The sequence below is a fragment of the Gemmatimonadota bacterium genome, from assembly GCA_026705765.1.
In the GTDB taxonomy this organism is placed as follows: domain Bacteria; phylum Latescibacterota; class UBA2968; order UBA2968; family UBA2968; genus VXRD01.
The window spans coordinates 1-115343 of record JAPPAB010000076.1; the positions used below are offsets into that span (position 1 = coordinate 1).

Annotated in this window: 92 protein-coding genes, 1 tRNA gene and 1 pseudogene (1 of these 94 running past the window's edge); 25 read left to right on the forward strand and 69 right to left on the reverse strand. The window is 50.9% G+C overall.

Translation table 11 applies throughout. The features are described from left to right. From OXH16_09730 to OXH16_09785, 12 genes are all read right to left on the reverse strand, one after another. Positions 1-286: ATPase (locus tag OXH16_09730; GenBank protein ID MCY3681667.1), on the reverse strand; the 286-nt coding region annotated here is incomplete at its 3' end. Continuing rightward, complete coding sequence (locus OXH16_09735) at positions 279-1433, reverse strand: hypothetical protein (protein ID MCY3681668.1); 1155 nt, start codon at positions 1431-1433, stop codon at positions 279-281. The genes OXH16_09735 and OXH16_09730, both read right to left, overlap by 8 nt. 150 nt (positions 1434-1583) lie before the next feature. Then, positions 1584-2675: a mandelate racemase/muconate lactonizing enzyme family protein gene (locus OXH16_09740; GenBank protein ID MCY3681669.1), complete on the reverse strand. Its 1092-nt coding sequence runs from the start codon at positions 2673-2675 to the stop codon at positions 1584-1586. A gap of 22 nt (positions 2676-2697) precedes the next feature. Further along, a complete protein-coding gene (locus OXH16_09745) occupies positions 2698-4644 on the reverse strand; it encodes a hypothetical protein (protein ID MCY3681670.1) in 1947 nt (648 codons plus the stop codon). A gap of 252 nt (positions 4645-4896) precedes the next feature. Then, on the reverse strand, positions 4897-5841 hold the full coding sequence (locus OXH16_09750; GenBank protein MCY3681671.1) for a D-2-hydroxyacid dehydrogenase: 945 nt from the start codon (positions 5839-5841) through the stop codon (positions 4897-4899). A 14-nt stretch (positions 5842-5855) separates the two neighbouring features. Further along, positions 5856-6752, reverse strand: a complete 897-nt coding sequence (locus tag OXH16_09755) for a phytanoyl-CoA dioxygenase family protein (GenBank protein ID MCY3681672.1) — start codon at positions 6750-6752, stop codon at positions 5856-5858. Between the two features lie 108 nt (positions 6753-6860). Next, the gene (locus OXH16_09760) at positions 6861-7295 is read right to left on the reverse strand and encodes a VOC family protein (GenBank protein ID MCY3681673.1); all 435 of its coding nucleotides are present in this window, start codon (positions 7293-7295) and stop codon (positions 6861-6863) included. Between the two features lie 2 nt (positions 7296-7297). Beyond that, entirely contained in the window at positions 7298-8431 is a 1134-nt protein-coding gene (locus tag OXH16_09765; GenBank protein MCY3681674.1) for a right-handed parallel beta-helix repeat-containing protein, read from the reverse strand. A gap of 15 nt (positions 8432-8446) precedes the next feature. After that, on the reverse strand, positions 8447-9511 hold the full coding sequence (locus tag OXH16_09770) for a DNA adenine methylase (protein ID MCY3681675.1): 1065 nt from the start codon (positions 9509-9511) through the stop codon (positions 8447-8449). Between the two features lie 356 nt (positions 9512-9867). After that, entirely contained in the window at positions 9868-10143 is a 276-nt protein-coding gene (locus tag OXH16_09775; protein MCY3681676.1) for a putative addiction module antidote protein, read from the reverse strand. Between the two features lie 9 nt (positions 10144-10152). Next, positions 10153-10467, reverse strand: coding sequence for a type II toxin-antitoxin system RelE/ParE family toxin (locus OXH16_09780; GenBank protein MCY3681677.1), 315 nt, complete (start codon positions 10465-10467; stop codon positions 10153-10155). Between the two features lie 86 nt (positions 10468-10553). Beyond that, on the reverse strand, positions 10554-11543 hold the full coding sequence (locus OXH16_09785; protein MCY3681678.1) for a Gfo/Idh/MocA family oxidoreductase: 990 nt from the start codon (positions 11541-11543) through the stop codon (positions 10554-10556). A gap of 254 nt (positions 11544-11797) precedes the next feature. Between OXH16_09785 and OXH16_09790 the strand changes: the two genes are divergently transcribed. Next, positions 11798-13051, forward strand: coding sequence for an enolase (locus OXH16_09790; GenBank protein ID MCY3681679.1), 1254 nt, complete (start codon positions 11798-11800; stop codon positions 13049-13051). A gap of 87 nt (positions 13052-13138) precedes the next feature. Here OXH16_09790 and OXH16_09795 read toward each other — a convergent pair whose 3' ends face one another. From OXH16_09795 to OXH16_09835, 9 genes are all read right to left on the reverse strand, one after another. Continuing rightward, complete coding sequence (locus tag OXH16_09795) at positions 13139-16324, reverse strand: TonB-dependent receptor (GenBank protein MCY3681680.1); 3186 nt, start codon at positions 16322-16324, stop codon at positions 13139-13141. A 276-nt stretch (positions 16325-16600) separates the two neighbouring features. After that, positions 16601-18148 (reverse strand): BCCT family transporter, encoded by a 1548-nt coding sequence (locus OXH16_09800; protein ID MCY3681681.1) that lies wholly within the window; start codon positions 18146-18148, stop codon positions 16601-16603. Positions 18149-18161: 13 nt separating this feature from the next. Then, positions 18162-21347: a TonB-dependent receptor gene (locus OXH16_09805; GenBank protein ID MCY3681682.1), complete on the reverse strand. Its 3186-nt coding sequence runs from the start codon at positions 21345-21347 to the stop codon at positions 18162-18164. A gap of 11 nt (positions 21348-21358) precedes the next feature. Next, positions 21359-22420 (reverse strand): NAD(P)-dependent oxidoreductase, encoded by a 1062-nt coding sequence (locus tag OXH16_09810; protein MCY3681683.1) that lies wholly within the window; start codon positions 22418-22420, stop codon positions 21359-21361. 23 nt (positions 22421-22443) lie between these two features. After that, entirely contained in the window at positions 22444-23751 is a 1308-nt protein-coding gene (locus OXH16_09815; GenBank protein MCY3681684.1) for an aspartate kinase, read from the reverse strand. Positions 23752-23755: 4 nt separating this feature from the next. Next, entirely contained in the window at positions 23756-24682 is a 927-nt protein-coding gene (locus OXH16_09820; protein ID MCY3681685.1) for a hypothetical protein, read from the reverse strand. A 14-nt stretch (positions 24683-24696) separates the two neighbouring features. Beyond that, the gene (gene hprK, locus OXH16_09825; protein MCY3681686.1) at positions 24697-25665 is read right to left on the reverse strand and encodes an HPr(Ser) kinase/phosphatase; all 969 of its coding nucleotides are present in this window, start codon (positions 25663-25665) and stop codon (positions 24697-24699) included. A 3-nt stretch (positions 25666-25668) separates the two neighbouring features. Then, entirely contained in the window at positions 25669-25983 is a 315-nt protein-coding gene (raiA, locus tag OXH16_09830) for a ribosome-associated translation inhibitor RaiA (protein MCY3681687.1), read from the reverse strand. Positions 25984-25994: 11 nt separating this feature from the next. Further along, positions 25995-26441, reverse strand: a complete 447-nt coding sequence (locus OXH16_09835; protein MCY3681688.1) for an ATP-binding protein — start codon at positions 26439-26441, stop codon at positions 25995-25997. 244 nt (positions 26442-26685) lie between these two features. On the opposite strand from OXH16_09835, the gene OXH16_09840 reads away from it, so the two are divergent. Together OXH16_09840 and OXH16_09845 are read left to right on the forward strand one after the other, a co-directional pair. Continuing rightward, positions 26686-27903 (forward strand): hypothetical protein, encoded by a 1218-nt coding sequence (locus OXH16_09840; protein ID MCY3681689.1) that lies wholly within the window; start codon positions 26686-26688, stop codon positions 27901-27903. A gap of 10 nt (positions 27904-27913) precedes the next feature. Beyond that, complete coding sequence (locus OXH16_09845; protein ID MCY3681690.1) at positions 27914-29095, forward strand: hypothetical protein; 1182 nt, start codon at positions 27914-27916, stop codon at positions 29093-29095. Positions 29096-29111: 16 nt separating this feature from the next. On the opposite strand, the gene OXH16_09850 is transcribed toward OXH16_09845, so the two are convergent. The 15 genes from OXH16_09850 to OXH16_09920 all read right to left on the reverse strand — a co-directional run bounded on the left by OXH16_09850 (position 29112) and on the right by OXH16_09920 (position 44394). After that, a complete protein-coding gene (locus OXH16_09850; GenBank protein ID MCY3681691.1) occupies positions 29112-30275 on the reverse strand; it encodes a hypothetical protein in 1164 nt (387 codons plus the stop codon). 1 nt (position 30276) lies between these two features. Next, a complete protein-coding gene (locus OXH16_09855) occupies positions 30277-31446 on the reverse strand; it encodes a hypothetical protein (GenBank protein ID MCY3681692.1) in 1170 nt (389 codons plus the stop codon). Between the two features lie 60 nt (positions 31447-31506). Beyond that, positions 31507-33249 carry a hypothetical protein gene (locus OXH16_09860; GenBank protein MCY3681693.1) on the reverse strand — a complete coding sequence of 581 codons (1743 nt, stop codon included), beginning with the start codon at positions 33247-33249 and terminating at the stop codon, positions 31507-31509. A 2-nt stretch (positions 33250-33251) separates the two neighbouring features. Next, a complete protein-coding gene (locus tag OXH16_09865) occupies positions 33252-33737 on the reverse strand; it encodes a hypothetical protein (protein MCY3681694.1) in 486 nt (161 codons plus the stop codon). Next, the gene (map, locus tag OXH16_09870) at positions 33730-34494 is read right to left on the reverse strand and encodes a type I methionyl aminopeptidase (protein MCY3681695.1); all 765 of its coding nucleotides are present in this window, start codon (positions 34492-34494) and stop codon (positions 33730-33732) included. The genes OXH16_09865 and map overlap by 8 nt, the downstream gene beginning before the upstream one ends. Positions 34495-34506: 12 nt before the next feature. Continuing rightward, the gene (locus OXH16_09875) at positions 34507-36123 is read right to left on the reverse strand and encodes a hypothetical protein (GenBank protein MCY3681696.1); all 1617 of its coding nucleotides are present in this window, start codon (positions 36121-36123) and stop codon (positions 34507-34509) included. Position 36124: 1 nt separating this feature from the next. After that, positions 36125-36802 carry a metal-dependent transcriptional regulator gene (locus tag OXH16_09880; GenBank protein ID MCY3681697.1) on the reverse strand — a complete coding sequence of 226 codons (678 nt, stop codon included), beginning with the start codon at positions 36800-36802 and terminating at the stop codon, positions 36125-36127. Positions 36803-36865: 63 nt separating this feature from the next. Beyond that, positions 36866-38194, reverse strand: coding sequence for a metal ABC transporter permease (locus tag OXH16_09885; protein MCY3681698.1), 1329 nt, complete (start codon positions 38192-38194; stop codon positions 36866-36868). Further along, entirely contained in the window at positions 38133-39446 is a 1314-nt protein-coding gene (locus OXH16_09890; GenBank protein ID MCY3681699.1) for a metal ABC transporter permease, read from the reverse strand. The genes OXH16_09885 and OXH16_09890 overlap by 62 nt, the downstream gene beginning before the upstream one ends. Next, positions 39421-40182, reverse strand: coding sequence for an ABC transporter ATP-binding protein (locus tag OXH16_09895; GenBank protein MCY3681700.1), 762 nt, complete (start codon positions 40180-40182; stop codon positions 39421-39423). Before OXH16_09895 ends, OXH16_09890 begins: the two co-directional genes overlap by 26 nt. A 23-nt stretch (positions 40183-40205) precedes the next feature. Next, complete coding sequence (locus OXH16_09900) at positions 40206-41120, reverse strand: zinc ABC transporter substrate-binding protein (protein MCY3681701.1); 915 nt, start codon at positions 41118-41120, stop codon at positions 40206-40208. Between the two features lie 166 nt (positions 41121-41286). After that, the gene (locus tag OXH16_09905) at positions 41287-41436 is read right to left on the reverse strand and encodes a hypothetical protein (GenBank protein MCY3681702.1); all 150 of its coding nucleotides are present in this window, start codon (positions 41434-41436) and stop codon (positions 41287-41289) included. Positions 41437-41440: 4 nt separating this feature from the next. Further along, positions 41441-43621: a ferrous iron transport protein B gene (feoB, locus tag OXH16_09910; GenBank protein ID MCY3681703.1), complete on the reverse strand. Its 2181-nt coding sequence runs from the start codon at positions 43619-43621 to the stop codon at positions 41441-41443. 6 nt (positions 43622-43627) lie between these two features. Then, the gene (locus tag OXH16_09915; GenBank protein MCY3681704.1) at positions 43628-43870 is read right to left on the reverse strand and encodes a FeoA family protein; all 243 of its coding nucleotides are present in this window, start codon (positions 43868-43870) and stop codon (positions 43628-43630) included. Beyond that, the gene (locus OXH16_09920) at positions 43870-44394 is read right to left on the reverse strand and encodes a metal-dependent transcriptional regulator (protein MCY3681705.1); all 525 of its coding nucleotides are present in this window, start codon (positions 44392-44394) and stop codon (positions 43870-43872) included. Before OXH16_09920 ends, OXH16_09915 begins: the two co-directional genes overlap by 1 nt. A gap of 198 nt (positions 44395-44592) precedes the next feature. Between OXH16_09920 and OXH16_09925 the strand changes: the two genes are divergently transcribed. Both OXH16_09925 and OXH16_09930 read left to right on the forward strand, forming a co-directional pair. Next, positions 44593-47286, forward strand: a complete 2694-nt coding sequence (locus OXH16_09925) for a UxaA family hydrolase (GenBank protein ID MCY3681706.1) — start codon at positions 44593-44595, stop codon at positions 47284-47286. Positions 47287-47352: 66 nt separating this feature from the next. Next, entirely contained in the window at positions 47353-47661 is a 309-nt protein-coding gene (locus OXH16_09930) for a hypothetical protein (GenBank protein MCY3681707.1), read from the forward strand. A gap of 53 nt (positions 47662-47714) precedes the next feature. On the opposite strand, the gene OXH16_09935 is transcribed toward OXH16_09930, so the two are convergent. Then, positions 47715-48773, reverse strand: a complete 1059-nt coding sequence (locus OXH16_09935; GenBank protein ID MCY3681708.1) for a Gfo/Idh/MocA family oxidoreductase — start codon at positions 48771-48773, stop codon at positions 47715-47717. Between the two features lie 174 nt (positions 48774-48947). Here OXH16_09935 and OXH16_09940 point away from each other — a divergent pair, with 174 nt between their 5' ends. After that, positions 48948-49637, forward strand: coding sequence for an SOS response-associated peptidase (locus OXH16_09940; protein ID MCY3681709.1), 690 nt, complete (start codon positions 48948-48950; stop codon positions 49635-49637). Positions 49638-49661: 24 nt separating this feature from the next. After that, a complete protein-coding gene (locus OXH16_09945; protein MCY3681710.1) occupies positions 49662-50420 on the forward strand; it encodes an amidohydrolase family protein in 759 nt (252 codons plus the stop codon). 57 nt (positions 50421-50477) lie between these two features. Here the strand turns inward: OXH16_09945 and OXH16_09950 are convergent, their stop codons facing one another. The 12 genes from OXH16_09950 to OXH16_10005 all read right to left on the reverse strand — a co-directional run bounded on the left by OXH16_09950 (position 50478) and on the right by OXH16_10005 (position 65296). After that, positions 50478-50921 carry a hypothetical protein gene (locus OXH16_09950; protein ID MCY3681711.1) on the reverse strand — a complete coding sequence of 148 codons (444 nt, stop codon included), beginning with the start codon at positions 50919-50921 and terminating at the stop codon, positions 50478-50480. Between the two features lie 68 nt (positions 50922-50989). Further along, positions 50990-52000, reverse strand: coding sequence for a GAF domain-containing protein (locus OXH16_09955; protein ID MCY3681712.1), 1011 nt, complete (start codon positions 51998-52000; stop codon positions 50990-50992). Positions 52001-52107: 107 nt separating this feature from the next. After that, positions 52108-52752 (reverse strand): hypothetical protein, encoded by a 645-nt coding sequence (locus OXH16_09960; GenBank protein MCY3681713.1) that lies wholly within the window; start codon positions 52750-52752, stop codon positions 52108-52110. Between the two features lie 4 nt (positions 52753-52756). After that, entirely contained in the window at positions 52757-56491 is a 3735-nt protein-coding gene (locus OXH16_09965; GenBank protein ID MCY3681714.1) for a S8 family serine peptidase, read from the reverse strand. A gap of 14 nt (positions 56492-56505) precedes the next feature. Next, entirely contained in the window at positions 56506-57705 is a 1200-nt protein-coding gene (locus tag OXH16_09970; GenBank protein ID MCY3681715.1) for an MFS transporter, read from the reverse strand. Positions 57706-57720: 15 nt separating this feature from the next. Then, positions 57721-58080, reverse strand: a complete 360-nt coding sequence (locus OXH16_09975; protein ID MCY3681716.1) for a cobalamin biosynthesis protein CbiX — start codon at positions 58078-58080, stop codon at positions 57721-57723. Positions 58081-58158: 78 nt separating this feature from the next. After that, positions 58159-59649, reverse strand: a complete 1491-nt coding sequence (locus tag OXH16_09980) for a sulfatase-like hydrolase/transferase (protein MCY3681717.1) — start codon at positions 59647-59649, stop codon at positions 58159-58161. Positions 59650-59677: 28 nt separating this feature from the next. Beyond that, entirely contained in the window at positions 59678-60637 is a 960-nt protein-coding gene (locus OXH16_09985; GenBank protein MCY3681718.1) for a Gfo/Idh/MocA family oxidoreductase, read from the reverse strand. Position 60638: 1 nt separating this feature from the next. Next, positions 60639-61703 (reverse strand): phytanoyl-CoA dioxygenase family protein, encoded by a 1065-nt coding sequence (locus OXH16_09990; protein ID MCY3681719.1) that lies wholly within the window; start codon positions 61701-61703, stop codon positions 60639-60641. Positions 61704-61789: 86 nt separating this feature from the next. Continuing rightward, positions 61790-62752 (reverse strand): alpha/beta hydrolase, encoded by a 963-nt coding sequence (locus OXH16_09995; protein ID MCY3681720.1) that lies wholly within the window; start codon positions 62750-62752, stop codon positions 61790-61792. Between the two features lie 11 nt (positions 62753-62763). Next, the gene (locus tag OXH16_10000; protein MCY3681721.1) at positions 62764-64224 is read right to left on the reverse strand and encodes a sulfatase-like hydrolase/transferase; all 1461 of its coding nucleotides are present in this window, start codon (positions 64222-64224) and stop codon (positions 62764-62766) included. Between the two features lie 97 nt (positions 64225-64321). Further along, positions 64322-65296 carry a Gfo/Idh/MocA family oxidoreductase gene (locus OXH16_10005; protein ID MCY3681722.1) on the reverse strand — a complete coding sequence of 325 codons (975 nt, stop codon included), beginning with the start codon at positions 65294-65296 and terminating at the stop codon, positions 64322-64324. A gap of 93 nt (positions 65297-65389) precedes the next feature. On the opposite strand from OXH16_10005, the gene OXH16_10010 reads away from it, so the two are divergent. Beyond that, positions 65390-66598 (forward strand): Gfo/Idh/MocA family oxidoreductase, encoded by a 1209-nt coding sequence (locus OXH16_10010; GenBank protein MCY3681723.1) that lies wholly within the window; start codon positions 65390-65392, stop codon positions 66596-66598. Here the strand turns inward: OXH16_10010 and OXH16_10015 are convergent. Beyond that, a complete protein-coding gene (locus tag OXH16_10015; protein MCY3681724.1) occupies positions 66583-68433 on the reverse strand; it encodes a prolyl oligopeptidase family serine peptidase in 1851 nt (616 codons plus the stop codon). The two genes, OXH16_10010 and OXH16_10015, sit on opposite strands and share 16 nt — an antisense overlap. Before the next feature lie 799 nt (positions 68434-69232). On the opposite strand from OXH16_10015, the gene OXH16_10020 reads away from it, so the two are divergent. The 11 genes and pseudogenes from OXH16_10020 (at position 69233) to OXH16_10070 (ending at position 85172) form a co-directional block, all read left to right on the forward strand. Then, the gene (locus tag OXH16_10020; protein MCY3681725.1) at positions 69233-69946 is read left to right on the forward strand and encodes a hypothetical protein; all 714 of its coding nucleotides are present in this window, start codon (positions 69233-69235) and stop codon (positions 69944-69946) included. A gap of 195 nt (positions 69947-70141) precedes the next feature. Next, complete coding sequence (locus OXH16_10025) at positions 70142-72286, forward strand: caspase family protein (protein ID MCY3681726.1); 2145 nt, start codon at positions 70142-70144, stop codon at positions 72284-72286. Beyond that, a complete protein-coding gene (locus tag OXH16_10030; GenBank protein MCY3681727.1) occupies positions 72283-77025 on the forward strand; it encodes a caspase family protein in 4743 nt (1580 codons plus the stop codon). Before OXH16_10025 ends, OXH16_10030 begins: the two co-directional genes overlap by 4 nt. 101 nt (positions 77026-77126) lie before the next feature. Then, the gene (locus OXH16_10035; GenBank protein ID MCY3681728.1) at positions 77127-77441 is read left to right on the forward strand and encodes a transposase; all 315 of its coding nucleotides are present in this window, start codon (positions 77127-77129) and stop codon (positions 77439-77441) included. 62 nt (positions 77442-77503) lie between these two features. After that, a pseudogene (locus OXH16_10040) lies at positions 77504-77706 on the forward strand (DDE-type integrase/transposase/recombinase). Between the two features lie 176 nt (positions 77707-77882). Beyond that, complete coding sequence (locus tag OXH16_10045) at positions 77883-78320, forward strand: CHAT domain-containing protein (protein MCY3681729.1); 438 nt, start codon at positions 77883-77885, stop codon at positions 78318-78320. Between the two features lie 279 nt (positions 78321-78599). After that, positions 78600-79424, forward strand: coding sequence for a formylglycine-generating enzyme family protein (locus OXH16_10050; GenBank protein MCY3681730.1), 825 nt, complete (start codon positions 78600-78602; stop codon positions 79422-79424). Between the two features lie 130 nt (positions 79425-79554). Continuing rightward, complete coding sequence (locus OXH16_10055; protein MCY3681731.1) at positions 79555-81102, forward strand: ATP-binding protein; 1548 nt, start codon at positions 79555-79557, stop codon at positions 81100-81102. 215 nt (positions 81103-81317) lie between these two features. Further along, a complete protein-coding gene (locus OXH16_10060) occupies positions 81318-82769 on the forward strand; it encodes a sulfatase-like hydrolase/transferase (protein MCY3681732.1) in 1452 nt (483 codons plus the stop codon). Positions 82770-82781: 12 nt separating this feature from the next. Further along, on the forward strand, positions 82782-83921 hold the full coding sequence (locus OXH16_10065) for a mandelate racemase family protein (GenBank protein ID MCY3681733.1): 1140 nt from the start codon (positions 82782-82784) through the stop codon (positions 83919-83921). Between the two features lie 90 nt (positions 83922-84011). Continuing rightward, complete coding sequence (locus OXH16_10070) at positions 84012-85172, forward strand: Gfo/Idh/MocA family oxidoreductase (protein ID MCY3681734.1); 1161 nt, start codon at positions 84012-84014, stop codon at positions 85170-85172. An 88-nt stretch (positions 85173-85260) separates the two neighbouring features. Here OXH16_10070 and OXH16_10075 read toward each other — a convergent pair whose 3' ends face one another. The 9 genes from OXH16_10075 to OXH16_10115 form a co-directional block, all read right to left on the reverse strand. Then, positions 85261-85749 (reverse strand): histidine phosphatase family protein, encoded by a 489-nt coding sequence (locus tag OXH16_10075; protein MCY3681735.1) that lies wholly within the window; start codon positions 85747-85749, stop codon positions 85261-85263. A 44-nt stretch (positions 85750-85793) separates the two neighbouring features. Beyond that, positions 85794-87377, reverse strand: coding sequence for a BNR-4 repeat-containing protein (locus OXH16_10080; GenBank protein ID MCY3681736.1), 1584 nt, complete (start codon positions 87375-87377; stop codon positions 85794-85796). A 67-nt stretch (positions 87378-87444) separates the two neighbouring features. After that, positions 87445-87531 (reverse strand) — tRNA-Leu (locus tag OXH16_10085). Positions 87532-87538: 7 nt separating this feature from the next. After that, positions 87539-87928, reverse strand: a complete 390-nt coding sequence (secG, locus tag OXH16_10090; protein MCY3681737.1) for a preprotein translocase subunit SecG — start codon at positions 87926-87928, stop codon at positions 87539-87541. 8 nt (positions 87929-87936) lie between these two features. Further along, positions 87937-88692: a triose-phosphate isomerase gene (tpiA, locus tag OXH16_10095; protein MCY3681738.1), complete on the reverse strand. Its 756-nt coding sequence runs from the start codon at positions 88690-88692 to the stop codon at positions 87937-87939. Between the two features lie 34 nt (positions 88693-88726). Continuing rightward, complete coding sequence (locus tag OXH16_10100; protein MCY3681739.1) at positions 88727-89929, reverse strand: phosphoglycerate kinase; 1203 nt, start codon at positions 89927-89929, stop codon at positions 88727-88729. 31 nt (positions 89930-89960) lie between these two features. Then, positions 89961-90998, reverse strand: coding sequence for a type I glyceraldehyde-3-phosphate dehydrogenase (gap, locus tag OXH16_10105; GenBank protein ID MCY3681740.1), 1038 nt, complete (start codon positions 90996-90998; stop codon positions 89961-89963). A 16-nt stretch (positions 90999-91014) separates the two neighbouring features. Beyond that, a complete protein-coding gene (locus OXH16_10110; GenBank protein MCY3681741.1) occupies positions 91015-92055 on the reverse strand; it encodes a 6-phosphofructokinase in 1041 nt (346 codons plus the stop codon). 136 nt (positions 92056-92191) lie between these two features. Continuing rightward, positions 92192-92899, reverse strand: a complete 708-nt coding sequence (locus OXH16_10115; GenBank protein MCY3681742.1) for a ComF family protein — start codon at positions 92897-92899, stop codon at positions 92192-92194. A gap of 93 nt (positions 92900-92992) precedes the next feature. Between OXH16_10115 and OXH16_10120 the strand changes: the two genes are divergently transcribed. Both OXH16_10120 and OXH16_10125 read left to right on the forward strand, forming a co-directional pair. Beyond that, complete coding sequence (locus OXH16_10120) at positions 92993-94951, forward strand: 2-phospho-L-lactate transferase CofD family protein (GenBank protein MCY3681743.1); 1959 nt, start codon at positions 92993-92995, stop codon at positions 94949-94951. Then, positions 94948-95637, forward strand: coding sequence for an HAD hydrolase-like protein (locus OXH16_10125; GenBank protein MCY3681744.1), 690 nt, complete (start codon positions 94948-94950; stop codon positions 95635-95637). Before OXH16_10120 ends, OXH16_10125 begins: the two co-directional genes overlap by 4 nt. Here the strand turns inward: OXH16_10125 and OXH16_10130 are convergent. From OXH16_10130 to OXH16_10175, 10 genes are all read right to left on the reverse strand, one after another. Then, positions 95634-96422, reverse strand: coding sequence for an SAM-dependent chlorinase/fluorinase (locus tag OXH16_10130; protein MCY3681745.1), 789 nt, complete (start codon positions 96420-96422; stop codon positions 95634-95636). The genes OXH16_10125 and OXH16_10130 overlap by 4 nt on opposite strands. Before the next feature lie 8 nt (positions 96423-96430). Continuing rightward, complete coding sequence (radC, locus tag OXH16_10135) at positions 96431-97123, reverse strand: DNA repair protein RadC (GenBank protein ID MCY3681746.1); 693 nt, start codon at positions 97121-97123, stop codon at positions 96431-96433. A gap of 184 nt (positions 97124-97307) precedes the next feature. Continuing rightward, positions 97308-98117 (reverse strand): dienelactone hydrolase family protein, encoded by an 810-nt coding sequence (locus OXH16_10140; protein MCY3681747.1) that lies wholly within the window; start codon positions 98115-98117, stop codon positions 97308-97310. 16 nt (positions 98118-98133) lie between these two features. Then, positions 98134-101394, reverse strand: coding sequence for a GH116 family glycosyl-hydrolase (locus tag OXH16_10145; GenBank protein ID MCY3681748.1), 3261 nt, complete (start codon positions 101392-101394; stop codon positions 98134-98136). Between the two features lie 12 nt (positions 101395-101406). Beyond that, positions 101407-102948 (reverse strand): sulfatase-like hydrolase/transferase, encoded by a 1542-nt coding sequence (locus OXH16_10150; GenBank protein ID MCY3681749.1) that lies wholly within the window; start codon positions 102946-102948, stop codon positions 101407-101409. Beyond that, positions 102945-104435: an arylsulfatase gene (locus tag OXH16_10155; GenBank protein ID MCY3681750.1), complete on the reverse strand. Its 1491-nt coding sequence runs from the start codon at positions 104433-104435 to the stop codon at positions 102945-102947. Before OXH16_10155 ends, OXH16_10150 begins: the two co-directional genes overlap by 4 nt. A gap of 22 nt (positions 104436-104457) precedes the next feature. Then, positions 104458-105168 carry an SDR family NAD(P)-dependent oxidoreductase gene (locus OXH16_10160; protein MCY3681751.1) on the reverse strand — a complete coding sequence of 237 codons (711 nt, stop codon included), beginning with the start codon at positions 105166-105168 and terminating at the stop codon, positions 104458-104460. A 35-nt stretch (positions 105169-105203) separates the two neighbouring features. Then, positions 105204-106772: a choline dehydrogenase gene (locus OXH16_10165; protein MCY3681752.1), complete on the reverse strand. Its 1569-nt coding sequence runs from the start codon at positions 106770-106772 to the stop codon at positions 105204-105206. 123 nt (positions 106773-106895) lie between these two features. Beyond that, positions 106896-108566 carry a sulfatase-like hydrolase/transferase gene (locus OXH16_10170; GenBank protein ID MCY3681753.1) on the reverse strand — a complete coding sequence of 557 codons (1671 nt, stop codon included), beginning with the start codon at positions 108564-108566 and terminating at the stop codon, positions 106896-106898. Between the two features lie 5 nt (positions 108567-108571). Continuing rightward, positions 108572-109921, reverse strand: coding sequence for a sulfatase (locus OXH16_10175; GenBank protein MCY3681754.1), 1350 nt, complete (start codon positions 109919-109921; stop codon positions 108572-108574). A 170-nt stretch (positions 109922-110091) separates the two neighbouring features. Between OXH16_10175 and OXH16_10180 the strand changes: the two genes are divergently transcribed. The 4 genes from OXH16_10180 to OXH16_10195 all read left to right on the forward strand — a co-directional run. Beyond that, complete coding sequence (locus OXH16_10180; protein MCY3681755.1) at positions 110092-112089, forward strand: hypothetical protein; 1998 nt, start codon at positions 110092-110094, stop codon at positions 112087-112089. Between the two features lie 52 nt (positions 112090-112141). Then, on the forward strand, positions 112142-112981 hold the full coding sequence (locus OXH16_10185) for a fumarylacetoacetate hydrolase family protein (protein ID MCY3681756.1): 840 nt from the start codon (positions 112142-112144) through the stop codon (positions 112979-112981). Positions 112982-113179: 198 nt separating this feature from the next. After that, entirely contained in the window at positions 113180-115156 is a 1977-nt protein-coding gene (locus OXH16_10190; protein ID MCY3681757.1) for a multicopper oxidase domain-containing protein, read from the forward strand. 94 nt (positions 115157-115250) lie between these two features. Then, the coding region annotated (locus OXH16_10195) for a hypothetical protein (protein ID MCY3681758.1) crosses the window boundary (this coding region is incomplete at its 3' end): on the forward strand, positions 115251-115343 show 93 of its 753 nt. The annotated region continues 660 nt past the right edge of the window.

Below are 115343 nucleotides of genomic sequence, written 5' to 3' on the forward strand. Positions count from 1 at the left end.
CCTTTTTAAGATCTTCAGGAACATCCTGATCCCTTCTCTGCATTGTATTCATGTAGTCCTCACCTTCGCTGGTTGCCAGAAGACCAGACGGAACAAATTTGGTGATTCTGCCAAGTGAGGCCTCCTGCACATCGCCAAGTTCAATCAACAAAAATTGGCCGAGTTGTGGCTTTTCGAGCATTGTTGCATCGTAAGGAGTTACTATCTCTGCGGCAAATTCGTATCCCCGTTCAGAAAACCCTTTAAACGTTCCCATGAGGTTGGATTTAGCAAACAGTTCAGGCATTTTTATACCTCCTATTTATCAGATCTTGGCTAAGATGCCTCATCCTCAACAATTTCTCCTGGTCTATAGAGGAAAGTTTTTGAGTAATTCCGTTAAATAAAATATCCTGTAATACTGCAACTTCAATTCCACTCACAGATGCAAAGTCATGCGCTTTTTGAATACTTTGTGGGAAGTCCGGTATAGGAAAACCAGGCTGAGCATCATTCAATAATTGACCGATGATCCTGGAAGCATCTTGTGTATCCCATTCTGCTAAATCAACTGGCCATACAGGGCTAAAGGGCTGATCTCCAAATTTAACTAAATACAGTTTTCCCATTGACTGATATAGATATTTTCCATCTTCATTTGGTTCGCTTGTCTCAAGAGTATCTAGCCAAGTCCTATCAAAATTATAACACTTAGATTCTATATCTTTTGGGACTTCTACGTAGCAGGGAAAAGGTCTGCGAAATGTCTCTTCCAATTCCAAAGCAATTGCCAATCTACTCAGCACAGCACTATGTTTAGCAACTCCAACTATGGATATATTTACGTGATTATTCTTTTGTTTTTCACAGACTTCCCTAATTTTTTCATCAATCTTTGGGAATATCTTTCTACTAAAAGATTTCGTTCGCAGCATACCTTCCCTGATTATTATAGTATCTGAGCCCCATTCTTTATGTAGTAACTCATAAAGCACTGCCCACTCTATAATATCCCTATATATTCGCGTTGCACCCGTGCTTTTTCCTGGTTCACCAAGTCCTTTTAGCAAATAAGAAAGTTCAGTAACACTCACACCTAGATCTTCGCAAAGTTTTTTTAGCGGTTCCACCATCAAAGGGTTATTGCTTTCAATTCTTGAATTCAAGCTATCATATTTAGTATTACCCGCAATTGCATCTAATGCACACTGATTACCTCTTGAGTCAACAACTCTTACCAATTCAATGACCGCAGGATTGAAATACAGTCTATTATCTCCACCATCCGCGGAGACAAATGATACGGCATTAGCTGAATACGATCTTATCGGTTTCACTTCATTTTTCAGCGTTCTGGCAAACTCTCGAAACTGTTGCACTATGGGTTCTTCTATCTCATACGCAGCTTGTACCCGTGATTTTATCTGCTCAAAATTGTTTTCTGCTAATGCCATTGACCTTATCCTGACTTATCCTTATTGAAATCACCCTTCGGCTACCTAGCAGATTTGTGATGCCCAACAAGTTATTTGAAAATGAAATAATGTATTTCCGAACACAAAGGACAATCCTTGTTAAACAGATATCCTTTGTTTTATTGTACGTCACACTTTTACTCTATGCTTCTCTACCATCTCGGGATTTAATTCAACGCCGAGGCCCGGGCGATCATTGATGCGAATGCGTCCATTCACAATCTCCTCGCCTGGAATGGTCAGATCTTTTCGCCAGGGAATCTCTCCCCATCCGTATTCCAGAATGACAAACCCCGGTAAAGAAGCCATCGCATGCACACCAGCCGCGATCACAACCGGGCCAAAGGGACCGTGTGGCGCGGTGGGCAGCCCCCAGGCGTGGAGCATATCTCCTATTTTTTTTAACTCGCCGATACCGCCCACAACCGTCACATCGGGCATGGGAATATGCATGCTGAGATTCTCCACCACCTCGACCCAATCTCTCCGCAAAGCCCGCTGCTCGCCTCCCGCGATCGTCAATCCACATCCTTCTTTTACGGCGAGACAATTATCGAGACTCGCTTCGGGTGTGGGTTGCTCAAACCAGAACAGATTGACATCGCGCAATTCCTCCGCGACCTCAATCGCGCCGCGAACCGTGAACTTACTGTGACAATCCACGAGCAAATCGACCTCTGGACCTATGATTTCACGGACCGCCCGCATACACGCAATACCCCTTGCAGCGTCTCTGGCATTGTCGGCACCGCGCACCCCGTCAAAAGGGTCCAACTTGACCGCATCAAACCCCTCTGCCACTGCAGCAGCGGCATTCCTGGCAAATCCCTCGGGAGACCGATCTGTCGTCGCCCGATTGATATTCGCATACAGCCGGATCTCATCTCGGCACGCGCCTCCTAAAAGCGCGTGAACAGGCGCATTGAGCGACTTGCCCAAAATATCCCATAGCGCTTGTTCAAACGCACTCAAGGCGAACAATTCCACCTTTGTGCGTTCTGTGCTTGTATAGCGCGAAACAAAAGCCTCAATCTTTCTCGGATCGCACCCTTTAGCCGATTCACCCAAATCGCGCAAAGCCGCCAACTGCGCCGCATAATTGCTGCCCGAGCGCATCTCCCCTATCCCCTGGATGCCCTCATCTGTGATTACATGAACAAACACCCAATCTCCTCGATGATTGACCTGCACGGCGTCGAGTTCAATACCCGTAATTTTCATTCCAATAACTCCTCGAAAAAGGTTAATCCGAAAACGGAATGCTATGCCCCTGCCCCGGAAACCAGATCATATCGACGACAAACGAAATACCAGCCCCTACAAAATGCCCCATAATAAGCCCAATAAAAAACGGCCGACCCGTGCGATAGGCACGAATGCCGCCAAGCCGCAAAACAATAGACTTGATCGCCCAGGCGAGAAAAATTGCAAAAATGACACTATTCACCGGATAAACCGGCCCGGCAGCAAACCCAATCGGATGCAGCGGCCACCACGAAACCCGATAGCGCAAGATCATCAAGAGCAGTGTTACTGCAGCACCAATACCCATATACATAATGGGCAGCCACTGTAACGCAAAAGGATCTTTTGACTTCTTGACCAGATTATCCCAGGGAAACCGCGCGAGTCCCCCGTGAAAAATACCCCCGTAATTTGCAGCGCCATTCAAATAGCCCATATAAATCGTATAGATAAATGTAGCCACCACCCCTGCGGCCATCGCCAGAACAATGGGAATAATCAACCGCCGCTGATTGACCCGAATAGTATCGTAAAGCTTTACAGAATGGGCAAGCGCGGGCATAATCGTGGTTTTGGTATCGCTGCACCATGAATACGAAAGCGCGATAGAAACCTGCGTCTGTTGCGAAAGTACATCCGACCCCATCACAAACATGGCAAAAGGTTGCGGCATCAGAGGGGCGCGAATAGAAATCAGACCAGTCTCTGCAATAACCCGCGTAATTCCCAGATACATGACCAGAGCACCAAAAAGAAAAATCGGGATATACTTAAACGCCATGCCCGTTGCCAAATGCCAGACGACCAGATAGGCAGAACAGGCTATAATGCCAAAAACCGCTGTGCGATACGAAACGATCTCATCGGAATCATCAACCGAATCATCGCGATAAAATGCCTTGCGAAAAACCCCGCGCAAATGCCCGCGCGCCATCCAGAAGCCAACGAGTATCACCACAATAAATGCCCCCATGGATTGCGCGCCCATCGCCAGCGGTCCTGTGGAATACTCTTCATCTGTACCGGCTTTTAGACCAAAGCGGTTAAAAAAACCATTTTCCAGATTGGTCAAAACATTGAACACCCACAGGCTCAGCGAAATATCCAGATTGATAAAATACCCAAAGCCCACAACCATCAGATATAGACGCACGGGAATCGGGGGAAATTCGCGCCCAAACTGAATACCCCCAAAGCGCCATGGAATCGTAGGAAAGGTCGGACTGAAATAGGAAATGACATTCCAGAGGATAATGCACAACGTCAGACTGAAGCCCGCCCAGAACAACGGGTTATTCATAATGGGAATTGGAAAAAAGCCCTTTCGTTTGTCCTCCTCCATCACGGCTAACGGCATTTCCATCAGCGGATAATCAATGCGCTCGTGCTCTATCCACTGCTTTCGCAGAATGACCATCAGAAAAAGACAGCAACCATAAAAAGCCGCAATCACAGTCATCCACCAGAACACGGGCACAATCCACGCATCCCACGGCACGGAAACCCCGCGCGGTAGCCCTTCAAAAAACCACCGCAGGGGTTCGCCCGCGGGCAGGATAGACCACTCTGGCAAATAGGGTTCGTAATAGGTCGCCCACTGATTCTCGGGCGTTGCCAGATAGTACGGCACCGTAAAATTGGCGATCAATTTCCCGACAAAATACGTGGGCATAGTCGCGCCAATCAATGCCATAGTAAACATGACAATAAGCTCGCCCCGACTCAGCTTGAGCGGACGCAAAAGCACGAGCGCGATCACAACAATGGGAAAAACAGCAGCGACTGAAAGATGGTTTTGGTCCAACCTCGTGGTGTGAAGAATAAATCTCGCGTACGACCCGGCAATCGTCGCCATCGCCGTGAGAAAAGTACCCAAAACGAGTGCGCGGAACGTCACGGCAGGTCTGGCAGATTCAGGAACAACAGCTTCTCTTGCTAAAGCCACTCAAAAACCTCCTTCTTACCTTTCTGACCGCCTAATATAACGCCTTACAAGGGTGCTGCCACACAAAAAACGCCCTTCTCCCGATTCGGTGATCCCAACACAGGGATTCCTACTTGAGAGAAGGGCACATGACCTCGAGTCACCCTTGCCCGAGACCATTAAATAATAGAATTATACTGAGTAATACACTTCTGTATCAGTTTCGTTGTAAATATCAATATATTTGTAACATTGTGTCAAGAGAAAACGTATTCAATACCCCTTATTTTTGTCGATCACACTCAGCATATCTTCCCCATTCAGAAAACGCCGCAAGTTTTCGCAGAACAGATTCACAATGCGATCCTGCCTATTGGGAGACCCTCCCGCAGTATGCGGTGTGATAATAACATTGGGCATATGCCACAGCGGATGATCGTCCGGCAATGGCTCTTGTGGCGTCACATCTAACCCCGCCCCGGCAATCTGTCCGGTTTTCAATGCCTCGACCAGGGATGCTTCATCCATAATTTTACCCCGCGTGACATTGACCAGAAGCGCGTGATTCTGCATCTTCTCAAATGCCAGGTGGTCGAAAAGCCCGCGCGTTTCCTCTGTCAATGGACAGCAGACCACCACGATATCAGACGCGGATAAAAGATCGTAAAAACGATCCATCTTCCAGCATGCCTCTACACAGTCTGGCGCCTCGATGTCTTCTGGATCAACAGCTATAATTTTCATGCCAAACGCATGCGCTCGAATTGCCACATCGCATCCCGTGCCACCCAACCCCACAATCCCCATTGTTTTATCGATCAATTCCCACGATGCGTGGCGAATGGGCATACGCTCATTCCAATCAGCCGTTCGGACCGCGCGCGCAATTCCCCGGGTCAACCCCAGCAAAAGAGCCATCGCGTGTTCCGACAAATGAACGCCCACAGTGCCCTTTGCACTCGTCAGAATCACCTCACTATGGACAAACTCTGCATACATCATTCCATCGACACCTGCGCCCCAGGTCTGCACCCACTTCAAGCGTTCGGCGCGTTTGAACATATCGCGACTCATACCCCCAAAAATGATGTCGATTTCGGGCATAATTTCCAGCGCATCATCACTTGACTCGGGGATAATCAGGTCGATATCCCCAACCGACGATTGAATCTGCACCAGATGGTGATCGTCCAGGCGATCATTAATCAATACTTTCACAACAGCCTCCTGCATCAAGCGGATGCCAACTCAAATTTTTCAACGGTGGTCATGCGTTTGCGCCGATGCAACTCAACGTGATCGGGCCAAACGCCATAGTCTCGATCAGAACCCGTTTCCCGATCCAGAAAGAGTGGAAATTCACTGGCTGCGGGCTTGGTCCTCGCATATCCGCCATTATAGCTTCGCATAATAATGCGCTGCTCGCGGTTGAGCGTGGCGAGCCAATCGGGATCGCATTGGTGCCTGTCCGCTTCGCAAATCCACGACGGACAATAAGCCAAAAAGATGTTCTTTCTCACAACATCCGTATTATTGGGCGCCACGCGATGCCAGGTATTGCAGTGCATAAACGTCATCGTGCCGCGCTTTGGACAAATTACTTTTTCGCCGGGAACTTCATCATGGGTATCGTAAAAATCAAAATACTGCCCCTTGTGACTGCCGGGCATATAGACAAAATTTCCCATATCTGGCTCGGGAAGATCAGTCAGCCAATACGCCACTTTGATTTGTATGGGCAAAACCGGTGAAAAAACGCCATAGGGCAAAGCGCGTGCGCCATCGGGATGCCACTTGTTGCGGCTCGTATCGCGGGGGCGCAAGAAAAATTGAGAAATATGGAGCTTTAGCAATTCGCCATACACATCGTGCATAAATCCGATATGCCGAGGATGATCGATCAACTCGGCAAATTCGGGATACCGCTCCACAATATTGTTTGGCCCAAAAAACTTCGAGGAATCGTATTTTTCACTGCGGGCAGCCGCAGCGTCAATCATCTCGATATAGCGATCGCATTCCTCGTCCGTCAACGCGTCTTCCACAACGAGCATGCCATCCTCTTGAAATTCGTCCCACTGATCACGCGCAAACCCCGGCGGCGCCACGCGATAATCCTGTTCTGACATATCAAATCTCCTTTTTTCCGACACAAATAATTAATAATGGGTTTCATAACCTATCTTAACATAATGCAGATGCCATCCTGAGACAAGATAGTATTATCGCCCTACCAGTCAACGCTGCCTCGCCTGAACAAGCTCAATGCTGACGCCATCGGGTGCGGCGATATAGCATATCACACCACCGCTACCGGGAATAAATTCCCATGGCTCAACTGCGAACTCTACCCCCCTATCGCGCAACACTTCGCAATACGCCCGCAAGTCGCCTCGATATGTGAAACCGAAATGATCGGTACCGTATGCGTCATGGCTCGAATAATCCTCAAAATCTCGCATCGGCGCGGGTTTGGACGGATCTTCACCGGGGCGCCTTCCTCGGATCAGAAGCGTCGCTCCTCCGAGGCTCACATTGATCTGCGGCGCAGTGCGAAGCTCGATCTCGCTATTTATCGTCGCGCCCAGTTTATTGACGTACCACGCTGCCGAAGCTTGCGGATCTTCGCTGATAATATGGATGTGGTCAAACGATAGCTTGTTTTCTCCCATCCTCAATTTCCCTCCGGACGAATCAAATTACCCACCTCATGCGAAACCCCGGAATTTTCCATCACATTACCCTGAAGCAAAATCGGACGATTCGTACCGGTCTGGTCATTCACAATCAGTTCCACATTCTGAAAATGATTGCCAGTAACCGCCATACCTGCGCCCGTAAGCCACAGCGGTAGGCGCTCCGCCTCGCTCAGCCCTCGAATCACATTACCCGTAATAGACGTATCAAACCCACGCACATCCATCGCCAGCCCCAGCTTTCCTCCCTGATCCACCATAACAATATTATTGGAAATCACATGCCGCTCGGAATCTGCCCAGGACCGAAAAGCAATATCCAGGTCGCCCCCCTCTCGTACATGCACGACATTATTCGCCATAATAATTGAATTGCCTCGATCCGAACCCACCGCAACATGCGTGCGCCCGGTAATTTCCACAAAATTTCCCATCACAAAACCCGGACCCTCCAGAAGCTCCACCGCATCGGAATGGGCATTGCCCAGATGGTTATTCACCACCCGCATATTGGGACCATCAAGCATAATGCCCAGCCTCTGTGCGTTCAGCACCGTACAATTCTCAATCGTAATATTGTGCGTCGGCTCGGGACAGGACCCACCCGGCTCTGCACAAAATGCTTTAATGCCATTATACTCGAACCGCCCGTGCGAAATATTCACGAACTCCGCCCCATTATACGGATTCTGATCCCGATTCTGATCTACCCAGAGATCCCGAATCACAATATTTCCCACGCCATTTCCTATAATGCGGATCACATTGGTATTCTGATCCGGCGCCAGAATCAACCGCGTGGCTGCACCCTGCCCTATTAGTGTCACATTGCTACGATCAATAATCAATCCCCCGAGCTTGCCCTCCACCTTGCGGATATCATACGTCCCCTCCATCAACGTCACCGTCCCACCAGATGCTGGCAGCGCGTGAATCGCCGAGTAAATCTCCTCCTGATCGCCCACCCCATCGCCCACAAAATCGGCTGCGGCTTTTGATTTTTCCGAAGAACTCTGCGTTGCAACTATCATCGTACTCCCCTGTATTTGAGATGGTTGGTGAACTGCAAAAACCAGCACCCAAAACAACGCAATATATGTGAACCAGCCCATAAAACGTCCTGTACCTCACTGTTTGTTCAGACAAAACAGATACTCTTCTACTTGATCTGCTTTATAAACCCGATTCTCCCGATCTACATCCGCCCGAAAACGCTGGTAATCCCGCGTCATCAAATCCACCTCTCCGTATTGACCCATCGTCTGCAAAATCTCATCCTTACCCATAATCCCCTCGCTATTATAGCTGAGGAATACATACTGCGCCGAAGACTTTTTAACCATATCTTCAAATGCAGGTAACGCCCGCCGCTTCATACAAAAATCCGATTTTTGATCGTCCTGTGGACGCAGCCCCGTCACGCCTTTCAAATCCGGATCATCGTAACGCGCAATCGTCTCCAGCACATGGTAATTCGCACAGTACTGGCGATGATTATAGGGCGGATCCATATACAGCACATCGCAAGGCCGTCTCTCGACCAACTCCTGCCCATTCACATTGTGTACTTCGTGCTCCTCATCGCTCTCGACAATGGCAAGCCGCTTCAATTGCAGGGGCTTCAGCGCACTCTTCTTGATATGTTTCAAAAACGCACCATAGACCGATGCCGTATTTGCAACCCGATCTGCCGCATCGATCAAACTCGCCAAAAGATAAAAGTATTCATCCTCCGTCAGCTTGCCCGCCTGCCACCAGTTTTCAATCTGCATCCGAATCGCATCACACCGCCTGCCATTCTCATCCGAGAAATATTGTCTCTTAAACTCTGTTCCCTCTGTCTCCCCCGGACAATAATTGCGATAGATGAATTCGGATTTTCCGTTCAGGGTATTGAGATATTCCAATACCGTGTCGATTGTATCGCAGGATTGCGTTGCTGGTATCAGATCATTCAGAATCCCACAAAATGAAGGAACGCGATTAATGCCTACAAGTGCGCGATTGAGACAAAAGGAGTAGTATTGGATGTCGTTAGAGATAATCTTAAAACCCTTCTGCTTAAAATGCGCCCCCACAACACCAGTGCCAGCAAAAACATCGCAAAATACCTTACAACCCGCATTTACATTTTTTAAAATACCCTCCTCAAGGAAGTAACGGAGAGAATACTTGCTTCCGATGTAGTTCATGTATCTCTCTTCCGGATGATGGCAACACCCTGTTCACACATTCCCAAACTCCTTAAGCGACACAATCCGCCCGGACTCTGATGAAATACCCATCCCCTCAACCATTGCCACAGTCACCAGATTATTGCGTTCTGAAATTTCAGGCTTGTCACTACCATTGATCTATGGAAAAAAATGGGAATTATATACAAAAGGGGCGGGATTTAAATATGGGAATTATATACAATCTGGATTGCGGCTAACACCCTGCCGCAATGACAGCTCTAAAATCCTTGTTTTGCTGACTGCTGGCCACTAATTGCTTGTTTTTTCACTATTATTCTAAAGTCACACATGACGTTCATGTAAGTAGCTATCTATCGGGTAATAGCAAGGCGAAGGTTCAGGGTATCCAGCACTCTAAAGAGCGTGTCGATCCGTGGGTTGTCCTCATTGGACAGCATGCGGTATAATACCTGCCGCCTCGGACCGCTGGCTTCGGCGATGGAGGATATTTTTTTTGCTCGCACGACATTGTCGAGAGCCCTGGCGAAGTACTTTGGATCATTTTCTTCTAGTGCTACGTTGAGGTATTCAATCAATGCCTCATCGCTGTCGAGAAAATCAATTACGTCGAATTTTTTGAGCTTCATGATACCTCCTTAGATCTTACTCGCCATCTGTTGAGCGCGTTTTATGTCTTGCTGTTGCGTCGTTTTATCGCCACCACAGAGCAGGATCACCACGGTGTTTCGCCGAATCGTGTAGTAGGCGCGGAAGCCCTTGCCGATATGGATTCGAAGCTCGCTGACTCCGCCTCCAACCGATCTGTGGTCTCCAAAGTTGCCGTCTTCGATGCGTTCAATTCGGGAAACAATCGAGGCCCTCGCACGTCGATCGCCAAGTCGCTTGAGCCAATTCTCGAAGACCTCAGTATAGACGATTTCCATAATCGAAATGTCCCTTTTCAAGGACATATTGTCAAATAGATTCTTCCCTGACAGACTCGCGGACATGCGTTCCAGAGAGCCTCGTCCCTTCGACCTGTACCTCAGTAAACCACTCACACATTCACAAACTCTTTGAGCGACACAATCCGCCCGGACTCTGAGGAAATGCCCATCCCCTCGACCATCGCCATAGTCACCAGATTATTGCGTCCTGAAAACTCGGGTTCTTCACCGCCATTTATCCACGCGAGAAATTGATTGACAATCAGATCTGTCGAAGTAGGACCTGTGTCCAGAGGCAATATTTCGGGATCGGCTTTGCGGCGCGTCAAAACGAGATTGCCACCCTCAAGCGAAAGCGTGCCTTCATCCACATCCACCCGGGTTTCGCCACCCGATTTATGCGGTTCAAAAGTCGCAAAATAGGTCGCAGTCGCTCCCCCATCAAATTCCACCCATCCGGAAACACCTGCCCCACCCTTATACGGACTCCAGGGCGGATTAAAGCTATGCGCCCACATTCGCACGGGCAACGCGCCCAAAATATATCGCATAGTATCCAGATCGTGAATGCCTCGCTCCCACAAATAGGAATGATCGTCGTGACCCGAATGGTGTACCCCCTTGCTGCGCCAACCTATCTTGGTAAAAAGCCCAAAACTCGCCTTGCCATACGTCTCTTCTCGCAAGTGGCGCGATAGGGTCATCGTCGCCGGATTGTATTTGGCATTTTGACTCACCCCCACTTTGACCCCCATGCGGTCGGCTTCGTCCACAACGTACTTTGCCGACGCCAGAGTTTTTGTAAACGGCTTTTCGACCAGAACGTGCTTCCCCGCTCTGACCGCTTCCAAAATCATATCCGCGTGGGAATCTGGCGGTGTAATAACGATCACACAATCCGATTCCACATTGTTCATGGCTTGCTCAAGCGTTCTAAAACACCGCGACTCGGGCAAACCCGACACTTCCATAGCGGCATTCATATTGCCTTCGTGAACATCGACAAAAGCCGCACTTTCCACATCATCTCGCTCCGCAAACATAGCAACCGGCCACTTCCCCCTGCCGCCAACACCCAGATGAATACACTGCACTGCCATACATCGCCTCCTTTTAAGAATTAAAAATTGTGAATTAAAAATTAAGGAACGGTGTACAACTGGTCGCTGTTCAGACCAGTTCATTGTCCCACCCTACCACCTAAAATCGGTGCGAACTTAGTTGATTCGTTTACTGAACCCCAATATAAAACCAAATTTTTGACCATGCACGTTTTCTTTCTTCCGTTGTGCTTGACATCGAGTACTATGTGTCATATTGTGCGCTATACACGTCAACCTTTCCGGAGGCAAATATGAAAATCAAAACCATTGAACTCATCAATCTCGACGTCCCCTTCACGCCACACAGCCAGAAACACCTCGGCTACTGGCTTCCCCACTGGCGGATACACCAGATTTGTCATATCACGCTCGAAAATGGCATTGAAGGATGGGGAGAAACCATACCCAACTACACCTGGGCTAAAGTACCAGGCGATATCGAAGACAGAATTGTCGGCAGACCCGCCGCCGAACTGATGTGGGATGACAGTCTCGGTGCTGGCGTACAGATGGCTCTATTTGATGCCATAGCAAAAGCGCAAGGCGTACCCATATACCGTCTTCTGGGCGCAAAAGTGCGCGACTGGTGCCCCATATCCTGGTGGAATATGGACATGCCACCCGAAGGATGGGCAGAAGAGTGTCGGCAAGCCGCCCAGGCGGGATATACCAGTTCAAAACTCAAAGCTCGCCCCTGGTTTGATCTGCACGCAGCCATTCAGGCTGTTCAAAAAGTAGTTCCCCCCGGCTTTCACCTCGACCTCGACTACAACGGCACCCTCGCCAATTCTGCCAATGCAATCCCGCACCTTAGAGAATTGGAAGCCTATCCCGAAGTGGCGATGATCGAAACGCCGATTCCGCAAAACGACGTGGCGGGCAACAAGCAAATCAGAAATCTGATCGCACGGCCGATTGCCATGCACTACAACAATCCACCCATTGAAACGACCATGAAAGAAGATGTCACCGATGGTTTTGTCATCTGTGCAGGTGCCTCGCGCCTTCTCAAACAAGCATCCGTATGCGAGCAATGGAACAAGCCCTTCTGGCTGCAACTCGTCGGCTCGGGTATCACAACAGCCTGGGCAGCGCATCTGGGTGCGGTCCTCCCGCAAGCCAAATGGCCGGCCATTACGTGTATGAACACCTGGGAACATCAACTCATAAAACCCGCGATTGAAGTTCGGGGCGGCTTTTACCGCGTCACTGAAACGCCAGGCCTCGGCGTAGAAATTGATCCCGCCGCATTGGAACAATACGCCGCAGACTATACCTGGGTCGATCCTCCCCGCCACCTCTACGCGTACCGCCGCAAAAGCGGTGAAGTCACCTATTACGCCTGCACGAAACAGGACATGCACCACGTCTATCCCGAAGATTCCCAGCCTATATCAGAGCCCGACTCATCACTCGATGTCATTGAAGACGATGGCACAGAAGCATTTGATAAATTGTACAGCGAATCGCAAAAATCGCCCGTGCGAAAAAAATGTGAGGTATAATGAATTGCTGTACATATTTAAACAAAAAAGCCCGTCATCACACCTGACGGGCTTTCGTATTGTAATCGAGGATGCGCTCTCGGATATTTATAAACTCCCGAATTGATATGTAAGGCCCAGCTTCAACCGCCGCTCTTTGGGATCGTGCGTGAAGCCATCGTAGGCTTGTTCGATATTCACCAGTGGTGGCCTGGTGCCGAGCAGATTTATTCCAGAAAACGCGATGTTCACCCCTCTGGACACATTCCAGAGAAAACTTACATCCCAGGTGACAAACGAATCAATAGTACCGAATAAATTTCTAATTGTCGTATTATCGGAACCCATTGATCCCCGGTCCTCGTAAGACGAAATATAGTTCACATAACTCACCAAACTATAGGTCTTCCAGTGGTAGCCCGCCGATGCCCGCCCCTTCAACTTGGGAAGCGAAGTCGCAATGGGATTGCCAAAATTCAAGTACCCCGCAGCGTCTGCCGCATCCTGGAGCACCAGATTGCCATGCATCAGAGCCTTTGTCTCATACAACAGCGTGTAAGTGCCATCCAGGCTCGCCGCGAATTGCCCTATACCCGCTGGTATCCGCGTACCCAGATGCACATCGATTCCCGACGTCTTGACCCCGGGCCAGTTGACAATATCAACCCGCACCCGCTCGAGTTCTGAAGCTGCGCAGGTGCCAGTGCCTACCCCATCTGGACAGACAATAAATTGCTTCAGGGCACTCTTATTAGCCTCATCGGCATATAAGTCGGTAATTCTGCCATGAGGCATAGCGCCGATGACATCGCTGAAATCGTAGCTCCAATAGTCAAAAGTCGCTTCGAAACCTGCCTCTGTAACCAGCGCGAGACCCGCATTATAGGTAAAAGCCTGTTCTGGTTTGAGGTCCTTACTTCCGATTCGATCCACTGTCTGGTAAGCCCCCGTCTGGTTGATCCACTCGAGTGTCGATAACGGACTTTCATTTACATCGTCCAGCGATGGCGTGCGAAATGTCGTCTGCACCGAGCCGCGCAAAAACGCTGAATGGGTTGGAGACTCCGAGAGTTGCACGCGCCAGCCGAACTTGGGATCAAAACTGCTCGCCACATCGTGGAACTCGTAATTCGCGGCGAGTTGCACATCAACGCGCTCTCCCAGACTCAGGGGAATTTCGCCAAAAAAGCGGTGTACCGTCTGGTCTTCGGAGTACGGCCGATTCACATTCGTGAACGCATAGGGACCGAACTTATCTTCCTCTGAGCACCCCTTATCGCCCGGAACCGGGCATGGGTTGATGGTCACATCACCCGGGTCGTTCGGATCGCCAGTAGCACTGAGCTTGCGGAACTGATATCCGGCGGCATAACTCGCATTGAGCCAGACATTCTCTGTCCATGTTCCCGTCAGCGTCGCATCGGCAACCAGCATATCCGAGGTACTCTGTAGATCGACTTCCTGATTGGCGAGCCATTCCCGCAATTCGGGACTATTCTCAAGACCAGAGCGGTAATCGGGATTCGGCGAGTTCGCAAAATTCGAGCCATGTTGATCCGTGAACTCGATGGCATTGCCGAAGGGGTTGTAGTAATGACAGTCACCCTGGCCGGCTACCTTGCCATTGAGCGGACCGAGCCGCATCCCTGCAAGAGATGTCCGATCTGCCTCCACACCAACGCCGCAATTTGGTCCCCCAAAACCTCGAAAACCGAGGAATAACCGCTCAATGTACACACCCGGCAAATTGTAATTTCCCGCAGTGCGCGAATAAGCAAGCCCCACATCAAAATGGGCATCTCGACCGCCGAACGCCTTAAAATCGCCATTTGCCGAAGCCGCCATGCGCAAAGTGCTGGATTCGCGGCCCAACCTGCGCCCTGGTCCCGAGTTCCCGAATGGTCGTCCATTGAAATACCAGTTCTCGCCACCCTGACATGCGTCGTAATACAGATCGCCGGGATTTGCACCGTAATTCTCGCAAAAAGCCTGCCGCCCCGGGTGGTCGGGCGCGACTTCCATAATGCTCGTATCTGTCAGTGGGAACGGAGGATACGAAGGCGTCGTGTACCAATTGGGAATCTCGGCCTTAGCCCAAAGGCCCTCGACGTGGTAATCCGTACCATTGTCCAGAGTACCATTGATCTCGGCAAAAGCGCGCATATGACTCATTTCTTCGACCAGATTCTCATACTGCTGATAGCGGAAGCGACAAGTCCAGGATTCCCGGAAACCGCCAAACTCCTCACAACGAGGGGCGTGGATAGCTGCTGTCCAGGGAGCTGGGGCACCAATGGCAAAGGTACCGGGATTCCCCAAACTCGACCATCCAAGGCGTTGCCCACCGCCGTGCCACGGCTGCAACAGGTAGTCTCTCTCTGTAGAAGGTAGCTCCTGGCGCCCCATCCATTCCGCAGAAATAACCGCATGGGCATTGCCGAGTTTTTTACCCCATATCGCGCCTATATTTGTATCGCCAGCACCAGCGATATATTCGTGGGCGCCTGAGACTTCAAAACCCTCAAAATCGGATCGGGTCAAAAAATTGGCGACGCCAGCCACTGCATCCGATCCATATATAGCCGAGGCTCCCTCCTTGAGCACCTCAATCCGGTCGATGGCAATAGAGGGAATAACATTCACATCGACAAAGCGTCCACCAATCAAGCGCGCCGGAACATAGGTCTGTCGGCGACTATTGATCAAAACCAGCGTCCTTGAAGCTCCCAACCCACGCAGGTTCACATTGGCAATGCTCTCTGTAAGGGTGGCAGCCTGACCCGCATTATACCAACTACTCCGCTCGCCGATCACGCCGTGACTCGCACCCAGATGCTTGAAGAAATCAACAGCCTGCGGAGACCCCTGTTCCGCCATCTTTTCACGCCCAACCACTGCAACCGCATACGTCATGCTGATGGGCGCCTCCTTAAATGCCGTACCCGTCACCACCACTTCATCCAGGTAGAGCGCAGAGGGATTTATCTGCAACGCAACCGTCACAGTCTCTCCAGCCGTCACCGTAATCGCTACTGTCGCGCTCGCATAGCCGATCAGATCGGCTCTCAGTTCGTGCGCGCCAGAAGGCACATTTGGAATGGTAAATCGGCCTTGCTCATCCGACACTACACCCAGTTTCAAAATCGGAATATGGACCTGAACCGCTTCCAATTTCTCTCCGCTTGCAGCGTCGGTCACTGTGCCGGTGATCGTGCCAACAGATTGCGCATGGACCACACCAGAAAGCAATCCTACACATACCAGTACCGGAATATACCTGCTCAAGAATTTCATTGGTCCTCACTTTTTTATGTTTTTATCGCAATACTTCGGATATTAGGGATTTTTTGAAATTAATAGCGGTGTGAACACAATTCAAGATGCGATGGCCTTGATAAAATGGACGATATATAGTCCTGAAAATAATATATCGTCCTTAGTATAAGGGAACAAGACCTATTTTTAGTGCAATAGTCGAGGTGGTTAGCCAGCGATAAAAACATCTTGAATGATATTAAAATTCTCTCAATCTCAAATTCTTGCCCGGAAATGTTGCACTGTTTAAGACTCTCATCCGCGCGATTCCCGCACTTCGCTGCGAAGCCCCATCCACACACAGACAGCCATTCCCAATAGCACAATAGCAAATGGAAAACCAGTAGTGAGCGAGGCCGCTTGCAACGCACTCAAGCCCCCACCAAGCAGAAGTGCTATGGCGACCAACCCCTCAATCGTACACCAGAAAACGCGCTGAGCAACTGGCGCATCAACCTTGCCCCCGGCTGCAATAGTGTCAAGAATCAACGATCCGGAGTCCGACGAAGTAACGAAAAACACGACGGTCAGAAGCATCGCCACAGATGAAAGCAGTGTCGCCATCGGCAACTTATCAAACATTTTGAACAATGCGATTTCGAGCTTCCACGCCTCGACATTCTCAGTTACACCGGTATAGCCATCAACGATGTGCTGGTAGAATGCCGTGCCACTAAAAGTGCCGAACCACAGCAGGCATAAAAGCATTGGCACCAGAAGCACAGAGACGACAAATTCGCGCACTGTGCGCCCCTTTGAAATGCGGGCGATGAACGTACCGACAAACGGTGCCCAGGCAAACCACCAGGCCCAGTAGAAAGTCGTCCAGTCTCGCACAAAGGCGACATCCTCCCGCCCAATCCAATTGCTGAGCGGTACAACCTGCGCGAAATAACTGCCGAGACCAGCGTAGATACTGCGAAAAATGTAGAGCGTTGGACCGAGCGAGATAACAGTCAATAACAACAAAAACGCGAGAATGATATTGAACTGGCTCAAACGCTTAATACCGACATTAATACCCGTCAGCACCGATATAAGTGCAATGGACGTAATCACCACAATTAACACCACCATAGTGGTATTGTTCGTGGGAATATCAAACAGATAGTTTAATCCGGAAGTAACCTGCTGAACCCCCAGACCGAGGGAGGTCGCAAGCCCAAACAATCCCGCGAATATGGCGAACGTATCGATAATATGTCCGGGCCAGCCCCAGACGCGGTCACCAAATAATGGATAGAACGCCGAGCGAATGGTGAGGGGCAATCCCCTGTTGTACGCAAAGTAACCCAGGGCAAGCCCAACGACGCCGTAGATTGCCCAACCGTGTAGCCCCCAATGAAAAACCGTCGCCGCTATCCCTACGGCAACGGCATCCTCAGTTCCTGGCGTAATGCCGAGTGGTGGATTTTGATAGTAATACACCGGCTCTGCCACCCCAAAAAACAGCAACCCTATGCCCACGCCAGCCGCAAAGAGCATGGCAAGATAGGTTAAATAGGTGTATTCGGGTTTTGCATCTACGCCGCCCAGGCGCACCTTTCCAAGAGGCGATAGCGCCACATAAAAGCAAAAGAGCACGACGAGATTGGCAGCAATAATAAAAAACCAATCGAGGTTCGCAGTGAGCCACTCGCGGATATTTTTAAACCCTTCAGTTGCGGCTTCCTGAAAAACAAGAGCGCCAGTGACAAATGCGACAATGGTAATACCGGCAATCACAAACACTGGCGTCAGGTAGATATCCAAACCGAATAGCCTGCGATATTCTCTATCATGTAATCCTTCATGTATTTGCAAAACTTTCCTTCCGTCAACGTCCGAATTGATATGTCACCGCCAACTTCAACTGCCGACCTTTGGGATCGTGCGTAAAACCATCGTAGGCTTGTTCCACATTGACCAGTGGCGGCCTGGTATCGAGCAAATTTCGCCCGGAGATGGCGATGTTGATGCCTTTGGACAAATTCCACAAAAAGCTGGCATCCCATGTGACAAAAGCGTCTATAATGGGAAATAAATCTTCCGACGCCCGATCTTCATAAGACGAAATATAGTTCAAGTAGCTGACCATGCTGTAGTGTTTATAGTGATAGGCTGCGGATATCCGACTCTTCAATTTGGGCAAAGATGTCACGAGGGGATTGTCGAAGTTCAGGTAGCCCACGGCGTCCAGTTCGGGTTGGAGCTCCAAATCGTCCAGCATCAGAGCCTTTGTTTGGTACTCGAGCGTATAAGTGCCGTCCAGGCTGGCTGTAAATTGTCCCGGTCCCGCCTGCATCCGGGTGCTCAAATACACGTCGAATCCCGAAGTCTTGATCCCCGGCCAATTGACGAGATCAATGAGTATCCGATCGAGTTCTGCAGCCGTACAGGTACCGGTGCCAATACCATCTGGACATACGATGTATTGCTTCACCAAATCTCTGGTCGCGGCTTCGTCATAGAGGTTGACAATTGCACTGTGGGGCATGGCGCCGATCACATCGCTGAAATCGTAGTGCCAGTAATCCAGCGTTGCTTCAAAGCCAGCTTCTGTATTTAAAGCAAGGCCCGCATTATACGTGAACGCCTGCTCGGGCTTGAGATCGGGGCTACCAATTCTATCTACCCCACGGTATGTACTCGTTTGCGGCACCCATTCGAGCGTTGTCAGCGGGCTTTCATTGACATCGTCCAGCGATGGCGTGCGAAAAGACGTCTGCACCGAGCCACGCAGAAACGCGGAATGGGTCGGAGATTCCGAGAGTTGATAGCGCCATCCAAATTTGGGATCAAAACTGCTCGCCACATCGTGGAACTCGTAGTTCGCAGCGAGTTGCAAATCAACGCGCTCTCCCAGGCTCAGGGGTATTTCGCCAAAAAAGCGATGTACCGTCTGATCTGCCTCATAAGGTCGATGCACATTCGTGAAAACATAGGGACCGAACTTATCGCGTTCAGTACATCCCCTATCGCCTGCAACCGGGCAGGGATTGATGGTGACATCGCCCGCGTCATTGGGATCGCCAACCGCGCTGATTCGGCGAAACTGATATCCGGCGGCATAACTCGCGTTGAGCCAGACATTTTCCGTCCACGTCCCAGTCAGCGTCGCATCGGCAACGATCATATCCGCCGTGCTCTCCAAATTGACTTCCTCTGCGCCGAGCCATTCCCGCAGTTCGGGGCTGTTTGCAAGTTCGGGGCGATATTCCGGATTGCGCTGATCCAGGTATAAGGCGCCAGGTTGGGCGGAATACTCAATGGCATTATTAAAAGGATTGAAATACATACAGTTGCCCTGCCCCGGCACTTTGCCACTGAGGGTGCTCGGGTCCAGTCTCATTTTGGCGTCACTCGAAGCATCTGCGATCACGCCCACGCCGCAATCCGGTCCGCCGTAACCTCGAAAGGCGAGGAACAGGCGTTCGTTGTAGATGCCCGGCAGATTCATGTTCCCCGAGGTGTGGGAATAGGAAAGACCCACGTCAAAACTGGCGTCCCGACCACCAAATGCTTTGAAATCGCGGTCTGCAGAAGCGGCTACGCGCCAGGTGCGAGACTGGCGCGCCAGCGTGCGCCCGGGGCCTGAATTGCCAAACGTGCGCCCATTAAAATACCAGTTCGTCTCTTCATCGGCGCAGGCTTCGGCTACTTTGTCCGCATCGTAAGAACCGCTTCCTGCGTAGTTTCCCTGGTCCTCGCAAAATGCCCGCCGCCCTGGGTGGTCGGGCGCAACCTCCATGATGGTCGTGTGAAACAGAGGGATGGGCGGGTAAGAAGGCGTTGTGAGCCAATCGGGAATCTCGGATTCAGACAGCAACCCTTCAATGTGGTAATTCGCGCCATTGTCCAGAGAACCGTTGATCTCGGCAAAAGCGCGGATATATTGCTTTTTATCGATCAGATTGTCCCAGGGTTGATAGCGGAAGCGGCACGTCCAACTCAATTCCACCCCCCCAAATTCCTCACAGCGGCGGTCGTGGATATCCGCGGTCCATATGGCCGGCGCCCCAAGTGTGAAGACGCCGGGATTCCCAATGCCAGACCATCCCCCGCGCTGCCCACCACCGTGCCAGGGCAGCAACAGATAGTCTCTTTCTTCGGTCGCCAACTGCTGCTGACCGCTCCATTCTGCCGAAATCACGGCATGGGCATTGCCGAATTTGCCGCCCCATATCGCGCCAAAATTCGTATCGCCAGCACCGGCGAAATAATTGTGGGCAGCCGAGACCTCAAAGCCCTCAAAATCGGCGCGAGTCAAGAAGTTAGCAACGCCAGCCACAGCGTCCGATCCGTAGATCGCCCCCGCGCCTTCCTTGAGCACTTCGATGCGGTCAATAGCTATCGAAGGCATCGCATTTACATCTACGAAGCGCCCCCCGATCAAGCGCGCAGGAACATAGACCTGACGCTGACCATTGAACAACACCAGGGTGCGCGAAGCTCCCAGACCACGCAGGTTCACATTGGCGATGTTCTCTGGAAGTGTAGTGGCTTGACCGGCATTATACCAACTGTTTCGCTCTCCGATCACGCCGTGACTCGCACCCAGATTCTTGAAGAAATCAACCGCCTGTGGAGACCCCTGTTCTGCCATCTTTTCTCGCCCGACCACAGCGACCGCATAGGTCAAACTGATGGGCGATTCCTTAAATGCCGTACCCGTCACCACCACTTCATCGAGGTAAAGCGCGGACAACGCCATCTGCAAAGCAACCGTCGTCGTCTGTTCCCCAGTCACAGTAACCGCTACTGTCGCACTCGCATAGCCGATCAAATCGGCCTTCAGCTGATATGTGCCAACAGGCACATTTTGAATAGTAAAGCGGCCTTGCTCATCCGACACGGTGCCCAATTTCAAGGTTGGAATATGAACCTGCACCGCTTCCAACTTCTCTCCACTTGTAGCATCGGTCACTGTGCCAGTAACATTTCCAACAGATTGAGCCTCGCTCAGGCCAAAAGGCAATCCCGTGCACACCAGAATCGGAATAAACCTGCGCCAAAAAGTCATAGGACCTCCCATTATGCGGGATTTCGTCCGTATCGCACACCTGTGGGAACAACATCTGTATCTTTGCCTTCTTGCATCGCCAGAGCCGTATTCAGCGTGCTCCACAAGTCGTGCTCGGCGCGATAGCCGAGCAAATTTTGGGTTTTTGTCCGATCAAATTCAAAAAAATTCGGCGCAGGCATGATCGCTTCTGTATAGCCTACACCGAGATAATCGGCAACTTTTGGGACATCGTCTTCCCACACGATGAGCATTCCGCCCAGGGTAAATGCCTCGCCCACGGCTTCATCGCGGTCCAAACTCAGAGAAAGGCCGAGGGCGATATCCCGCACATCTGCCCACTCCTGCTTAAAACTCCTGCCATCGGGGCACCTGCTAACCAAAACCCGCGCGCCACCTCCCCATGCTTTTTCCATAGACGCGAGTTGCGCCCTCTGTTCATCTGTGGGGTTTTTCTGGCGTCGCAATCGTTCGAGCGGAGGTCTGAGGGTACAAAATTTGGGGACACCATCTTCGGTCAAAAATTCACTCGGTTCAAAAATAGTCGCAAACCGACACACAACGCTCGGAACGCCGTATTGAACGTGGTAATTCATCACCAGTTCTTCGCCGATCCACTTAGTCAAAAAATAGGGCATCGCTTTAGTCGCGCTGACCATATCTTCGGAAATTGGCTGCTCGAATAAACGCCCGGCCTCGTCAACCTTCCAGTATATCGCTTCTGTACAGGCATAGACAAAACGCTGCAAATTGGGGACTTTCTCTCGCACAGCTTCGAGTAGATGGAGTGTGCCCAGCCCATTGATCTGCAAATATTCGATATGGCTATGCGGACTTGCAAAAGCCGCTGCCAGGTGATATACGGCATCCACACCCTCAACCGCACGAGATACCGCCTCGTAATCGCGCAAGTCGCCTTCTACGACTTCGACTTCATCAATGCCTTTCCACTTGCCCGCCCGACTGGCATCACCGGGATAGACAAAGCCGCGTATGTCGTGGCCTTTGGCGAGCAAACGCTTGACCAGATTGCCCCCTACTCTTCCGTGTGATCCCGTCACGAGAATCTTCATAAATCCCTCCCTGGTAGCTCACCCTATTTTACAAAAGCGCGATAAATAGCGACCAGTGCTGTCTCGAGATCGGCTTCTTCGACTCCCACAATAATATTGATCTCTGAGGCCCCCTGATCAATCACCCGCACATTCACACCTGCATCTGCCAGCGCAGTAAACAGACGCGCAGCAATGCCAACCCTGTGCGACATTCCCTCCCCAACTGTCGCAATCAGCGCAAGTCCGTGGATCAGTTCGACTCGGTCAGGCTCGATAATGCGTTGAATGTCTTCGACGAGAAGTTCGCCCTTGCCATCCAATTGCTCATCCTGTATGATCACCGACATTGTATCGATGCCAGATGGCGTGTGGTCATAACTGATTCCGTGTCGTGCGACCACCTCCAGGACCTGCTGCCCAAACCCCGTCATCTGATTCATTAGATCTTTTTCAATAAATAGCATACTAAAATTGGGACGCCCCGCAACCCCGGCGATCATGCGCTCTGTAAGCTCTCGACCAGGCAAAATCAGCGTGCCGGCATCCTCTGGCCGATTGGTATTGCGTATGTGAATGGGAATCTCGGCTGTGCGCACTGGGAACATCGCCTCGTCGTGCAAAACATCGGCCCCCATATAGGCCAACTCGCGCATCTCGCGATATGTAATCTCCTCTACGGGCAATGGATTGGGCACCAGGCGGGGATCGGCCATGAGCAATCCGGATACATCCGTCCAATTTTCGTACACTCCTGCCCCAACTGCGCGGGCGACAATCGCACCGGTAATATCCGAGCCACCGCGAGAAAATGTCACGATCTCGCCCTTTGCATCCGCACCGTAAAATCCCGGAATAACATAGAGCCGCTCGTCTAAAAGATGCGACCTCAGTCGCCGATATGAATCGCTATCGAGGCGTCCATCAGTCCGAAAGAGAATCGCCTCGGCGGGATCGACAAACGCAGCGCCCAAAACATCGGCCAAAATGCGCCCGCACAAATACTCGCCGCGCGACGCCACGTAATCTCGCCCAGCGCCATCCGCTATTCTGCTCTCGACTTCAGCGAGTAATCCCTCCATATCAATCGACACACTAAGAGCCTTTGAGAGATCCAAATAACGCGTACTGATCTTGTTAAAAGGCTCTGAAAAATCGACATTTTGTCTCGCGAGTTCGTGGCACAGATAGAGCAAATCAGTAATTTTTGTATCGTCATCAGACCGCTTACCCGGTGCGGAAGGCACGACTAAACAGCGGCGTTCATCGCTCCGCACGATAGACACGACCTTCTCGACCTGTGCGGCATCAGCAACCGATGAACCACCAAATTTACAAACAATTTTTTTCATAATCTCAAGACGCTACCCTTCCTCGCTGTTGTCGCAACTCTTTGAGCAATAGCTTTGCCTCGCCCATATTTTCGTCGATATTCACGGCTTCATTGAGTGCTCTTATCGCCTCATCCAGATCCGTCATGTCTTCTGTATCCTGATAGATATACGCATAACACAGACCAATAACATGATAGGCGCGCGCGCGGTCATTATCCGATAAAAATTCATAGCTCAAAGCCTCTTTTGCCAGTGCGACACCCTGCTGGTAATCTTCTGCTTTGCTCTGCCAAAATATGCAATAGGCGGCATAGACTTTAGCCCGTGAGATCACATCCTCGCCCGAAGCATAATCCAATCCCTTATTGATGATATCCAGCGCCCGGTTGTACTCTCGAAAGGACTTGGCAATTAACATCTCTGTAATATTCAGCGCGTCCTTGCACAACTGATCCTGCCAGAAACGGTTTGACGGGATTGGGCGAAAGGCGTAGCGCGACCACATGCGATCCTGCTTTTCCCATATTCTTATGGCCTGTTCTTTTATCTGCACTGCCCCTGTATTGGCAGCAAAACGCGTGGTAAAGTGTATCTGGTTGCTGTAATTCGTACCGAGCATCTTCAACGTGGCAAAATAATCAGGGACGTTTTCAACTACAGCCTCGTAAAATACCTCTATACTATCTTCGGGAACAGATTCTCGATCATCCAGACGCGCCTGCAATCGCTCGAGCATCGCCCGGCGCGCGCGCGCTGTTTTTTCCGCCTCAGTATTTGGGAATTGCGCTGAGATTTCTCCATACCGCGCAATCGCCTGCGGCAAATCGTCCAATTCTTCTTCCAGATCTCGCACAGAAGCCAGCATGCGCTGGGCATCGCTTTCCAAAGTACTCTGTCCTCCACACCCCAGGAGACCAAACAACAATAAAACAACACACTTTAATTTCATTTACACCTCCATAGTTACTCGATATCCGCACGGATAGACATATCGTCCCGGACTTTGTTTTTCATACGCTCAACGAGGCGGCGATTGAATTCTTGCGCCGTGTGATAGCCCTGTATTTTGAGTTGATAATTCAGGGCAATCGTCTCTGCAATCACCGTAATATTTTTTCCCGGATAGATCGGCACTGTAACCTGAGGCACCTCGAGGTCGAGAATCGAGACCCAATCCTCATCGAGTCCTATGCGATCATACGCTGCGGTCTCATCCCATTTAATGAGCTTGACAACAACCTCGACGCGCTTTTGCATACGAACGGCACGCACGCCAAACATATTGCGAACATTCAAAATGCCCAGACCGCGTATTTCTATATGATCGCGCAGTGTTTCCCCGCTGCTACCTACAATTATGCCTTGTAACTTGCGCGACACGAGCACGACATCATCCGCGACCAATCGGTGCCCACGTTCAACCAGGTCAACGGCAATCTCACTTTTTCCAATCCCACTCGCACCGACAAATAGCAGTCCAATGCCATACACATCGACCAGCGAACCGTGAATGGCTGTGCGCGGTGCAAACACATCATCGAGATAATCAGAAAAAAGGTGGGCAAACTTGGTGGTCGCAAACGGCGTGGTCAGCAGGGGAATTTGCCTCGCATTGGACAATTCGAGCATCACGGGCAGTACTTCATTCCCATCTGTGATAACCATACAGGGAATATCAAACTGAAAAATGGTTTCAAGGGTTTGACGGCAAATATCGGGGTCAAGACTCGACAGATAAAGCATCTCCGTATTGCCCATAACCTGAACGCGGTCAAAAGTAAAAAGGCCGAGAAATCCCGCAAGCGCGAGACCAGGGCGATGGACATCGCTGGTAGATAGCGTGTTGCCAATTCCCCCCTGTCCAGCAACAGACGAGAGCGCGAGTTGGTCCCCGTAATCTTCTAACATCTTGCCAATGGAAATCTGTGGCACGGCTTATACCTCACTCAGACCGGAAATAACGCGGGGTTTTCTACGCCGGTCGCGCAGTTTCTTCAATTGCCGGATCATCTTCTTTGCCGAACTATCAATAACGGGAAAGAGCTTATTACCCGCGTTGGAAGCTTTGAGGGTTTGCCCATGCACATTGACTATAATATCAACGCGAAATGCAGGCTCCTCTTTTGTAATGGTGACATGACAACCCAGCACGGGCGTGTAAAATCGCTCAAACCGAGAGACAGCAGCTTTTATATGGGTGCGCGTGCTGTCCGAGACATGGTAATGATGTCCAGAAATGACAATTTGCATGGGGGTCCTCCTCAACAGTGAGATGGTGATGACTTAGAGGAAAAATATTTGATCATCTTAACCAGCGTGCCTTTCTGAGAAGGCATAAAATCCACCTCATCCATAAACGCTCGCATCATCAAAAGCCCGCGTCCAGAATCATTCATCAAATTTTCTGGTGCAAGCGGGTCAGGTGTGGCATTGGGATCAAAGCCTCGCCCCTCGTCTTGCACCCAGACAGTGATGGAAGTGGGGTGGATATGGATCTTGAGATGTACTTTTTTTGAAGCATCTTCACCGCTACCATGATCAATCGCATTATTGAGTGCTTCCATAACTGCAACCATCAGATCGACTTGCTCATCTTCTGAAGCGCCAGCTATCTGAACGGCCGACTCAACAATCTGGGCAAATGCGCCCAGATGCTCGTATAAACTTGGGGCACTGTGCATCAGCACCTGAGGTAATGAATCGGGCATGGGATCTCCAGAATTTGTGCTATCAGTCCCCGGCCATCGGCCCCTGCGCACAGCACAATATTGGTAGAACTTCAGGAAGGGGTTCTCACACATCCTATCTGTTACACTCAATCCTGACTATACACTATATTTTAACGGCTGTCAAGCGTGGGGCGTCAACTTCGTTCTTGACCCAAACTTTGGAAAAAAGTATAATCCCCCGCGGTAAAGATGACACCAGCTATCCCTAAACAGCAGGCATTTTATGGCCTTTATTTTAAGCTTAATTGCCGGTTTTGGTGCTTTTTTTTTCGGCCAAAAAATTTTTCGGCGGATGCCGCCACACCCGCTGATAGACAGTCTTCGAATAGGCAGAGCACATTATCTGCTCCTCGGGGTTCTCGTAGGGATGTTTTTTTCTGAGACCGATGAGGTATTTCACCTGTTTGAAGTGCTGCGGTACAATTGCATCAGCGCTATTTTGCTGTGGATTGGCCTGCAGACAGGCCTGTCAACAGACCTCCAAAATCTGCGAAACCACGGCACCTCAGTAATTTACTCACAAACAGCCGTTGTACTCGCAACCGGCGGATTCACTGTCCTTGCGGCTTTCGCCAGTGGTTTGATACTTTATCGCTACCTCGGATTGCTCCAAAATTTGCCCCTCGCCATAGTCCTGATCACTTGTTTCGCACTTACTGTGCGCTTTCCCGCACCTTTTTTTCAGTGGCCCAATCGTCCTATCCCAACTCCCGTTCCAGATCAAAACTTGCCACTTGGCAATGTCGCGGCCCTGGCCGTGTTGTGTATCGCTTTCCCCCCACTTTCAGAAAACCCCATTTTTTATTTGGGCAACTTGCCATTCATAGGCGCAACTGGTATTGCACTGCTCCTGCTCGGCGCAGGTGTGGTCGGAGGCATCGCGCTCGATTTTTCATTCCGCAGCCACCGCACAGGTGCTCGCGCACTAAGCCTCGTTCTGGGCATTGTGATCGCCCTTTCTGGATTGTGTCAGGCACCGGACTTACCATCTCTTGCTGTGGGATTTATATCGGGTATCTGGCTCATTAACACAACCGTGGCAAAACGCGAGATCGTCGAATTTACAACACGCGCAAACGACGTGATTGAGCCGATCTTTTTCGCACTGATTGGATCAATAATAGGAGAATTTAGTGGTGATATATTTTTTTTCTGGTCGCCTCTTTTTCCACTTGCTCTCACCGTGATACTCGTGCGTGGAATGGGGCGCACAATCGGTTTCACAGTATCCCAAACCCTCTGGCAAATACCGCAGACCTGGCGCGAATTGCTCGCCATGAGTTGGCATCCTCAGGGTACGCTGAGTATCGCTGTTAGCATACAGGCCATTTACCTCCTCGACTTTCAGCACTACACGCTTATTACTGGACTCGTAATTGCTGTTTTTTTGAGTCAAATGATACTCATTCCACCCGCAAACTCACCACAATCTCACACCTGAGACGATTTCTATGCGCCTCCTTTGCATTACAATTGGTATGGGTATCCTGCTCTGGCTACTCCAATCACCCCCCGAAATGGCCTGGGTCGGCTTTCTGATAACTGCCTCTGTCGTGGGTGCGCGACTGGCTCATCGCGCCAAATTGCCCGATGTTTTAGGCATGATTGCCGCTGGTCTCGCCATCGGCTTCGCACCTATTACGACCGCTGACAGTCACCAGAGTATAAAACCCTTTGCAGATATCGCAATGGCCTGGATCGGCCTTTATTTGGGCACATCGCTCTCCCGCCCTATCCTCGCAAATCAGCGTTTGCTCACAGGGAGTATCTACCTGTATGCAGCACCCGTTCTCACGACCTTCTCAGTACTCATCTTTTTCGACCTCCACCTGGTGGCCACTTTACAACTTGCCATCCTATCGGGCATCTCAGCCCCCATATTTTTAGACCGCACAGAACACAAACTACGGGATACATGGCCTTTTTCTTTATCTGTTACGGCAATCGGCCTCGGCTTGCTCTTTTTAACAGGGCTTATTTTTGGTGTCGAATTCATCCTGAACGACGGGTTTAATTCCTTCCTCCGTCTTGCCGCAGATATCTCTCTAGCTATTTTGATCGGAATTATTGGAATTGAACTCGTGCATCGCTGGCTGCAACATATCCACACCCCCACAGGTCAATTTACGAGTTGGTTTGCCCTATCATTTCTGCTTGCGCTTGCTTCGTGGCATGTTTGGATTCAGCCCCTTATTTTATCCTGGGCAGTGGGCCTTGCATTATCCTTGCGCACCAAACGCGGACTGAGACCCAATATGCGCCCACCAAATGCGGAAGCACTGATTGCTTTTGCCCTTGCACACTATGCTACTGGCCTTGTTTTAGACTGGCAAATATCCTCTGTACCGCCTTATTTTTTTGCCCTGATAGCAGCCTTGATTTTGGGCAAAATTGCGGGTGGTCTGCTATGTAGGCACTTCACCTCACAACCCGTTCAAGCCTGGCTGCCGCTCTTGCCGCAGGGCCTCCTTGCAATCGTCTGCTTTGAATCTATTGCACCCGAAACCGCCCCTCTGTACTTTGTTTGCACAGGGATAGTTCTACCCCTTCTGCACCTTTTAGCCGATCAAATCGTTCAGAAAATCAAAAACGGCCGCATCCGCGCGCTCGCGCGTCGAACACAGACCGTTTGAACTGTCCCGGGGAAAACTATCTTACAAAACCGACTACGGAAAAAGAGTGCTGGATAAATCGCTCTGATACGCCGTGTTTTGAGCGGTCACCGCGCCTTCCCACCTCGAGCACATACCGAAACCGGCCGCTATTATTTACAAATGGCAGCGCCATGCCAAAGCTGACGCCTAATTCGCCAACCTGGCTATTAGAGGTTGTCGGAAAATAAAGCGACCGATAATGAAAACCCGTGCTAATTTCAAAGCGCCGACTCCGCACCAACACATCGGGATCTCCCGTGCGCCACAACATTCCTGCACTTACATCCCACGTATCAAATCGACCATCTCCTGTCGCGCGCCACAGCCCTCGAGATACATCGACCGATGCCAGCCAGCGATAACCCGCCAGATACGTTATCCCCGCTCCAAATTCCCGGGGAAATTCCACATCGCCTTCCGTCTCGACCTCAACGGCTTCGCGCTGTCCCACAAAACGATTTCTTTGAACCTGACGCTGCTTGATATTGCCTCCGATATCGACATTTGCGCCCAAACTCAACCGCGAAGTGGGCGTATAGATAATTCCGAATGATGGCAACCATCCGCGGTGGGTACGCGTGATTTCATCGCGAGAAAAGAAGACCGTCTCATTATCAAAATTCTTGATCCAGGACTCGTTAAACGTCCCCATAGCTACCCAATTTATACGCCCTCCTACAAAAAGCCTGCGCCCGATTCGATGCCCCAACCCCAGAGAAACAGCCTGGATACCCCCAGTCGCTTCAACTTCCAGTTGATACTTCAAATCACCCGTGCCTCGATCTTCTATTGCCCCGAAATCCATATCTGTAAGCGGTTCAAGTCCGACCCCTATCACAGGCCCCCGTCTCATAGGTAGCGCGATCTGAAAAGCCCCGACATCCCCGTCATTTACAATGTTTTCCCCATTCAAAAATCGGTGCTGAGCCATAAATTGCATACTCACAGACGCCCTGCGGAAAGCACCCAACAAAGCGGGATTGTGGGACGAAAAATTTAGCCCATCTGCAAGCGCCCGCCCGGCACCCCCCATACTTCGAGACCGCGCATCAACGCGCCTGACTGGATCTCCGACCCCATAAAAAGAAAAAATTGTATTGGCGCAAACTGGCAGCACAAGTGAAAAAACAAAACCCAAAGCGAGAATTATTCGCATCATCTTACAGTTCCGGAGGTAGAGAGTAAATGAGGTTCAAACGCACATCTTTTAACACAACCCATCGGATGAGCGGGGGCGAATTTAAGGGCACGGGAAAACCCGTTATAAGATTGAGAGGTGAAAGTGCCAACCCATGATTGACTCGCACACCAGATATCCAGGCCTGGATCAAAGTCTGGTTAATGGTGTAAGTCGCAGTCGCTGGTTCAAGGAGTAATCTCTCATTGAACCGCGTAAATGTAGTATCGCCTTCTGCAATTTTCAGGCCATATATCTCAATGGGAAAAGATGAAAAATAAGAATGGTCCAGATCGATATCCAATTGCAATTTGGCCGAATTGACCGTCGCGCCTTGCGGAATATTGGGCAGATCAAAATTCAAGACACTGCTGTAAAAAAAACCCTCGGCAAGAATCGCCAGGTCTTCTGAGGGACCGCCATTGACCCGAGCACTCCAATAGGTATCTGCATCGGCCTGAACAGCCTCGCGCTCTATCACATCTCCCACCCGATATACGGCCTCCAATTCTGGAATCGGTGCATCTGCGCGAATATCGGTAGCTTCACGGGCAAAAATATCCAACAAAAAAGGTGCCTCCCCATCGGGTTGCAACAGGATTTCTAAAGACGGTGCCCCCGCATCTACCACGCCCTTTAAGAGCGACACGGGCAAATCGATCCGAATGCGATCTTCAAACACCCGCACCACAGCACCGGGGATTGGTGTCGCCATTACCTCGGTTTCGACCAGCGAAATCGAGTCGACATAAGCCTGAAGTTCTTCCCAGGGGGAATTGGGCAGCAATGCGATCAGAGATGCATTTTCGACCAACCGCGCCGACCGAATACCCAGATTGACGCGCAGAGAGTCTATCGTCAAACCCGGAGGCACACCACCAGACAACTCAGTCGGCACTTCAAAACGCAACAGACTGCGCAACAAAAACCCATTCATCTGTCCGACCAGCAATTCCTCTTGTTCTCCCATCACTGTAGGTTCAATCAGGGATTGAAAGGACCGTGCAGACTTTAGTGGAACAGCGGGCAATGCTACTGTATCACCGGGATCGCGTCCAACAAAGCCCTCCCCCAACGGATTGCGTTTTTCGGTATTGCAACCAGCGAGACATGCCACAATTAAAAAAATCAGTAAAAATGGTTTTCTCATCATAATCATCACTCAATGGGTAAAAATAGCTGACTACAATAGACCTTTACACGCTTCAAAGCGTCAAACGTTTCGTTGTACTCGACCACGGGAAATCGCGCGTTCTATACCCGGTAAAAAAAATGCTTCGCACACGCGATCCCAGCTCATTTGTGCGGCCAACCTGTAACCCGAATGCAATCGCGCCTCGCGCGCGCTATCCGATGATGGCAACGCATCTGCGATATCCCACGCCACTTTGTCCGCCACTTTGTCCTCCTGAATACGGCGTTCATACTCCCCTATGGCACGAGCAGATGCAGCACTATCCAATGCGACATCGGCCGTATAATCGGCCACCACGACGAGAGGATCGGCCTGTTCTTGTGTCACGCGATCCAAAAAACCACAGCATCCACACACACTACTCGGCACACATATCCCCCCAAAAGTCAGCGGTTCGAGCACGGCGATGCCAAACGGCTCGTAAATTGATTGTCCAAATTCGACATCCGTGCCCCTGCGCAAATCCGCAAACGCCATATCTTGCGGCATGCGCTGACCGCAACTTGCCCGGTCCCATCCAAACTGGTTGACCAAAATGGCTTGAATCGCGACAGACTCGCGGTTAAACGCTTCCATATCTCGCCAGATATCTACCTCATTTGAAACCAGGTCGGGGGGGCCTGTATGGTGTACAACCGGCCATCCATATTCGGACTCCATAATCTCGACATCTCGTGCACTGCGCTGTTCCGCAGCCGTTGTAAGCACAAAAAACACGCCTGTTTGTCCTTTGTCCCCCAGCAATCTATCGAGATGCGATAATACGAGTAAATCGCGCCACAGCCCTTTGCTAATCACCGGACGCGTGACATGGGACATCACCACATCTGGCTCATATCCGAGCAAATTTTGCGCATACTCCTGCAAACGCGAGCGAGACCGTAATTTCTCCGGATAAGAAATCTGCACAGCGGGAATACCATTGTACACCAGATCTATTGCTTGCGCTTCAAACCCCATAAACCGAAGCTCGTCGAGCACTGGGTCGCCCACGGCGAAAATACCATCGCAATATGACGCCATTTGGACCAGCGCGTGTCGATAATAATCGGACTGATCTCCAAATACATCCTCAACCACTTCACCCTGTGTAAGTGCTCGCGCCATCGCGTTGTAAAACATCACATCGTGCCCCGGGTTGTTCTCTGTGATCCCGCGCATCGTTGAAACCTCATGTGCGTAAAAAATCGCCCGAAAGCGTGGATCGTTTTCCACAATAGTTTTGAGCGCAAGGGGCATGCCCATATACTCATGGGCCAGCACAATATGCGGGCCGGGATCCTTTCCGATAAACGCGACAACGGCATCGTAAACCGCTTCTGCACTATCGATATAAAGCGCGTAATCCGCAATCGTATCGTATCGGTCAGACGTAAGGCCAAAATGTCGGTAGAGATTGTACTTAAAATTGCGGGAATGCCGCGGGTTGATATCTTCGGTATCAACGAGCAACACATCGGCTTCATATCCACCAGTGAATCGGCGTATCCCGTAAACAATATTGACATTGTACCGCTCTGCTACGCGATTGAGCGCGTCACCACAATCCGCATTTTGCACGCCGGAAATGGTTGAAAAAAGCACCGCACCACTTTGCGCCAGAAGATCTTCATCCTCTGGACGCGAAAGCGGACCAACGAGAAAAGATCGCCGCACGGCTTTCTGATACACAGAAGAGGTCATCAAGCCATCGAGAACAGTCCCGATACCACCGGCCTTGCGCACCGCTTCGTGCGTCGCGTGAATCACCGTATAGTTCATACTCAATGCACCGTATCGATCAAAATATCCACTTCCACGGCCCCGGGCGCAACGGGGTTTTGCGGATAAATTCCCTCCATATCCCCTATATTTGAGCCTCCCACACGTCCGTCTGCATCAATTTTTGCAGAAACGTACAACGCATCGATCTCAGACCAGTCTATCTCAATCATCGCATCCCCTCGCGTCAGCGTGTACGAATGGGGAAAACCGGAAATATCGAGCCGCTTCACAGCCAGCGGTGGCCCGCCAACAGGGGCAGGGCGCGCAATAACAAATAGCACGGCATTGCTCCCAATGCGCTCGTCCAGCCCATCAGCTAACCGAATCGTCCCCGAAACCACAGCGTCTGATGTTTGTGTTCCTCCTTTATCTGCTGCTGGAGCCTGAGCAGGTGGAGGCTTTGGCGGCGGATGCGCCCCTTCTTCATAGTGTTGACTACAAGACACTAACCACATAAGAACGCATAAGAGAATAGATTTACGCATCGATATCTTCCTCAAACATCGTCAAAATCCTGGGTTCTCCACGCGTAATCGCCACCACATGCTCAAAATGCGCCGAAGGCAACCCATCGGCAGCAGACGCTGTCCATCCGTCATCTGCCATCACAACCTCATGCGTTCCCAAATTGACCATTGGTTCAATGGCGAGTACCATCCCCTTTCGCAAACGCGGGTTGCGCTCTGGGGGTGCATAATTGGGCACGGCGGGTTCTTCGTGCAAGCTCCGTCCAATGCCATGTCCCACAAATTGCCGCACAACAGAAAAACCAAATTGCTCGACCCAGTTTTGTACCGCCCCGCAAATATCGCTCAGGCGTCTTCCAGCAACCGCTTGCTCAATCCCCTTAAACAGGGATTCTCGCGTCACCTTGAGCAATTCTTTCTCCCGATCCGAAATATTGCCGACAACGCGCGTAATCGCCTGATCACCGTAGTAGCCCCGCAATTTTACACCGATATCAATGCTGACAATATCGCCATCTATCAACTTCCGAGATCCGGGAATCCCGTGTACAACCTGTTCGTTAATGGAAATACAACTCGCTGCGGGATAACCCTTATAGCCCTTAAATGCGGGTTCTGCGCCGTGCGACCGAATCACATCTTCGGCTACGCTATCCAGTTCTCTCGTCGTCGTTCCCACTTTGACAAGCGGTTTGAGTGTGCGATGCACCAGCCCCACAATGCGGTTTGCCTCAACCATCAAATCCAGTTCTCGATCTGTTCGCAATACAATCACAGCATTACTCCCTTAACGCGATTCGCCAAAATGGAAAACAAAAATGAGAAAATCGCGAAAATCAACGGGGCCATCTCCATTGAAATCCAATTTTGGATCGTACTTACTATCCGTATGCAAAAGTTTAAAGCCATCTGCAAAACGCAGAAAATCGGAAAACGCAACGCGCCCATCGCCATCCACATCGCACACGAGATCCGTCGCAGTACTCCCCCCAGTTGACAGCGTGTAGTTCACGCGCCGCCTATCACCTGAAAGCGATGTCTCCATCACAATAAATACCACCTCGTCAAAACGATTGGCTCTGGGAATCACCACCGTTGTCCCGCGCGGATACAGCAACTCGACGCCTGATGGAGCAATCAGCATAACCAGCAACTTCCACTGCCCTCTGTCGTCCAGTGAAAATGTTCCTCGAAGCCCGCCAAAGATATTTGAAGTATCTATGCGCAAATATGTCATCCCCAAATGATCAACCGTTTCAAAGCCCTCAAAAGAGCCACCTGCGTTGAGGACAATATTGGCATGCTTAATCGAGGGCAAATCGCGCGCTTCAATATAATATCCGGGACGAGCACGCAAATCAGTCAAATAATTCCACGCGGCAAATCGCGGCATCATCTGCGCAAATCCGCCCAATGGCATCCCATCATCAATGAGCGATAAACTATATCTACTCGGATCGCGTCTTTTGAGCAACTCCCAAACGCTTTTAATCTCATCTGCACCGTAAATCTGCTCAATGTGGTGAGCAAAAATCGACGCGCCGAAAGGATGAAGACTACCAGAAAACTTGTCCAATGAGGCTTCGGGATCGTCGTAAATACAAGAAAAGTTGCGGGGGCAACTCATGTACTGATAAAAATCATTCACATCGGGATAGGCCACATCCTCCATCCAGGTCGCCGTGAGTTCCTGCCACCACGCAGCGGCAAAATCGGCATAATACCCAAATTGAATCGCGTGAAAAAACTCGTGGGCAGCCGTTACGCGCAACCCGTTGAATCCGCGTGAATTTACAGGATAAATACGATCCGTAAAATTATTGTCAATCTCCATATAACTCGGCGTCGTCAATTCCGTATATGCAATTGGATATGTAAAACCATAAGCCTGCTGAAGAGCGAGATTTTTAATATAAATGTCGTAAACACCATCGCCATCAGACAGAGGAGGATTGTAGCCCAACTGATTGATCTGCAGGTCCCAAACCGCCTCAAAAACCCGCGCGGCTTCATCGACATAATCCGGTACGCCATTGGCATCTGTATCTGTTGGAGAAACGGCGTGCGTCCCCACAGTATTGTAGTGAATCTTGAAATGCCCACCTGAAGACAGAATTGAATGACTCAGAATAGGACGCTGTTGGAGAAACGCAAATGCCTCCTTCGCTGCGGGAGGCAAACGATCCCAATTCGCGGTCAAACCCCTTATTGCCGATGTCCCACAAATAGCTCTATCCAGCCGAAACTCACTATCAGTGGGCAGAACCTCTGGAAAAAAATGGGCACATGCGCGGCAATAAATATCGTGCAATTCCGTCCCGGGCGCAAAAATGGGCGGAACTTGTGCATGTGCAGATCCGCCCGCTATTAAAAAAATTGCCAACAAAGAAACAACCCTACCCATATCAGCCATCTTCCCCCAATGATGAAACATAAATATGTGCAGCCACTTCAAGCCCGAGCGAATACGTAGCCTCGCCATTGACTACGATTTCCAGCGGGCCGTTAAAAGGCGCGCGTCCCACGACCTCAATCTCGACATTCGGTTTAATACCCATCGTCGCCATATAGCGCAACATCTCCGCACTTTGATCACTCACCTGTCTGACGCGCACATTTTCTCCTGCGGGAATATCTGCCAAGCACAGATAGTGGTCGTATTCTATTGAACCATCTTTGCGCGGAATCGGCGCACCGTGAGGATCGACTGTCGGATACCCCAGCATCCGATCAATTTTATCTTCAAATTCTTCGGAAATCACATGCTCCAATCGATCCGCCTCTTCATCGACCTTGTCCAGATCAAATCCCAGTACCTCTGACAAATATAGCTCGAGCAAACGGTGATGGCGAAGGACCTCAAGAGCAATGCGTTTTCCCGTCGGTGTAAGTACAACGCCCTGATAGGGCGTGTGTTCCACCAGTTTCATCGCAGCGAGTTTCTTGAGCATATTGGTGACCGAAGCGGGAGCAACATCCCTGTGCTCTGCAATGAGAGAAGTCGTCACAGAAGCGACGGGATTCTGCCCGTGTGTCAACTTATAGATCGTTTTCAAATAATCCTGTGACGATTGACTGATCATTGTCCGTCCCCTAAATAACTATCACAAAAAGTAAGATAAACCTCACATACAAGCAAGTATATCCTATCCTTCGGGAATGCGCTTGCCCTGCGGATCGGTTGCTATATTGGGCAAAGCCGCTCGAATTTCTTCCCGCAAATGGTCATCCGTAAAATGCTCCAGTGCATCGGCAGGGGCGTGTACATGATCCGGTGGAAGCCCCAACTGGTTTAGATAGGACTCCCAAAGCCTGTGATTGCGGAGCAATCTGGTCGCGTGTATAACACCCTGTTCTCCCAGAGAAAAATGCCCATTTTCTCGCTTGATCAACCCCTGCCAGATCAACGATCGAATCGCAATACCAGACACCCAACGCGCAGCCGTATCAATCAGATCACCCCAACTGAGCGCAGAGACGCGTTGCGACTCCCGTTCGCGGAGCAACTTTAACAAGACGTGATCTCGCGCAACTCTCAGAGAGAGCCGCACCTGTCGCACAAATCGCCCCAACAACCCATAGTGGGGAGCAAAAATTAGAGAAAGCGCAAACAGCACACCCATAACCACAACCATAGCTCCGGCAATAGAGCTATTCCATATCCCTGCGAGAAAATATCCGGCTATTGCGGAAATAACGCCCATAAGCGCAGACAGCGTCAAAATAACTTTTAACCGATCGCTCCACAAATAAGCCGAAGCACCGGGAACGATCAGCATAGCCACAACGAGGATAGCTCCTACGGACTCAAATGCCGCTACTGTTGTCACAGAGACGGCTCCCATCAGCATATAATGCACCAGCGCAGCACTCACGCCTACAGAAAGCGCCATCTCGGAGTCGAAAGACGCGATCAAAAGCTCTTTGAAAAACACCAGAACAAACGCGATATTAAGCGCAAAAACCGTTCCGAGGATCCAGACCGGACGCGGTCCCAGATCCCATTCTCCCCAGAACAGGCGGTCCCACGGCGTGTACGCGATCTCTCCGTAAAGAACGCATTCCTGATCGAGATCGACCTGCCCGGCAAATGCCGTGATCAAAACAACTCCCAACGCGAAGAGCGCTGTAAAAGTAATGCCTATCGATGAGTCTTCTTGCACGCGCCACCTGCGGTGAAACATCTCAATCAACACCGTGGCAATCACTCCGCATATAGCGGCGCCAATAAACATCGGAATCACATCGCGGCTACCCGAAAGGAGAAACGCAATAACAATGCCCGGCAAAACAGCATGGCTTAGTGCATCTCCCAAAAGCGACATCTTGCGTAATACGAGATACGCGCCCAACAAACCGCACGAGGCCCCGGCCAGTGCGCCTGTAAGCACAATCCAAAAAGGTCCCCATATCTCACTCATCTCGACCGGTCCTCCGATAACCACTGTGCGTTTTGTGGATATCTCCAACAACATCTATACCTTCTTGTGCCAGAATCAGTTCAAGCTGTTCAATAATCTCAGGCGTTAAAATATGCTCGACTTCGTCGGCGGGTCTATCCACGTGGTCCTCCTCTAAGATAGATCGATAAACCAGATAATATTCCCATAGCTGATGAGACTTGACCACAAAATCCGCCTCTTTGTGTCCCGTTTCCGTCAAAGAACACGCACCATGGTGCAGGCTCACCCACCCATCGCGTGCGAGACGCTTTGCAAGCCGACGTACGCGGTAAAGCGGCAACTGAAGCTCGCTGGCGAGGTCCGCCAACACGATCTCTCCCTTGTCCTTTGTCTGCAACGCGAGATATGCCCTCAAAAAATGCTGACCATTCTCTCGCAAGGCATTTGCCCTGAGCCGTCCCCACCTGGCGAGCACCCCGCGCCTGGGGGCAATAAGTACAGAAACGAGAAATGCAGCCGTTGCAACCAGCACCATCACCGGCCCCGTTGGAATTCGGGGTGCCAGCGCGCTCAAGCCAACCCCCAGCGCGCCGCACAGCGCGCCCAAAATACCCGACACCAGTACCATCACATGCAGCCGATCTGTCCAAAACCGCGCAGCAGCGGCTGGGGTAATCAACATCGCAGCAATGAGAATAACCCCCACTGCTTGAAGGCCCACCATAACGGTGAGCACGATCAACCCCATTAACAAAAGATCGACCACACGCTGGGAAAATCCCAGTGCAGAGATAAATTCTGCATCAAAAATGAGTCCCTTGAATTCCTTAAAAAATAGAAAAACCACAACCATAACCAGTACAGACACAATACACATCACATACAGATCAGCGCGCACAATAGACGCCGCCTGCCCAAAAAGAAACTTATCCAGACCGCTTTGATTGCCCACCTCACTCTGCTGAATATGCGTGAGCAATACAATACCCCCGCCAAAAAAAACCGAAAGCACAATGCCCAGCGCAGCGTCTGCTTTGATGCGCGTGTAATTGACAATGGCCTCAATAATAAGCACGCCCACCACACCGGAAACTGTCGCGCCCAACAGCAAAACGGGCAATGCCTTGTTCTGCGTCCACAGAAAAGCCAGCGCAACGCCCGGAAGTGCAGCATGCGCCAGCGCATCGCCCAACAGGCTCCGCCTGCGCAACACGGCAAATGCACCCAGCGTGCCCGATGTCGCCCCGATCAATAGCGAACCGAGCAAAACCAGTTGAAATGTCGCGTCCCAAATCACTTCATAAACCCCGCTGGTGATGGGCAACAGCCTGCGCGGCTTCGGAAAGCACCGTCAACCGTCCGCCATAAGTTTTGTTCAAATTATCTTCTGTGAACACATCTTCCGTCTCACCCGCGGCAACGATTCGCATATTGATCAAAACCAGCCAGTCAAAATACTGGTTCACCGTATGCAAATCGTGATGTACAACCAGCATAGTCTTCTTCTTCTCCCTCAGATCCATCAAAATGTCGATAATGGCGCGTTCGGTCGCCGCATCCACGCCGGCAAAGGGTTCGTCCATCAAATAAATTTGCGCATCTTGCGCCAGAGCGCGTGCCAGAAAAACCCGCTGTTGCTGCCCACCCGAAAGCTGATTGATCTGCCGATGTCCAAAATCGGTCATACCGACTTTTTCAAGTGCTTCCTTTGCCAGTTCTCTATCAATTTTATCTGGACGTCTCACCCACCCTACGTGCCCATAACGCCCCATAAGCACCACATCTAAGGCATTGATGGGAAAATCCCAATCCACTGACTCGCGTTGCGGCACATAGCCAATGGCCTGACGCATGCGCGAATAGGGCTTGCCGTAGATGTGGACCCACCCCGAAGCCTTGGGCACGAGATCCATAATGGCTTTGATCATCGTGCTCTTGCCCGCGCCATTGGGACCCACAACCCCCACGAGTTTGCCTTCTGGCACAGCGAGATCGACATCCCACAGAACGGGTTTCTTGTGATACGCCACCGTCATATCGTGAATGTGAATGGGCGTCACCGATTCATCAACCGCGTGTAACATTATCTCAATGCCTCGACAATAGTGTTCACATTTGATCTCACCATGCCGATGTACGTATCGGCCCCACTACCCGCAGGTCCCATCGCGTCGGAATACAGCGTGCCACCAATTGCGACATCCCACCCTTGCGCCCTGCATCCCTCGCGCACGGCATTGATAGAACGCTCGGGCACACTGCTTTCCACAAAAATAGCTTTCACCTGTCGTTTGACTATAAAATTCACCAGCAAAGACACATCGTTGACGCCGTATTCGGCCACAGTCGAAATCCCCTGAAGCCCGCGCACTTCAATGCCGTAAGCAAGGCCAAAATATCCAAAGGCGTCGTGTGCCGTAATCAGCACGCGCTGGTCGCTGGGAATGCGTGCAATCTGCGCCTTTGCCCAGGCGTCGAGATTGAGCAATTGCTTGCGATACGCCCCGGCATTGGCGCGAAATATATCTGCACCATCGGCGTCACGCTCGCTCAGCGCCTGGACTACCACAGGCAGGGTCTCTGCCCACATGCTGACGTCAAACCAGATATGAGGGTCGTGCTCTCCTTGTCCAGCAACCGGTTTTCGCAGCCTATCTTTGGGAATATCCCGCGTCACGGGAATCACCGTCTTGCTGCGCGCCATCTTTTCAAATATACCTTCCAGCTTGCCTTCCAGAAAGAGACCATTGTAAAATATCACATCTGCTCGAGACAGTTTCTGCAAATCTCCCTGCGTCGCCTTGTAATAATGCGGATCAATTCCAGGTCCCATCAGAGAAATCACCTCTGCGCGATCCCCCGCAACATGGCGCACCAGATCGCCGACCATCCCGGTCGTACACACCACCAGCCTTTTGTCTTGTTCAACCGGCGGCGTTTCGCCACCACCACACGCGCACAGAAACAAAACGCCTGCTATAATGAAAAATCTGTACATACACCCTCCGTTATACATGCCTACAACACTTCTTATATTACTGCTAAAATAAAATTTAGTTAAAACTAAAAATATAAAGATCAAGGGATCCGGTCAAGAAAAGAAAACCCCCTCAATCTACTGGATTGAAGGGGTTTAAAAAAACGAAACGCCTGTATTTCCCTACTTATTCAATCTCTATCAAATCCTCGCGCTTTGCTTCCCCGCCACAGCCTGAACACGACGAAGCCAAAAACGGCCTTACGACCTCACCAATAACGCGATAGGCACACCAGAGTGTTACTGCAACCGCGATCCAATTTTGCCAGTCGGTCATACCATTACCCCCATCCAAGCGCCATACCAAGGCGATAAGTCACAAATGCGCCGATATAGGCGAGCACGGTCATATAAACAAAAGTCAGCACGGGCCACCGCCAGGCGCCCGTTTCGCGTTGAATAACCGCAAGTGTAGAAACGCACTGTGCGCACAGTGCAAAAAACACCATAATAGACAGCGCGACCGGGATATTAAACACCTTTCGCCCATCAGACCAGGTCGCAGACCGAAGCGCGTCCCTGAGCGACGTCGATTCCTCATCCACCTCTCCCAGACTGTAAATGGTGCCCAGAACGGCGACAATCACCTCTCGTGCGGGAAAAGATGCCAGCGCCGCCATCCCAATCCGCCAATCCCATCCCAATGGCTCTACGACCGATTCAATAGCATGTCCCATCCGCCCCAGAAAACTCTGCTTGAGCATCTCGCCAGCCTCTTTCGCGCGCAAATCATTCAAAACCTCTTCTGGTGCCCCAACCAGCCGCTCGCGCTCAGCCTCGTAATGCGCGGCAATCGTTTCGGACCGAGGAAAATACGCCAGAGCCCACATCACAATCGTCGCGGCGAGAATCAATGTGCCAGCTCTTTCGAGAAAATGCCGCCCGCTTTGATAAATACGCATCCCAACAGTACCCACATCTGGTATTTTGTAGGACGGTAACTCGAGTAAGAAAGGCGTGGGCTGCCCTCTCAACAACGTCTTTTTTAAAATCCATGCAACGGGAATAGCCACAAGAATACCAACGCAATACAGCGCGAAAAGCGTAAGCCCTTGCAACCCAATCCCCCCCCAGACATCTCGATCGGGAATAAAAGCCCCAATAAAAATCGCGTACACCGGCAAACGCGCAGAGCAACTCATCAATGGCGCAACCAGCATCGTGGCAATGCGATCTTTGGGATCATTGATCGTTCGCGTAGCCATCACCCCCGGGATCGCACAGGCAAAACTCGACAAAAGTGGAATAAAAGACTTTCCCGACAAGCCACACGGCGTTAACAGGCGATCCATCAACAGCGCAGCGCGGGCCATGTAACCGCAATCTTCCAGTATGGCAATAAAGAGAAACAGGATACAAATCTGGGGCAAAAAAATGACCACGCCGCCCACCCCGGCAATAACCCCATCCACCACCATACTTTGCAGCGCACCCTCGGGTAGATAGCCAGTAGCCCATCCTCCAACTGTCCCAAACAGCGCGTCAATGCCATCCATTAGGGGCACTGCCCACGAAAAAATCGACTGAAACACAAAGGCCATAATCACTGCAAACGTCAGGCTACCCCACAGCGGATGGGTCAAAATCCGATCCAGTCGATCAGAACGGGTCACGCGAAGTGGTTCGGGATCGCGCAGCACATCATCGAGAACCTCATCGATCCATCTATAGCGCAATTCGATCTCTCGATTCTCCAGTGCATCATCCGTATTGACCTGTGCTCGCAACGCGTGAAGATCAGCGGCAAAGTCATCGCCAAAGCGTTCCACAACATGGGATGCAAACGCGTTTTGATTGTCAATCAACACACGCAGCACCAGGCCGATAGATACACCTTCGTATTTTCGCGCCAACTGCTCGGCGTCCGCCCACCAGGATTGCGGCAATATCGGACGGCGCGATGGAACTTTGCCCTTTTCAATGACCTGGGAAAGAGCTCCTTTCAACTCATCGAGTCCCACGCGCTTATTGGCCTGTATGGGAATAACTGGAACGCCCAAATGCTCGCTCAGAACTGGTGCATCAATAACAATACCCCTGGCCTTGGCCACATCTAACATATTGAGGGCCACAACCAGGGGCAAATCAATTTCGAGAAGTTGAGATACGATGTATAAACTGCGTCTCAAATTGCTGGCGTCGAGAACCACGAGCACAGCTTGAATGGTGCTCTCACTCTCCAACAACCCCATCAGTGCTTCAACGGCAATAAGTTCATCCGGAGACTTGGCTGAAAGACTATATGTACCGGGCAAATCCAGCAGGTCAATCGCACCTGCGCTGGGCAATGTCAATTGTCCGACCTTGCGCTCAACTGTAACGCCGGGAAAATTCCCCACGCGCTGCGAAAGCCCTGTCAGAGCATTAAAAAGCGTTGTCTTACCCGTATTGGGATTGCCAACCACAGCGACCATGCCACGCCCCACATAAGGTCGCTCTCGATCCGCTATATCCATTGCCATAATAAATCAGGCCGCTTTCATTCCTTTGATGCAGGCAGCATCGGTTTTCCGCAAGCAAAATCTGCTGCTACCCACTTGAATGACCACAGTGCGCCCCACGCGCAACACGCGCACGGGGACACCTGGCATAGCCCCCACCTCGCGCAGTCGGGCCGTCAGTTGATTGGTACCTGAAATCCCTTCAATAGTACCTTCATCACCCCGGCCCCATATTGAAAGTGGGGTTGCAGCATCCGTTGCATAAGCCATTATCGAGACTCCAAATTGAATAATTGATCAACATCCTGAACGGGCCACTGCCAATCCTCATTCTGATCCAGCCTGGACCAGAACTCGGCGAGAAATTGTCGCGCAGTGGGATCATCAGAGAGCAAAAACTGCACAAAATGCAGCAATTGCCCACCAGTTTGCGCGCTCAAAAGATGCTCGACCTTGCACGCATCCACTTCGGCTTGATGCTCGTCGAGCTTGAGCACCTCGTTGAGAAATTTGCGAACAACGGCGCGTTTGGCTAAAATAGAATCGACAATGCGGCGGCCATCTTCGGACAATTTCAAAAACTTATTGTGATCTTCCACGACCAGCCCGCGCGCCTTGAGGGCTTTGAGCGTCAGCGATGCACTACCCCGGGTAATCTCCAGCGCACGCGCCACATCCGAAACCCGTGCATAGCCCAGGTCGCCCATCAACTCGTGAATGGCAGTTAGATGATGGGCAACACTGTGAGAAATCTCGTTGCTCTCGTATTCTTTCCATACATCTGATGCCATCATATGACCACCCCCCTCGAACAGTGCGTTTAGCCATTTAACCAATGTTTTGCTAATAAAACAACTGATAGAAACATAAACCAAATATACGTGATATGTCAAGGTATTTTTTATTGATTTTTACCTCATATATCATACCCCTTGACATCATTTTTGCTTTTCCGTATAACTGTGAACAAACTTTTCAAAGGAATGCAACATATGAAATATAAATTTTCTGAAATCGGTCGTCTCCCTCTTCCGGGAGATAATGTCGGGATTGCGACTCGAAAACTGGACAGAGGCACGCAGATCATCCATTCAGAACACACCTTCGCGCTTCAGCACACCGTCCTCGAAGGCCATCGCTTTGCCCTCCAACCCATCGCGCCTGGCGCCCCCCTCCTCTCGTGGGGCTTGCCCTTTGGTATTGCAACGCGCCATATCTCTCCCGGCGATTACGCCTGCAACCCGGAAATCCTCGACGCCCTCAAACTCCGAGATCTCGACTTTGATCTTCCAGACGTGCCCAACTTTGAAGATCGCATTGTTCCGCACCAGATCAATGCCGACACTTTTGAAGCAGGCGAGCAAGTCAAACGCTATGATCAGTGCGGTACATTTCAGGGTTACAGAAGACCCGGCGACAGGGGTGTAGGTACGCGGAATAATATTATTATTCTGGGAACATCCTCTCGCACAGCGAGTTATGCCAAACAACTCGAAACGAGATTAAAAAGCCGCGTACGAGATTATCACAATATCGATGACATTATCGCAGTAGCTCACACCGAAGGCGGCGGCACTGAAATACCCAACAACAAAGACCTCTTATTGCGCACACTCGCAGGATTTATAGTACATCCAAACGTCGGTGCAGTACTCGCAATAGACTACGGTCACGAAGCCATCACCAACCAGCACCTTCGGGATTTTCTCGCGCAAAACAACTATCCCATCGACCATGTTTTACACCACTTTCTCACGCTTGAGGACAGCTTTGAAAACGCGCTAAAACAGGGTGAAAACATCATTGCCAAATGGTTGCCACAAGTCCAGGCAATGGTCCGCACGCCCGAACCTCTATCGCACATCAAAATAGCGCTTCAATGCGGCGGATCAGACGCATTCTCTGGCATCTCTGGCAATCCATTGGCCTCGTGGGTGGCAAGAGAAATCATCCGCCACGGCGGCTCTGCCAACCTCGCAGAAACCGATGAACTCATCGGCGCGGAGTCCTACGTCCTCCAAAGTGTATCATCTTACGATGTCGCCCAATGTTTTCTCGACAAAGTAGAAGCCTATAAAACCCTCGCCGCCTGGCACGGCACAACAGCAGAAGGCAATCCTTCTGGGGGCAACAAATTTCGCGGCCTCTACAATATCGTACTCAAATCAATTGGCGCGGCCATGAAACGCCACCCGGATGTCCGCCTCGATTCGGTCATTGATTACGCGGCACCAATGACCGATCCAGGGTACTATTTCATGGACAGCCCGGGCAATGATCTCGAAAGCATCGCAGGACAGGTGGCTTCCGGGTGTAATATGATCTTCTTTATCACGGGCAATGGCTCAATCACAAACTTCCCCTTTGTGCCCACCATCAAAATTGTGACCACATCCGAACGCTATCATCTACTCAGTAAAGACATGGATGTCAACGCGGGTGCGTATCTGGACGGCACCTCCATGGACGACCTCGGCAGCGATATGTTTGACCTGACCTGCAAAATCGCCTCGGGAGAACGCAGCAAAGGCGAAAAAGCCGCACACGCGCAAGTCTCGATATGGCGCACATGGCGACAGACTTCAACAGATCACCTGCCCGACCTCAAGAACCGACCCGAACCCCAGGGCGTGCCGCTCGCTATTCAGACATTGGACGCCGACAAACACAATTTCGAAGCCATTCGCACCCAGGATGGATTTACAACCGATCGCCTGGGCCTTATTCTCCCCACCAGCCTGTGTTCCGGACAAATCGCGCTGATGGCGGCAAAACGTCTCACAGAAAAGGGTCTGGGCCTCGACAAGGGCATCTCGCGCTTCGTCGCCCTCGCGCACACCGAAGGATGCGGCGTATCGGGAGAGGCTACCGAACGCCTCTACACTCGCACTATGCTCGGCTACCTCATCCACCCTCTCGTACACACATGCCTGTTATTGGAACACGGCTGTGAAAAGACCCACAACGACTATATTCGACACGCGCTGGACGACAGGGGGATCAGCCCCGATGCGTTTGGATGGGCCAGTGTGCAACTCGACGGCGGTATCGAGGCTGTTCTCGACAAGGTCGAAGCCTATTTTCTCGACCAGTTCACGCAGGCTTCTCCTCCTGAAATCACTCCTACCAGCCTGTCCGCACTCCGCATCGGCCTTCACGCTTCTGGTTCTATTTCCGATATTGCCGCGCAATCGCTCGCTATCCTATCTCAAACTCTGATCGGCACAGGTGCCACGCTCATTGTACCCGACAATGCGAGTTTTCTTACCCATCCCATCTATTTATCCGAAGTCTTGGGCAACACGCCACCTGCACCCTCCCTTGCACATGGGCAAAATCCCACCCAATCTGGCTATCACATCATGGACAGCCAGACCGACCACTGGGTCGAAACCCTCACGGGATTGGGCGGCACAGGCGTCCACCTCATCGTCGCCTACTCAGGGAATCACCCCTTGCAGGGCCACCCCCTGACCCCTATGCTTCAAACAACTGCCGAAGAAAGCGTCGCTAATTCCTACGGCGATGACTTTGACCTCATCTTCAACACCGACCCCAAACACAATGCCGACGCCCTATTACACCAGATCATCGCCATCGCCTCTCGTCAATACACACCCAAAACACCGCTAACGGGCAATACAGACTTCCAATTCACCCGAGGGCTACTGGGCGTTTCGATGTAGATACAGGAGATATCCATGGCCAAAATCAACTTTTATACCTGGAACAGATGAAGTTCTTGCCGCAAGGTGAAAGCGTGGCTTTCACGAGAAGGCATTAATGTGGAGGAAAGGGATTTCTTTAAGGATGAGTTCTCTGAGGAAGAGCTTCGAGAATTGCTCGGCGACACTCCACCAACCGACATATTCTCGTGGCGGAGTCCTTCGGCGCGAACATTGAAACTCGACCGGGAAGAAGTGTCAGCGGACGAACTGATTCGCCTCATGGCTGAACAGCCCCGGTTGATACGTCGTCCACTGATACACACCGGTGATAGGCTATTCGCAGGCACGGACAAAGCGGCGATGGCAGAAGCATTCCCCGGCTACAATCCATAAAAAAAAGCCAGACAGAATATCTGGCTTTTTTTATTTCACACTTCACACTTCCCCTACCCCACCTTAACTTCCCGCCCCGTGCGTCCAGATTCAAACACCGCAGTAATAATTTCCACGGCATGACGCGCGCTTTCCAGACCAATCATAGGCTCGCGGTCTTCATTGATCGCCCCAACGAGATCTTCGATAATCAACGTGTGTCCATCGGAACTGACGGCCAGCGGATCTGCTGAAATATTCTTCTGTTTGTCTTCCTGATCGCCGTAAAAACCCAGCATCTCTGCTTCTTCCGATGCCTCATTCTCACCCTGAATTTTCCAGGAAATCAACTTTGAAGCATCTTTCATAATCGACCCATTCTCGCCGTAAATAGTCACCAGTTGCGGAAGCCCTGGATAGCAGCAGGTCGTCGTATAAACCGTGCCAATCGCGCCATTCTTAAATTTGAACAACGCCACAGTCTGATCTTCTGCCTCGATATCGTGTCCAAAAACGCCGAACATACCCATCACAGACTCGACGCCGCCCGCAAGCCACTGAATCAAATCGACGGTATGCACGCCCTGATTCATCAGCGACCCTCCCCCATCGAGATCCCACGTACCCTTCCACGATCCGTGTGCGCCCTGATAATAGCTATCCGCGCGATACCAGGGCAAATGGCCGTGAACGCCGATCAACTTGCCCAGCTTGCCGCTATCAACCGCATCTTTAATCCGCCTGTTTAGAGGTTCCAGACGCGCTTGAAAAATACACCCGACCTTTACGCCAGCATCCTTCACCGCACCAATTAATTGATCAACGCGCTCAGGCGTAATATCCGCGGGCTTCTCAACGATCATGTGCTTGCCCGCATCTGCGGCCTGAATACCCAACTCGGCGTGCTTGCCAGACTCAACGCAAATATTGACGACCTGAACCTCATCATCCTGAAGCATTTCTTCATAACTCGTATAAGCTTTGCATCCGTATTCTTCAGCCGTCGGTCCCAAACGATCCTCATCTAAATCGCACACAGCCACCAACTTTGCGCCATTGGCCCGTGTGACAGACCGACAGTGGTTCGTCCCCATACCCAGTCCAACAACGCCAAAACCCAGCTCTGCTGCCATAACATCCCTCCAATCAAAAATGTAAGATCAATATATCAAAACGCCGCCCAATGTAATGAGACACCCGTCCACGAGCAAGCAAAAATTATTAAGGGAAAGACCTTGACATTTGGCGAGAAGAGACTATACATATTTGAAAAGATAATCTACGAACTATGAACAAGGAATCATATCATGTGCGGTCGATTTGTTTATGCTGCCCAAAGCGATGAAAACCAGCTTGCATTTCCACAGGTTGTTTTCCCCAACGAGATACCCTTGCGATACAATATCGCACCGGGTCAGGACATCACGGCGATTGCCAACACAGCCGAGCCTCGGGCGGACACCTTCAAATGGGGGCTTATTCCATCGTGGGCAAAAGATCACAAAATAGGCAATCGACTCATCAATGCGCGGGGAGAAACCCTTGCGGAAAAACCCTCATTTCGCACGGCCTTCAAAAGACGGAGATGTCTGATTCCCGCAACGGGATTTTACGAATGGCAGCGCAACTCCGACGGCAGAACCAAAACCCCCATGTACATCGCGCTCAAACCCGGCGCACCCTTTGCTTTTGCTGGCCTATGGGAATCGTGGCATTCGCCCGAAGGACAACGCATCCAATCCTGTACGATTATCACAACCGAACCCAACGCCCTGATGGCACCGATTCACAACCGCATGCCCGTTATTCTCCCGGCTGATGCGTATGACCTCTGGCTCGACCCAACAGAACGAACAGACCTCCAGGATCTTCTCGTTCCCTATTCCGCACAAGAGATGATCGCACACCCCGTTTCCACTCTTGTCAATAACCCGAGAAATGATACCCCCGACTGTCTAAAACCCGCGCAACCGCCCGAACAGGGCGCATTATTTTGACCTCATTCCGCCCCGGAGTACACAATGACCATTGTCGATACACACTGCCACATCGGACTTCACAAATACGAACCCATAGGATCTCTGCTTTACCATATGAACACATCTGGTGTTGATCGCGCTGTCTTTATCCAGTACGCGGGAAACTCGGATAACCAGTATATGCTCGACAGCATGGCTGCACATCCGGGTAAATTTCAAGCCGCCATGATCGTTGAACCAACAGACGATGGCACAGCCATGCGACAATGGGCAGAACAGGGTATCGTGGGCATTCGCCTTCCGGCAAATAGCCGCGCCGATTGCGCCGATCCCCTCGCGCAGTGGCGCACGGCAGCCGAACTCGACCTCGTCGTCAGTGCGCCGAGCAGTCCCCAGAGCCTTCTGAGCGATGAATTTGCAGAAGTACTCAGAGAATTTCCAAATCTGTCCATTGTGATCGAACACCTCGCGGGCATCGGCGAGGGCCAACAGCCCCCTTATGATACCTTCAAAAAAATCCTCGAACTCGCCGAACAGCCCAATCTATCAATCAAACTTCCCGGATTCGGCGAAATCTGCCCCGTTCCTTTGCCCTTTGATCCCATCCCCCCACTCGCCGACATGGCCATCGAAGCCTTCGGTCTCCAAAGGGTCATGTGGGGAAGCGACTATCCCCCCGTAAGCAGACGTGAAGGCTATGACAACAGCCTCAAAATCCCGATGGATTATCTGTCTGACCTCAGTGAAGAAGACAGAGAATGGATATTCGGAAAAACCGCCCTGAAAATCTGGCGATTTTAATAAAAAAAGCGTCGGCTACTTGAGCCGACGCTTTTTTAAGTTTTAATTTTTACTACCTCACTCTTCATACTCGGGAAATGCGGGAGCCAGCAAAAACGCGCAATCTTCGTGGCACTTGCCGCAATAGGGTACCATGGCGCGGAACTTCTTATTTGCCTCTTTGACATTTCCCGCCTTGGCAGCCGATGCAATCCCCAAAGCCAGTGTTTGAGATGCCTGGTTGTAAACCGTGTACTTCTCCTCGTGTTCTGGCGGATAGAGATCAATCACCGCTTTCAACGCATCCTGAATCTTCTCGGCATCGTCGGCAACCCCCTCAACCGTCTCGTTTTTCAGCGCGACCATAATCCGGTCTGTACTCAGCTTAATCTCGCGCATCTTCGCACGTCTCACAGGCAGATTATTACCCGCCTGTTCTTGCCCACCACCACAGCCAGCGATACCAGCCATCACAACGCCCAGAATTACCGAACCCAAAGCCATAAACCTCAAATAGCGCATTGATTCCTCCTATATCCTTTCTCGTTTCATATCTCGGACTATGATAATAAACTTTTCCCAACACAAAATCAAGCTTTTCCAGAGGGATTATTTCGTCCCCCCAGTACTTTTCGCAACCCCTCTTGAACCCGGCGATTTTGATTGTGCTGACGGACGCCCGCTTGAATCATAAACCGCGAAAGTCGGTCCTTCTTGGCCCTCATCCAGCGATTCAACGGTGGATAGGCATACATCAGAAAACCAGAAAGACAAATCGTCAATGTAACATAGGCAACAATATCAGTATAAATATAAGCGTTGATAGGACCCACAAAAAGTTCTCCTGTATGCAAGTCCAGCATCATTTTTTCAAGATCGAGAGAAGACCGTACCATCACAAGAGAAGTAATAGACATTATAGCCAACAAAATCATGCCGACCAACCCTGCCCAATAGTGTATCTTGCGATTGTACTTAAACACCGTATTGATAACCGTGCGGTCCTCCACCAGATGCTCAAATCCCGACAATCGTTCCATTTGTGCTTCGAGCAACTCATTTCGGTGAGCCATCTCCTCTCGCCTCAGCATCATATCGACCAACCCACCGATTTGCGCGGCTACCTCGTGCAGAAAATCCTCATCATCCTTTGTAAAATACTCCGGATCGCCTTTCTTGTTCAGAAGCTCCAGCACACCTATCACCTCTCTGCGCCTGTTGTGCAACGGAAAGGCCAACATGGTACGCGTGTCATACCCAAGCACATCGGTAAACAAAGGATCTTTGGAGGTATCTAAAACATTTCGCACATCGCCGCTCTTAAACACATGCCCTGCGATCCCTCTATCGCTCGGGATTCGCACCTGCGTGTCTTTTTCGATACCGGCGCCAACATGCGTATATAGCTCATCCGTCAGGCGGTTGTGAAAAAAAATCGAACACTGTTCCGCCTCCAAATACGTGGAGATTTCATGTGCAATACCACTGATCAACCGCCCCTGGTTTGACGTCGCATTCATCAACCGACTAATTGTCAACAGCGACTCCAAACGCTCCACGCGATCGGTGAGATCTTGAGAAAGTTCGCTATCTTGTGCCATGCCACCAACCTCGAATATAAACTATATCCGATTGATACCAACGTTCAATGTTTCCAATATACAAAACTATTTGGCGAAATACAAACGCCCTTCTCGTCTTTTAACTCTCACCTCACCAATTCCGCTGTACCCCACAAACTCGGGTCATAAGACACGGGCAAAATCTCTTCTGCCGTCCAAACTTGTCGCCCCAGATTTTTATCGCGCAGCAAATAAGTAAAACCGATCCGATTATTCTCATCGGGATCAAACCCGGTCATTGCAGCAGCGGGAATATGGGCTTCCAGACGATACCCCGTTTTGAGCACCTTTGAAGCCACTTTTAGACGCGTGGGATCGCACAATCTCGGATGCGCTCTCGCCCGTCGCAGACGGAACTGTCTTCCCCCGGCTCGTGCCCTGCCCTTCCCTGGCCAAAAACAAAAATGATGACAATAGCGGCTGCCTCGAGGCGCATTACGCACATCGCGCGTGTCAATCCACACCTGAAATCCATCACCGCGCAATGGACGGCGGACATCGGGCGCACGCCCACCACCACCTTTCACATCAACGGCGAAAAACAACCCGGTATCGTGCCAGGCCATATATACATCGGCAAAGGATTTTTTTCCCTCGACCCCGGTCAAATCCGGCACCAGATAAGTTGCCTTCCAGTCATTCAGTACGCCATCTATTACCGGAGCATCTGCGCGAAACACACAGGGAAAAGCCACCTGAAAAAACGCGCGTTTGGGAATACCAATATCCATAACCTTATCCCCCAGCCCCAACCTTTCGACCAAAGAGATTGGCAAAGATGAGAAAGTCGGAGAACGTGACAATGCCATCGCCGTCAAAATCAAATGTGGAATCAGAAGTTTGAAATGCGCGGACAAAAGATAGGAAATCTGCAAAATCGACAACACCACTGCCATCGACATCCGCCCGCGAGAGTAGGTCTGGGTCAACAGTATCTGAAATAGTTATCAGTCCAAGCGGTGTGCCACTCGCATCGGATACATTGAGAATAGTCAGTGTGTACCGAACGGGAAACGGCACGGCAAAAGACAAAACTGCCCGGGTATTTTGCCGATCGAGAATCACAGATGTGGGTTGTCCAACACCGCCGAGCAGATAACTCGACGGCAGGGCCGCATCTGATCCCATCTCTTCCGAAAAAAAAATTTGAATCTGGTTATCCGACAGAGTTTCAACACGCACGACTTCTGGCGCGCGATTCGGCGTGAGAGAGACAATACCCGAACGAAGATCCTGATCAACCACAGCGACAATCTGATAGCGATAGGTCTGGCCTTCCGTCAACAGGGAATCAATATACACCGTACGGTCGCTAATCTCATCGAAATAATCGAGCGCGCCATCGCCGACAGCGCGATAAATCTGATAAGAAGACGCACCGGGCACCTGCATCCAGTCTATTTCAATGCGGGTTGGACCCAGAGGCCGCGCGCGTATAATCTGCGGCGATCCAACCGTAACTGACGGTTCATCGCGTTCAACAATATGGACTGCACCATCCAAATTAAAAAGCACTTCATTGCGAAAATCACTATCCAGATCCGCAATGAGTGCGCGACGCATCAACCCCACCGGCGTATGCCAGATTGGGCGATAGTGGTCGGGTTTCTCGGCGCGAAAAGCGTAGAGATCGGGACGCAGACATACCATCAGATCGGCAAGGCCATCCCCATCGACATCCCCTGCTGAAATTCCATTGCCCGTGGTCGCCACCCCGTGGATCCGCGTCGTCCATTCACGCGCATAAGTATCGGGTGCACGCATGCTGTAAATCTCCAACTCCCAGAAACCATTGGAAGCCTCATACGCATCTGTGTACGCGCGAGCAACGGCAAATTCAACCAATCCATCGCCGTCCAAGTCCATGCCCCCACCAATCCAGCGCGCATCCCCATCGCCCGGCAAGTACCATGTCTGCACATATTCTCCCGATCGATATTCGTACATCCAGAGATCGCCATCGCCATCGCCAGCGAGAATTTCCCGCTGCTCATCTCGATCAAAGTCCGCAACAACAAAGCGCGGACCGGGATCACCATCACCTTCCGAAGGATCCACGAGAAATACCTCCTCGCGGATCACACTACCGAGATTGCGAATCACGCGGATACCGCGCTGATCGCCTGCGCGAGCGATAATATCTGGAATGCTATCGCCATCCACATCGGCAAAATCGCCACCCCATGTACCGCGCTGTTCAAATTCCACCTGCGCGGGATAGGGATTGGAGAAACTATCTGTAAAAAGCACGAGACGCTCATAGGTCACGCCCAATAAATCATCGGTCCCATCATTTGTAATATCGCCAATTGCCCAGGGTAAAAAACGCTCATCGCTTTGAAATTCATCGATAAATGTACCATCCGTCTGGTATTCGTAAATATGCACTGGCCCATAAGAATCGCCCGTAACATAGGGCATAAGCGCGATTTCCAACCTGCCATCGCGGTCGAAATCCGACGCGCGATCCGGCAAAAATCCATCGGGCAATGTGCCCCTTTCCACAAAGCCGTTTTGCGGGACGCGAAAAGGAACATAATCAATTGTCTGCGCCGGATGCACCGCGCGGATATTGTTTTCTCCATCGGCCAAAACGTGAAATGTCACAACACCTGCAGGCAATGTGTGGGGCAGAACAACGCGGTGTTTGTTTTGCACCAGGCCGGTGTAAAGGGTATCAAAATCCGTGCCATAGCGATAGGCAATACCCCCGTGTGCGCGCTGATCGGTTCGCCAGCGGCATTCAAAAACGCGGCGGTCGTCCTCCAATACATCGCCACACACAAGTGCGGTGATAGCGGGTACTGATTTTTCAATGGCAACGCGAACGCGGTCTTCCACAACCGCACCATCCGACAAATCTGCCTCAAGTCGCAAAACCGCGTCAGAATCTGCAAACTCAGAAACATCCCAAATATGGCGTATATCCTGAGAAGCAGTCCCCTCTGCAAGACGTGTCCATGTTTGTGGATTGCGTCCCATACCATAAGACAGGCGATAACCCGTGATCTGCGCGCCGGAAACAGAAGCGCGAATATCAAACGCGGTATCTTCCCCCTCGTCATTGGTGGGAGATTGAATCGCAACCACCAGCGAATCGAAAGCACTCAGGCGGTTTGCCAGTTGCGCGCCACTCACACGTCCTGCGCCGTAGTCATTGTCGTGCCCCGGCGGACCCAGATCAATCGCAGATGCGAGGAGCAAATTGCGCACAGAGTGAGGCGAAAGATCGGGACGGCGAGAGAGAATCAGCGCGGCCAAACCGGATATGTGAGGCGCAGAAAAAGAAGTGCCTGAGCCTGAAGCATAGCGATTATTGAGACGCGTACTGAGGATACTGACACCCGGCGCAACCAGATCGAGCGACGAGCCCGTACTGCTAAAACCCGCCAGACGGTCAGAGTGGTTTACCGCACCTACGGCAATCGTATAGTGATGGCCCGCGGGATACCCCAACTCATCGCCCGAATTGCCCGCAGAGGCGACGAGCACAACGCCCAGGGCATGCGCGTATTGGATTACATCGCCCAGAATAAAAGTGCGCTCGGGGCCTCCTAAACTCATATTGATAACATGCGCGCCATTCTCCGCGGCATATAGAATAGCCGCAGCGATATCATCTTCTTCGAGAAAACCAATGCCGCCAAGCCGTCTCAAACCCGCTCGCAGTGCCATAAGCTGTGCATTAGGCGCAATACCGGCAATACCCCGATTGTTATTCGTCGTGGCTGCAACAATGCCAGCAACGCGCGTACCGTGCGACGATTCATCCTGTGGATCGTTGTCGCGCATGAGGTAATCACCCATTCCCGGCAGACCGGGCGCATGGGTAAAATCCCAGCCCCTTATATCGTCGATATACCCATTCCCATCGTCATCAACGCCAGACACACCCCCTACTTCTGCTACATTGTGCCAGATATTATCGCGCAAGTCTTCGTGGTTATAATCGACGCCGGAATCAATGATCGCGACAACGATCTGTTCCCGAATCGGACCGAGGTTTTGTTGCAACAACTCCCAATCGAGAGTCTGAAGGCCGCGTTGATCGCCGTAGCGAGGGTCATCGGGCACCTGGTGGTGCGTAAACAAATAATTGGGCTGTGCGTACACAACATCGGGACGCAATGCGTAATCAGCTGCGGCTTCGCCTGGATCGCCTGACAGACGCACGCGGTACACACGCGCCAAAGGATGGGGATAAATAACCTTGGTACTTCGCGGTGTAAAAAGCGGTTCAATCTCAGTCACACCATGGCGTTCAGATAGATCGCGGAATTGTGTAAGTAAGGGCTTTGCATTGCGAAACTTGACGAGAATTTGTCCGGGAGAATACGCGGGCTGTGCGTGCGCTATCTGTAAAAAACTACTACTTATAACCACAGCAAGCGCGTAACACCACCTCAGCTCCCAGTTCCCAGTCCCCACCCCCCGTCTTTCTCTGTGTCTTCGTGTCTTCGTGTGAACCATCCCATTCCTGTCTTTTAATTTTTTCTACTTCTAACCTCACCATACTCAGAAGGCAGCAGTGCAACCAGAAGTGTTGCCGGGATAAGCACCATGGAGACAACCACAAGCGCAGTAGCAGTAGAGGTCCACTCCGCAAGACTGCCCACGCCGATCATGGCAAGGCCCGCCATGCTCCAGGAAAAACCCATCACCAATCCGGTCGCCGTACTCGTATTGTGCGGCAAGGCGCGTTGCGCCAGGGAGATATTCGTCGTAATGCCAAGATCGAATAAATACCCCGCCACAAAAAACGAAATGAGCGACACATATCCGTCTGTCAGACAAAAACCAGCGTGAAAAATTGCGGATGAGGCACACGAAAAAGCCAGGAGTTTGCGCTGAGACATGCGATCTGCCAGATAACCGCCTGTGATGCGCCCCAGTGTGCTGGAAAGCAAATAACAGGAAAAAACCCAACCGATATCGCTGGTAGCCCAACCGCGAGACGCCCCCAGAATAGCTGTAAAACTGACAAATCCCGTGTGAACAATAGAGCGCAACACACTGATGGAAAAAAGCGTCCACAGAGAGCGGGCTTTTTTTAAAATGGAGAAATCAATTTTACCCGCAGTTACGCGGCGTTCACGTACGGGAACTTTTCGAGACTGCCACAGGATAAATGGCGCGAGGATCAAGACGGGGATGACAATAAGCCACAGATATTGGATGCCGTATCGCTCGACAATTTGCGTTCCGGTAATTGAAGCGAGCGCCATCCCCGTTGTGCCCCCCGTCAGAAAAATAGCCATAGACAGATTGGCTCGATGTGGCGTTAAAGCCGTAACCAATCCCCCGGCGGTGGGATGAAAAAGAGAGGATCCAAAAGACGCGAAAATTAAAAAAATAGCGAGTGTATAAGCAGTGGGCGCAAAGCCTATACAGGAGACAAAAATTCCCGTGATAAAAAGCCCCAATGCAACGAGGGCCATGCGATCGCGTCCATCGCTAAAATAGCCCATAAAGGGCTGCGTGATAGAACCGCAAAAGACAATCACCGTGGGCAAATAAGCAAACTGCGCCACCGTGAGATTGTAATGACTCTGAAAAAAAGCCCACAATGGCGGCGTGAGGACCATATAAAAATCCAACGCCATGTGTGCAGCAGTAATATAAAAAACAGGGCGAAAAGACCGTCTTGAAGCAGAGCGAAAGGATGTCGCGGTTTCTGTGGACATGGAATCGTCTTCCCCTCACAACCCGGCGCGTTGGAGAATAACCTCGCAGAGTTTTTCGTGCAAGCCAAGAGGTTCGGTAACGCGGATACGCACATCTGGATACGCAGCCCCCGATTCAGTTGCCATACGCGGAATATCCTCCGTGGCGTGACGTCCGGGAGACAACATGTAGGGATGAACTATAATCTCACTCGCCCCCTCGCGCACACAGGCCTCAATGCCCTGTCTGATAGTGGGTTCAGCCAGTTCCATGTGTGCGACGTGAACAATGATCTCGGGACGTTCTCGCCGCAGAATATCGGCAACGCCGTAAAGCATCTGATTGGCTTCTTCGCGCCTGGAACCGTGATCGACAATGAGAAGTGCAGTAGGCATATTTGTAAATGCGAATCTACAATAGAGTTTTTAACGCCTCTGGGCAGCAGGGTGGGGTTCGTTGATTCGTCTATTCGTCTATTCGTCCAGCCATGCTTCAATTCGCTGTTCATCCTCGTCTGTCCACGGCGCAATATCCTCAATACAAATGCGATCATGACCGCTATAGACGAGCGCCATTGTATCCTCGTAAATACCTTCTTTTTGCGCCTGCTCGCGCCATGCGACAAAACTTTCACGATCGTATTCTTTTGCTCGCGCATCAATGCCTTCGCAATCGAAATTACTGGTCAGCACCCGATCCAATTCGCGGGCGGTCTCCGGTTTGTCCTGAACGAGATCCGTCGTTTCATCTGGGTCGTCCTTGAGATCGAAAAGTTCGGATTCAAAACCCGTGTGCTTGACGTATTTCCAATCGCCCTGGCGCAACATAAACGTGCCAGTGGCACAGCGGTCGCCGTGGTATTCGCACATCGCCCAATCGCGTTCGCGCTCTGCCCCCTCAACGAGTTGCGGAAATAGGGATTCGCCGTCCAGCGTATCGGGATATGCTGCATTATCCGCATAATCGTCATAGCAAATACGCGCCATATCCATAAACGCGGGATATAGATCAACGAGAGAAACGGGCGTATCGACGACAACGCCTTTTTGCACATCGGGACCGCGAATAATGAGAGGAACATGGGATGATGCCTCGTACATCGAGCGCTTGAGAATCTGGTTTTGATCGCCAGCCATTTCGCCGTGATCGCTCGAAAAAATGACATACGTATTATCGCGCAACCCCAGATCATCGACGGTCTGAAGCACCCGGCCGACCATCTCGTCGAGCGCGGCGATCATCGCAAAGTACGTATGCCGAATCTCTCGAACGATATTCTCGGAGAACTGTTTATCGCAATTTTTGGTCACGCGCTGATACGCAATCGCCTGATTGTGCGTGGCTTCAAGCGGCATCAAAGTCGGCGGAATATCGACATTATCCGCATCGATCAACGGCATGTGGCGTTTCTCCGCAGTAAATGCGGGATGCACCAGGCCCGTAGTGAGATAAAGCCAGAAGGGCCGGTCGCTCCTGGCATATTGATGCAACTGATCAACAGCCTGATACGTCCGGTCCCAATCTCGCCCATTCGCCTTGCCATCATCTACGACTTGCGGCAAGGTCGTGCGACATATAGGCCGGCGAATATTGGCTGCGCGCGTCCACGAGCCAATGCGATCGCGAATAGAGTGTTTGCCATAGGCGTAGTCGATAGGACCGATGGCAGAGGTCTGATAACCCGCGCTCTCAAATGTATTTTGATACGTGGGCACATTCTCGTGCAGCCCTTCGTGATTATTCCAGCAATCGTAATAATTGGGATATTTTCCACTCCACATGCTCGCTCGCGACGGATTGCACACCGGGCAATTGGTGTACGCATTGGTAAACAGCACCCCATCACTGGCGAGGCGATCCATATTGGGCGTGGCATTTTGCATAGCCGGATGGCCCATACAGCCCATCTTTCGCCCATCCATGCTCTCGGCGTGAATAAAAACGATATTCGGTTGAGAAGGCATTTTTGTTTCCTATTTTAGGTGTCATCAATTAAACATCCACCACACGCCCTGTTTGTGCGGCTTGATGCATAGCAAAAACAACGCGCAGCGCCTGGAGACCGTCTTCACTGTGCGGATCGGCATAAGGGGCATCGGGATCAGGCCAATTGCCTTTAATCGCCTCGACAAAGTGATCGCTCGAATTGCCGTACTCAGGCAAATTCTCCACACGCGCCCAACCATCCCTGTGCGTAATCGTGTAGAGGCGTTCGCGTTCCAGGCGATAACTCTGCTTGTCAGTATATACGTTGACCTCATCCTGATTTTCGTCGCAGGTCTTGATACAGAGCAAACTGGCGCACAATCCCCCTTCAAATTCGAGACGCATATCCACCAGCGTTTCCTCAATGTGCCCGGTCTCGTATTGAATAGTGCCCTCCACTCTGACCACGCGCTTGCCCGTGATCCACGGCAAAACATCTGTAATGTGAATCGTGCGCCGATGCAACATGCCCCCATCTTCTATACCGCGCTTGACGGGACTTTTCCTCTGGACAGCCGTGAGCATTTGTGGCGTGCTCGCACCAGACGCAATTTGTCTGCGCACGTACTCCGTACTGGACATAAAATGGCGCGTGAACGCCGTCATCAAAATGCAATTTTGCGACTTGCTCAACCCGACGAGTTCCTCGGCATCTTCCAATGCCACCGTAATCGGTTTATCGACAATCGCCGGAATACCGCGCTCAAGCGCCAACTTGCAGGACGCGAAATGCGCCCGATTAGGCGTACTGACAAACACGCCATCAACCAAATCGGAATCGATCATATCGCGGTAATCGGTAAATACCCGACTATCCCGCAACCCCCTATTGCGCCCGTCCAAACACGCCTGGGATATATCGCAAACCGCCGTGACCTCCACATCCGACCTCTTGAGCAAATTCGGGACATGATATCCGGAGCAAAAAGGGCCAAGACCGATAATACCGATTTTTACCTTATCCATATCAATCCTTCCCCAGGCGCAACCAACCATCCACATCGGGGGCGAGTTCGCGCCAGTGGCTGGTAATCGCCTGTGCTTCTTCAAGGCCCATTTTGCTCCTGTCCTCATAAGATGCGGGCACGCCCTTTTCAGTGAGATAATCCAGACAGCGAACCCACATCGCGCTCCATACGTAGGCATTGTGCAGTTCTGTTTCTGGCGCCGAGCGGCTGCGCGCAACAAAACCCGGTATAAAGGGACGACCAGGGGGCTGTCCAATAGGAAGATAACGGAAATTATAAGCCCAGCGATAATCTTCACGGCTCGTGTTGGGCGTAGAACTGTGCATCACTTTATTATCTAAAAAAACAATATCCCCAGGCTCAACGGGCAGCGCAACCCCCTGCGTGTCGAGATCTTCTGGAAAGGGATGGTATTTAACGCCTTCTTTGTGACTGCCGGGAATGACCACCAAACAGCCATTTTCTTCGATCGCATGGGTAATCGGAATCCACGCATTGATAATCTCGCTCTCATGAGAATCTCTCAGGCCCGAACCTGCGTCCATGTGCCATCCTGTTTTGCCCACCTGAAATGTATAAAATCCCTCCTTTGAGAGATCTGCCCCCACGGACTCGGCCACCTGATCTGCCAGCTTGAGATGATCGGGCGCCAGTTTGAGATTAAAATGGTAAATCGGCGACGCAGCTATCTCCGGCCCGATAAGAACCTCCAAAACATCTAAGACTTTTGGATGGCGCATAAGAGCAAACATTTCGGGAATCCGCGCATCGGGCAGGTCTTTGCGCCACTGAAAAGTCGAAACAAAGATATTCAGCACGGGATCGAGATGGTGCAAAATCGTTCCCCGACTCGCACCGAGCGACATCGCAAACCGCTCGGGAAAAGACATCTCTTCAAATCTATCCAGTGCTCCAGAATTAGCCTCAACCAGATAAATTCGCGCCAGCGCATCAAGGAGCGCAGAATAGGCTTTTTGCAAGGGATAAATATCCTGCTCAGGATTGAGCACATCTTTGACAACGACATATCCCTCTTCTACGTATTGTTCTTTTAATGACGACATATAGGGTCTCCTGTTGTTGATCATCAGTGATCAGTAATCTCTTGTCAACCTCCCCCATCTCGAACGCCTGCTTAAAGCCGCAATCCCTACGGGTGCTCACAGTTATCAAAAGCCCAGCGCAATGCCTCTATGGATTCATTGGTCGCCGCGTCAATTTCATTAACGGGATTTTCGGTTGGCAGCATATAAAACGCATGCGTCATACCAATATAACGCCGTGTAACAGTGTCAACACCTGCGGCTTTTAAGGCATGACCATAATCCTCAGCCTCGTCTCGGAGGGGATCAAATTCCGCGGTCATAACCAGCGCGGGCGGCAGGCCAGATAGATCAGAAGCGTGAATAGGCGCGACATCGGGATGTTTGCGGTCTGCGATATTGGGAACATAACAATCCCAGAACCACTTCATCGCACTCGCCGAGAGCAAATACCCCTCGGCATTATCAGAATAAGAGGTACGATCAAAATTTGCCTCAATAACGGGATAAACGAGTAATTGAAAAACGAGATTTAACTCCGCATCTCGGGCGCGAAGGGCGACACAGGCTGCCAAATTGCCCCCGGCACTATCGCCAGCCACGGCAATGCGAGAAGGATCAATCCCCAACTCATCCGCTGAAGACGCCGCCCATAGCGTGGCGGCAAAACAATCGTCAATCGCACCGGGAAAAGGCGTTTCTGGCGCGCGGCGATAATCGACCGAAACGACAACGCACCCCACATCGTGTGCGAGCTTTCTGCATTTAAACTCCCCAGTATCCAGATCGCCCAGCACCCACCCCCCGCCGTGAAACCACATGAGAAGCGGCAACCCTCGGTCGTCATTGGGACGATAAATGCGAATGGGAATCTCCCCCGTTTCACTCGAGATCGCGCTGTCTTCCACATAATAAACAGGCGGCAACATATCATCTGGCATTTTGCGCGAATCGTTAAAAGCCCTTGCAGCAGCCACCCCTCCGCTGTGCAAATCTGTCAGACCATCATCGTGCATCGCGTTTTCAAATGTCTGCACAAATTTCTGTACTTCCGGATGCGGTTGGCTCATAGTTATATCCCTCACTCCGGCATAGGAACGGGTCTCGCATCCTCTGTGCGAATACTCCAATCCGCCAATTTTAATTGCAAATCTGCGATAACATCGCGGTGATCGGCATTATCCACCACATTGTACAATTCCCACGGATCGTTCATAAGATCGTACAACTCATCCCGATCTCCCATAGGATCATGCACGTACTTCCATTCGGCTGTACGCACCATCTTGCGGCGGCCCTCGGCCTCGCGCCATTGCAAAGACTGTCCAATCGCCCGACGCCCCCAGGGCTTCTCAAACTGTTCCAAATCCGCCATTGTAAATGCCGGTCCGCCTGCGCCGTATTCTGAAAACGCCGCATCTCTCGGTGCAGCATCCGTAACCGTGGGCAAACCCTCCCCATGCATAGAACGCGGCACATCGTGCCCCTGCAATTGCAAAACCGTCGGCACAATATCGATCAAATTGACACAGCTCTCATCCACCACACCTTGCGGAATCTGCTCCGGCCACGACACAATAAGCGGCACGCGCGTCAGACAATCGTAAAACGCGCCCCCCTTGGCGATCTGCGCGTGTTCACCCGAAAAATCGCCGTGATCTGCACAGAAAACCACAACCGTATTCTCGCGCAAATTGAGCCGATCCAGCGCGTCTAAAATCTGCCCTACGCCATCGTCTAAAAAACGCACCATCCCGTGATACACCCCCACGCATCCCTTTACGTCTTCAATCGGATCATCTTCCACCCCAATCATCGCATGCAATACCCGGTTGCGTTCGGGCGCTGTACCATCGCTATACTCATCTACTCGCCAAGGCGGCATCACCACATCATCGGGTGCAATCGCATACCGCTCGGGACATTCATACGGCGTATGAGGATCGGGAATGGAAACCCACAGCGCGAATGGATCATTGCCAAATTGCTCCAAAAACCGCACGGTCTGTCCCGCCACCAACCCGGTCGAATAATCCTCCAGCGGAAAATCGCTAACCCCATAGGAAAACTGCGGACTAATATCCGGCAAATTCCTTCTCACCGCATGTGCTGCATTGATCGACTCAATCGACCGAAACCAATCCATCCCCCTTGTCGCGGCACCTCTGGGCAATCCTCCATGTCCGATCTCACACCACACATCGAATAAATCGAGATCGCTTTGTTCCTCAAAACAATGATTTTTCCCAATCAACCCACACCGATACCCCGCGGCTTTCCACAGCTTAAACGCATGCGTCGCATCCCCAGGCATCAGCGTCTGATTTCGCCGCCCACCGTGCGAATGTGGAAACTGAGAAGTCCAAAACGAAATGCGACACGGCACACACAGCGGATGCGGCGTAACCGCGTGTTTGAACAACACCCCCTCATTCGCCATCCGCTCCAACGACGGCGTGTGACAAAAGGCACTGCCGTACAAATGGCTCGCCGTTGCCTTCATCTGATCGCTCATAATGATAATCACATTGGGTTGGTTCATGCATATTCTCCATTAAAAAACGAATCTACGAATCTACGAATCTACGAATCGGGATTTGCACTGACTTTGGGTGGTGGGGCGGGGTTCGTCTATTCGTCTATTCGTCCACCATCACCGATTCACCACACTCAGCACTGAGCTTTGCCGCCTCAATCACAGCCATCGTATGCCGCACAGACCTGCCATTGGCATCGGGCACTTTTCCATTGAGGCAACAATCTGTAAATTCGGCAATCTGATTGGGCATCCCCACCTTCGTGGTCTCATCTATGGGCACCTCTTCGCCATTGACCGTCAATTTCTGATTGGTCATCCAGATAGAACCCTCACTCCCCATAATATACGTATCATGTGCGCCAGTATGCGTCACCACAGTTTGCGTCAGCACACTCACTGTACCATCTTTGTGATTCATAATCGTCGAATAAGAATCCTTTTGCCCTGCGTATCGCTCTGCGCTCTCACTCCCCTGCGAATAGACCTTAACCACGGGAGAATCGATGTACCAGGGTAAAATATCGTACTCATGAGGGCCAAAACAATACAAAACGCAAACACCGCCCAAATCCAGATCGAGATACCAGGACCGGTCCGGGGGATCAAAATTGCCATATCGCCTGCGGATCATGTGCCCGACCTCGCCAATCGCACCCTCCTGAATCAGCGCCTTCACCTTCAAATTCACGGGAAAGTGTCTCATCACCTGCCCCACCATCAGCACCACACCGGCATCTTCACACGCAGCAATCATACGGTCGCATTCGGCCACAGATAGTGCCATCGGCTTTTCAACCAGCACGTGTTTTCCAGCGCGCGCCGCAGCAACCACCTGCTCTGCGTGTACTTTGTGGATCGAGCACACATGCACGGCCTCAACTTCGGGATCATTCAACAAATCGTCCAACACCCCATAAGCGCGGGCGTTGTGCTCACCCGCAAGCGCCTCTGCCCGACTGCGGTCAATATCCATAACCGCCGCCAGACGGTTATTCTCATTCGCCGCAATACCGCGCGCATGTCCCCCTGCATTCGAACCTGCACCAATCAGTCCAACAGATAAAATGTCTCCCATCTCGTCCTCCTGCGATTTGTACCACTAATTTCAGTTGCTCGTGCAATAGCTTTTGTGTTTTTTAATCTTCAACTATTCCAGAAGGAGCAATTTATGAATCCTGTAAAATTTGGCATTGTTGGCATTGGCGGCTTTGGTCAAACACACGTACGCTCCGTCGAAGCACTCGAACGAAAAGGACGCGCGCGCCTCGATGCCGCCGTTGTCATTGATCCGGAAAATCATCCCGAAAAACTCGCCGAATTTAAAACCCGCAAGGTTCGCGTTTACGACACATTTGACGACCTTCTCAGCGCAGGAGACATAGACTATGTCACCCTGCCCATTGGTATTCACTATCACGTTCCCTATTCCGTCGCAGCGCTCGAAGCGGGATTTAATGTCATCTGTGAAAAACCACTATCAGCCACGGTACAGGACGCCAACCATTTGATAAATATAAAAAACAAAACAGGCAAAATCGCGCTTATCGGATATCAATCGATCTACGCCCCCAGCATCCAGACCATTAAAGCCCGCTTATTGGATGGTCGGCTGGGCAGATTGCACGCCATACGCATCAAAGGCGGATGGCCGCGCAACAACCTGTATTACAGCCGCAATACCTGGGCCGGGCGGCTCACACTCGACGACGGCACATGGGTTCTCGACAGCCCGATCAACAACGCCATGGCGCACGACCTCAACAATGCGATGTACCTGTGCGGCGCAACCCATCACGAATCGGCCATGCCCGAGACCGTACAGGCCGAACTCTACCGCGCCCGCGATATCCAAACACTCGACACAGCCGTACTCCGCATTGTCGCAAATGGCGTTGACGTCCTCATGGGCCTTTCCCATTCCACACGCGAAAATTTCAATCCCCTCATGCAACTTCAGTGCCAACACGGAACACTCGACTGGAGTCGCCCAGGTTCAATCATTCGCTACAATGACGGCAGCACAGAAATCTTTGAAGAACACGACTTGCGCGACCGCTATGGCCCTTTTCGCAACGCCATCGACGTATTGCAAAACAACGCTACGCCCCTGTGCCCGCCAGAAGTCGCACGCGCACAAACCCTGTGCGTCAATGGCGCACACGAAAGCTGTCCCAATATTGCCACAGTTGATCACCGTGAAATCGAAGTCGTCAAACGCGATGGCGCGACCTTCCACATCATCAAGGATCTGGACGACCTGTTAGACCTCAGCTTCCGCACGGGCAAACTCTTCTCAGAACTCGGCGCCAGTTGGGCAATCTCAACCCAGCCGTATGACATGACGAACTACAATCATTATCCTCACGGCGACAAATAATTCAAAAACCATGCCAGCGTTCGCCGCGCACTATCGCGGCGATTTTTCTCTTTCCGGAATCCATGACCCTCACCCGGATACACCACCAGACCCACCGGCACCCCCAATGCTTCCAGTGCGCGACAGGTAACTTTGGATTCCGACAGCGGACAGATCGGATCCTGGTCGCCGTGCAACAACAGAAGCGGCGTGCGAATTGCGCCCAAATTGGGAAACACATCGCCCCCACGCGTACGCTCTGTAATCGGCCAGGATAGCGGTTCCAAATACTCTGTCTCATAAGTAAAATCACCAGTCTCCAAAGTCATCCGCCTGTTGTCGATAAAACCGAAAAGCGCGACGCCTGCCTGAAAGCGATCCGTCACAGCGAGTGCCCGTAGCGTCATATATCCCCCGTAAGACGCACCGAAAATACCCACCCGATTTTTTAATGCAAGCCCCTCTTCAATCAAAAAATCAACCCCCGAAATAATATCCTCGAGATCAGCCCGCCCCTGGCAACCGATATTGCTCCGTGCGAAATCGTCCCCAAATCCCAGAGATCCCCGAAATGCCGGACGGAAAATCCGGTAGCCTGCCCGCAGCAAATGGCGATATCGAACTACCTCACTGCGCACATTCTCTACCGGCGCAGCAGGTCCCCCGTGTGCAGAAACCAGTAATGGTGCAGAGCCTCTGAGGCCATCCGCTTCGTAGAGCACCCCTTCTATCTCCATGCCATCGGGGGCTTCCCACTCCATTTCTAAAACGCGTAAATCCTCGTAATTCTCCGGCTGGGGCAAGGGCACCCGGCGCGTTCCCGTCCAAATTGCGGGGAATCGCTCCGCATCTTCGGTTTCAAAAATAGCCAGACCATCGGGCATCCACACAATATCTGATACCGCGTCCAGATCGCCAAATGTTCCCTCTGGCGTCCCATCCAGAGCCAGCACTTCCGTCTGCATTTCCAACCCCTCTACAAACGAAATCCAGGCGGTTTTTTCGCGGTGCCCCCAGCCAAAGCGCGCAATACAGCGCCCGCCCTCTGTGAGATTCACCCGTTCGCTGCCATCCCATGACAACCACCACAAATCCGTATGTGTCGTAATGGGATACTCCGCCTCGTGATTGGCTTCGTAAAGCAGCGCAGAACCATCCGACGCCATCACCACGCGACCGACTTTGCCCGCCCCCTCGGTCAACTTTCGCACTTCATTTGTATTCAAATCAAAGCCGTAAAACTCTCCCCGCTGCGCTTCTTCGGGAATCACATTGAGAGATTCTCGCCATGCAATTCGACGGCCATACCGACACATACTCAGATTCCCGCATCCTTCTGGCACATCGGCAAGATCGTGCCAGCCCTCAATTGAAGCATATCGACACAGCGTGACCTTTTCTCTCGGCGAGGGATAAAAATAAGGTGCTTTGGGATCCACAGACTCGCGGCGATCCACAAGCGCACCTACGACCAGGCCCCGTATTCCCCATTTGACATCATAAGAGATCGTCCCTCTGGGAATCGTGAGCAACCGCCCTTTTGTACCATCCAGATCGACCCGCCATAGTGCGCCTTCCGATTCGACCAGCGCACAATTTTCATCGGCCGGCCAAATGCTCGTCACAGAATCAAATACAGGTTCAAGCACGGCTCTCTCTGCGGTCAACTTGAACAAGGAGCCACTCAATATCACAAATAACACATCAGGACCAACGCGCACCATGCCCTGCACGCGCTTGAGATCCAGATTCGTATCTGTCAGACGATCTAAATGCGACGGCAATTTGACATCATCCAGCAACACATCCATAGCAATCCTTCCGGCCAGAATTCCCTGCACAATGCAATGAGACAAACAAATCGCCCCACAAGATAGTGTTAGACCTCGAGATAAGCAACAGCACAATACAGAAAAAAGCGACAGTCGAAGATATTTTAATAAGTCTAACTCGAGTTGTGTGGTATAAAGCAGAAAGACTATAAGCCAAAAACACGACAGTGACCATATATCGTTTTTTTTTACTATATATCGTGAAAAAGATCTAAGATGCAGGTTGGATTTTTTTAAAATAAAAAAATTATATCTTTATTAAAAATAATCTTTTATGAATAAAATTATTTATAGAAATTCAAATTGGCATAGTTTTTGCATGCTAAAGAGTAGTGTTAATGATATACCAGCTATCCATCAGCACAATCGTTTCTTGAGAGGATGATTGCTTGCTTCCCATATTAAAAGAATGTCATGGAAATTTTGCAATCTTTGACCTCACAACTTGAGTGATGCCTACCAGGCGCAAAGCAGAAGGTAGAGACGTGACGTCGTGCAATTATCATCCACAAAGGCCGACATGAATACGTGGTCACCGGAACCTATTGTGATTTATGTCAGGATGAAGTTACGGTGAGAGCATGTTCGGCCAAGCTTTTCAACAAGGAGGGAAAATAACAAGTAAGACCACGTATAAAAGCCACATCTGACGTAATATATATCTGTCTTGAGTTGACTATCAAACGCAAGGCAGAAGAGGTAGGTAGTTATCATCCACAAAGGCCGACATGAATACGTAGTCACCGGAATACATTGTGATCTTTGTCATGATGAAATTGCGGTGAGATTATGTGCGGTCAACCTTTCAACAAGGAGAAAAGTAATGCGTAAAACCACATATATCTGGTGCGCAGTTGTACTGTCGTTATTCGTCGGATCTTTCGCTGTCACGAGCATGGCGGGGAATCATGAGCAGACCAACGTCAAAGAGAAGGCCACCGAAGATCAAGAGAAGGCCACTGATCAAAACATGGCTTATCTGAGAGTCTCTGGTGAGTTGGCGCAGCTTGCGCAGGACAGTAAGGACGCCATCTTAATGCTGGCTGCTGCTCGTCTCGAAGCCATGGCAGCAACCGAGGAAGTATCAAGAGATAAGACCTCCAAAAGTGATACCGCCAAAGCCGATGCAGAATCAAAGCCAGAGAGAGGAGACCTGTACGCATTGGCGGAACAGTATGCAGGAACTAATGAGGCACTACACGCCCTCATTGAAGACAGCAAAGCATCCGGGGCTACAAAAACAAAAGGAAGAGACAGAGGTCCTGGGTCCACCACGACCTTAGTATTCGCACATGACACAGACGTCTTTCATGTTAGATTTAACGCGTGGGAATGGGCAGAAGTGACTGTGAGAGGTGATGGAGACACGGACTTAGACCTGCACGTCTATGACGAAAATGGCAATTTGGTTGACAGCGACATCGGTGGAACTGACGTAGCCTATTGTAGCTGGATACCTATTCGGACTGCTACATTTCGTATCGAAGTTAAGAATTGGGGTAGCGTGTACAACAGATACAGGATAACAACGAACTAATCGTAGAAAATAATTATCCTAAATGCCAAAGGCTACATAAACCCAGAGTTCCGGTAGCCTTTGGTATTTTTTCTGGCTATGTCAATGCCCATTGATAGCATTCGCCATACCGATTGCGCCTGATAAACCAAGTTTATGAATTAATCAGGCTATCCAATGGAACACAATCGCATCACCTTTTTTGTGGAGTAAATCATGCGGAAATTATTCCTTATTGCGTTATGCGTGCTGGCATTGGCCGTAATATCGGAAGACAGTCAAGCGAAAGAAAGGTACGCAGTGTTAGTTGGCGTCAGCCGATATCAGTATCTCGACAAATCATTGCAGCTAAACGGACCGCCAAAAGACGTACAACTCCTGCGCGAGTATCTGACGAATGTGGAAGGATTTCCAGACGATCGTGTCATCTGTCTCATCGACAACGGGAATACGGATAAGGAAGCTGAACCAAAGTATGCCGATATTCGCGCAGCACTTAAGAATCTGCAAGACAAGCTGACTACTGGCGACTTCGCGTTGCTTTACTTTTCTGGACATGGCTCTCAACAGCCTGACCAACCTGACTCAGATGAAGAAAGCGACGGATATGACGAGATATTTCTTCCCGCCAATGTAAAGGGCTGGAATAAAGGCAAACAGGCTGTCGAAAATGCTATTATTGACGACGAAATCGGCGAATTCATCAGCGCATATCGTAGTAAAGGTGTCGATGTCTGGGTGATTTTCGATAGCTGTAGTTCGGGGACTATGACTCGTGGTGTTGGCGATGAATCGACGCGTACCCGGAAGGTTTCTCCTGAGGATCTCGGTATTCTCGATGAGTCAGGTGATAAGCGAGCGCTACGAAGCAAGGGACACGGAGACGCTGACACATCTGCTTTCACAGATAGCTCTACTGATTCCTCAGAGTCCAATCTCGGAGCACTTATTCAATTTTTTGCAGCGCGCGCAGATGAGGAGACTATAGAGAGACTCCTACCTCGTGGTGCGAAGGTCTCAGAACAAGATACACTGGGCCTATTCACCCATAGTCTCGTAAGTGTCCTATCTCGTTTTCCCGACGTAAGTTACGATGCACTTGCACAGATGATCATTGCCGAGTACGCATCAAGTTCATATACCAGAAGCAGACCACAATTCTATGGAACCAACATGGATCAGAGAGTGTTCGGTGGAGAATCGATACACAATCTGGCGTTTCGCGCCACACTCGATACCGAATCAAAGCTACTCACTGCCGAACAGGCTGGCAAGTTGCGAGGCTTTGATAAAGGCGCAATAGTGAGCATTCACCCCAATGCAGCCGATACGAGTATGATCGGAACCGGCGTTGTGACCAAAGCAACGCTTACTGAGTCAACGATAGATCCAGATTGGAAAGAAGGTGCTACCATACCTAAGTACGATTGGCAACCTGTTCACATTCGCCTTGTACAACCAGCATATACGCCAACAGTTCGAATTTCTGAGGTCGAGACAATCCGCGACGCTGATAATCGCCGTCTGCGCGACATAATCGACGCACTTGAGAAAGACAACATACCTCTCGTTGAATTTAGTGCCTTCGATCCTGATGCGGATTATTTCGCAGCGTTTTTCGACGATAGGTTCTGGCTGTTACGACCGGATCAGACCTTACCCTGCTCAGTGCAGGTGATTACGGAAGAACAGCGTCTTAAATGTGAACGTGAACGACGTGAACGCACTCGGATTCCTGAACCGTTATTTTGGAGCGCACCTGATGATGCACATACACTCGTTTCGCGTGCCGCCAGAGCACGTAATCTGGTCAAACTACAATCGTTCTCCAATGTGCCATCTTCATTGAAGTTGAAGGTTGAGATTGAAAGAAATGCCAGACGCTTTTCCTTAACTGAACAAAAAGGATTATTGAAGGCAGGTGACAAGGTGTACGTTAGTGCCAGCAATGAAAGTCAGGATGCATGGGATATCTTCTTCTTCTACGTAGATAGCAACCTCGGTATCACGCCAATGCAAGACTATGGTAAATCAGCGCGAGTACAATCCAAAAAAAGAATCGATATAGAGGTTGGAACGGTTAATGACCGAACAGTGGGAGCAGAGAGCCTCGTGATCATTGCAGATCCAGCTCGAGATGGAAAACAGGCTAACTACCACTTTCTTGCTCAGAAAGGCTATGAGAAGATCGCTCTTCGTGGCAAAGGCAATCGCCAATCATCACAGAAGTCACCACTACAGTTAATCATGGAGGGCATATGGGAGGGAGATAAAAATGCATCGTCACGCGGTATAGACGCAGCCCAGAACAAAGGATCACAAGCGCACGTTAAGGTATTTACGTGGAGAGTCGAACGATGAACCTGACTACATTCTGCAAAACAGCCTCATTAGTCTTTATTCTTACTATCATTTGCGAAAGCGGATATTTGACGGCACAGACACGCGAGCCAAACATCCGAATTGATTCAAGTATAGTTGGCGGTGGATTAGATGATCTCCTATTTTCAGTCGAAGGCGATTTTCTGTTCTTAGTTTTTGACGATTCTTTCGAAGATGTCATATGGCGTTATGATCTTAATCAGCGTCGATTTGATTCGCATATACTCATCCCTCGCGCGGATACGTACACGATCAATTCTGACGGTACAAAATTTGCGTACGTTGATTATGAAACACGTGATGTGCAGGTGATCAGCTTTGAATCGGGCGATGTCTTGCATACCTTACCCTATCCTGCCGCATCTGAAGATAACCTGTCTCTGTATGATCCTCGGATTATGTTTTCTGGTGATGCCTCTAACCTCTTTTTGTTTCATTCCTGGTATAGTACAAACACATTGTATGTTGCAGACATTACTTCCAACGTATGGCGCGTGCTTCCAATAAAAGAAGATCATATAAAGAACTACGCATTATCTAGCAATGGACGAGTGGCGTTTACAATAGAAGATTGGAATACACCGGGTTTTGTATATTTTAAAGTACTGTCTGAAGTGCAAACATTGGACGAGGCCAAGATATTCACTACCTCTGTAAGAATCTTTGATAAACATACGGATGACCGCAATAGTGACAGTATAGACAACTTCTCATTTTCAAGCGATGGTACTAAGATCCTTCTGAGGGAGAAAAAAAAGGATAATGTTGATGTGTGGCATTTACTGGATTCAGAGACACTGACAACACTGGGGAAATCATGGGTTTCACCAATTGGCGGATGGCTCACGATAGAGACAAAAAAACACGCCGAGGTCGATGCTGGATGGCTAGGCAACCGCCCTATCGCGCTTTACAAATCGCTTGGTGGTTCTGCTGGATTCACCATATTTGATGTGGGGGAACAGAGTGTGTTGTTCTCCCAGTCCGGCATTTATCCCGAAAATATAGCGTTTAGCTCGATGGCAGGACATTTGGCATTCGGGAACAGTAGAACAGGCGTTATTGAGGTTTACCTGGGTGGGACACCAAAAGAAAAAACCGAACACCTGGCTCCTCGTCTTGTTCCGCAAATCCAGCATAATGGCCCTCTGGATGGATTGACAATTTCAGGAGATAGTCGTGGCGTGGCGATGGCCGGCTCTGATGACTGGATATCACTATGGGATTGCACCTCGGGTCACATGTTTCGGCGTCTGTCATGCGACAACATATCAATAGAATCTGTGGCGTTGTCGCAGAATGGGCTGCAGTTGATGATCAACTACTACCACGTGAGTGAGATATGGGACGTCACAAGCGGCGAACTGCGGCAAAGGATAAGTAACACCTTTAATGGTGGACCAGGGGATGATCTAATATTCGGCACTTTTCTCGGTGATGACACACATGCCTTGATATGTAGCAGACTTAGCGGATGCAGGGTGGTGGAATCTTTCTCGGAAAACAAATCTGATACAAAGCTGCAAATAGACTACAATGAAGACTACGGCTGTAGTGCGGTTTCATTAGCGCCAGATGAAAGGTCCATAGCACTGGAATGTTGGCACCGCACTAAGGATATTAAGGGTATTGGATGGATGAATTTGAACGCTGACGGTCATATGCAATTCATTGAGATCCCTATCCCTGAGGGTACTTGGGTGACCACAGTCGCAGCACTGGAAAACGCGCGCGTCGTCGCTGGTCTATCCAACGGCGATATTCTGCTGATTGACGCCGCGAAAGAGAAAATTGTAAAAACCCTACGGACGCGAATTCTCGATATCGGTCCGATCATCCATCTAGACAATGAACGTTTTGCAATCGCTTCGAGTGGAAAGAAAAAATATTTTGTTTCTTCTCCGGATAACCGCCCACCAGAAATACTGATTATTTCCTCGAAAGATCTTTCGGTATTACAGCGTTTACCCTGGGGCCCATTGACAGACGATGTGGGCATTCCCGGTACCGAGCGACTGGCTGCAAGTGATGATGGCCGCTGGCTGGTTTCAGCATCAGGACCAAAGCAGCGTTCTTTGGGGCAACCATTGGTACAGGTATGGGATACTGCCATCTCGCAAAACACTGAAACCCTCACATCGAAGGTCATCCCTGTAACCCGAGTCGAGTTCGATATCGAAGGCAACTATTTGCTGGCTGACAGCCATGAATATGCCACTCTTTGGCATATAAAGAGCGGACAAATAATGCGCCAATTTCGTCATCTCTACTCCGAAGAATTAAGCAAATTTGCGACGCTGGACGATAACACATTAGTCTATCTGTCGTCTGACGGATTATCAGTAAAGTCGTGGTCCCCCAATACCGGATTGCGCGACCACACGGTCCTCGATTCAACATACATTAGTCCAAACCCAAGCGGTCTTAGTACCGACGGATCACGCATCGCTTTGTCCAGGAATCATCTTGGGCTTGTTCTACTTTCTTTAGAAGAACGCCACGAAAATCAGACGAGGCGTATTGACCGCAGTTTCCTGGAAGAATTTTACTTATTTGCTGATCGGATTCTGTTAAATCTCGGCCAAAGTGCCATTGAGGCTATTGATGCATCGACTGCCGAATCAATCTGGTTGCGTGACGACATCAATAGCATTTACAACGGAACGATTATGTTCACTGCGGATAGTACAGGTGTCATCCTCAAGACTGTAAAAGAAGGAAATATGAGCCTGCTCGTCCTTGAGGCGGAGACAGGTAAGACGCGCTTTAGCCGGCCAATCCCTCTAAAACGTTATGTGCCAGTTTACAGTGAGGTAGGTGCCCAAGGTTTATTGGGTTCCCAAGGTTTATTGCACTCTTTCGAAGGGGGGATAGAACGTCTCTCTCTAAATGACGGCACGGTCATTGATACTCTGAATATTGTCACAGGTATACCTAAATATGCTGTAGCTGACCGGGAGGGCAAATATCTGGTGCTCACATATTCTGATAAGGTCGTACTATGGTATAATAACTATAAGAAATTTGAGCTTATTGAGGGAGTTTCAGCTTATCAAGTTGTGGGAGTTTCTCATTCTAATACATATAAAATAGAGAGCGTCGCGTTTTCCTCTGATGGCCGTCTTTTGGCAATTGCTGAGACAGACGGTACTGTCAGTCTATGGGACGTTTCCCTTGGTCCGAATAATCTGCGTTTCATAGCACGACTCATAACATTCGTTAATGGTGATTGGGCTGTTGTAGCACCAGATGGACGCTACGACGCGAGCGATCCCGCTGATCTCGACGGTCTCGTCTGGGTGATGCCCGATGCGCCCACCAAACCAGTGCCGCTTACGATCTTTTACCGAGAGTATTACGAACCAGGACTCTTGCCACGCCTGCTGGCAGGCGAGGAGTTCCCGCCTATTCCCTCAATCGGGAGTCTGAACCGTACACAACCACAAGTAGCAATCGTCGGCATCGAATCCGCAGGAACCAATCGCGTGAACGTCTCAGTTGAAGTAAAAGAATCCGGGACCGAAGGCGTGCAAGATCTCAAACTGTTCCGCGACGGTCGTCTGGTCGGGCTGAATGATCTCGCTGAACGCCCTCCAGACCTGGATCAGGGTGATGCCTGGCAAGTGACCTTCCAAAATATCGAACTATCGACGTCTGGTTCAGATACCATTGCATTTTCGGCATACGCCTTCAATGATGACGGCATAAAGTCCGAAACGCATAGATTGCCCTTCACACGACCATCTGTAGAACCCAATCCGCGACGGGCTTTCGTGATCGCCGTTGGTGTGAATGCCTATCAGAATCAGAGTTGGGACCTGCGCTACGCGGCTGAAGACGCCCGGGCAACAAGAGATATTATCGCTCGCTACATTGAGGCGTCAGACGAATTCGAGGAAGTCCACACTGTGTCGCTGATTACCGATCGCGACGGATCGGGTGCTATCACCGGTATTGCAACGCGTGAGGCCCTTCTCACTGTGCTGGATGCGTTGGCAGGCGAAACTATCGACCCTGATTTGCTCCATCTGATCCCAGGTGCAACATCGTTGAGTAAAGCAGGCCCCGACGATCTCGTCTATCTCGCCTTCTCTGGTCACGGACTGTCGGGAGATAATGGTCTGTTTCACTTGTTCCTGTCAGACATCGGAGAGGGTGAGAAACGCGAAGTGAACAGTGCACTACTCTCCCGCACGCTCGACAGCGACCTCCTCGCCCGTCATCTCCGCCAAGTAGATGCTGGCGACTTTGTGATGATTGTGGATGCGTGCAATTCGGCTGCAAGTGTCGAAGGTGGCGGTTTCAAGCCGGGACCGATGGGTAGCCGTGGATTGGGACAACTCGCCTATGATAAGGCCATGCGCGTGCTTGCTGCGAGTCAGGCCGAAGCAGTTGCACTGGAAAGTGAACGTCTCAGGCATGGTCTGCTGACTTTTGCAATGCTACATGAGGGATTGGCCGGTGGAGCAGCCGACCGCGCACCAACAGACAGCACCATCGTATTCTCGGAACTATTGAATTATGGCGTGGATCGCGTGCCTTTGCTGTATGAAGATATCCGCAGTGGTAATTTCACTCCGCAAGGACGTGGTCTGACAGCGGCGTTTACCCCAAATGGTCAGGTTACTGCGCCGACTTCTACACAGCGTCCAAGCCTGTTTGATTTCAGCCGCACTGAACGGGAGTTGCGGCTGCCAGTGCTGAATCAAGTCGATTGAGAACTGTCTCGCTGTTGAAGCCTAAAAAATATGAGAAGGATGGCCCTGGGCTTGACCTGTTTTGGTGGGTACCTTATCAGTAATCAGAAAGGAGACCCACTATGCCACCGACACGTCCACCTTATCCAGCCGAGTTGAAGCACCAGATCGTCGAGCTTGTGCGCGCTGGTCGCAGTCCTTCTGAATTGGCCAAAGAGTTTGAGCCAACCGCTCAGACGATCCAAAACTGGGTCCATCAGGCTGATCGAGATGAGAGCCTTCGAGGAGACGGCCTGAAGAGCGATGAGCGCGAAGAGTTGCGTCGTCTTCGGCGCGAGAACAAGCAGTTGCGCATCGAGCGCGAGATCCTGTCAAAAGCAGCGGCCTGGTTCGCAGCGGAGACCAACGCGATCCCAAGAAAATCTTCGCGTTCGTGAAAGCGCACCGGGAGAGAAAGGCTCCCGATCTGGTAAAACGCGACTTCACGGTGCCAACGGTCAATAAACTCTGGGTGGCTGACATCACCTATGTACCTACTTGGTCTGGCTTCTTGTATCTATCTGTTGTCATAGATGCCTTCTCCCGCCGCGTCGTGGGCTGGGCAAGGCCACACACTTACAAAGCGAGTTGGTCTTGTCAGCTTTAAATATGGCGCTTTACCAGCGCCGTCTCGAAGATGTGATTCACCACTCTGACCAGGGGCACAATATACCTCCATGGCATTTGGAAAGCGTTGTCAGGAAGCCATCAGTTCAGACACCCGCGCAAGGCTCCCCTACTCAGCTCGGTACTGGCTATGGTAACGAAGCTCTGCTCGTGCAAGGGATAGATCCCGGCTTGCTGTCAGGCGTGGTCTTGAGTGGGCGAATCAGCCCCCACTGGCACAGCAGGACGACGGCATCTTGACAGCCACTGAAATTGCTATGTTGCCGCTGACTGAGGTGGACCTGGTGGTACTTTCGGCGTGTGAGACAGGATTGGGTGAGACCGCCGGAGGCGAAGGCTTATTGGATGTGCAGCGGGCCTTTCAGGTAGCTGGGGTGCGTTCGACTGTAGCCAGCCTGTGGAAAGTCCCGGACGAAGAGACGCGGCTATTGATGGAACGCTTTTACCGTAATCTTTGGGAAGAGCAGATGGCGGGATTGGAAGCCCTGCGTGAAGCACAATTATGGATGCTGAAGAATACAGAAGGTCTGAAGTCTTCGGATGAGATGCGTGACATGGAAGACGTAGATGACTTCACTACCTTCTCCCTGATCAGCAGGACCTCGCCATTCTACTGGGCAGCGTTTCAGTTGAGTGGGGACTGGCGATGAATGGCTTAGTTAACTTCTTTATCTCGCAGTCTCCTCATGATGATAGCGAATAGTGGGAGAAAGTGATTACTTCAGCCTTCCCTGGCAGACCTCAGAGCCCTGAACAAGCGCATTGCTGCCAGCGGCGCATGCTTTGAGTAAAACCCGAAATACCAAAGAATTTGCTCAAATTATAACCGATGCTCAAATTGCCGCTGCCCAGGTCCGAGCACGCGAATGGTCTAATCGTAAAAAGTAGAGATATAAAAAATTGCAGAAACAAAATAGGAGGGATGAACAATGTTCCGTCAATGTATTTGTATAGGTGTATTGATTCTTATGAGCATGCCCCTCAAGTCACAACAGGACAACGGGGATATTGAGCCTTTACCTGGTGAGACTTTCCAAGATTGTGATGAATGTCCAGAGATGGTGGTGGTGCCATCGGGATCGTTTACGATGGGGGCTCCGAGTGGAGAATATGGCCGCGGTGATTCTGAGGGCCCTCGTCATCTCGTGATTATAGATTATCCTCTTGCTGTGGGTGTATATGAGGTGACATTTTCTGAGTGGGACGCGTGCGTGTCAGATGGCGGCTGTGGCGGGTATGTTCCAGATGACGACGGGTGGGGACGTGGGAATCGTCCGGTGATCTTCGTGAGTTGGAATAACGCGCAGTCTTATGTACGCTGGTTGTCTGGCAAGACGGGTCATAATTATGGTTTGTTGAGTGAGTCAGAATGGGAGTATGTGGCGCGGGCGGGAACGGAAACGCGATATAGTTGGGGCAACGAGATAGGTCACAACCGCGCCAATTGCGATGGTTGTGGTAGTCGTTGGGATGATGATAGGACAGCCCCAGTGGGCAGTTTCAGCGCGAATGGTTGGGGCGTTTACGATATGCACGGGAATGTATGGGAGTGGGTTCAGGACTGTTGGAATGATAGCTATGTTGGTGCCCCAGTAGATGGTTCTTCGTGGGAGTCTGGGGACTGCTGTAAGCGCGTGAGGCGTGGTGGTTCGGGGGACTTCAGTCCGAGGTGGTTGCGCTCTGCGATTCGCTCCTGGGATCCCCCCGACTACCGGAACGACGACTTCGGTTTTCGGGTTGCCCGGCGATTTTAACTCTTGCCTCCTTACCTCTTTACCTCTTGTCAAGAATGCCGTTGCAAACCCCTGTTTTTTCGAGTAAATTGCAGATAGTTACAAAAAGGTCATTTATCATGAGGGGTTCAACAGACAAAGGTGTACCATAATGACCAGATGCAGACTGCCCATCGGCATTCAGACCTTCCGCAAAATTCGGGAGGAGAACTTTTACTATGTCGATAAAACGGCCCACATACGGCGACTGATGGACGAGGGTACGCACTATTTTTTATCGCGTCCGAGACGCTTTGGCAAAAGCCTATTTCTGGACACGCTGAAAGAACTGTTTGAGGGCAATGAACCGCTGTTTGAAGGACTTCATATCCACGGCCACTATGACTGGTCTATTCGCTATCCTGTACTGTGCCTCGACTTTGGCAGGGGCAATTTCAAAGAAGCGGGCTACCTGCAGGCGAATGTGATGGAACAACTCGCAGCCATAGAACGTCGGGCGAAAATCGTTTCCGAATACACCACAGCCCCCGGACGCTTCGCATCTATTTTGGAAATCCTTCACGAAAAAGCAGGACAACGCGTTGTCGTTCTGGTTGATGAATACGACAAGCCGATACTCGATGCTCTGGAAGAACCGGAGATTGCGCGCGACAACCGCGACTTTCTACGGGGTCTGTATGCCACGATCAAGTCCAATGATGCCTATATCAAGTTCACATTTCTCACCGGCGTCAGCAAGTTTTCCAAGGTGCATCTGTTCTCTGGTCTCAACAATCTGAAGGATATCACGCTGGATGCGCGCTACTCGGCTATCTGTGGCTATACCGAAGAGGACCTCGATACAGTATTCGCCCCCGAACTGCCGGGTCTGGATCGGGATGAGATCCGCGACTGGTATAACGGCTATAGCTGGCTGGGTGAGGAGAAGGTGTACAACCCCTTCGACATCCTTCTGCTCTTCGACAAGCGCACCTTCGGCACGTATTGGTTTGAGACAGGTACGCCTACCTTCCTCATTGAAACCCTGTTCAAACGTCAGGTCAGTTCCCTGAAACTCGACGACATGATCGGCAGTAGCGACTTGCTATCAACTTTCGATGTGGATGAAATTGCGACCGAGGCCCTGTTATTTCAAACTGGGTATTTGACCATTACCAGTGAGGAAAATCTCGGCGGCACGTCATTCTATCGGTTGGGTTATCCCAATCGGGAAGTACGCGAGAGCCTCAACCGAAGCCTGTTGCGCTATCTGGTGAAAGACCCGTCGCGGCAGATGGAGAACAGCGTGCAACTCTACCGCCTGCTGGAAGCCAATGACTTTGCCAGTCTCGAGACCTTATTCCACGCCTTCTTCGCCAGTATTCCTTATGAGTGGTACACCAACAACGATATCGCCAATTTTGAAGGCTACTATGCCAGCGTGTTCTATTCCTATTTCGCTGGCCTGGGTCTCAATATCACAGTAGAAGATAGCAGCAGCCAAGGGCGTGTGGATATGGCTGTTCATTTCAACGATAACATCTACCTATTCGAGTTCAAGGTGGTAGAGTTGGCGTCCGATGGTGCCGCAATGGCGCAATTGCAGGCAAAGGGATATGCGGACAAATATCGGGGTCTGGATCAGCCGATTCACCTGATCGGGGTAGAGTTCAGTAAGAACACCCGCAACATAACGGCCTTTGAAGTTGTACGTGCGTGATTTGCCATCTATAAGATATAAATATTGCCCGGCGCTTTTAACTTTTGTGGGAATACGAACACACCGTAAAGAAGTATTGCAAGCCAATGGCCTGCTCTGAATAATACAGAGTAGGCCATTTTTATTTTATTTGACCAACAGAAATACTTTGCCATACCTGTTTCCCCGTCCTATCTTGTCCCGTCCCTGAATTCACCCTTATTCCGGAGCACCTTATGGCTCGCAACCTCCTTTTAATCACCACCGATCAACAGCGCTGGGACAGCCTCCCCTGTTACGGCCTCGACTTTATGCAAACTCCCAACCTCGACCGCCTTGCACGCGAAGGCATGGTATTTGACCACTGCATTGTCCCCTCCCCCGTATGCGTACCTTGCCGCGCGTCCATCATGAGCGGGCAGTACCCCAGCGTAACCGGCGTACTCGGCAATGGCAACTGGCTACCCGATCACGTGCCGACATGGCCGCGCATCATTTCGCAGACCGGACGGCGCACCGCAGCCATCGGCAAAATGCACTTTCACCCCTGGGATTCGCTCCAGGGCTTTGACGAACGCATCATGGCCGAAGACAAACGGCATATTTTCCTGCCCGACCATCACGTACAATTTCTCGCTGCACACGGCCTCGACCGACCGCACCCCACCACATTGCCGGGATATTACGAAAATCTGGGCGCATCCATCACACCACACGAACGCAAATTTCACGTCGATGGCTTTGTCGGCGATCAGGCAGCCGAATGGCTCCAACAAAACGGGAGCGATCCCTTTGCCGCATGGGTCAGCTTTCCCGGACCCCACGACCCCTACGATCCCCCCGAAGACATGGCCCGTATGTATGCCGACGCGCCCATACCCGAACCCGTCGGTTCCCCAGAAGAACTCGCCGACAAACCACCCGCCCAAAGAGACCGCGGTCGCGGCAGCCTGTCCAACTCCATGTTCCGCCTGGACTATTCAAAAGCCACGCCAGAACACTACCGCAAATGGCGTGAGCACTACTACGCGAACATCAGCCTGATAGACGAAGGCATTGGCAAAATCATCGCCGCGCTCGAAGCTCATGGCGTACTCGACGACACCCTCATCATCTTCACCAGCGATCACGGCGACGCATTAGGCGATCACGGCCTGCCCTTCAAAGGCTTCTTTTACGACAGCATGTCTCGCGTTCCCCTCATCATGCGCGGTCCCGATATCCCCGCCCATCAGCGCGCACCGGGCCTCGTCAGCATCATCGATCTCGTACCGCTCTTTTATCACGCCTGCGATGCCGAAGCACCTAATATACTTCAAGGCGAAGACATTCGCCCGCTATTCAAAGACCCCACCGCGACCATCCGACAGGCTGCATTTTGCGAAATCGGTGGTCGCGCTATGGTGAGAACCGAACGCTACAAATACGCGCACTACGCCGATGGATCTGCCGAACTCTACGACCTCGAAAACGATCCCGACGAAATTGTCAACCGCACGGGCGACGCGCAACTCTCCCATATTGAAAACGACCTCAAATCCCGCTTGCTCGAACACTGGATCGACAACCAGAAACACCAATCAAACTATGTCTCTGCCCCACAATACTGGGTGCGAGAAGCTCTTGAAGCCGATTACAAAAAACAACAGGAAGAAGGCGGCGACCTGCGTTACAGACCGCTGTATTGAAAGGAGTTCTCCTTGAAAATCACCGATGTCGAAACCATTCAATTCAAATATATCGCCAACACCGAACAGGACAGCGATGGACACGGACATCCAGGTCCCGAACGCGAAGCCGTTCAAACCCTGCTCGTAATTTCAACCGACGAAGACATATCCGGGTACTGGTTTGGCGCAAATGCACGGGTGATCAACAGCATGGTCAAGCCAGAACTCATTGGCAAAGACCCCTTTATGCGCGAACAAATCTGGCACGACCTCAACCACCGCCAGCGCATCAACTCAGACACGATAACCGACAAAGTCATCATGTCCGTTGACCTCGCCCTCTGGGACCTGGCAGGCCGCGCCGTCAATCAACCCGTTTACAAATTGCTCGGCGGGTACCGCGACAAAGTGCCCGCCTATGCCTCTACCATGTGCGGCGACGACCTCGAAGGCGGCCTGGCCACGCCCGAAGACTATGCCCGCTTTGCCGAATGGTGCATGAAACGCGGGTACCCCGCCTTCAAACTCCACACCTGGCAGCCCCCTTACGAGGGTGCCCCCAGCGTCAAACGCGACCTTGAAGCCTGCGATGCCGTGCGCGAAGCCGTCGGTCCCGACGTGCCCCTCATGCTCGATCCCTATCACTATTACGACCGCGAAGCCTCGCTCGCCCTGGCAAAAGGACTTGAAAAACTCGACTATTACTGGATGGAAGAACCCATGGACGAACACAGCATGTCGTCCTATGTCTGGCTCTGTGAGCAAACATCTTTACCAATATGTGGTCCCGAAACCTGCGAAGGCAAAATGTATGTCCGCGCCGAATGGATCAAAGCCGGAGCCTGCGATATTTCTCGCTGCGGCGTCGGCGATGTGGGCGGACTGACGCCCCTCATGAAAACCGTTCACCTGTGCGAATCCTTTGGGATGCGCTGCGAAATCCACGGAGGCGGTCCCGGCAATTTGCACGCCCTGTGCGCCATGACCAATGGCGAATTTTACGAACGCGGCCTCCTCCACCCCTTCATCGACTTCGACGAACACGCGCCCTGGCTGCACGAACACGGCGAACCCATGGACGACCAGGGATTCGTCCACGTTCCCCAGCGTCCGGGATTGGGCATGAACATCAACTGGGATTATATCGAAAAAAACAGGATCGGGATGTAAGGATGGAAGGATGTTCAGGATGCCCCCCACATCCACCCAAAACAAGATCAGTATAATCCCCTACCTCAAAAAAAATAAAGGAGAATTTTTATGGACAAAGTACGCATCGGCATTATTGGCATCGGCAACATGGGGAGTGGACATAGTCTTTATTTGCACCCGGGCGAGGTATCCAATGCCGAACTAACCGCCATCTGTGACATAGATCCCGACCGCATCAAGTGGGCGCGCGAAAATCTTGGCGAAAATGTCCGTACATTCAATAGTGCCGACGATCTCATGGCTTCTGGAACCGTCGATGCCGTCATCGTCGCCACACCGCACTATCTCCATCCGCCGCTGGCAATTCAGGCTATGAACAGCGGGTTGCATGTACTCATTGAAAAGCCCGCAGGTGTTTATACCAAACAGGTCGAAGAAATGAATGCTGTAGCTGAAAAAAGCGACCGCGTCTTTGGCCTCATGTTCAACCAGCGCACCATAGGCGCGCACCAAAAACTCAAAGACCTGGTCGCATCGGGTGATTTGGGCGAAATTCAGCGCACGAACTACATCATCACCACCTGGTTTCGCTCGCAAAGTTATTACGACTCAGGCGGTTGGCGCGCAACCTGGGAAGGCGAAGGCGGCGGCGTCTTAATGAACCAGTGCCCACACAACCTCGACCTGTGGCAATGGATTTGCGGTATGCCCATCCGATGCAGGGCATTTGTCGGATTTGGCAAATACCACGAGATCGAAGTCGATGACGAAGTCACCGCCTATGTGGAATACGAAAATGGCGCAACGGGTGTATTCATCACCACAACAGGCGAAGCTCCCGGCACCAACCGTCTCGAAATCACTGGTGATCGCGGCAAAGTCGTCATGGAAGGTGGAAATATCACATTCTGGCGTACCCGCGAATCCGTCAGCAATTTCTGCAAAGAATACAAAGGCGGCTTTGGCAGCCCCGAAGCCTGGAAATGCGATATCCCCACGGGCAGCGGCGGCGAAGCCCATCGCGGCATCACCCAAAACTGGGTTGATGCCATACGTACGGGCAGTCCCCTCCTGGCACCCGGAGTTGAGGGAATCAAAGGCGTCGAACTCGCCAACGCCATGCTCTTATCCGCCTGGACAGACAACTGGGTAGATATCCCGGTTGACAGCGACCTCTTCTACGAAAAACTCCGGGAAAAGATCAAAAACTCCAATACAACGAAAAGCGCGGAAGACAGTACCGTGCTCGACGTATCCGAAACGTATTGAGGGGCTAACCGAAAAAAACGGGGGCCGATTCTCAAGTAAAGAACCGACCCCCACGCGGAAGCTGACTGATGAATAAGTTACAGCCACGTCAAATCGACTTAGGCACCTCAAAAAACACCAGATCCCCCGACACTGCATCCGACCAATCGTCAATCGGCAGATCAATACCCGCAACACCACACGTCGGCACATTGGCAAAAGCCGATCCCGTGAGTTCATTGACCAATACGGTCATATCCGGGTTGTGTCCTATCACCATAACCTCTCGATACCGATTATCGACCTCTCGAATCAAATCCAGCACATCCCCACTGTGCCCCGAATAAATGCGCTCGTGCCATGTAATCCGTTTTTTGGAAAAATTGAGAGATTTGCGCAACCGCTTGACAGTAGATCGCACGCGCTTGGCCGTGCTACACAACAAGTAATCTGGTTCGACCTTCCACGCCTGCTTCAGATACTTGCCCATGCGCTTCGAATCCCTTCTTCCGCGCTTGTTCAGGGGCCGATCAAAATCAGCCAACCCTGCATAACTCCAATCCGACTTGGCATGACGCACGATATAGAGCCGTTTCATAAAGCCTCCTCCGTTGAGGTTGTACATACGCAACCAATGGGCTTTTACTTCGGAAGAATATAAAGCCTCAAGTCACTCGGCGGTGGGATCTCCTCTCGGGGCAGGTCTCGATTGCGCCCCAGCGTTTCCCAGCGCAAGAGATATCGCTCCCCGGGCCTTGTGCCCGACCCCCGCGCCCAGCGCGTATTGATCCTCATACCCGGATACTGAGAAGTCAATCGCGCCAACTCCCCGGGTATCGCACTCGGGGGCGGCGGATACGTCCCGATCACCTGCATAGTTTGGGGATCCAACTTCCAGATTCCCCGACCTTCTTTTACATGAATATAACTCATACTCAGGCCCCCATCGGATGCCAAATTTACGCTACCCAACCGAATCTCTGCAACAATTGATCCACCCCCTCCGAATTCCCACCGATAAGTCCAATCACTTACCTTATGCACAACCCATTCGCCGTATTCCAACCGGGCACAATAGGCTTGCGTATATCCACTTTCGTCGTGCTTGTGATAACTGATCACCGGGCGTTTCTGGTGATCAAAACCCAATGACTGCGTCATATTGATCATTCCGCCCCTCGGCGGCACGGGATCGACGATAGCACCGCTTTCTATCGTAATCGGCAACTCCAGCGCATCGCCGCCACCTGTTTCCCAGGCGACCAGATCGCGGCTGCGAGCATAGGAGATATCGTGATTGGTTGCAGCATCGGGTGTATCGCGCCACATCCAGATCATGTGGAACATCCCATCGGGACCTTTCTGGGGGCTACGTGCGTACGCATTCATCCGCCCTAACCCATCCAATAACGGCGTATCGTGTAATCGCCGCCATGTTCTGGTCTCAGCATCGTAGATATTGTAAAATTCAACCGCATTGCCACTACTGCCGTCTCGATATCGGAAAATCAATTCATTATTGGGACCGCGCATAAACACGGGATACGTGCAGCGGTCTTCATTTTGTCCCACCATCGAATCAATGCGCTCAAAACTCGTCACATCGAGTGGCCGCGTTGTGCGAAAGTAAATCAGCGGATCCACATGCATATTCCCGCTCAGATGGATATGATCGTCGGTATCAATAGCCATGGTCAAGTAATTGTGGGTATCCCATCCGGTTTCCGACGACAGTCGGCCTCGGTTTTCCAGCCATACACCTCTGGGCTGTTCAAATGTCCATGTCTCTGCATCTAAATTTCTCATCCCCACCGTCATTTTGCGGTCGGCATCATAAAATGCGACAAATTGAACATCGCCATAAGTCAACAAGTCAAAACTAACGGGATGCCCGGCCCATACCTTCGAGATAAATAACGAGCCGAGAATTTTCCTATTATCCGTTGGTGCCGTTGGGCCAGACACTGTTTTGCCAAAATTTGCTGCAAAACGCAAAAAATCGTCAAACCCAATCTCGCCATCGCCATCCAGATCAAAACGATCTTCGTAATTCTCATCGCCCTGGCGCGCCCCGAATCTGGTCACAAAAAGCAAAAAATCGGAAAAATCAACCACGCCACTATTGTCAAAATCTGGACTGGAAACTTGTTCTAACGCGACATTAGCACGAAGAGGTTGGATCAGAAGCACAATGGATAGCAAGGCAAAGGTTATGTGCCAGCGCATGGCCTCTTACTCCTATCGACAGAAAAAGGGCTTGCGATTCATGTATCACAAGCCCCTGTTTTTATTCTGGTGCCGAAGAGGGGATTCGAACCCCTACACCCTTTCGAGTACTGCCCCCTCAAGACAGCGTGTCTACCAATTCCACCACTTCGGCACAAAATCTACGGCGCCGTACTGCCGGTATCGGCCGGTGCTGTTTGGGTTGTTCCTTCGGTGGGTGTCGTTTCTGGAAAGGTCAAAGGTTGAGGAATTTGCTGCATGGGCATCTGACCGTCTTCCATTAATCGCTCAGCAGCCGTTGACGGTACAGAATCCGTCGAACGCCCCGCGTACCAAAGCCCGATACATGTCAGCGCAAAAATAATCCCCACATACGTCGTCACTTTCGCCAGCATGGGCACGGCACCACCACCGCCAAACATCGATGTGCCACCTCCCATACCGCCAAAAGCACCGCCGGACAGCCCACCACTTCTGCCGGGCTGCATCAAAATAACCAGAATGAGCACCGCACAAACTATCACATGAACAATCAAAAGAAAAATTTCCATATCGCCCTCTATATAGCCGCTTTCACAATAGCGGCAAAATCCTCAGCTTCCAACGAAGCCCCGCCGATCAACCCCCCGTCAATATTGTCCTGCTCAAACAACTCCGCCGCATTATCGGGCTTCACAGACCCGCCGTATTGAATGCGAACCCCCTGTGCGACATCGCCGTCATAAAGTTGATCCAACACTTCGCGGAGAAACGCATGGACGGCCTCTGCCTGTTCCGGCGTTGCCGTCAGTCCCGTACCAATGGCCCAAACAGGCTCATAAGCCAGGGTAATCCCCCGCACATCGTCAGCGGATATGCCATCCAGAGCACCCCGCGTTTGCGTCTCAACCACCTGCTCAGTCACATTGGCCTGGCGCTCATCAAAAGACTCACCAATACACACAATAGGCTTCAAATCAGCACTCAGAGCAGCCTTTAAGCGGCGGTTGACAGTATCGTCTGTTTCGCCAAAAAACTGCCGCCGTTCAGAGTGACCTAATATAACGTATTCACAACCGCAAGTCAACAGCATGGGAGCCGAAACCTCACCCGTAAAAGCACCCTCAGCCTCCCAGTACATATTCTGAGCACCCAGCCCTACGCCAGTGCAGCACACCACACTTGAAACCCGTTCCAGCGCTGTAAAAGGCGGACATATTGCCACATCCACACCCTTCACTCCCGAAACCGCATCCACCACGCACTGCGCAAGCATTTCTGCCTCATCAGGTGTTTTATTCAGCTTCCAATTTCCCGCCACAAACGGCGTTCTCATTACAACTTCCTTTCAGTATTAAAATACGCACCTATTATTCCTCTTCCCCATCCGAAAGTGCTGCCACACCGGGCAGTGTTTGGCCTTCTAAAAACTCCAGCGAAGCCCCACCTCCGGTCGAGACATGACTCAATTTTTCCGCCACGCCAAAATCTGCCATCGCAGCAGCAGTTTCCCCCCCGCCAACAATCGTCGTTGCACCGCGCTCAGTCGCCGTAACCAGTGCATTGGCAACCGCACGCGATCCCTTTGAGAAAGAGTAAATTTCGCACACACCCAAAGGACCATTCCACACCACGGTTTTAGCACTTAAAACCACATCGGAAAATCGCTTTCGCGTCTCAATCCCGATATCAAACCCTTCCAACTCCGCTGGAATTTGATCTCTCGGCACAATCTGAGCGGGTGTCCCCTCCGTCATCTCTGCCGCCACAACCGTATCGGTCGGCAATATCAGATCTACACCTTCGGCCTCTGCGCGCTTGAGCAAATGGGCAGCGACCCCAACGCGATCTTCCTCCAACAACGACTTGCCAATTTCCAGACCCATCGCCTTAAAAAACGTAAATGCCATGCCCCCGCCAATGAGTAAGACATCTACTTTTGAAAACAAATTTTCAATCACATCAATTTTACCGGAAATTTTTGCCCCACCCATAATTGCGACATAAGGACGCGCTGGATCGGCCAATGTCGTGCCCAGATACTCCAATTCTTTCTCCATCAACAAACCCGCAGCACAATCGACAAAATAATGGGTAATGCCCTCTGTAGAGGCATGCGCGCGATGGGCACTGCCAAAGGCATCGTTGACATACACATCGCCCAATTCCGATAATTGTGTGGCAAAACCCGGCGCGTTTTTTTCTTCGTCAGCGTGAAATCGCAGATTTTCGAGCAACACCACCGAACCTTCGGACGCGCGTTTCACCAGTGAATTTGTTTCCTCCCCCACGCAATCTGGCGAAAAAAGCACTTCGCGTCCCATCAGCACCTGAAGGACTTCAGCCACGGGTTTAAGCGATAACTCGGGCACGACCTCGCCCTCGGGGCGACCTAAATGAGACATCAACACGGGCTGCCCCCCCGCATCCAAAATGTGCCGGATCGTGGGCAAAGAAGCCCGCAAGCGCGTGTCATCAGCGACCTGCCCATCTTCAATGGGCACATTGAAATCAACGCGCACCAGAACGCGTTGATCCCTCAAATCCAGGTCTGTAATCGACAACTTCGCCACGCCAACGCCTCTCAAAAGTCAAAAGCAGGGATTATTTTTCCATCTTTGCCAACTTCGCGATCAAATCCACACACCGATTAGAATACCCCCATTCATTGTCGTACCATCCACACACCTTCACCATATTGCCATCCATCACTGTCGTAATCATCGAATCAAAAATACAAGAATGGGCATTCCCCAGGATATCGGCAGAAACAATGGGATCATCCGTATATTCCAGAATCCCTTTCAAACGCCCATGCGCTGCACACTCAAAGGCATTATTCACCTCTTCTGCAGTCACCTCTTTTTTCAACACAGCGACAAAATCGGTAAATGAACCATCTGGCGTGGGCACGCGCACGGCCATACCATCGAGTTTGCCATTGAGTTCGGGAATAACCAGACCCACTGCACTCGCCGCGCCCGTAGTCGTCGGAATCATCGACAGGGCAGCAGACCGCGCACGGCGCATATCCGAATGGGGCGCATCGATAAGACTTTGATCACCCGTATAAGAATGGATAGTAGTCATAAGTCCGTGGACAACGCCAAAAGAAGCGTGCAACACGCTCACCATAGGTGCCAGGCAATTGGTCGTACACGAAGCATTGGAAATGACCGCATCATCTTTTTGTAAAACATCGTCATTAATCCCCATCACCACAGTGGGCAAATCCCCTTTGGCGGGCGCAGAAATAATCACCTTTCTCGCACCATTTTCTCCCAAATGAGCACTCGCGGACTCTTTATCGGTAAAAAAGCCCGTCGATTCAATCACCACATCCACACCCAATGACCTCCAGGGCAATTGTGCCGGATCGCGTTCGGACAAAACAGCCACCATTTTGCCATCTACCACAAGCGCGTCAACCGATGATTGCCCGACTTGCACGCCGTTTTCCCGATGTTTAACACACCCGGGATATCGCCCGTGCGTCGAATCGTATTTGAGCAAATGCGCCAGACTCGCAGCATCGGTCAAATCGTTTACTGCCACCACATTGAAACCTCGCGCCATAGCCGCGCGAAATACCAGCCTCCCTATCCGCCCAAATCCATTAATCCCTACTCTCATTCCTACCATAATTTCCTCCAAACCATTATCCGAAAAATACTTTGGCAATATCGTAAAGCCTCATATCTACAGTACGCAGCTTCGACACGGCCTCCATCAAATCAATCGCAACAATATTTTGTCCCCGCAATGCCACCATCTTCCCAAAATTGCCTTCGTGTATCAGATCAATTGCCGCAATCCCAAATCGCGTCCCCAACACCCGATCATACGCAGAGGGGCTGCCCCCGCGCTGAATATGGCCCAGAACAGTAGCGCGACTTTCGTATCCGGTGCGCCGCTCAATTTCATCACTTAGCAAATTGCCAATGCCCCCCAGGCGAACATGCCCGAATGCATCTTTTTCCTGAGATTGCAAAACCATACTGTCATCGTCGAGCTTGGCTCCTTCAGCAACTACGACAATACTAAATGTCTTGCCTCGGGCATGGCGTTTTCTGATGGTATCGCACACCTCATCCATATCAAATGGGACTTCCGGGATTAGAATCACATCTGCCCCTCCCGCAATACCAGCCTCCACGGCAATCCAACCGGCGTGGCGCCCCATAACCTCGACAACCATCACTCGGTTGTGAGATTCAGCCGTCGTATGCAGACGGTCAATCGCCTCCATCACAATATTGATAGCCGTATCAAAACCAAAGGTCTGGTCTGTGCCATCCAGATCATTATCAATGGTTTTGGGCACACCGACCACTTTGATACCCTGATCTGTGAGCTGATGAGCTACACCAAGCGTATCATCGCCCCCAATGGCAATCAGCGCGTCCAGACCCATTTTCTCCATCCCCGATCGCACGAGTGCGCCACCATCTGCACCGTCTTGATACGGATTTGTCCGCGACGATCCCAAAATCGTGCCCCCGCGCGGCAAAATCCCAGAAACAGCATTCAAATCCAGAGGCACTGACAGCCCTTCAAGCATCCCTCGCCATCCCTCCTGCACACCCGTCATCTCGTAATTGTAAACCATAATGCCTTTGCGTACAATAGCGCGAATTACCGCATTGAGACCTGGGCAATCGCCGCCACCTGTGAGTATGCCAACGCGTTTTACAGACATAATATCTCCCTTACAAAATCACTATGATGAGCATAAGTGCCTGAGTCCTGTAAGATTTTCAAAGACCTGAAGTTTAAGGTATTGCAACATACCTGTCAAGCCCGTTGTATTCACCCACTAAAATATAAAATCAGCGTCAAGACCTGGATTTTTCTACATCTTGAGACAGATCATCCTCACCGAAGGGGGGACTGGCAACAGCGCCAACAGACACGCATTGCGCCCCCGCAGATCGCAGAGCCTGCACACATGCATTGAGCGTCGCACCCGTCGTGACGACATCGTCAATTAAAAATATATTTTGCCCCTCAATAGACGCGGGATGACGCACGCGGAATGCCCCCTGTACATTGTATTGGCGTTCCAAAACACTCAGGCGCGTCTGCGTAGGCGTTGCCCGCACTCTTTTCAGCGCGTTTGCCATCACTTGCAAACCCGATACCCGTCCTGTTGCCCGTGCAATAATCTCGCTCTGATTGTATCCGCGTGCTCTTGTTTTTGCGGAGTGAAGTGGCACTGGAACAATTACCGTATCGGGTTCGACAAAGCTCGCGATGCGCTGCCCCAAAGCCTTTCCAAATATCTGCCCTGGCAGCGTTTTCCCCTGGTATTTGAGCGCGTGAATCAACGACCGAACACAATCATTAAATTGATACAAAATAACTATCTGATCAAATTCGTGCTCAAACCCCACCTCGTGTAGTTCCGAATCCCAAATCTCAATATCATCCCAACACGAATCACATAGCCCCGGCGAATCCGGCAGCGATGCCTTACAAATCATACAAGACGATGGATAAACAAAATTGAGTGCAGCTTTCCAAATTTTCCATACTATTTGCACAATCTTTCTTCTTCCCCACAGTTATTTTTTTTCTTAACCTAAAAAGTCCTTATCTTTTCCGCTGATCTCACAACTCAATCGCGGAGATGTGCCGTGTCTCTGGAAAATGCCCGCGCAATCGTGTTTGACCTCGACGGAACCCTCTTTGACCTGACACCCGTCGTACATGCCGCGCGCCAACGCGTTGCTACCTTTCTATTTTCAAACGGTTTTTTTGCCACCCGTGCCTACGCATTCCAGCGCATCAATACGCTCGAACGCAAACACGGTCCTTATTACTCATCCTCGCCCTATTATTTCGCCTTTTTCGATATCGCCAAAGCCGTCTTCAAAGACAAACCCGACCGGGTGCGTCATTTTCTCGACAAACAAAATACCGACCCGGAAGCCGAGCCGGTCGAAGCCCTCGTAGCTGAAATGGAGCGCGTTTACAATGCCGAAGATGTAGAAGATATCCGCCCCTATCCCGATGCCTTACACACCCTTCGTGAATTGCGCCAGGCAGGCTACAATCTGTTTCTCGTCACACTGGGCAGAGCGCGCCGTCAGCGCAACAAAATTGATCGCCTGGGCATTGCTACTTATTTTGATCGCATCATCAACGAAGGTCCCCCCGCACATGCCTACTGGTTTTCAGAACTCATGGAAAGCCACAACCTCTCCCCCGACCAGCTCATCGTCGTCGGTGACCGCACCCAGGACGAAATCCGCGCGGGCAATCGTCAGGGACTAACCACCATCTGGTTGCGGCGCGGAAGATTCTCTCGCGAAACACCTGCAGTAGGTGACCGCCCCGACTACGAAATCAAATACCTCGCCCAACTATCCACATTATTGCACCTCTCGCGGATCGGGAAAAACCCCGACCGGTTCAGAATTGCCGTTATCGGCGGCGGCACCGGTCTGCCCACTGTCTTACGCGGGCTGCGTCCCTATACCCGTCACCCAACAGCCGTCGTTGCCGTGACCGATTCAGGTGCTTCCTCGGGGCGTATCCGCTGGAATTTGGGCGTCCAGCCCCCTGGTGACATTCGCAATGCCCTCACAGCACTCGCCGACCCCGAACAGATATCTCAGGGACTCTTCAACGTCTTCCAACACCGCTTTCCCAACAGCGAACAAGAATCCGGTATTTTCAAGAACGACCATATTGGCAATTTTCTCGTGGCCGCCCTCACCCAGCAACTCGGCGATTTTCATGCCGCCATAAAAACAGCCAGTGACATGCTACACGTACAGGGCACAGTTTTCCCTGCCAGCACTGACAATGTCGATATTTGCGCCAAACTGACAAATGGTGAACATCGCTATACCGAGTGGATGGTCAGAAAACCCGGCAAACCACCTCTCGAGCGGGCGTATCTCGTCACCAATGACGCGCTCTTGCGCGAACTCGATCGTCAAAATAGCGGGCTTAAGCGCGTCATAGATCCCGAAACAGGGCAGGTTGAGATCCGCGTGCGTCAGGGGCGCACAGTGAGCCTGGAACAAGGTCCGATCAGAGCACCGCGTGGCGCTTTGCAAGCCATTGCAGATGCAGATATCGTCGTCATTGGACCGGGTAGCCTGTACACCAGCGTCATTACCAATCTCCTCGTGTCCGATATCCAAAAAGCATTGATCAAACGCGCTCAGGGCAAAACCATCTATGTTTGCAACATCGTCACACAACCCGGACAGACCGATAATTTTAGAGCCTCTGACCACCTCAAAGCGATCCTCAAACACCTTCCCGAAAATCAGCGCGATAGCGTCATCGATCACATGCTCGTACAGGACCTTCGCATATTCCAAACGCCCAAAAGCGAGGACTGGCACCCACTGCTCAAAAAATACAAAAAAGATGGCAAAGTCCTGGTTGAATGCGATACAGAAACGCTCAATGCACTTGGTTCCTGGACCCGCGCAGACTTCTTAGAAGAATTTCATCCCAACGCCATAGAGCGCGACGAGGGTGATTTTATCAGCCACGACCCGGCCAAAGTCGCCGATGCCATCTGTCGCATTTTCTGCGGACTGAGCGTACCCGACTACTGGGGCCTGGACGAATGACGGCAAAAATCAGAGGCATTATTTTTGATCTCGACGACACCCTCTTTGACTGCACGGGCCAACTCACCCAACCAGCGCGCCGCAGAGCCGCTCAAATCCTTGCACCAGCACATCCCGACCTCTCAATTGAGACCGGTTATCAGCAACAGGTAATTCTTTCCCAAACACATGGCTCTTCAGAGGCCATTCGCATACTCGGTACACAGTACAATATCCCGCCTAACATCGTAGAACAGGCGCTCAATGCCTATAACCCCCGTAGCGTAGAAGCCATCACCCCTTTCCCCGATGCACTCCCCACCCTCGCTACCCTTGTCCAACGCAGCTATCAACTCGCCCTTGTCACCTCTGGAAATCCTGACCGCCAGCGCGAAAAAGTGCGCCTCCTCGGCTTGTGCGATTATTTTATCGAGACCGACAATACCCTCATCCTGCACGACGACCGAAAAAGCAGTGATAAAACACCATCCCTCACACAAGCAGCAAAAGCATTATCTTTGCCCCACACCCAAATTCTATGTGTGGGCGACAAACTCACCGACGAAATTGCTACAGCCAAAATCCTGGGTATGACTACCGTACACATGCGTCATGGCCGACAAAAAGACAGAAAGCCCCAAACCCCATCAGAACAGCCCGATATCGAAATAGACCGCATTTCTCAACTCCTTCCTCTCCTCCTCTAACTTCTGCAAACGCAAATCTCATCCCCCCGTTTTATACCGAGCGTCCTGCTTGCACTGCCCCCGCAAACCGCGATCTCCAGCGTATCCAAACTGCCGTAAAGCGCCAGCGCTTCTCCCTCTTCGACCTCACTATATGTCTGGCATATTCGATCAAACCGGATCTTGCCAACGATAATCTCAAAATCGCCATCGGGATATTTTTCATCAATGTGTGACCGCGCAATCATTGAAATCACATTGCCAAAATGGTCAACACACACCACTCGCCCAACGAGTGCATCGTCACGTTCTTCAACGCCCCACAAATCGGATGTAACTGGATCCTCAATTTCCGGTCCCACCTCTTCACACGATACCCCTCGGAGTAAATGCGCGCCCACCGGGGCAAATACATCTCGTCCGTGGAATGTCGAACTCACTTGCGGGCGCATCAATGCCGCATTTTCAATCGCCACAATGCGCCGCACCCCTTCTCGCGCGTAAACGGGAGAAAACAGGCCATTATCCGGTCCGACATACACAAATTGCTCTGTTTCAACGACAATCCCTCGCCGATCACTCCCCACCCCCGGATCAACCACCCCAACGTGTACACTACCCTCTGGGAAAAAAGAGCACGCAGAATATATAGCAAACGCACCAGCAGCAATATCCTGAGGCGGCACCTGATGTGTTATATCTACAATTCGGGCTTCTGGCGCACAGGTGAGCACCACGCCCTTCATCGCAGCAACATAGCCATCAGAAATGCCAAAATCCGTTGTCAGCGTTAATATTCGGCCCATATCACCGCCTAAAAAACATTCGCTTCTTTCATACTCAAGAACCGCTCTGAACCGACGATCAGATGGTCCAACACTTCAATCCCCATAATCTCACCGGCCTGCACCATGCGGCGCGTAAGTTCAATATCTTCTCGGCTCGGTGTTACATCACCACTGGGATGATTGTGCGCCAGAATCACACTCGCAGCAGATGACCCTACGGCTGGGGCAAACACTTCTCGCGGATGCACGAGTGAGGCATTGAGCGAGCCAACCGACACATCTTCGCGGCAAATCACCTGATTCCGCGCATTGAGAAAAAGTGCCACAAAATATTCCTTGCGCCGATCTTTGATATCGGTCAGAAACCCCAAAACGTCAACCGGACTCGTAATAGTAGGCTCAATTCCCATCCCCTGATTGAGTCCTCTTTTAGCCAGTTCAAATCCCGCAACCAAACCCGCGGCTTTTGCCCTCCCGATTCCCTTTATTGTCGTGAGCTTTTTCAGATCCATATCCACGAGTTTATTAATGGGATACCTCTTGACTATCCCGCGCGAAATTTCCAGCACATTTCGGCCCTCGTATCCCGTTCGCAGCAAAATCGCCAGCAATTCCTCATCGCGCAATGCCTCAGGTCCCAAACGCTCGAGTTTTTCTCGTGGCATATCCACATCCGCCACACCTGCGATACCCCCTCTCTGCTTGACAAAGCTATTCATATCTCATCTCCCTGATATTGTTTTTAAGAACATCAGGCAAAATCGGTGCCATTAATCAAAATATTTTACAAACCTTTTATTTATATATACTTACTGATTGAACGATAAAAAAATAATACGGTATTTGCAACACAATGTTCAATTCACAGCTCGAGATATGAACATGTTGTTCTGTAAATTCTACTCAATCGGCAGTGCGTTTCTGTGTAAAAAGCCATTTCATAAACACCGGCTCGGGATCACAGCGATCGCTGCTGAGCTGGGTGCTGCCATTGTCGGCACCGGTAATCATTTTCATAGCAACACCATGTCCATCACCAGCCCAGATCGTAAACTTCATATTCCCACCCAATTTCACCATCTCCTCAAAAAGTTTTTGAGCGCGGTCGAATGGACAGACCTTATCCAGATCCCCGTGGAAAGCCCATATCGGAACATCTTTAATCACTGACGCATCGATAAATTCTTCTGTCTGAGGCAAACCCGTTCCAGCTGAAGGGGCTGCCGCTGCAAAATAATGGGGATCAATTTGTAAAAAGACATGGGTACCGTGGCCTCCCATGGAGTGTCCCAGAATGTATATTCTGTCCATATCAACGGACGGTAATGTTGCAATGAGATCCTTGATCTTTTGAAGGTCTTCTGCATTCCACAAACGACTGACTTGAGGAGCGAGCACATAAGAGGGATAATCTGTTCGTCTCTGCTCATCTGCAAGAAGTCTATTCCAGCCACGCAATTGCTTTCGATTATCTGTCCCCCGGCCACCGCCACCATGCAATGAAACAATAACGGGATAGCGCTTGTCCGCATCAAAATCTATAGGCTCCAACAGCCGATACGGCATCTCGTTGAAAACGTGAGGTTCGTAAAGTTCAACCCATTCATTTCCATCGGGTTGTGCATCTGTTTCAGATGTGGAGACCAACGAGCAAACCATGGTTGCAACAACTGCGTCCCAAAAATATCTCTTCAACTGCAAGGGTTGGTTCATGACTTAATCCTTTCTTTTACAGATTGACCGACACCCTGATCACCATCTTATCTCCAGCAGTTAAAACCACTTCTTCTTCCAGGGTCAGACTCACTTTATCGTCGCTAAATGAAGTAGCCGTTCCAACCACCTCTCCATCGACGGAAACAACAACCGATTGTACACGCCGACCTTCGGACAATTCAAAATCAAATATCCGAATGGGCAGACGCCCCCATTCAACACTTAATTCCATAACCTGCACTTCCACATCTCGTCTCTGTCTGAACAGGCCCCATCCTTCGGCTGCAATAAAAAAGGATATGTGATCATCGGGTTTCCATACAGGAGCAAAGCCAATCCTCGCTTTGGGACCTTCATATACAAAGCCCTGGCAAGCGAGCAACAATGACCACACACTCATCGCCCGTGCATAAAATTTGCCGCACTCATCATCGCCAAACGGATTCCCGCTATACCCCCACGACGCCGTATTCATCTCCGTCAACTGATCGCGCAACCTGCCATCGTAGCGATCGTAAACAGCGCGGGCAACCATCAGCCCCTCCCTGAGCATTCCAAACTGAACCATCGTTGCAGCAGCACCATACTCAAACCCCGTCATCGCCTCGTCGCCGTATTTCATACTGCGGAATGGCTGAGGACCTTTTGGCCAAGAAATCATCTTCATAGCTGCATCGTCATTATCGACAAATTTTCTCGGTCGCTGTGTCGTCGTCCTAAAATGATGCTTGAAATTGTACTGCAAAAGAGACCGCAGTGCCGAACAGACATTTTCCCGAGGGTAATGCCCTGGCAAATTCACCTGCGGTGCCCACCACTCACCCAGCACCTGATCGATATGGCAACCATCGCCGTAGTCTTCATGGGCATCCTCGTCGGGACTCTGCACGTAATACTCGCCATTCCAGAGCGTCTGATTCTGGTTTTCTGTTCCCCTTTCGCGCAACCTGCGATATCGGCCAGCGGACTGTGCATCATCTTCCAATACAGCCATCTTTTCACACGCCGCAAGAGCTGACAGGTAAAGCGTCCCCATCCACGATGTTGATCCCGACAGTTCACCATCGAGCGTATTGTGTTGCGACCCCGATAACAAGCCATCTTCATCTGAATCCCAACGCGCAATCACAAAATTCATCGCCTTCTGCGCACTGGGCCAATGCACGTGCAACCACTGTTGATCCGAGCTACACTGATACTCGCGATACGTACTCAAAATATCGCCGAGCATCCCATCAATTGCCGGACCCTGTATTTCAAAATGGCGATCGCTGTGGCGAAAAGGCAATCCTCCATCTTCCTGCTGCAATGCAAATGTCTGCGCGCGCATTCTCCGCGCGATATCGGGAAAAAGACGCGCATGCGCCTGGGCATAGTGCCATACATGACTGCAATTCCCCAGGCAACAACCCGAAGTTGGTGCGCAACCTTCATTGCCTCCAAAATACCCATCTTTTGCCCAAAAACACGTCTTGCTTCTCAGCACAGCAACCTGTGAACTGATTCGGTCCAGCAACCAGTGTGGGAGATTAGACGCATAGAGCGTATCGTGAAAGCGCCGCGTCTGTTGTGTCAAATCACCGAGATTAGCCTTGAGATACGCATAAACATCCAGCGCATCAGTCCACCAATTTGAATACATATTGCCGTGTTTCACCCATATATGCGCACCATGGTTGGTGTTGGGGAAATACCAGGTGAGAACAAAGGTAATGGTGCGCTTTTCCCCTGGTCGAAGTACAAATGGCGTAGCCAGCGCGCAATCGACCGTTTCGCCTGTAGCCGACGGACCCGCTGTTTCGACATACTCCAGATCACCATCTCGAGAAAACGCTTCATACAAATCGCGCAAGCCGATCCAAGACGCTGTCGCACAAGCATTTTCCACCTGTGCCGACAGCACCATATCTACACCCGGTGACGACAGGTGCGTCATGTGAATCGAAGCCGCATCTTCCTCTCGAATCACCCGGTTGACATTGCCGCCATAACCCCCATTGGGACTATCTCCCGTGATGCCAATCGCATTTTGTTGCGTAGCCAGAAAACTGACTTCTACAGGAGAATCGCCCTCATTGCTCGCCGTCAGATTAAAAATCCCACACGGGATACTCGAACATTTCACATTGAGGGGAATCAGCGGATTAAAAACCTCCATTTCAACCCGAAGGGGAAAATCAGCATCTGCGAACTCAAACCACCCAAACGGGTATTCCCCCCTGAATCTCAGACGTTCCATCGCGGGAAATACCCCAACATCCGAAGTCTGCAATGCTCTGACTACAGGCTCTTTTCCCCGTGGCCTCGCCCACACGGCAAAAAAGCTATTGAACACTTCGATATGTTCAAAATTATTGAATATTTGCCATACCGACCGTTCTGCCTTGCCGTTCATCTGAATCAAACCCGCACCAATACCTCCCACCGGCAGAGAAATCGCATCCAGATATTGCCCCTCATATACTTTTGTCTCGCCGGGATCAAACAAAGCGGGATCGTTTAGACGCACTCCAAGCGTATCTGATGCCACCTCGTTCTCTTCATCCTCTCGTTGTCTCCGATCATGCACCATCTGCTTTCGGAGCGTCTCTCGACCAGCCGCATCAACGTGTCGCGCGATATCCAATGGCGCCAGAGCCACATTGTATATGGCCACCTCATCTATCGCGCAATTTACAGCCCGATTCTCGCCATTTTCGCTGGACGCACCAATTTGTATCGGACAAGCTTGCCGCCGCACGCCAAACGCCAGAGAACCCATATCCAGAAAGCATTCGACGCCATCAATATAAGCGCGAAATTCCTGTCGCGGCTTGCTCGTAGCCAAAAAATGATACCACTGTCCCACTTTTATCGGCCCATCGGGTGGGAAAATCAGCGTATTTGTTGTGCCATTGAGAAATCGAAGCGCATTCAAATCTCGCGTCACATGAAATGCGAATCGCGTCTGCTCGCCGTGGGATATCTGATGCGAAATAAGACAGGGTTCGTAGTCCAACTGTTCATCGGAGATAACCTGAAAAAAGAATTCAACAGATGCATCGCCCAGTAGATCTTCATCCAGATGTGGCACAATCCCCAAAGCCACATACGAACTCTCTCTACCGGCATCCGCATCCTGGGTCTCTCCCACTCGCCAATAAGCCAAAAGCCCAGGCTCGTTGCGAACAGTCTGCGAATAAGCCAAAGCCGCGGCTTTCAATGCAGACCCTACACCCAATCTAAAGGGCAACGAAGCGACTGTCGGTGTGTTTTCTTTATTTTCAGGTGTCATCCCTTTCCTCCATTATGACCGCCGATGCCGCGCACGGTCGGCACGGTGAATTTTCTCAAGTGTCCCGTCCTCAAATCCCGCCCAGGGTATAAGGCTATCAGTCATATCCGTGCCATCTGGCGCGATCAGCCCCAAATCTCGCTTGGCGCGCAGAGCCGTCGCCTTTGGATCGACTATGAAACGCAACTCCTCTTCAAATGCCTTGAGCCTGTCAGCCTGTTCAATATCCGATGCGAGATCGCGCTCTTCCTTCGGGTCTTCCTTCACATTGAATAACGAGGGCGGATGAAATTCATACCAGGTGTATTTGTAATCGCCCCGCACAATCATGTAATACGCGCCTCGAAGTTGTGGACCATGCCATTCTGCAAAAACGCGCTCAGACCGTTTGTGTGGTTCCCCCCCCACAAGTGGCAACCAGCTTGCGCCGGGCAGGCCAGGCTCGGGATCCAACCCCGCCATGTCCAAAATGGTGGGATAGAGATCGATTAGAGAAACGGGCGTATCGGTATTGACCTCTCCCTCAGGAATACCCGGTCCTGTGATCACAAGGGGAACTCCAATAGCCCCCTCATAAGAACAGTGCTTAAAAAAAAGCCCGTGCTCGCCCATGGATTCTCCATGATCTGATGTATAGATGATGTATGTATTTTCATACAGCCCCTGGTCTTGCAACTCATCGAGAATCTCGCCGATCATATCATCCATACATGTGATCATACCGCAATAAGCGGCAATCGTCCGGCGCAGCATATCCTCTGTCACTTCTCCAAATACATTGGAGGCTTGCCACTCCTGCATCGCGGGATGAATATCGCGATTTGGGAACTGTGCATCGTGGGGCATCAAAACGCGATCGGGATAGTACATATCGAAATATTTCTGAGGTACGCGATACGGCCAGTGAGGATACAGATAGCCGACATAAAGCACCCAGGGCGAATCCGATTTAGCCTGCCCTTTTTCCCGCAAATACGCCAGCGTCTTATCCGTCACCTCGCGGTCGTGACCATAGAATCCCAACTCCTGCCGATCATCAATTTTAGCGACATCTCCCCCACCCGCTTCGAGCAAAAATCTCCGACTGGCTGGCCGCGTATATCCCGGAAGGCGCGTGACAAAAGGTAACTCTCTCGGATACGGGTCCCATGCCGTTCGGTGAACAGGCTCGTCAAAATGCGTAAATCCCGGATTGTGATCGTCAACAGTGCCCGCGGAGTCAATTTTGCCTATACAAGTCGATTCAATACCATTCTGATCCAGCCGCGCTGCCCATGTCTTTCGTTTTTCCTCTTCGGGCAGAGGCACGCCATTCGACCAGCTATCAATCTGGTGAACGTACTTCCCCGTCATAAAACTCATGCGACTGGGACCGCACACCGCACAATTGGCATACGCCCGCGTAAAGTGTGTACCTTCGCCTGCGAGGCGATCCAGATTGGGTGTCTCGACAAATGGATACTGCCGATACCCCACCATTGCTGGATGATGCTGATCGCTGCATATAACCAGAATATTGGGACGCTGACCCGGTATTTGTTGAGAGTGCCTCATCTTAATTGCCTCGCCCGATAATCCTCAGATGAAATCCACGTCAAATCATCCCAGTAATCGGTATCATTCGCCTGATTCTCTCCTGGGGTCGTACGCCCATTGCACACAATACTTGTAATTTTATCGGTCAGGTCCGCTACAATCTCAGGATGGTCGCCAATCGCGTTTTTTGTCTCGCCAGGATCATTCGCAAGATCGTAAAGCTCCAGCGGCTCATCCCTGTGCGCCATAATCAGCTTCCACGTACCTTCTGTAATCGCAAACCGTCCCCCAGCACCATGGTTAATCAAAGGCAATCGTTCATGGGGTGTGTCAGGATCGCTGAGTATCTTCGCAAAACTCTGGCTATCTTCGCCCGCATCAGCAGGCAACTCCGCACCCACAACCTCAGCAAAAGTCGCCATCAAATCGACCAGACCTACCAGATCATCGCATTCGCGTCTGGGATTCTGAATGCCTCTGGGCCACCGCATAAAAAACGGCACGCGATGTCCACCTTCGTAAATATCCCTTTTGCCTCCGCGATAAATACCATTGCTATGATGACCAAATTCGTCAATCCGCCCACGCCACGAATTCTCAGGACCATTATCACTGGTATATACAACAATCGTATTGTCATCCAATCCCGATTGTTCCAGATAATTCAGCACGCGCCCTACATGGTAATCCGTCTCAATCACGAACTCACCATAGCCACCACAATCGCCCTGATTCCAAAATTCCTCACGCGGACATACGGGATAGTGCGGCGATGTAAATGGCAGGTATAAAAAAAACGGCTTACCACTTTTGGCGCTTGCTTCTTTGCCCTGCATCCACGCAATCGCCTTATCGGTAAACCGCGTCAAACACTCATTGTCAATAAAATCAGGCGCAACCTCCATCCCCATTGTGCCCAATGCTTCAAGCGTTTCTTCTGGCGTATTCTCATACGGCGGCATGATGCGATAATCCATATGCCGGTTATTGGGTTTCTTTGCCGTATAAACTGTCGGCGGTACTCTGGCATATCGCCCTTCAAACCAGGCGAGAATTCCATAATTGAGCGAAGCGGGTATGCCATAGAAATAATCAAATCCTTTATCCAACGGCATATCGGTAACAGGCTGACGCCAATCGCGATTGCCCACCTCGCCAGGAAAATTCATACCCAGATGCCACTTGCCAACCATCGCCGTATCATATCCATTTGTCCCAAACATTGAAGCCAGCGTCATACGCTCGTCTGTAATCAGACACGGCACTTCCGCGGGAAAAACGCCCTGTTTCTTCAACGTCCGCCAGGAATAGCGTCCAGTCAGCAATCCATAACGCGAAGGCGTGCAAACCGTATCTGAGCAATGCCCATTGGTAAAAGCAATCCCTTCTGCTGCCAACCGATCCAGATTTGGCGTCTGAAACTTCGCATCCGGATTCAGGCAACTCGCGTCCCCATATCCCTGATCATCTGTAAAAATCACGATCACATTGGGCTTCTCTGCCATACAAAGGGTCCTTTCTCAAGAGCTACCAGGGCACCACTGTGCCATTATTTTGAAAGAATCCACCACTGTCCTCCATGGTCAGCTTGTCCAGCGTGCCGGTCATCAGCCCAACAGATTCCTCTACAGAGATCGTACCGTTCGGATTCATGCCTGTGAGTACAGCCCCCGGTGTGATCGCAACCACCACAATATTGCGGTCGGCGAGCCTGACGGACAACCGCCTGGCAAGCATATTGACCCCTGCTTTGGCAATGGCGTAAGCATCCATTTCGTTCTGACGGTTAGCGCGCGCGATACTGCCCACGCCAGAAGAGGTCAGCACCAGCTTTGCCCCGTCGTTCAGCAGTGGCGTAACCATTTGTGCAAACAAAGCAGAACCAATGGTATGCACCTCAAAAGTAATCGCAAAACTCTCCGTGTTCCACTCGCCAAAAGGTTTCCCACTACCCGAGCCAGCATTGTTGATAGCAATATCAATACGCACCCCTTGCTGAGCCAGGGATTCCCCCAACCGGTCGAAATGTTCTTCATTCGACAGATCCAACTGCTCGATCAACAGCTTATTCCCATACTCTTCCTTCAGCGCAATCAGATCTGTTGCCTCCGCTGGCGTCCGGCAAGTGGCCACGACAGAATCACCCGCGTTCAGATAATGCTTCACCCACCCAAGCCCAATTCCTCGATTCGAGCCGGTTACAATCACTGTCTGCCCTGTCGCATCTTTAGTTTCCATGTAAATCCCTTCATTTCTAAAGGTGTGTAGTGAATTTAGCCACCCAGAATCATATCTGCTACTTTCTCCCCGATCATCATACAGGGCGCGTTGGTATTTGCATTGATAATAAATGGCATAATCGAAGCATCTGCAACGCGCAACCCTTCAATTCCGTGCACCTGAAGTCGATTGTTCACCACAGCCATATCATCGTTGCCCATCTTACACGTACCCACCGGATGGTAAATAGTCGTTGAATAATTGCGAATAAAGTCGATCAATGCCTGATCATCCTGCACATCATCTCCCGGGAAAAATTCTTGCCCGCGATATCGGTCAAAAGCTTGTGCATGTACAATTTTTCGCGCCAGTTTAACACCTTCCAGCATCACGCGAACGTCGGCCTCTTCAACCAGGCATTGGGGATCGATCAAGGGTGCAACAAACGGATCTGACGAACGCAGCTTAAGGTCTCCTACACTTTTTGTGCCCACCAGCCCCGGCAGAATTGTGAATCCATGCCCCTCCATCTCTTGAGACCCGTGCAAAACAAACCAATCAGGTCCAAAATGAAATTGCAATTCTGGCGCGAATGCATCGGCAGACAATTTCACGAACCCGCCCGCTTCCCCCAAATTGGAAGTGAGCAATCCCATTCTTTCGTTCTGGTACCTGATCGCTTGCTCGGGATTATCTTTGCCAGCCTGCGCAATCTCCTCAGTACAGGCATACGCAATCCCGACTTGAACGTGCTCCATCAAATTTTGTCCCACACCCGGCAATGCCTTAACAACCGAAATACCTAGCGCATTGAGATGTTCTGGCGGACCAATGCCCGACAGCATCAGCAACTGAGGAGAATTGATAGCCCCGCCACAAAGTACCACTTCCCTATCCGCCTCAACCGCATGCTTCTCTCCTTCGTGCATGTAATGAACACCCACACACCTGTTGCCGTCAAATTTAAGGTGTGTAACGTAGGCGTATGGAATCGCGGTAAAGTTGTCTCGCTCCAATGCCGGGTACAAATATCCCACCGCCGCGCTGCACCTCTGACCTTCCTTCTGTGTAACCTGATACAGGCCAAACCCTTCCTGATCTCCGTCATTAAAATCTCGATTCAGACGGAACCCCACCTGCTGAGCCGCTTCGACAAACGCCACACTCAGTGGATTTGGATCCCGAGGGTCTGATACGTAAATGGGACCTCCTGTCCCATGATATTCAGAGCCGCCCCGCGTCTGGTGCTGCATCTTCTTGAAATAGGGCAACACATCGACATACGCCCAGCCGTCATTCCCCATCGCAGCCCACTGATCGTAATCGCTCGGATGACCTCGCTGATAGACCATCGCATTGATAGAACTCGAACCGCCGTACATTTTGCCGCGCGGCACGTAATCCCGTCGCCCATTAAACCCGGCTTGCGGTGTGGTTTCGTAATCCCAATCTTTATCCGTATGAAACAGATCTGGAAAACGCGCAGGAATGTGAATCGCGTCCCGATCATCCGGTCCACCGGCTTCCAACAATAAAACGCGATACTGCCCACTTTCACTCAAACGACCAGCAACAGCACACCCAGCCGATCCCGCACCAACAATGATGTAGTCGTAATTCATATCGCTACACAGCCTTTCCGGAGTCAGAATTAAGGAACCGATCATTTCTTTGCCAAGATCTCTATGAATCGATCGTTTCTTTAACAAGGAAATCAGCTTAAAAAAATTACAGGAACATCGCTTTCATAAATTCATGACATACGACTGGCCCTGTGCTCTCATAGCTTCCTCGTCTTCAGAGAGGATACCACATTCAGATGACCACGCTTCGATATTTTTGCGGGTCGTTTTCTCAAACCACCTTTTTCTAAATGGAAGTTCTGCCTCTTTCATCCAGCCTTCTAATAAAGGATGAAGCTCTGTACGAATGGCCTCAAAATTTTCATCAAAAAACAAATTGTCCATCTGAAACGGATCTTTGTCTCGGTCGTACAGCCAACCGCCGGGTTCGTCCCACACTGTCCAATTCGGTTTGCCCCCCAAGCGCGTTTTCCCCTTGACACTATAGACCCAGTCCTTTGTCACAACGGTTCGATGAACAGGACAAGGACTCGATATGGAATTCATATTGCTAAAATGAAATAAAAATACAGAATCGGGGTCAGGTCCGCCTGATTCTGCTATAATATTTCTACTGTGATTTATACCAGGACAGGCTTTTAAATAGTCTAAAGACTCCAGGCTCGCTTTATCACTTTTTTCCGCCAACATTTCGTCCAATCCCGCCAAATGGCAAAAGGTCGGAAAAAAATCAATGAATGAGAGGAGTTCATCCGCTTCCCGACCAGGAGTTTCAATACCTTTATTCCAGCGCACGAGAAACGGTATTCTCGATGACGGGTCATGCGGCCATCGCTTTTGCCCTCCTGCAACATTCTGAGCACCACCCATAGCACCATGGTCGGACGTATAGATGACAATGGTATTATCTCGAACACTTTCCGGCTGGTTATCGAGCCAATCCAAAACCCGCCCCAATTGCTCATCCACCGCAGTAATACTGCCATAATAGTCATAGTTATTAACCGCATTACGGATGCGGTCATATGGCATATAAACGGGGTTGTCTATGTAGCTCTGATAGGGCTTTAAGGCTTTTGCAGGATGATTTTCATCATGTCGATACAACTCCGGATAGTCAGAACGGTGTGAAAAATCTCCCCACTCCGGCGCGCTATCTGTTCCGGTAAATGGACCATGTGGATCTTGCATGCAAAGCGTGAGAAAAAAAGGAGACGCATCAATGTCATGCCTGTCCAGTAAAGCGAGGGCTTGATCGGTTTGACCAATTATTTTATAGGGATGGTTTGGGAAAGCTGGAAAAGAAAATGTATCGCATTTCGAAACGCCTGTATATGGGATATCACTCCCATCTCCTAAAATATCCCCTGGATCCAGATCCTGAAAATCCCCGCCGTTATGGCAATATATCATGCTGTCATGTTTCTCATTTGACCATATATACGATTCATCATAACCCGCATTTTGAGCATTGTTCTCTAAACCCTGATGCCATTTCCCAACATGAAAAGTTGAATACCCCGCATTCTTAAACAAGAATCCCAAAGTTTTATTTGCATTATTCTTTTCATCTACTCGATCATTCAAATCCATATGATTTGCAATTCCGCCCCATTGAAAGGGCCATCGACCCGTTTGATAGATCGCCCTTGCAGGCGAGCAGATGGGCAGATTCGTATAACAATTTTTAAAGCTAACCCCCTCTTTCGCCATGCGCTCCATATTAGGCGTATAAATTTCAAAATGATCTTTTAAGGGATTTGTAAATGACATAGCGTCATAGCGATGTGTATCGCTTAAAATAAAAATGAAATTGGCAGGTAGTTTTTGCATCACAATTAATCCTCAACAATGGCCTTTTCAACCAGTTTTTGAAAGTAGGCTTTCCCTTTGTCGTGAGTTTGAAAATTGGGCGGCGGAAAAATCGCCATCCTTCCCCAATCGTCGTTCGTTTCATCCATATGCGTCTTCATTATCCCGTCCAGTTCTTCAACGATATCGCGATGTGATGCCCTGTTCACCAGGTTATGCATCTCCAACGGATCGTTTCTCAAATCAAACAACACTTCTGGTCCAGATTTTGTCGCTGCATACAACCAGTCGTGTGTACGCACCCCTCGCCTCGCCGTGAGCACTTTTTCTGGGCCATCCGATTCCATCAACCATTTATAGTGGATCACATCGTGGCCTGACGTCATTTCACCTCGTAACACAGGTGCAAAACTCGTTCCCTGTACGCTGTCTGGAATCGGGATCTCACACAACTCTAAGAGTGTCGGCATTAAATCAACACCCGGATAGACCAGACCATCGACCACGCGGTCACCAGCCACTTTTTCGGGCCAACGCACAATCAAAGGCACGCGCATCGAAGCTTCATAATAGATGCGTTTGTCATATAAACCGTGCTCGCCAGCCATCTCACCGTGATCGCTCACAAAATACACAATCGTATTGTCGCACAATCCCTTCTCATCCAGATAATCCATAATGCGTCCGACATTATCATCAATCGCCGTGACCATGCCATAATACCTGGCCAAAAATGCCCGGCTTCCCGCCGCATCGGGTGAATTTTCTCGCACAGGTACTTCGCCTTCAGCATACATGGCTTCATATTCTTCCGGCATCACTAAGGGAGGATGAGGTGGTCCCCAGGAAACCATCGCCAAAAAAGGCCGTTCATCGGTTTCATCCAAAAACTCAAGCAAATGGTCTGTCTGAACGTCCGGTTCATACCGCTTGCTGACACGCGGAGTCGGATCATCCTGGCGATAGAAGATAGAATTAAAATACTCATGCCCTCGATTAAAACCGACAAACCAATCAAAGCCCAGCCTGCGATCCGGTGGGATATAGCCATGCTTGATGCCACCATCCAGATGCCACTTGCCAATATAGCCCGTTCGATAACCATGGTCTCGAAACACTTCTGCCAAAAAAGTCTGCCCCAGTGAAATCGGATAGTGATTGGCATACATGCCATGAGCGTGCGCAAACTTACCCGTCATCACGGAAGCCCGAAACGGACAACACAGCGGAAACGATGCATAAGCATGATCAAACCGCACGCCCTGACTTGCCAAACGATCAATATGCGGTGTCTTCACCAGAGGATTACCCGAACAGCCCATGGCATCAAACCGCATCTGGTCGGGGTAGAGTATCAACACATTTGGTTTACCCACAGTGCCTCCCATCAATATGTGTATTCAAATAATGACCTCTCAATATAGTACCTGTTAAAGAAATCGCAAGCCATCATTCAGATTTTCAATCCCCGGGAAAATGTCTTATATTGGCTCCTCTTGCTGAACTCAAATGCAACCGACACCATCCAAATCTTGGAAACCAATCCATGCCAGACGCCGTCCCCTTGATCCAAATAGTGCCTACCTATGGTGAGGCTCGTGTATTCATTGATTGCAATCGGAAAGCGGATAAACCCATCAATAGAAATCTTTTCGGAAAATTTACAGAGCATCTCGGTCGCAACATCTACAATGGGATGTGGGCGCAGATCTTAGAGAACACTTCCTTCGCAGACTGGTCTTTCTTTAGCCGGATCTGGACGCCAGAAGCCGACCGTCTAAGGGACCTCGATATCGAGCGACACAGATCCGCCTACGAAAGGGGTATCGCCTACCGATGGCTGCCCTACGGCTCAGAAGATGCGACCTATCTCATTGACTGGCTTAACCCGTACAACTCCCGCACGAGTCAAAGAATCACAGTCCCTGGGTCTGAAGCGGGAATCCGCCAATCGACCTACTTGCCAGCCCACAGGATATTGAGCTACACGGCCTCCTTCTACGCAAGAGGGCAAGCCGAATCCATCCGAATCGCACTCGCAAAAGCATCATCCGGCGAGGTACTTGCACAAGCCGAAGTAACCGGTCTTACAGACGACTGGTCCGCCTACATAGCCGATCTCCAACTTCCAGCCGATTCACTCAAAAAAGGTGAGGCAGTTGAATTTCGGATCAGCCTTCCCAATCGTGGCCAGGTGTGGATTGATCAGGTATTTCTCTTTTCAGACGATCACATCTCTGGCTTTGACCCGGACGTTATCCAAATACTAAAAGAATCACGCCTTCCCTTGCTGCGATATCCTGGAGGAAATTTTGTATCGGGGTACCATTGGCGAGATGGTGTTGGCCCCGCGGACAAGCGTCCCGTTTTGCCAAATCCCGCGTGGCCCATTATCGAACCCAATCACGTTGGAACAGACGAGTTCATAGACTTCTGCAGGGCAGTGGGCTGTGAGCCACTGATTTGCGTGAACGCGGGAAATGGAACACCACAGGAAGCGGCGGATTGGGTGGAATACTGCAATGGCGGAACCGATACACCAAACGGCGCACTCAGAGCCGAATACGGCCATCCAGAACCCTACAACATTCGATACTGGGAAATCGGAAATGAGCTATACGGCCGTTGGCAAATGGGTCACTGTACGCCAGAAGAATACGCCGAAAGGTACGAAGCCTTCCGCACGGCGATGCTCCAGGTCGATCCCGAATTGCTGATCATCGCCAATGGCCAGTCACTCGAATGGAACAAGCCTCTGGTCAAGCGGAAAGGAAAACTCGTCCGGTCACTATCTTTGCACACCCTTACCGGTGGCGGGGCGCGTCGGGAAAAGGATGCCGAAGCGGTTTACTTGGCCCTCATGGGCTACATCGCCTCATACGATGATAAACTCAATGAACTGAAAGCTCAGGCTACGCCGTACAACCCGGATGTGAAAATCGCCGTCACGGAGCATCAGATTATGTGTGGCGTTCCCCACTTACCGACGAATGCCACACAAGCGGAGTCGCTCTATCTGGCAGGCGCGTTACACAGCGCAATGCGGCAAGGTGATCTCGTCGAGATGTTTACCCACAGTGCGTTGGTAAATCACGGAGGTGGCCTGAAGAAGGAGCGGGAGATCGTTTACCCGGCTCCGGTTCACTGGGTATCACACCTCTACGGCAATCTTCCCGAGGCGACCCTTGTGCATTCCGTCACCTCATCACCAACCTTCACAGCGAACATTAAATCCATCATGGTGGGGTCTAACCTGCCTTACATTGACGCCCTTGCAGCGATCTGGGATAATGGCTTGATTATACTGGCGCAAAATCGCCATCCCACCGAAGAAATCGAGATCACTTGCGAACTCAGCAACTTCGCCCCAGCTAATACCGCAGAACTCCAAACCATTGCCGGTGAGAGTTACATGTCTCGAAACGACTGGGATTCACCCAATAAAGTTGCGATTAACACACGCGAAATCTCAATTGGAGGCTCCAACTTTAAGATATCGCTCTCTCCGCACTCTGTAAATGCGTTGATGATCAATCAGGCTTAACCCATCCAACCTTTAAATCCATATTAACATCTTTTTTCAGGAGGAAACTTTCATGAAATTCGTACTCTACAATGACTTTCAACTGGGCGTTTTGCAGGGCGATACAGTCGTCCCAGTTGGTAATTCAGTCGCAGGCTTAGGGCATCACAACGCTCAAGAAATGATGCAGATGATCATTACTGATTGGGATGCCATACAGCCCAGGATTGAGAGTGCCATAGATGGTGGGAATGGTGTCGCCCTCGATACGGTGACTTTGCAATCGCCCCTACCCCGCCCCGGCCAACTCATGTGCGCCGCCGGTAATTATATCGAGCCGGGGCATCCGGAGCGCGGTCTGTTCAATGGATTTCTCAAGGCCAACACCAGCGTGATGCCTACTGGCAGCACGGTTGAACTCCCGGACGCCGAAGCGAGTGTTTTCCATTTTGAGCCAGAGTTGGCTCTGGTAATCGGCAAGAGGGCCAGCCACCTCTCGCAAGCCGACGCGCTGGACCACGTCTTTGGTTACACACAGTTCATAGATGTTTCGGCTCGCGGATTGCCCGGTGGTTTCTTTCTGGGAAAAAGCTGGCACACATTTGCTCCCCTCGGACCGGCTCTGGTGACTGCCGATGAGGTATCAAATCCAAATGATCTTTCAGTAAAGCTATGGGTCAACAACGCCCTCAAACACAATTTTTCTACAGGCGATATGGCCCGCCACATTCCCGAGTTGCTGGAGGAAATCACCAGCGTCATCACTCTGGAGCCAGGAGATGTCGTTGCAACCGGCACCCATCACGAAGCCCTGTCACCGATTCAGGATGGGTTCAAGGTCCGGTTGGAGATCGAGGAATTCGGTCCTCACCTGGAGGTCAGTGTCCACGATTCGCTAAAGAGGCGTTGGTAAAATAGCTTGGACGAATTCAGCTCTTGTAACTTAGTTTTTTAATAATCAAAGTCAAAAGGTCGTGAGAACTAATCTCACGGCCTTTTTTTATTAGGATGCGCAATGAATGGAACGCGCCACGAATTTCTACTGTCAAATAAGATGTCACACCACTCGCGCACAAGCGCGCAATGCGGATCACCCATATAAAGAGAAAGCATGCCTGCAAATACGGCGACCAGGCCCCGGCGGCTGAAGCCCATCACAATAGAACTGTTGATTATCGTACTGTTATTGGGCGCGACCTGCTACTGGCTGTTGTTCATCCGAGCCACAAACAGTGGGTTGACCTTTGAGAATAAGCTGCTGATTCCCGAACAGTTATTTGGAACCGTTGTAGATGGACGGCGGCAGTTTCTCCTGACCGTTGCCGAAGGAAGCCGAGAGTTCCTCCCAGGCAAACAAACACCGACAGCTGGCGTTAACGGACCGTTTCTGGGACCGACACTACGACTGCGTCGAGGCGAAGATGTCGATCTGACCGTCCAGAATAACCTGGATGAAATAACGACAATGCACTGGCACGGAATGCACGTTCCCGCTCGCATGGACGGCACACCACATCAGAAAATCGAGCCTGGAGAATCATGGACTGCCAGCTTTCCGGTCGATCAACAGGCCGCTCCGTTATGGTACCACCCGCATCCTCATGGCAGTACGGGACGGCATGTCTATCGGGGAGTCGCTGGCCTCATGTGGATTGATGACGATAACAGTGATGTGCTGGACCTGCCAAAGACCTACGGCGTTGACGACATTCCACTCGTGCTCCAAGACCGACTATTTGACAACGACGGTGCGTTTCGCTTTGCCCGCAACCAGGGTGCTGTCTATGGAAACACCATGCTGATCAATGGAACCTATAATCCATTTCTCCAGGTTGAGTCGCGTCGCATTCGATTCAGACTGTTAAACGGCTCGAATGCGCGTATCTACTACATCGGCTTTGACGACAACCGAGAATTTCATCAGATCGCCACAGATGGCGGATTCCTCGAGACGCCCCTCCAAACCAACCGCGTGATCCTCGCACCCGGCGAGCGAGCCGAGATCCTGGTTGACTTCAGCGACGGTGCTGAAGTCGTGTTGAAAAGCTACCCGGAAGCAGGATTGCGGAGAACGATTATATCGTTTTTTGGGGGAATCGGCACGGGGAATCTGCAATTGTTAAAGATCGTTCCCCGACCGACAAATCGTGCATCTCACGCACTGCCAGAGCGCCTCAACACCATCTCCCGCATTGATCCCGCACTCGCCGCCAAAACCCGTCCGATGGTTTTGGCTGGACCCCGACAAGGTGGTCGAGGGGGACGAGGGGGACGACTACAAAACATACAACAACGCATCACCCGGAATCTGGAGGCTCTACAAGGAGGTCGAGGAGGTCGAGGAGGTCGAGGAGGTCGAGGAGGTCGAGGAGGTCGAGGGGGACCACCGATCAACGGCAAGACAATGGATATGGCGAGAATTGATGAGGTCGTGCGATTGGGAGACATTGAGATTTGGGAAGTACACAATCGCGGCGGTCAGCCTCACCCTTTTCACCTCCATCCGGTCCAGTTTCAAATTCTCGACCGCAACGGCCAACCATCCACCAGTGCCGACCTCGGCTGGAAAGACACAGTCCTGGTGCCTCCAGGTGATCTCGTTCGGATCATCATGGCCTTCGATCGATATGCTGATCCTCAGGTACCATACATGTACCACTGCCACATCCTGGAACATGAAGACAACGGGATGATGGGACAGTTTCTGGTTGTGGAAGAGCCAGAGCAACTCAGCTTGATCACTGGCAAGACGACCGTCGTCACATTCATCACTGGCGTTCAATGCGGGCATTGTTACGAGCACGCGCGTTTGTTCGATGAGGTCCTTCGGGAGAACGACATCAACCTGCTGATCATCACCCCAGAATCCGATCCAGATCAGGAGAGAGTTGCTGCGCTGTCGTCGAGCCTTATCTCAGACACTGCTGGCAAATGGGCAGGCTGGTTTGGCATGGCCCACACCGGCCCAGCGCACGGCACAGTTCTGCTGGATGCGACCGGCGAGGTCGTCTGGATATCTACAGCCCCCGAACCATACATGGATGTCCATGATCTCGTGAACCGTGCAAAAAATCTGCCGGGCAGATAATGATAACTTTATCTTCGGCTTGCTGTTGCGCCTTTTGATATGTAAGTTGTGTGCAAAGACAAAATAGCTGGGTATGACAAACAGGGAGAACGCAATGAAACTCACCACTGAACAAATCCGTAAATTTTACCACCAGGGTTATGTCAAAATCCCTGGTGCGGTCTCAAAATCAATGGTTGACACGGCT

What these genes read in the sequence shown, in the direction of transcription:
- tpiA (MCY3681738.1), bottom strand. Translation starts at nt 88,692, where the DNA reads ATGAGAACGCCGTTTGTGGCGGGAAATTGGAAGCTGAATAAAACACCT.
- OXH16_10000 (MCY3681721.1), bottom strand. Translation starts at nt 64,224, where the DNA reads ATGAACCAACCCAATGTGATTATCATTATGAGCGATCAGATGAAGGCA.
- OXH16_09790 (MCY3681679.1), top strand. Translation starts at nt 11,798, where the DNA reads ATGAAAATCAAAACCATTGAACTCATCAATCTCGACGTCCCCTTCACG.
- OXH16_09960 (MCY3681713.1), bottom strand. Translation starts at nt 52,752, where the DNA reads ATGGATATTGGTATTCCCAAACGCGCGTTTTTTCAGGTGGCTTTTCCC.
- OXH16_09915 (MCY3681704.1), bottom strand. Translation starts at nt 43,870, where the DNA reads ATGGCTTATGCAACGGATGCTGCAACCCCACTTTCAATATGGGGCCGG.
- OXH16_09815 (MCY3681684.1), bottom strand. Translation starts at nt 23,751, where the DNA reads ATGAAAAAAATTGTTTGTAAATTTGGTGGTTCATCGGTTGCTGATGCC.
- OXH16_10080 (MCY3681736.1), bottom strand. Translation starts at nt 87,377, where the DNA reads ATGCGCTGGCACATAACCTTTGCCTTGCTATCCATTGTGCTTCTGATC.
- OXH16_09925 (MCY3681706.1), top strand. Translation starts at nt 44,593, where the DNA reads ATGAAATATAAATTTTCTGAAATCGGTCGTCTCCCTCTTCCGGGAGAT.
- radC (MCY3681746.1), bottom strand. Translation starts at nt 97,123, where the DNA reads ATGAATAGCTTTGTCAAGCAGAGAGGGGGTATCGCAGGTGTGGCGGAT.
- OXH16_09740 (MCY3681669.1), bottom strand. Translation starts at nt 2,675, where the DNA reads ATGAAAATTACGGGTATTGAACTCGACGCCGTGCAGGTCAATCATCGA.
- OXH16_09855 (MCY3681692.1), bottom strand. Translation starts at nt 31,446, where the DNA reads ATGATGAGAAAACCATTTTTACTGATTTTTTTAATTGTGGCATGTCTC.
- OXH16_09900 (MCY3681701.1), bottom strand. Translation starts at nt 41,120, where the DNA reads ATGTACAGATTTTTCATTATAGCAGGCGTTTTGTTTCTGTGCGCGTGT.
- OXH16_09940 (MCY3681709.1), top strand. Translation starts at nt 48,948, where the DNA reads ATGTGCGGTCGATTTGTTTATGCTGCCCAAAGCGATGAAAACCAGCTT.
- OXH16_09820 (MCY3681685.1), bottom strand. Translation starts at nt 24,682, where the DNA reads ATGAAATTAAAGTGTGTTGTTTTATTGTTGTTTGGTCTCCTGGGGTGT.
- OXH16_09950 (MCY3681711.1), bottom strand. Translation starts at nt 50,921, where the DNA reads ATGCGCTATTTGAGGTTTATGGCTTTGGGTTCGGTAATTCTGGGCGTT.
- OXH16_09865 (MCY3681694.1), bottom strand. Translation starts at nt 33,737, where the DNA reads ATGCGTAAATCTATTCTCTTATGCGTTCTTATGTGGTTAGTGTCTTGT.
- OXH16_09975 (MCY3681716.1), bottom strand. Translation starts at nt 58,080, where the DNA reads ATGCCTACTGCACTTCTCATTGTCGATCACGGTTCCAGGCGCGAAGAA.
- OXH16_09970 (MCY3681715.1), bottom strand. Translation starts at nt 57,705, where the DNA reads ATGTCCACAGAAACCGCGACATCCTTTCGCTCTGCTTCAAGACGGTCT.
- OXH16_09845 (MCY3681690.1), top strand. Translation starts at nt 27,914, where the DNA reads ATGCGCCTCCTTTGCATTACAATTGGTATGGGTATCCTGCTCTGGCTA.
- OXH16_10005 (MCY3681722.1), bottom strand. Translation starts at nt 65,296, where the DNA reads ATGGGAGACATTTTATCTGTTGGACTGATTGGTGCAGGTTCGAATGCA.
- OXH16_10140 (MCY3681747.1), bottom strand. Translation starts at nt 98,117, where the DNA reads ATGAACCAACCCTTGCAGTTGAAGAGATATTTTTGGGACGCAGTTGTT.
- OXH16_09920 (MCY3681705.1), bottom strand. Translation starts at nt 44,394, where the DNA reads ATGATGGCATCAGATGTATGGAAAGAATACGAGAGCAACGAGATTTCT.
- OXH16_10180 (MCY3681755.1), top strand. Translation starts at nt 110,092, where the DNA reads ATGCCAGACGCCGTCCCCTTGATCCAAATAGTGCCTACCTATGGTGAG.
- OXH16_10150 (MCY3681749.1), bottom strand. Translation starts at nt 102,948, where the DNA reads ATGAGGCACTCTCAACAAATACCGGGTCAGCGTCCCAATATTCTGGTT.
- OXH16_09885 (MCY3681698.1), bottom strand. Translation starts at nt 38,194, where the DNA reads ATGTTGTTGGAGATATCCACAAAACGCACAGTGGTTATCGGAGGACCG.
- OXH16_09850 (MCY3681691.1), bottom strand. Translation starts at nt 30,275, where the DNA reads ATGATGCGAATAATTCTCGCTTTGGGTTTTGTTTTTTCACTTGTGCTG.
- OXH16_10130 (MCY3681745.1), bottom strand. Translation starts at nt 96,422, where the DNA reads ATGGGCCGAATATTAACGCTGACAACGGATTTTGGCATTTCTGATGGC.
- OXH16_09840 (MCY3681689.1), top strand. Translation starts at nt 26,686, where the DNA reads ATGGCCTTTATTTTAAGCTTAATTGCCGGTTTTGGTGCTTTTTTTTTC.
- OXH16_10170 (MCY3681753.1), bottom strand. Translation starts at nt 108,566, where the DNA reads ATGCAAAAACTACCTGCCAATTTCATTTTTATTTTAAGCGATACACAT.
- secG (MCY3681737.1), bottom strand. Translation starts at nt 87,928, where the DNA reads ATGGAAATTTTTCTTTTGATTGTTCATGTGATAGTTTGTGCGGTGCTC.
- feoB (MCY3681703.1), bottom strand. Translation starts at nt 43,621, where the DNA reads ATGGCAATGGATATAGCGGATCGAGAGCGACCTTATGTGGGGCGTGGC.
- OXH16_09780 (MCY3681677.1), bottom strand. Translation starts at nt 10,467, where the DNA reads ATGTCCTTGAAAAGGGACATTTCGATTATGGAAATCGTCTATACTGAG.
- OXH16_10055 (MCY3681731.1), top strand. Translation starts at nt 79,555, where the DNA reads ATGACCAGATGCAGACTGCCCATCGGCATTCAGACCTTCCGCAAAATT.
- OXH16_09995 (MCY3681720.1), bottom strand. Translation starts at nt 62,752, where the DNA reads ATGAGCCAACCGCATCCGGAAGTACAGAAATTTGTGCAGACATTTGAA.
- OXH16_10110 (MCY3681741.1), bottom strand. Translation starts at nt 92,055, where the DNA reads ATGTCTGTAAAACGCGTTGGCATACTCACAGGTGGCGGCGATTGCCCA.
- OXH16_10030 (MCY3681727.1), top strand. Translation starts at nt 72,283, where the DNA reads ATGAACCTGACTACATTCTGCAAAACAGCCTCATTAGTCTTTATTCTT.
- OXH16_10075 (MCY3681735.1), bottom strand. Translation starts at nt 85,749, where the DNA reads ATGAAACGGCTCTATATCGTGCGTCATGCCAAGTCGGATTGGAGTTAT.
- OXH16_09955 (MCY3681712.1), bottom strand. Translation starts at nt 52,000, where the DNA reads ATGGCACAAGATAGCGAACTTTCTCAAGATCTCACCGATCGCGTGGAG.
- OXH16_09980 (MCY3681717.1), bottom strand. Translation starts at nt 59,649, where the DNA reads ATGCCTTCTCAACCGAATATCGTTTTTATTCACGCCGAGAGCATGGAT.
- OXH16_10145 (MCY3681748.1), bottom strand. Translation starts at nt 101,394, where the DNA reads ATGACACCTGAAAATAAAGAAAACACACCGACAGTCGCTTCGTTGCCC.
- OXH16_10020 (MCY3681725.1), top strand. Translation starts at nt 69,233, where the DNA reads ATGCGTAAAACCACATATATCTGGTGCGCAGTTGTACTGTCGTTATTC.
- OXH16_09775 (MCY3681676.1), bottom strand. Translation starts at nt 10,143, where the DNA reads ATGAAGCTCAAAAAATTCGACGTAATTGATTTTCTCGACAGCGATGAG.
- OXH16_09735 (MCY3681668.1), bottom strand. Translation starts at nt 1,433, where the DNA reads ATGGCATTAGCAGAAAACAATTTTGAGCAGATAAAATCACGGGTACAA.
- OXH16_09860 (MCY3681693.1), bottom strand. Translation starts at nt 33,249, where the DNA reads ATGAACTATACGGTGATTCACGCGACGCACGAAGCGGTGCGCAAGGCC.
- OXH16_09945 (MCY3681710.1), top strand. Translation starts at nt 49,662, where the DNA reads ATGACCATTGTCGATACACACTGCCACATCGGACTTCACAAATACGAA.
- OXH16_10125 (MCY3681744.1), top strand. Translation starts at nt 94,948, where the DNA reads ATGACGGCAAAAATCAGAGGCATTATTTTTGATCTCGACGACACCCTC.
- OXH16_09770 (MCY3681675.1), bottom strand. Translation starts at nt 9,511, where the DNA reads ATGAACTACATCGGAAGCAAGTATTCTCTCCGTTACTTCCTTGAGGAG.
- OXH16_10010 (MCY3681723.1), top strand. Translation starts at nt 65,390, where the DNA reads ATGAATCCTGTAAAATTTGGCATTGTTGGCATTGGCGGCTTTGGTCAA.
- OXH16_10025 (MCY3681726.1), top strand. Translation starts at nt 70,142, where the DNA reads ATGCGGAAATTATTCCTTATTGCGTTATGCGTGCTGGCATTGGCCGTA.
- OXH16_10160 (MCY3681751.1), bottom strand. Translation starts at nt 105,168, where the DNA reads ATGGAAACTAAAGATGCGACAGGGCAGACAGTGATTGTAACCGGCTCG.
- gap (MCY3681740.1), bottom strand. Translation starts at nt 90,998, where the DNA reads ATGGTAGGAATGAGAGTAGGGATTAATGGATTTGGGCGGATAGGGAGG.
- OXH16_09795 (MCY3681680.1), bottom strand. Translation starts at nt 16,324, where the DNA reads ATGAAATTCTTGAGCAGGTATATTCCGGTACTGGTATGTGTAGGATTG.
- OXH16_10060 (MCY3681732.1), top strand. Translation starts at nt 81,318, where the DNA reads ATGGCTCGCAACCTCCTTTTAATCACCACCGATCAACAGCGCTGGGAC.
- OXH16_10070 (MCY3681734.1), top strand. Translation starts at nt 84,012, where the DNA reads ATGGACAAAGTACGCATCGGCATTATTGGCATCGGCAACATGGGGAGT.
- OXH16_10190 (MCY3681757.1), top strand. Translation starts at nt 113,180, where the DNA reads ATGCCTGCAAATACGGCGACCAGGCCCCGGCGGCTGAAGCCCATCACA.
- OXH16_10050 (MCY3681730.1), top strand. Translation starts at nt 78,600, where the DNA reads ATGTTCCGTCAATGTATTTGTATAGGTGTATTGATTCTTATGAGCATG.
- OXH16_10165 (MCY3681752.1), bottom strand. Translation starts at nt 106,772, where the DNA reads ATGAATTACGACTACATCATTGTTGGTGCGGGATCGGCTGGGTGTGCT.
- OXH16_09880 (MCY3681697.1), bottom strand. Translation starts at nt 36,802, where the DNA reads ATGATCAGTCAATCGTCACAGGATTATTTGAAAACGATCTATAAGTTG.
- OXH16_10155 (MCY3681750.1), bottom strand. Translation starts at nt 104,435, where the DNA reads ATGGCAGAGAAGCCCAATGTGATCGTGATTTTTACAGATGATCAGGGA.
- OXH16_09805 (MCY3681682.1), bottom strand. Translation starts at nt 21,347, where the DNA reads ATGACTTTTTGGCGCAGGTTTATTCCGATTCTGGTGTGCACGGGATTG.
- OXH16_10035 (MCY3681728.1), top strand. Translation starts at nt 77,127, where the DNA reads ATGCCACCGACACGTCCACCTTATCCAGCCGAGTTGAAGCACCAGATC.
- OXH16_09965 (MCY3681714.1), bottom strand. Translation starts at nt 56,491, where the DNA reads ATGGTTCACACGAAGACACGAAGACACAGAGAAAGACGGGGGGTGGGG.
- OXH16_09755 (MCY3681672.1), bottom strand. Translation starts at nt 6,752, where the DNA reads ATGTCAGAACAGGATTATCGCGTGGCGCCGCCGGGGTTTGCGCGTGAT.
- OXH16_09905 (MCY3681702.1), bottom strand. Translation starts at nt 41,436, where the DNA reads ATGACCGACTGGCAAAATTGGATCGCGGTTGCAGTAACACTCTGGTGT.
- OXH16_09875 (MCY3681696.1), bottom strand. Translation starts at nt 36,123, where the DNA reads ATGGGTAGGGTTGTTTCTTTGTTGGCAATTTTTTTAATAGCGGGCGGA.
- OXH16_09785 (MCY3681678.1), bottom strand. Translation starts at nt 11,543, where the DNA reads ATGGCAGTGCAGTGTATTCATCTGGGTGTTGGCGGCAGGGGGAAGTGG.
- OXH16_09835 (MCY3681688.1), bottom strand. Translation starts at nt 26,441, where the DNA reads ATGCCCGATTCATTACCTCAGGTGCTGATGCACAGTGCCCCAAGTTTA.
- OXH16_09765 (MCY3681674.1), bottom strand. Translation starts at nt 8,431, where the DNA reads ATGGGCTGGTTCACATATATTGCGTTGTTTTGGGTGCTGGTTTTTGCA.
- OXH16_09810 (MCY3681683.1), bottom strand. Translation starts at nt 22,420, where the DNA reads ATGAAGATTCTCGTGACGGGATCACACGGAAGAGTAGGGGGCAATCTG.
- OXH16_09935 (MCY3681708.1), bottom strand. Translation starts at nt 48,773, where the DNA reads ATGGCAGCAGAGCTGGGTTTTGGCGTTGTTGGACTGGGTATGGGGACG.
- OXH16_09760 (MCY3681673.1), bottom strand. Translation starts at nt 7,295, where the DNA reads ATGGGAGAAAACAAGCTATCGTTTGACCACATCCATATTATCAGCGAA.
- OXH16_10185 (MCY3681756.1), top strand. Translation starts at nt 112,142, where the DNA reads ATGAAATTCGTACTCTACAATGACTTTCAACTGGGCGTTTTGCAGGGC.
- OXH16_09985 (MCY3681718.1), bottom strand. Translation starts at nt 60,637, where the DNA reads ATGGATAAGGTAAAAATCGGTATTATCGGTCTTGGCCCTTTTTGCTCC.
- raiA (MCY3681687.1), bottom strand. Translation starts at nt 25,983, where the DNA reads ATGCAAATTGTCATTTCTGGACATCATTACCATGTCTCGGACAGCACG.
- OXH16_09990 (MCY3681719.1), bottom strand. Translation starts at nt 61,703, where the DNA reads ATGTCGTCATTAAAAGAACAATACGTAGAAGAGGGATATGTCGTTGTC.